This window comes from Flavobacterium sp. F52 (assembly GCF_000278705.1).
GTDB lineage: Bacteria > Bacteroidota > Bacteroidia > Flavobacteriales > Flavobacteriaceae > Flavobacterium > Flavobacterium anhuiense.
In genome coordinates, this window is sequence record NZ_AKZQ01000037.1 from 57,672 (window position 1) to 173,014 (window position 115,343).

Annotated in this window: 98 protein-coding genes and 2 tRNA genes (2 of these 100 cut by a window edge); 47 read left to right on the plus strand and 53 right to left on the minus strand. The window is 34.0% G+C overall.

The window, feature by feature from the left end; all coding sequences use genetic code 11:
- A protein-coding gene (locus FF52_RS18795; RefSeq protein WP_008468038.1) for an RrF2 family transcriptional regulator crosses the window boundary here: on the minus strand, window positions 1-119 show its beginning. The gene continues 289 nt to the left of window position 1, outside the view; 119 of the gene's 408 nt are visible here — the first part of the coding sequence; its start codon is at window positions 117-119; its stop codon lies off the left edge, out of view.
- Window positions 120-235: 116 nt separating this feature from the next.
- Between FF52_RS18795 and FF52_RS18800 the strand changes: the two genes are divergently transcribed.
- Both FF52_RS18800 and FF52_RS18805 read left to right on the plus strand, forming a co-directional pair.
- On the plus strand, window positions 236-1,147 hold the full coding sequence (locus tag FF52_RS18800; RefSeq protein ID WP_035691973.1) for an AEC family transporter: 912 nt from the start codon (window positions 236-238) through the stop codon (window positions 1,145-1,147).
- A 112-nt stretch (window positions 1,148-1,259) separates the two neighbouring features.
- Entirely contained in the window at window positions 1,260-1,898 is a 639-nt protein-coding gene (locus FF52_RS18805) for a peroxiredoxin (RefSeq protein ID WP_008468040.1), read from the plus strand.
- A gap of 148 nt (window positions 1,899-2,046) precedes the next feature.
- Here FF52_RS18805 and FF52_RS18810 read toward each other — a convergent pair whose 3' ends face one another.
- From FF52_RS18810 to FF52_RS18825, 4 genes are all read right to left on the minus strand, one after another.
- Window positions 2,047-4,284, minus strand: coding sequence for a cation:proton antiporter (locus tag FF52_RS18810; protein WP_008468041.1), 2,238 nt, complete (start codon window positions 4,282-4,284; stop codon window positions 2,047-2,049).
- A gap of 169 nt (window positions 4,285-4,453) precedes the next feature.
- Window positions 4,454-5,800 (minus strand): adenylosuccinate lyase, encoded by a 1,347-nt coding sequence (gene purB / locus FF52_RS18815; RefSeq protein ID WP_008468043.1) that lies wholly within the window; start codon window positions 5,798-5,800, stop codon window positions 4,454-4,456.
- 69 nt (window positions 5,801-5,869) lie between these two features.
- Window positions 5,870-6,562, minus strand: coding sequence for a sterol desaturase family protein (locus tag FF52_RS18820; RefSeq protein WP_008468044.1), 693 nt, complete (start codon window positions 6,560-6,562; stop codon window positions 5,870-5,872).
- On the minus strand, window positions 6,559-7,260 hold the full coding sequence (locus FF52_RS18825) for an SIR2 family NAD-dependent protein deacylase (protein WP_008468046.1): 702 nt from the start codon (window positions 7,258-7,260) through the stop codon (window positions 6,559-6,561). The genes FF52_RS18820 and FF52_RS18825 overlap by 4 nt, the downstream gene beginning before the upstream one ends.
- A gap of 166 nt (window positions 7,261-7,426) precedes the next feature.
- Between FF52_RS18825 and cysC the strand changes: the two genes are divergently transcribed.
- Genes cysC through FF52_RS18845 form a run of 4 tightly spaced genes read left to right on the plus strand, consistent with a single transcriptional unit; the run spans window position 7,427 to window position 10,342 of the window.
- Window positions 7,427-7,954 (plus strand): adenylyl-sulfate kinase, encoded by a 528-nt coding sequence (cysC, locus tag FF52_RS18830; RefSeq protein ID WP_008468047.1) that lies wholly within the window; start codon window positions 7,427-7,429, stop codon window positions 7,952-7,954.
- A gap of 4 nt (window positions 7,955-7,958) precedes the next feature.
- Complete coding sequence (locus FF52_RS18835; protein WP_008468048.1) at window positions 7,959-8,648, plus strand: aspartyl/asparaginyl beta-hydroxylase domain-containing protein; 690 nt, start codon at window positions 7,959-7,961, stop codon at window positions 8,646-8,648.
- A 2-nt stretch (window positions 8,649-8,650) separates the two neighbouring features.
- On the plus strand, window positions 8,651-9,619 hold the full coding sequence (locus FF52_RS18840; protein ID WP_008468049.1) for a sulfotransferase family protein: 969 nt from the start codon (window positions 8,651-8,653) through the stop codon (window positions 9,617-9,619).
- A gap of 60 nt (window positions 9,620-9,679) precedes the next feature.
- Window positions 9,680-10,342, plus strand: a complete 663-nt coding sequence (locus FF52_RS18845; RefSeq protein WP_008468050.1) for a TrmH family RNA methyltransferase — start codon at window positions 9,680-9,682, stop codon at window positions 10,340-10,342.
- A gap of 158 nt (window positions 10,343-10,500) precedes the next feature.
- On the opposite strand, the gene secA is transcribed toward FF52_RS18845, so the two are convergent.
- The 4 genes from secA to FF52_RS18865 form a co-directional block, all read right to left on the minus strand.
- Window positions 10,501-13,845: a preprotein translocase subunit SecA gene (gene secA, locus FF52_RS18850; RefSeq protein WP_008468051.1), complete on the minus strand. Its 3,345-nt coding sequence runs from the start codon at window positions 13,843-13,845 to the stop codon at window positions 10,501-10,503.
- Between the two features lie 87 nt (window positions 13,846-13,932).
- Window positions 13,933-14,154: a DUF2795 domain-containing protein gene (locus FF52_RS18855; RefSeq protein ID WP_007138072.1), complete on the minus strand. Its 222-nt coding sequence runs from the start codon at window positions 14,152-14,154 to the stop codon at window positions 13,933-13,935.
- A 205-nt stretch (window positions 14,155-14,359) separates the two neighbouring features.
- A complete protein-coding gene (locus FF52_RS18860) occupies window positions 14,360-14,929 on the minus strand; it encodes a cob(I)yrinic acid a,c-diamide adenosyltransferase (RefSeq protein WP_008468059.1) in 570 nt (189 codons plus the stop codon).
- 115 nt (window positions 14,930-15,044) lie between these two features.
- On the minus strand, window positions 15,045-15,731 hold the full coding sequence (locus FF52_RS18865) for an ABC transporter ATP-binding protein (protein ID WP_008468061.1): 687 nt from the start codon (window positions 15,729-15,731) through the stop codon (window positions 15,045-15,047).
- A gap of 291 nt (window positions 15,732-16,022) precedes the next feature.
- Here FF52_RS18865 and FF52_RS18870 point away from each other — a divergent pair, with 291 nt between their 5' ends.
- Window positions 16,023-16,682, plus strand: coding sequence for a DUF6565 domain-containing protein (locus FF52_RS18870; RefSeq protein ID WP_008468062.1), 660 nt, complete (start codon window positions 16,023-16,025; stop codon window positions 16,680-16,682).
- Between the two features lie 55 nt (window positions 16,683-16,737).
- On the opposite strand, the gene FF52_RS18875 is transcribed toward FF52_RS18870, so the two are convergent.
- From FF52_RS18875 to FF52_RS18895, 5 genes are all read right to left on the minus strand, one after another.
- Window positions 16,738-17,517, minus strand: a complete 780-nt coding sequence (locus FF52_RS18875) for an O-methyltransferase (protein ID WP_008468063.1) — start codon at window positions 17,515-17,517, stop codon at window positions 16,738-16,740.
- A 21-nt stretch (window positions 17,518-17,538) separates the two neighbouring features.
- A complete protein-coding gene (locus FF52_RS18880) occupies window positions 17,539-18,012 on the minus strand; it encodes an FKBP-type peptidyl-prolyl cis-trans isomerase (protein WP_008468064.1) in 474 nt (157 codons plus the stop codon).
- A gap of 88 nt (window positions 18,013-18,100) precedes the next feature.
- On the minus strand, window positions 18,101-18,472 hold the full coding sequence (locus FF52_RS18885) for a four helix bundle protein (RefSeq protein ID WP_008468065.1): 372 nt from the start codon (window positions 18,470-18,472) through the stop codon (window positions 18,101-18,103).
- 81 nt (window positions 18,473-18,553) lie between these two features.
- The gene (locus FF52_RS18890) at window positions 18,554-20,419 is read right to left on the minus strand and encodes an ABC-F family ATP-binding cassette domain-containing protein (protein ID WP_008468066.1); all 1,866 of its coding nucleotides are present in this window, start codon (window positions 20,417-20,419) and stop codon (window positions 18,554-18,556) included.
- 90 nt (window positions 20,420-20,509) lie between these two features.
- On the minus strand, window positions 20,510-21,475 hold the full coding sequence (locus tag FF52_RS18895; protein ID WP_008468067.1) for a hypothetical protein: 966 nt from the start codon (window positions 21,473-21,475) through the stop codon (window positions 20,510-20,512).
- Between the two features lie 150 nt (window positions 21,476-21,625).
- Here FF52_RS18895 and FF52_RS18900 point away from each other — a divergent pair, with 150 nt between their 5' ends.
- On the plus strand, window positions 21,626-23,044 hold the full coding sequence (locus tag FF52_RS18900; protein ID WP_008468068.1) for an undecaprenyl-phosphate glucose phosphotransferase: 1,419 nt from the start codon (window positions 21,626-21,628) through the stop codon (window positions 23,042-23,044).
- A gap of 4 nt (window positions 23,045-23,048) precedes the next feature.
- Here FF52_RS18900 and FF52_RS18905 read toward each other — a convergent pair whose 3' ends face one another.
- Window positions 23,049-23,786: a tyrosine-protein phosphatase gene (locus FF52_RS18905; protein WP_008468069.1), complete on the minus strand. Its 738-nt coding sequence runs from the start codon at window positions 23,784-23,786 to the stop codon at window positions 23,049-23,051.
- A 111-nt stretch (window positions 23,787-23,897) separates the two neighbouring features.
- On the opposite strand from FF52_RS18905, the gene FF52_RS18910 reads away from it, so the two are divergent.
- A complete protein-coding gene (locus FF52_RS18910) occupies window positions 23,898-25,088 on the plus strand; it encodes a DUF5009 domain-containing protein (RefSeq protein ID WP_008468070.1) in 1,191 nt (396 codons plus the stop codon).
- A gap of 188 nt (window positions 25,089-25,276) precedes the next feature.
- Here FF52_RS18910 and FF52_RS18915 read toward each other — a convergent pair whose 3' ends face one another.
- Entirely contained in the window at window positions 25,277-25,855 is a 579-nt protein-coding gene (locus FF52_RS18915; protein WP_008468071.1) for a hypothetical protein, read from the minus strand.
- A 127-nt stretch (window positions 25,856-25,982) separates the two neighbouring features.
- On the opposite strand from FF52_RS18915, the gene FF52_RS18920 reads away from it, so the two are divergent.
- From FF52_RS18920 to ftsY, 11 genes are all read left to right on the plus strand, one after another.
- Window positions 25,983-27,164, plus strand: coding sequence for a hypothetical protein (locus tag FF52_RS18920; protein ID WP_237718565.1), 1,182 nt, complete (start codon window positions 25,983-25,985; stop codon window positions 27,162-27,164).
- A 31-nt stretch (window positions 27,165-27,195) separates the two neighbouring features.
- Entirely contained in the window at window positions 27,196-28,359 is a 1,164-nt protein-coding gene (locus tag FF52_RS18925) for a glycosyltransferase family 2 protein (RefSeq protein WP_008468074.1), read from the plus strand.
- Window positions 28,360-28,443: 84 nt separating this feature from the next.
- A complete protein-coding gene (locus FF52_RS18930) occupies window positions 28,444-29,802 on the plus strand; it encodes a dihydrolipoamide acetyltransferase family protein (RefSeq protein ID WP_008468075.1) in 1,359 nt (452 codons plus the stop codon).
- Between the two features lie 219 nt (window positions 29,803-30,021).
- On the plus strand, window positions 30,022-30,792 hold the full coding sequence (locus FF52_RS18935) for a 3'-5' exonuclease (RefSeq protein ID WP_008468076.1): 771 nt from the start codon (window positions 30,022-30,024) through the stop codon (window positions 30,790-30,792).
- A 93-nt stretch (window positions 30,793-30,885) separates the two neighbouring features.
- The gene (locus FF52_RS18940) at window positions 30,886-31,497 is read left to right on the plus strand and encodes a fumarylacetoacetate hydrolase family protein (RefSeq protein ID WP_008468077.1); all 612 of its coding nucleotides are present in this window, start codon (window positions 30,886-30,888) and stop codon (window positions 31,495-31,497) included.
- A complete protein-coding gene (locus FF52_RS18945) occupies window positions 31,497-31,841 on the plus strand; it encodes an Hpt domain-containing protein (RefSeq protein WP_008468078.1) in 345 nt (114 codons plus the stop codon). The genes FF52_RS18940 and FF52_RS18945 overlap by 1 nt, the downstream gene beginning before the upstream one ends.
- A 183-nt stretch (window positions 31,842-32,024) precedes the next feature.
- The gene (locus tag FF52_RS18950; protein ID WP_008468079.1) at window positions 32,025-33,278 is read left to right on the plus strand and encodes a CinA family nicotinamide mononucleotide deamidase-related protein; all 1,254 of its coding nucleotides are present in this window, start codon (window positions 32,025-32,027) and stop codon (window positions 33,276-33,278) included.
- A gap of 71 nt (window positions 33,279-33,349) precedes the next feature.
- Window positions 33,350-33,586, plus strand: a complete 237-nt coding sequence (gene rpmB / locus FF52_RS18955) for a 50S ribosomal protein L28 (protein WP_008468080.1) — start codon at window positions 33,350-33,352, stop codon at window positions 33,584-33,586.
- Window positions 33,587-33,613: 27 nt separating this feature from the next.
- Window positions 33,614-33,796, plus strand: coding sequence for a 50S ribosomal protein L33 (rpmG, locus tag FF52_RS18960; RefSeq protein ID WP_008253902.1), 183 nt, complete (start codon window positions 33,614-33,616; stop codon window positions 33,794-33,796).
- Between the two features lie 73 nt (window positions 33,797-33,869).
- Complete coding sequence (locus FF52_RS23455) at window positions 33,870-34,022, plus strand: DUF4295 domain-containing protein (RefSeq protein WP_008468081.1); 153 nt, start codon at window positions 33,870-33,872, stop codon at window positions 34,020-34,022.
- A 186-nt stretch (window positions 34,023-34,208) separates the two neighbouring features.
- Window positions 34,209-35,162, plus strand: coding sequence for a signal recognition particle-docking protein FtsY (ftsY, locus tag FF52_RS18965; protein WP_008468083.1), 954 nt, complete (start codon window positions 34,209-34,211; stop codon window positions 35,160-35,162).
- Between the two features lie 241 nt (window positions 35,163-35,403).
- Here ftsY and FF52_RS18970 read toward each other — a convergent pair whose 3' ends face one another.
- Complete coding sequence (locus FF52_RS18970; RefSeq protein WP_008468084.1) at window positions 35,404-36,474, minus strand: serine hydrolase domain-containing protein; 1,071 nt, start codon at window positions 36,472-36,474, stop codon at window positions 35,404-35,406.
- 267 nt (window positions 36,475-36,741) lie between these two features.
- Here FF52_RS18970 and FF52_RS18975 point away from each other — a divergent pair, with 267 nt between their 5' ends.
- Together FF52_RS18975 and FF52_RS18980 are read left to right on the plus strand one after the other, a co-directional pair.
- Window positions 36,742-37,182, plus strand: a complete 441-nt coding sequence (locus FF52_RS18975; protein ID WP_008468094.1) for a lipocalin family protein — start codon at window positions 36,742-36,744, stop codon at window positions 37,180-37,182.
- Window positions 37,163-37,459 (plus strand): DUF721 domain-containing protein, encoded by a 297-nt coding sequence (locus FF52_RS18980; protein ID WP_008468101.1) that lies wholly within the window; start codon window positions 37,163-37,165, stop codon window positions 37,457-37,459. The genes FF52_RS18975 and FF52_RS18980 overlap by 20 nt, the downstream gene beginning before the upstream one ends.
- A gap of 165 nt (window positions 37,460-37,624) precedes the next feature.
- Here the strand turns inward: FF52_RS18980 and FF52_RS18985 are convergent, their stop codons facing one another.
- The 3 genes from FF52_RS18985 to bshC form a co-directional block, all read right to left on the minus strand.
- Window positions 37,625-38,044, minus strand: coding sequence for a nucleoside-diphosphate kinase (locus FF52_RS18985; RefSeq protein WP_008468102.1), 420 nt, complete (start codon window positions 38,042-38,044; stop codon window positions 37,625-37,627).
- Between the two features lie 220 nt (window positions 38,045-38,264).
- Complete coding sequence (locus tag FF52_RS18990) at window positions 38,265-39,536, minus strand: acyltransferase family protein (protein ID WP_008468103.1); 1,272 nt, start codon at window positions 39,534-39,536, stop codon at window positions 38,265-38,267.
- A 126-nt stretch (window positions 39,537-39,662) separates the two neighbouring features.
- Window positions 39,663-41,252, minus strand: coding sequence for a bacillithiol biosynthesis cysteine-adding enzyme BshC (gene bshC / locus FF52_RS18995; protein WP_008468104.1), 1,590 nt, complete (start codon window positions 41,250-41,252; stop codon window positions 39,663-39,665).
- A gap of 267 nt (window positions 41,253-41,519) precedes the next feature.
- On the opposite strand from bshC, the gene FF52_RS19000 reads away from it, so the two are divergent.
- Window positions 41,520-42,797: an MFS transporter gene (locus FF52_RS19000; RefSeq protein WP_008468105.1), complete on the plus strand. Its 1,278-nt coding sequence runs from the start codon at window positions 41,520-41,522 to the stop codon at window positions 42,795-42,797.
- Window positions 42,798-42,893: 96 nt separating this feature from the next.
- Here FF52_RS19000 and FF52_RS19005 read toward each other — a convergent pair whose 3' ends face one another.
- Window positions 42,894-46,493, minus strand: a complete 3,600-nt coding sequence (locus FF52_RS19005) for a T9SS type B sorting domain-containing protein (RefSeq protein WP_008468106.1) — start codon at window positions 46,491-46,493, stop codon at window positions 42,894-42,896.
- 114 nt (window positions 46,494-46,607) lie between these two features.
- Here FF52_RS19005 and FF52_RS19010 point away from each other — a divergent pair, with 114 nt between their 5' ends.
- Complete coding sequence (locus FF52_RS19010) at window positions 46,608-48,827, plus strand: B12-binding domain-containing radical SAM protein (RefSeq protein ID WP_008468107.1); 2,220 nt, start codon at window positions 46,608-46,610, stop codon at window positions 48,825-48,827.
- On the opposite strand, the gene FF52_RS19015 is transcribed toward FF52_RS19010, so the two are convergent.
- The 3 genes from FF52_RS19015 to FF52_RS19025 all read right to left on the minus strand — a co-directional run bounded on the left by FF52_RS19015 (window position 48,824) and on the right by FF52_RS19025 (window position 51,621).
- A complete protein-coding gene (locus FF52_RS19015; protein ID WP_008468108.1) occupies window positions 48,824-49,588 on the minus strand; it encodes an MBL fold metallo-hydrolase in 765 nt (254 codons plus the stop codon). The two genes, FF52_RS19010 and FF52_RS19015, sit on opposite strands and share 4 nt — an antisense overlap.
- Window positions 49,589-49,672: 84 nt before the next feature.
- Window positions 49,673-50,359, minus strand: a complete 687-nt coding sequence (locus tag FF52_RS19020; RefSeq protein ID WP_008468109.1) for a response regulator transcription factor — start codon at window positions 50,357-50,359, stop codon at window positions 49,673-49,675.
- Window positions 50,356-51,621: a sensor histidine kinase gene (locus FF52_RS19025; protein WP_008468110.1), complete on the minus strand. Its 1,266-nt coding sequence runs from the start codon at window positions 51,619-51,621 to the stop codon at window positions 50,356-50,358. The genes FF52_RS19020 and FF52_RS19025 overlap by 4 nt, the downstream gene beginning before the upstream one ends.
- Before the next feature lie 164 nt (window positions 51,622-51,785).
- Here FF52_RS19025 and FF52_RS19030 point away from each other — a divergent pair, with 164 nt between their 5' ends.
- Window positions 51,786-52,202, plus strand: a complete 417-nt coding sequence (locus FF52_RS19030) for a DUF1573 domain-containing protein (protein ID WP_035691979.1) — start codon at window positions 51,786-51,788, stop codon at window positions 52,200-52,202.
- Between the two features lie 169 nt (window positions 52,203-52,371).
- Window positions 52,372-53,949 (plus strand): L,D-transpeptidase family protein, encoded by a 1,578-nt coding sequence (locus FF52_RS19035; protein ID WP_008468114.1) that lies wholly within the window; start codon window positions 52,372-52,374, stop codon window positions 53,947-53,949.
- 189 nt (window positions 53,950-54,138) lie between these two features.
- On the opposite strand, the gene FF52_RS19040 is transcribed toward FF52_RS19035, so the two are convergent.
- Entirely contained in the window at window positions 54,139-54,648 is a 510-nt protein-coding gene (locus FF52_RS19040; protein WP_008468117.1) for a C40 family peptidase, read from the minus strand.
- Window positions 54,649-54,864: 216 nt separating this feature from the next.
- Between FF52_RS19040 and FF52_RS19045 the strand changes: the two genes are divergently transcribed.
- The 4 genes from FF52_RS19045 to FF52_RS19060 all read left to right on the plus strand — a co-directional run bounded on the left by FF52_RS19045 (window position 54,865) and on the right by FF52_RS19060 (window position 60,967).
- A complete protein-coding gene (locus FF52_RS19045) occupies window positions 54,865-55,965 on the plus strand; it encodes an SGNH/GDSL hydrolase family protein (RefSeq protein ID WP_008468118.1) in 1,101 nt (366 codons plus the stop codon).
- Entirely contained in the window at window positions 55,955-57,334 is a 1,380-nt protein-coding gene (locus tag FF52_RS19050; protein WP_008468119.1) for a sialate O-acetylesterase, read from the plus strand. The genes FF52_RS19045 and FF52_RS19050 overlap by 11 nt, the downstream gene beginning before the upstream one ends.
- A 400-nt stretch (window positions 57,335-57,734) precedes the next feature.
- The gene (gene bglX, locus FF52_RS19055) at window positions 57,735-60,032 is read left to right on the plus strand and encodes a beta-glucosidase BglX (protein ID WP_008468120.1); all 2,298 of its coding nucleotides are present in this window, start codon (window positions 57,735-57,737) and stop codon (window positions 60,030-60,032) included.
- A gap of 368 nt (window positions 60,033-60,400) precedes the next feature.
- Window positions 60,401-60,967, plus strand: coding sequence for an HdeD family acid-resistance protein (locus tag FF52_RS19060; RefSeq protein ID WP_008468121.1), 567 nt, complete (start codon window positions 60,401-60,403; stop codon window positions 60,965-60,967).
- 86 nt (window positions 60,968-61,053) lie between these two features.
- Here FF52_RS19060 and FF52_RS19065 read toward each other — a convergent pair whose 3' ends face one another.
- Together FF52_RS19065 and FF52_RS19070 are read right to left on the minus strand one after the other, a co-directional pair.
- Complete coding sequence (locus FF52_RS19065; protein ID WP_008468122.1) at window positions 61,054-61,389, minus strand: DUF5615 family PIN-like protein; 336 nt, start codon at window positions 61,387-61,389, stop codon at window positions 61,054-61,056.
- Window positions 61,389-61,619 (minus strand): DUF433 domain-containing protein, encoded by a 231-nt coding sequence (locus FF52_RS19070; RefSeq protein WP_008468123.1) that lies wholly within the window; start codon window positions 61,617-61,619, stop codon window positions 61,389-61,391. Before FF52_RS19070 ends, FF52_RS19065 begins: the two co-directional genes overlap by 1 nt.
- Before the next feature lie 160 nt (window positions 61,620-61,779).
- Between FF52_RS19070 and mgrA the strand changes: the two genes are divergently transcribed.
- Window positions 61,780-62,733, plus strand: a complete 954-nt coding sequence (mgrA, locus tag FF52_RS19075) for an L-glyceraldehyde 3-phosphate reductase (RefSeq protein WP_008468124.1) — start codon at window positions 61,780-61,782, stop codon at window positions 62,731-62,733.
- Window positions 62,734-62,784: 51 nt separating this feature from the next.
- Here the strand turns inward: mgrA and FF52_RS19080 are convergent, their stop codons facing one another.
- The 5 genes from FF52_RS19080 to FF52_RS19100 form a co-directional block, all read right to left on the minus strand.
- A complete protein-coding gene (locus FF52_RS19080; RefSeq protein ID WP_008468125.1) occupies window positions 62,785-64,074 on the minus strand; it encodes a glycoside hydrolase 5 family protein in 1,290 nt (429 codons plus the stop codon).
- A gap of 132 nt (window positions 64,075-64,206) precedes the next feature.
- Entirely contained in the window at window positions 64,207-65,397 is a 1,191-nt protein-coding gene (locus FF52_RS19085; protein WP_008468126.1) for an AGE family epimerase/isomerase, read from the minus strand.
- 6 nt (window positions 65,398-65,403) lie between these two features.
- Window positions 65,404-66,594 carry a glycosidase gene (locus FF52_RS19090; RefSeq protein ID WP_008468127.1) on the minus strand — a complete coding sequence of 397 codons (1,191 nt, stop codon included), beginning with the start codon at window positions 66,592-66,594 and terminating at the stop codon, window positions 65,404-65,406.
- A 26-nt stretch (window positions 66,595-66,620) separates the two neighbouring features.
- Window positions 66,621-68,012, minus strand: a complete 1,392-nt coding sequence (locus FF52_RS19095) for an MFS transporter (protein ID WP_008468128.1) — start codon at window positions 68,010-68,012, stop codon at window positions 66,621-66,623.
- A gap of 37 nt (window positions 68,013-68,049) precedes the next feature.
- On the minus strand, window positions 68,050-69,186 hold the full coding sequence (locus FF52_RS19100) for a glycoside hydrolase family 26 protein (protein WP_035691983.1): 1,137 nt from the start codon (window positions 69,184-69,186) through the stop codon (window positions 68,050-68,052).
- Window positions 69,187-69,489: 303 nt separating this feature from the next.
- Here FF52_RS19100 and FF52_RS19105 point away from each other — a divergent pair, with 303 nt between their 5' ends.
- The 7 genes from FF52_RS19105 (at window position 69,490) to FF52_RS19135 (ending at window position 80,530) form a co-directional block, all read left to right on the plus strand.
- Entirely contained in the window at window positions 69,490-70,368 is an 879-nt protein-coding gene (locus tag FF52_RS19105) for an AraC family transcriptional regulator (protein WP_008468130.1), read from the plus strand.
- Between the two features lie 315 nt (window positions 70,369-70,683).
- A complete protein-coding gene (locus FF52_RS19110) occupies window positions 70,684-73,875 on the plus strand; it encodes a SusC/RagA family TonB-linked outer membrane protein (RefSeq protein ID WP_052017607.1) in 3,192 nt (1,063 codons plus the stop codon).
- Between the two features lie 11 nt (window positions 73,876-73,886).
- Window positions 73,887-75,485 (plus strand): RagB/SusD family nutrient uptake outer membrane protein, encoded by a 1,599-nt coding sequence (locus FF52_RS19115; RefSeq protein ID WP_008468134.1) that lies wholly within the window; start codon window positions 73,887-73,889, stop codon window positions 75,483-75,485.
- A 20-nt stretch (window positions 75,486-75,505) separates the two neighbouring features.
- The gene (locus FF52_RS19120; protein WP_008468137.1) at window positions 75,506-76,543 is read left to right on the plus strand and encodes an IPT/TIG domain-containing protein; all 1,038 of its coding nucleotides are present in this window, start codon (window positions 75,506-75,508) and stop codon (window positions 76,541-76,543) included.
- A gap of 89 nt (window positions 76,544-76,632) precedes the next feature.
- Window positions 76,633-77,865 carry a glycoside hydrolase family 27 protein gene (locus FF52_RS19125; RefSeq protein ID WP_008468139.1) on the plus strand — a complete coding sequence of 411 codons (1,233 nt, stop codon included), beginning with the start codon at window positions 76,633-76,635 and terminating at the stop codon, window positions 77,863-77,865.
- 11 nt (window positions 77,866-77,876) lie between these two features.
- Complete coding sequence (locus tag FF52_RS19130; protein ID WP_008468143.1) at window positions 77,877-78,842, plus strand: glycoside hydrolase family 5 protein; 966 nt, start codon at window positions 77,877-77,879, stop codon at window positions 78,840-78,842.
- 596 nt (window positions 78,843-79,438) lie between these two features.
- On the plus strand, window positions 79,439-80,530 hold the full coding sequence (locus tag FF52_RS19135; protein ID WP_008468144.1) for an outer membrane beta-barrel protein: 1,092 nt from the start codon (window positions 79,439-79,441) through the stop codon (window positions 80,528-80,530).
- Window positions 80,531-80,881: 351 nt separating this feature from the next.
- On the opposite strand, the gene FF52_RS19140 is transcribed toward FF52_RS19135, so the two are convergent.
- From FF52_RS19140 to FF52_RS23790, 6 genes are all read right to left on the minus strand, one after another.
- Window positions 80,882-81,787: an N-acetylmuramoyl-L-alanine amidase gene (locus FF52_RS19140; protein WP_008468146.1), complete on the minus strand. Its 906-nt coding sequence runs from the start codon at window positions 81,785-81,787 to the stop codon at window positions 80,882-80,884.
- Window positions 81,788-81,815: 28 nt separating this feature from the next.
- Window positions 81,816-82,382 carry a hypothetical protein gene (locus FF52_RS19145; protein ID WP_008468149.1) on the minus strand — a complete coding sequence of 189 codons (567 nt, stop codon included), beginning with the start codon at window positions 82,380-82,382 and terminating at the stop codon, window positions 81,816-81,818.
- A gap of 41 nt (window positions 82,383-82,423) precedes the next feature.
- Window positions 82,424-83,737, minus strand: coding sequence for a 30S ribosomal protein S12 methylthiotransferase RimO (gene rimO / locus FF52_RS19150; RefSeq protein ID WP_008468151.1), 1,314 nt, complete (start codon window positions 83,735-83,737; stop codon window positions 82,424-82,426).
- Window positions 83,738-83,873: 136 nt separating this feature from the next.
- Window positions 83,874-85,649 carry a T9SS type A sorting domain-containing protein gene (locus FF52_RS19155; RefSeq protein ID WP_035691986.1) on the minus strand — a complete coding sequence of 592 codons (1,776 nt, stop codon included), beginning with the start codon at window positions 85,647-85,649 and terminating at the stop codon, window positions 83,874-83,876.
- A gap of 135 nt (window positions 85,650-85,784) precedes the next feature.
- Complete coding sequence (locus FF52_RS19160; protein ID WP_008468162.1) at window positions 85,785-87,368, minus strand: OmpP1/FadL family transporter; 1,584 nt, start codon at window positions 87,366-87,368, stop codon at window positions 85,785-85,787.
- Between the two features lie 43 nt (window positions 87,369-87,411).
- Window positions 87,412-88,428 carry a hypothetical protein gene (locus tag FF52_RS23790; protein WP_008468164.1) on the minus strand — a complete coding sequence of 339 codons (1,017 nt, stop codon included), beginning with the start codon at window positions 88,426-88,428 and terminating at the stop codon, window positions 87,412-87,414.
- A gap of 102 nt (window positions 88,429-88,530) precedes the next feature.
- Here FF52_RS23790 and proS point away from each other — a divergent pair, with 102 nt between their 5' ends.
- The 4 genes from proS (at window position 88,531) to rpsT (ending at window position 90,682) form a co-directional block, all read left to right on the plus strand.
- The gene (gene proS, locus FF52_RS19170; RefSeq protein WP_008468165.1) at window positions 88,531-90,009 is read left to right on the plus strand and encodes a proline--tRNA ligase; all 1,479 of its coding nucleotides are present in this window, start codon (window positions 88,531-88,533) and stop codon (window positions 90,007-90,009) included.
- Window positions 90,010-90,087: 78 nt separating this feature from the next.
- Window positions 90,088-90,159, plus strand: a tRNA-Glu gene (locus FF52_RS19175).
- Between the two features lie 45 nt (window positions 90,160-90,204).
- A tRNA-Glu gene (locus FF52_RS19180) sits at window positions 90,205-90,276 on the plus strand.
- Between the two features lie 154 nt (window positions 90,277-90,430).
- On the plus strand, window positions 90,431-90,682 hold the full coding sequence (gene rpsT, locus FF52_RS19185; protein ID WP_008468166.1) for a 30S ribosomal protein S20: 252 nt from the start codon (window positions 90,431-90,433) through the stop codon (window positions 90,680-90,682).
- Window positions 90,683-90,888: 206 nt separating this feature from the next.
- On the opposite strand, the gene FF52_RS19190 is transcribed toward rpsT, so the two are convergent.
- Together FF52_RS19190 and FF52_RS19195 are read right to left on the minus strand one after the other, a co-directional pair.
- Window positions 90,889-91,296, minus strand: coding sequence for a response regulator (locus tag FF52_RS19190; protein ID WP_008468167.1), 408 nt, complete (start codon window positions 91,294-91,296; stop codon window positions 90,889-90,891).
- Between the two features lie 5 nt (window positions 91,297-91,301).
- Entirely contained in the window at window positions 91,302-93,011 is a 1,710-nt protein-coding gene (locus tag FF52_RS19195; RefSeq protein WP_008468168.1) for a PAS domain-containing protein, read from the minus strand.
- Window positions 93,012-93,180: 169 nt separating this feature from the next.
- Here FF52_RS19195 and typA point away from each other — a divergent pair, with 169 nt between their 5' ends.
- Window positions 93,181-94,977: a translational GTPase TypA gene (gene typA / locus FF52_RS19200; RefSeq protein ID WP_008468169.1), complete on the plus strand. Its 1,797-nt coding sequence runs from the start codon at window positions 93,181-93,183 to the stop codon at window positions 94,975-94,977.
- A 126-nt stretch (window positions 94,978-95,103) separates the two neighbouring features.
- On the opposite strand, the gene FF52_RS19205 is transcribed toward typA, so the two are convergent.
- From FF52_RS19205 to FF52_RS19215, 3 genes are read right to left on the minus strand one after another with little or no spacing between them, the layout of a single operon-like run.
- Window positions 95,104-97,455 carry a T9SS type B sorting domain-containing protein gene (locus FF52_RS19205; RefSeq protein ID WP_052017608.1) on the minus strand — a complete coding sequence of 784 codons (2,352 nt, stop codon included), beginning with the start codon at window positions 97,453-97,455 and terminating at the stop codon, window positions 95,104-95,106.
- A gap of 13 nt (window positions 97,456-97,468) precedes the next feature.
- On the minus strand, window positions 97,469-98,305 hold the full coding sequence (locus tag FF52_RS19210; RefSeq protein WP_008468172.1) for an ABC transporter permease: 837 nt from the start codon (window positions 98,303-98,305) through the stop codon (window positions 97,469-97,471).
- Between the two features lie 3 nt (window positions 98,306-98,308).
- A complete protein-coding gene (locus FF52_RS19215; protein WP_008468174.1) occupies window positions 98,309-99,220 on the minus strand; it encodes an ABC transporter ATP-binding protein in 912 nt (303 codons plus the stop codon).
- A 106-nt stretch (window positions 99,221-99,326) separates the two neighbouring features.
- On the opposite strand from FF52_RS19215, the gene FF52_RS19220 reads away from it, so the two are divergent.
- Window positions 99,327-100,379 carry a hypothetical protein gene (locus tag FF52_RS19220; RefSeq protein ID WP_008468177.1) on the plus strand — a complete coding sequence of 351 codons (1,053 nt, stop codon included), beginning with the start codon at window positions 99,327-99,329 and terminating at the stop codon, window positions 100,377-100,379.
- A 76-nt stretch (window positions 100,380-100,455) separates the two neighbouring features.
- A complete protein-coding gene (locus FF52_RS19225; RefSeq protein ID WP_008468180.1) occupies window positions 100,456-101,313 on the plus strand; it encodes an SdiA-regulated domain-containing protein in 858 nt (285 codons plus the stop codon).
- A gap of 155 nt (window positions 101,314-101,468) precedes the next feature.
- On the opposite strand, the gene FF52_RS19230 is transcribed toward FF52_RS19225, so the two are convergent.
- A complete protein-coding gene (locus FF52_RS19230; RefSeq protein ID WP_008468188.1) occupies window positions 101,469-105,200 on the minus strand; it encodes a metallophosphoesterase in 3,732 nt (1,243 codons plus the stop codon).
- Between the two features lie 26 nt (window positions 105,201-105,226).
- Between FF52_RS19230 and FF52_RS19235 the strand changes: the two genes are divergently transcribed.
- Entirely contained in the window at window positions 105,227-106,414 is a 1,188-nt protein-coding gene (locus FF52_RS19235) for a Pycsar system effector family protein (protein WP_008468189.1), read from the plus strand.
- 226 nt (window positions 106,415-106,640) lie between these two features.
- On the opposite strand, the gene FF52_RS19240 is transcribed toward FF52_RS19235, so the two are convergent.
- Window positions 106,641-109,010, minus strand: a complete 2,370-nt coding sequence (locus tag FF52_RS19240) for a GAF domain-containing protein (protein ID WP_008468190.1) — start codon at window positions 109,008-109,010, stop codon at window positions 106,641-106,643.
- Between the two features lie 187 nt (window positions 109,011-109,197).
- Here FF52_RS19240 and FF52_RS23460 point away from each other — a divergent pair, with 187 nt between their 5' ends.
- On the plus strand, window positions 109,198-109,467 hold the full coding sequence (locus tag FF52_RS23460) for a TetR family transcriptional regulator C-terminal domain-containing protein (protein WP_192811817.1): 270 nt from the start codon (window positions 109,198-109,200) through the stop codon (window positions 109,465-109,467).
- A 151-nt stretch (window positions 109,468-109,618) separates the two neighbouring features.
- Here the strand turns inward: FF52_RS23460 and FF52_RS19250 are convergent, their stop codons facing one another.
- The 8 genes from FF52_RS19250 to FF52_RS19290 form a co-directional block, all read right to left on the minus strand.
- A complete protein-coding gene (locus FF52_RS19250; RefSeq protein ID WP_008468195.1) occupies window positions 109,619-110,677 on the minus strand; it encodes a nucleoid-associated protein in 1,059 nt (352 codons plus the stop codon).
- A 37-nt stretch (window positions 110,678-110,714) separates the two neighbouring features.
- Window positions 110,715-111,080: a four helix bundle protein gene (locus FF52_RS19255; RefSeq protein WP_008468197.1), complete on the minus strand. Its 366-nt coding sequence runs from the start codon at window positions 111,078-111,080 to the stop codon at window positions 110,715-110,717.
- A 96-nt stretch (window positions 111,081-111,176) separates the two neighbouring features.
- The gene (locus tag FF52_RS19260) at window positions 111,177-111,719 is read right to left on the minus strand and encodes an IS1096 element passenger TnpR family protein (protein WP_008468204.1); all 543 of its coding nucleotides are present in this window, start codon (window positions 111,717-111,719) and stop codon (window positions 111,177-111,179) included.
- A gap of 192 nt (window positions 111,720-111,911) precedes the next feature.
- A complete protein-coding gene (locus FF52_RS19265) occupies window positions 111,912-112,511 on the minus strand; it encodes an HPP family protein (protein ID WP_008468206.1) in 600 nt (199 codons plus the stop codon).
- Window positions 112,512-112,610: 99 nt separating this feature from the next.
- Window positions 112,611-113,891 carry a chloride channel protein gene (locus FF52_RS19270; protein WP_052017610.1) on the minus strand — a complete coding sequence of 427 codons (1,281 nt, stop codon included), beginning with the start codon at window positions 113,889-113,891 and terminating at the stop codon, window positions 112,611-112,613.
- A 342-nt stretch (window positions 113,892-114,233) separates the two neighbouring features.
- Window positions 114,234-114,623: a VOC family protein gene (locus tag FF52_RS19280; protein ID WP_008468209.1), complete on the minus strand. Its 390-nt coding sequence runs from the start codon at window positions 114,621-114,623 to the stop codon at window positions 114,234-114,236.
- Complete coding sequence (locus FF52_RS19285) at window positions 114,623-115,198, minus strand: sugar O-acetyltransferase (protein WP_008468211.1); 576 nt, start codon at window positions 115,196-115,198, stop codon at window positions 114,623-114,625. Before FF52_RS19285 ends, FF52_RS19280 begins: the two co-directional genes overlap by 1 nt.
- A gap of 3 nt (window positions 115,199-115,201) precedes the next feature.
- Window positions 115,202-115,343: the final stretch of a YciI family protein gene (locus FF52_RS19290; RefSeq protein WP_008468213.1), read on the minus strand. The gene runs 317 nt beyond the window's last position; only the last 142 of its 459 coding nucleotides appear in the window; its start codon lies off the right edge, out of view; its stop codon occupies window positions 115,202-115,204.

A 115,343-nucleotide genomic window follows, 5' to 3' on the forward strand; every position in this document is an offset into this window, starting at 1 on the left:
ACCAAAACAGGATTTAGATTAATACTTCCCGCAATAAACTCCGATGACAAATAATCATTGGGGAATTTATGGAGCAAAGTAAGAATGTGAATCGTTATGGCAAATTTACCTGAAATCATACTGTAATAAAATATGTTACAAATTTACATCTTTTTGTAACACAAAATACTAATTTAACTAAAAATTAATTCTTTACCTCAAATTTTAAATACTTATTTTTGTGATGATCTTACATATGAACAACTTTATACTAATATTTCTCTTTCTTTCGCTGGGTTTGGTTTTACAACACGTAAAACAGTTTCCCACTCATATCTATAAGACGCTCAATAAAATTGTTATTTATTTCTGCCTTCCTGCCATTACTTTATATCATATTCCTAAAATAAAATGGAGCAGCGAATTGCTATTTCCGATAGGAGCGGGGTGGATTACTTATATTCTGGCTTTTATATTTTTTCATTTTTTAGGAAGAAGAAATGGCTGGTCCAATAAACTGATTGGCTGTTTGATTTTGACAGCAGGATTAAGCAACAGTTCTTTTTTAGGATACCCGATTATTGAGGCTTTGTTTGGAAAGAAAGGTTTGGAAACGGCTGTATTAGTTGATCAGCCGGGAACTTTTGTGGTGGTTTCAACACTTGGGGTTTTTACTGCTGCTTTTTATTCTAAAGGAAGCCCGAATGCCTTAGGAATTTTCAAAAAAATTATCACGTTTCCGCCATTTCTGATGTTTGTTTTGGCATGTCTAATGAATATTTTCGATTATAATTTAAATGAGAACTTTCAGTCAGTATTGCTAAAAATAGGAAGTTTAGTAACACCTTTAGCTTTGCTTTCTGTTGGTTTGCAATTGACTTTTGATAGAAAAAGCCAGCATTGGAAATTTTTGCGTCTTGGACTTTTCTTTAAATTGCTTTTGATTCCTTTTATAATTTTTGTGCTATATGTTTTTATTTTTAACCAACATTCTGAAGTCATAAAAATTACAATAATGGAAACCGCCATGGCGCCCATGATAACGGGTGCGATCTTAGCTTCAACTTATGGATTAAAACCAAAATTAAGCAGTATGATGATCGGTTTTGGAATTCCAATTTCCTTTGTTACGCTTGCTTTTTGGTATTTTGTTTTGAGTTTTATTTAGGAGTAAAATACTAATTATATCGACAAAGTAGAATTTTAACTTTTTTTAAGAAAATCAATGTTTTCTATATGCTTTTTTTGGTTAATTTTAGATGAACTAAAAAAATGAAATTATGTCAACATTAAGATTAGGCGATATAGCTCCGGATTTTCAAGCGGAAACCACGCAAGGACCAATTAATTTTCACGAATGGTTAGGAGATTCGTGGGGTGTTTTATTTTCGCATCCAGCAGATTTTACGCCAGTTTGTACAACTGAATTGGGAACAGTGGCGAACTATGTGCCAGAATTCAAAAAAAGAAATACTAAAGTTATTGCTCTGAGTGTAGACGGTTTAGATTCGCATAAAGAGTGGATTAAAGATATCAACGAAACTCAAAATACAGAAGTAAATTTCCCAATCATTGCAGATGAGGATAAGAAAGTAGCAAATCTATACGATATGCTTCATCCAAATGCAAGCGATAAATTTACAGTTCGTTCGGTTTTTGTTATCGGACCAGATAAAAAAATCAAATTAACGCTGACTTATCCAGCTTCAACAGGAAGAAATTTTGACGAATTGCTTCGTGTTATTGACAGTTTACAATTGACAGCAAATTACAGCGTTGCAACTCCAGCAAACTGGAAAGATGGAGAAGATGTGGTAATCGCGCCAGCAATTCCAGATAGCGATATTCCAGCTAAATTCCCAAAAGGACATACGCCAATCAAACCTTATTTGAGATTGACACCGCAGCCAAATAAATAATTTTTATAGGGGCAAAGGTTCAAAGTAACAAAGAGACAAAGTTAAAAAGGCTGAGATTTTTCAAACAGAAAAATCTCAGCCTTTTTATTTTTACCAGGATCTTTATTACTCTGTCCCTTTGTTACTTTGTCCCTTTTAAAAAAAGAACTTACTTAGCCGCCAACAAAGCATTCATTCTTTTTTTATCTCCTACAACCCAGAGAATATCATTTTTCTCTAATATCAAACTAGATTCTGGATTTAGAATACGGTTTCCGTTTCGTTCAATTCCTACGACCATTCCGTCTGTTTTGGCTCTGAACTGTCCGATGCTTTTTTTGATGAATTCGTCTTGAGAAACTTCAAGCTGTCGTAAAACAATATCGGTTTCTTCTACTTTTGTAGGCGGTTCTGTTTCGTTTTGAGTTAAGAATTTGGTGAATTCTGCTATTTGTGCATCAGTTCCAATTACACATATTTCATCGCCTGGAAATAGACGTTCCGTTTTCGTCGGAATCGGAATGGTGACTTCTCCTCGTTTAATGTAGGCGATATTAATTCCTAATTGTTCACGAATTTTGAGTTCCTGTAAAGTCTGACCCACTAAATTAGATTCTTTTTTAATTTCGAAGAAAGACATGTGTCCGTCCCAAGGCATTAAATTGGCATATCGTCTATCGATCTTTTTGTTTTCGCGATCGTTTAGGTTTTTCAAAAAGTGATTTTCGATTTTATGGTATTGCTCATTTAGTTTTTTAGGGAAAATTTGATAAGCTCCTATTGCAATAATCAGCGCTACGAAAGCTACTAAAGGAGAGAAGAAAATATTCAATAAAAACCCGACAAAGAATAGGCCGAGACTCATTCTTATCAGAATCAGCATTAAAAGTGCGCCACGATATTTGCGTTCTTCCCAAAGGGTTTCAACTTCATCTACTTTTACTCGACGGAGCGAAAGTGCCCACAAAAATGGAGCAATTACAACTAGCGTAAGTAAAGCTGCCAGCGTATTTCCGAATCGTGTATCGGCAACCAATGGCGCTACAAATTTGGAAGACAATAATATAATGGCTGTAATAATAATGGTATGAAGAATAATTTGCGTAATCGAAGAACGAAGTACAATTTGCCAAGTACTGACAGATTTAATGGCTTGTGCATTTACACTATAACGGTTAATGTTTTTAACCCATCTTTTAGGCATTTTTGCCTCTAAAAAGAAAGCAAAACGTTCAGAATATTTAATTAAGAAAGGTGTGGTAAATGTCGTTATTGCAGATACAGCCACAATAATTGGGTACAAGAAATCACTAGTAACTTTTAAGGACATTCCAAGAGTGGCAATAATAAATGAGAACTCCCCAATTTGTGCCAAACTCATTCCGGTTTGAACAGATTGTTTTAACGGCTGGCCAGAAATCAAAGCACCAATAGAAGAACTAAAAGCTTTTCCAAATATGGTCAATAAAGTAATTATGGCAACAGGAAGCGCATAATTTATCAATGTTACTGGGTTAATCAACATTCCGACAGATACAAAGAAAACAGCACCAAAAAAATCTTTTACAGGCTGAATTAAATGTTCAATTTTCTCTGCCATTGTAGTTTCAGCAATAATAGATCCCATGATAAAAGCGCCTAATGCTGGAGAAAAACCAACATTTGAAGCAAAAATTACCATCATTAGACATAATGCTAATGAGATGATGAGTAGCATTTCATCTGTCATCAGATGTTTAGCTTTTTTGAAAATAGTTGGAATAATAAAGATTCCCCCTAAAAACCAGATAATTAAAAAGAAAATAAGTTTTAAAACAGATTGTAATAATGCTGTTCCCGAAACCTGATCGCTTACAGCAATAGTTGATAGCAAAACCAGCATCAGAATTGCCACAATATCTTCGACGATTAAAGCTCCGAAAACAATTCCAACGAATTTTTTCCCTTTTACGCCCAACTCATCAAAAGCTCTGATAATAATAGTTGTGGACGAAATAGAAAGTGTGGCTCCCAAGAAAATACTGTCCATTTTTCCCCAGCCCATCCATTGCCCGACTGCGTAACCAATTACGGTCATAAACAAGATCTGGGTTATGGCGGTGACAGAAGAAGTCCCTCCAACCTTCATTAGTTTCTTAAAGCTGAATTCGAGTCCTAAACTAAAAAGTAAAAATATAACCCCAATTTCTGCCCAGACTTCGACACTTTTCATATCGGTGATAGATGGGAAAAAATCAAAATGGTTTCCAGCTAAAAATCCTGCAATAAGGTAACCTAGAACCAAAGGCTGTTTCATTTTTCTAAATAATAGAACAGCAATTCCGGCGGTCATCAGGATTAATCCTAAATCACTAATTAAAGGTTGTAAGTGGTGTGAAGTTTCCGCAGCGGCATTTAATGCAATCATATAAAAACGTGGTATTTTTTTAGCGGCTGATCCAGCTTTTTATTTCAAATGAAATTCATTGGCTCCTATTAAAATAAAAGGAGTCTAACCTGGATTTGCCTCTGGATTTAATAAAAAAAAGCTATCTCGATAAAGATAGCTTTTTTTGGTAAAATATTTGGTATTTTTCTTAAATTCCTGTGTAATTACTAGGCGTTATAGCCAATAATTCTGCTCTAACGGCATCTGAAACTTCTAGAGTCGCAATAAAGTTATGAATCGCATTTTTGTCAATCGCTTCATTAGTTCTTGTTAATCCTTTTAAAGCTTCGTAAGGATTTGGATACGCTTCGCGACGTAAAATAGTTTGAATAGCTTCAGCAACTACTGCCCAGTTTTTCTCTAAATCTTCAGCAAATTTACTTTCGTTTAAAAGCAATTTATTTAATCCTTTCAAAGTAGCTTCAAAAGCAATAACTGTATGTCCAAAAGGAACACCAACATTACGTAAAACAGTACTGTCAGTTAAGTCACGCTGTAATCTTGAGATTGGTAATTTTGCAGAAAGGTGTTCAAAAATAGCATTTGCTATTCCTAAGTTTCCTTCTGAGTTTTCAAAATCAATTGGATTTACTTTGTGCGGCATTGCAGACGAACCGATTTCTCCAGCTTTGATTTTTTGCTTGAAATAATCCATTGAAACGTACGTCCAGATATCGCGATCTAAATCAATGATAATCGTGTTGATTCTTTTTAAAGCATCAAAGAAAGCTGCAAAATGATCGTAATGCTCAATTTGTGTGGTTGGGAAAGAATGTTTTAAACCAAGATCTGTTTCAACAAATTTATTACCGAATTGTTTCCAGTTAATTTGTGGATATGCTACGTGGTGCGCATTGAAATTTCCTGTTGCTCCTCCAAATTTAGCAGCAAACGGAATGTTGAATAACAAACGCATTTGCTCTTCTAAACGTTCTACGAAAACCAAAATCTCTTTTCCTAAACGAGTAGGAGATGCAGGCTGTCCGTGTGTACGCGCCAGCATTGGAATGTCTTTCCACTCAACGCTTAATTCTTTTAATTTTGCAATTACAGCAATTAAAGTTGGCATATAAACTTGCTCAAACGCTTCTTTTGTAGAAAGCGGAATGGCAGTGTTATTAATATCTTGAGACGTTAATCCGAAGTGAATGAACTCTTTGTATTGAGATAAACCTAATTTCTCAAAAGCATCTTTAATAAAGTATTCAACCGCTTTTACGTCATGATTGGTTACTTTCTCTGTTTCTTTAATCCAAAGCGCATCTTCAGTTGAGAAGTTTTTGTAGATGTTTCTCAAGCTTTCAAATAGACTAGAATCAATACCTTGCAACTGAGGCAACGGAATTTGGCATAAAGCAATGAAGTATTCCACTTCAACCAAAACGCGGTATTTTATTAAAGCTTCTTCAGAGAAGAAAGGTGCTAAATTTTGAGTTTTATTTCTATATCTTCCGTCAATTGGTGATATAGCATTCAATTCGTTTAGAGTAGTCATTGTGATGTTGTTTTTTCGAAAGGTGCAAATATAAGGTATTGTTAAAACTTCTGAAAGCTATATTTGAGCTTAAATCATGGTTTTGAAAATTTTATCCCAAATGGTAAAGTAAAAACCGTAATTGTGAGACTCATTTTTATGATGATCGTTATGGAATTTAGTAGTCGAAATCCATTTTGTAAAGGAATTGCTGTACCAAAAAGATGGAAATATGTCTTTTTTTAAATGCCCGAATATTCCATAAGACAGATTTAAAATGAGATAAATAATGATGCTCAAATAATTAAACTTCAAAATCGTAATTAAAAACAGCCATATAAAGCCAAAACCCAAAGTTTCTATCGGATGAAGAACATATAAACTATAAACATTGGTTTCTACATGCGTGTGATGCAATTTATGAATCGGGTAAAGCCATTTTAAATGATGAACCAGAAAATGAAAAATGAACATAAAAAGATCCATCAGAAGAATCAATAAAAGAGTATCAAAAATGATAAGTTTAATAGAGGCTGAAAAATCTACTTTCATAATTCCGTAGCGATACAATTCAAAACCGATTAAAGTAATGAATGTGTTGCAAAGCAGCGTAGAAAGTACCCATTTTTGATCTTTATTCTTTAAAAAAGTGTTTTCTGGTTCCATAGTTTTTCCAATTAAAACCGATAAAACAACCAGCGCTGAATTTTCTATTAAAAAGAAAACAAAGAGCCAGAATAGATTAAACGGAAATAATTGCTGTAACCAACTTTCAAAAATCATGTTGTTTTTTCTAAATTCAATAATTTCTCCCTTAAATCGGCAACTCCTTCAGAAGCAAATTTGGCAATGGTTTCAACTTTATTTCTAAGATTCGGAATCGAAATAGGTTTCGGATCAATATAAAATACGGGAGTTGTGCTTGGCGTATAAGAAATTAATCCAGCGGCAGGATAAACTTGCAGAGAAGTCCCGATTACAGCAAAATAATCTGCGGTTTCTGTAATGTCAATAGCTTCTTCGAGTGCAGGAACTTCTTCGCCAAACCAAACAATGTGCGGGCGTAACTGATATCCGTTTGCATCCAAATCTCCGGTAAGCAAATCTTCAGTCCAATCTAAAATCAGGTTTTTATTTTGAGTGCTTCGCACTTTTAGCAACTCTCCGTGCAAGTGCAAAACATTTGTGCTTCCTGCGCGTTCATGAAGATCGTCAACATTTTGAGTGATAATTTGCACATCGAAATCTTTTTCTAATTCAGCCAAAATAATATGACCCAAATTTGGATTTACTTCTTTTAACTGTTGGCGTCTTTTATTGTAGAAATCTAGAACCAACTCTTGATTTTTATACCAACCTTCTGGAGTGGCAACTTCCATCACATCATGTCCTTCCCATAAACCATCACTGTCGCGAAAAGTTTTAATGCCGCTTTCAGCGCTAATTCCTGCTCCTGTTAAAACAACCAGTTTCTTTTTCATTCGTAGTTATATTAAAAGATAAAAATAGTGATTTCTTTATTCAAATGTTTAGTAAATAGCGAGGAGAAACTATACTTTTTGGGATAAAAGAATGGGGGTTTATACGCTTTGTCTCTCTTTCTGAATTATTTAATTTTAATGTTCTATTTGAAAAAAGCGTTTCTAAATGATTTTAATTCAATTTACAGGGCTTTCTGGTTCAGGAAAAACGACTTTGGCGGAAAATGTCAGGCATCTGCTGCTTCAAAATAATTACGAAGTTGAAATCGTAGATGGCGATGTTTACCGGCAGACTATCTGTAAAGATTTGGGATTTTCTAAAGAAGATCGTTGCGAAAATGTAAGACGACTTTTTAATGTTGGCCGAAGCTTGATTGAAGAAAATAAAATTGTTCTGATGTCGGTTATAAATCCATATGAAAATGTTAGAAGTGAATTAAGAGCTTTTGAATTTGTAAAAACAGTATTCCTTGATTGCTCTATTGCTAATTTGATTGAAAGAGATCCGAAGGGATTATACAAAAGAGCATTACTGCCAGATCATGATCAAAATAAAATTAGAAGTTTTACGGGTATAAGCGATGTTTTTGAAATTCCAGAAAAAGCAGATTTAATATTAAAGACAGATTCTGAAACAGTTTCGATTTCTGCCGATAAACTCTACAATTTTATAATTAGCAATTTAAAATCTTAAGGTTATGAATCCTTCTTCCTGCCAGCTTCCCATTTCTTTTTCAATAGAAAAACTGCAAAACGATTTACAGACTTGCGAGACCAATTTATGGACACCGCATTTTAATACGAATCGTTACGAAGGAAAATGGACAAGTGTTTCTTTGCGGTCGCAATCTGGTTTGGAAACCGACATACTTTCTTTTGCAGATAAAGAATATAAAAATACGCCTTTATTGGATAGCTGTCCGTATTTTAAAGAAATAATGGATTGGTTTGAATGCGAAAAAGAAGCGGTGAGATTACTAAGGCTCGGTCCTAATAGTGAGATAAAAGAGCATGTTGACAATGATACGTCGTACGAAGACGGTTTTTTTAGAATTCATGTTCCTATTGTAACCAATTCTGAAGTTTATTTTTATGTAGACAAAAAACTAGTTCCAATGAAAATGGGGGAGTGCTGGTATGCCAATTTTCAATTGCCGCACAGTGTTCAGAATAAGAGTTCAGAACCTAGAATTCATTTGACTTTGGATTGCATAAGAAATGATTGGTCTGATGAATTGTTTTCTAAAATGGGTTTTGATGTGAATTTCGTACATAAGAAACAATATTCAGATGAGGTAAAGCAGCAGATTATTGCAGAGCTTTCTAGAAATCCATCTGAAACCAATGCTAAGATTATTGCCGAACTTCAATCACAAATGAACTCATAAAAATGGAAAGTATACAGCATCTTATCTCAAATTGGATTCCGATTAAATTGATTGAAAGAGAAAATGAAGTCTATTTTGAATGGCTTTATTTTTCTGATATTCCTTTTGCAGATCCTTTTTTTGAAGAAACAATTGCGAAATGTAGAAGCCACAACTATAATTCAAAACTGTTTAAATTAGTAAGTACAGCAGAAAATCTAATTGAATGGTCTAACGAACTCGAATTTGTACCATTAAAAGGATTTGTTTTTCATATATCAAGATGTGGCTCTACTATGTTAAGTCAGTGCTTAGCGACTTCGTCTGAAAACATTGTGGTGTCTGAAGCTCCAATTGTCGATCAGATTTTAAGAAGCGACGCTTTTGACGCAGATACCAAATCGGTTTTGCTTAAATCGGTTATCAGATTGCTTGGACAGAAACGATCTCCTGAACAAAAAAATCTTATTATAAAACTAGACGCATGGAGCATTTTTGAGGCTTCTTATTTGCGATCGGTTTTCCCTAAAATTCCTTTTGCATTACTGTATCGAAATCCAGGAGAAGTTTTAAGGTCGCACCAAAAGATGGCGGGTATGCATGTGATTCCAAATTTAATTCCGTCGAGTGTTTTTGGAATTACTTCTAAAGAAGTTCAAGAGGTGAGTTTTCAGCAGTATCAAGCTTTGGTTTTAGAAAAATATTTTCAAGGTTTTCTCCATTTTTATGAAAAAGACAGCAATGTGATACTGCTGAATTATAATGATGGAATGAAAAATGTCGTAGAAAGATTTATAGCTTTCATAAATGTCAAATTTTCCGAAATTGAATTAAATGGCATGTTGGAACGACTTAAAAAACATTCTAAAAATGAAAATACTGTTTTTATTGGAGATTCTTATAAAGACGATATTTTGTCTATTAATTTGAATGAAGTTAATCTGCTTCACGAAAAGCTGAATGCCAATTTCATTGAAGATTTGGCACGTTGAAAATTTGGACGAAGCTTCTTTTTCTTTTATTTATGTATTTTTGCGCCAAACTTAAATAAAATGATTGATTTAGATTATCTCGCATTCTTAGAAAACATATTAACTGAAAATAGAAAAGCTAATTTTTTAAAAGTACTAGAGAATAGAACAAAACATTTTACAGTTGCAGTAGAAGATGTTTATCAGATGCATAATACAAGCGCAGTAATGCGAAGCTGTGAAGTTTTTGGAATTCAGGAATTAAATGTAATTGAACAGCGCTTTGGAAAAAGAATCGATAAAGAAATTGCTTTAGGTGCGCAAAAATGGGTTGACATTAACCGATTTGATTCGGTTTCAGGATGCCTTTCAGATTTAAGAAGCAAAGGATACCAGATTATTGCCACAACTCCACATGAAAAAGACTGTATGCTTGAAGATTTTGATATCTCAAAACCAAGCGCTTTATTCTTTGGAACAGAAAAAGAAGGATTGTCCAAAGAAATTATGGATAACGCCGATGGTTTCTTAAAAATACCAATGGTAGGTTTTACAGAAAGTTTGAATATTTCTGTATCGGCTGCGATTATTATTCAAAGCTTGACCAATAGACTTAGAAGGTCTGATATTAATTGGAAATTAACTGATGAAGAAATTTTAGCAAAACGTTTGGATTGGGCCAAAAATTCGATACGCGATATAAAACGAATTGAAGAGCGTTATTATCAGGATAATCCTAGATAAGTCGCAGTTTTCAGTCTCAGTCACAGTTCGAAGTATAAACTAGAAATTTAGATAAATAAATAAAAGAAAAGACCGATAGTTTAAACTATCGGTCTTTTTTATGGTATTTAAAGTATCAGTCTGTAAAGTAAGACTGCGACTGAATACTAAAAAAATATTTAGTTAATCAAAACCCAAGTTCCAGCAGCGATTAATGCCTCAGCTTTTTTGTACTTCATTGTTTCTGTTTTACCAGTTGCAACTTCCTGAACTGTTACAGTATCATTTCGGTTGATTTTTGGCATATCTCTAACGATAGTTTCAGTAACCTGACGCTGTTGTGTTTCTCCAGCTTCACGGTTTAAGCTTTCGCTATTTGGAATTTCGTCTTTGCTTAGCTGTAAGTTTTCTTTTGGACGAGCTACCTCTCTTGCTTCGTGAATTTCAGGAGCGTTTTGAGCAGGTAAGTCACCTTTAAATAAGAATGAAATTACTTCTTTATTAACGTTATCCAACATTCCTCTAAACAAGTTGAAAGCTTCTAATTTGTAGATAAGCAATGGATCTTTTTGCTCGTGAACCGCCAATTGAACAGATTGTTTCAATTCGTCCATTTTACGTAAGTGTTTTTTCCAAGCTTCATCAACAATAGAAAGCGTGATGTTTTTCTCAAAATCAGCAATTAATTGAGCACCTTCGCTATCATAAGCTTTTTTCAAGTCAGTTACCACATTCAAAGTTTTGATTCCGTCTGTAAATGGAACAACAATTCTTTCAAAATGATTGTTTGGCTCTTCGTAAACTCCTTTAATGATTGGGAAAGCTTCTCTTGCGCTTCTTTCTGTTTTTTCAGTGTAGAAAGCTAAGGCTTCTTTGTAAACTTTTCCAGTAACTTCAATATCATTTAATTTTGCAAATTCAGCTTCTGAAATCGGAGATGTAATTCCGAAATAACGAATCAAATCAAATTCAAATCCTTTGAAGTCATTCGCCACTTTATTGTTGCTTACGATTAATTCGCAAGTGTCATAAAGCATATTTGCGATATCCAGTTTCAAACGCTCACCAAACAATGCGTGACGACGACGTTTGTAAACTACTTCACGTTGAGAGTTCATTACGTCATCATATTCTAATAAACGTTTACGAACCCCAAAGTTGTTTTCTTCTACTTTTTTCTGAGCGCGTTCGATAGATTTAGTCATCATAGAATGCTGAATAACTTCACCTTCTTTTAATCCCATTCTGTCCATTACTTTCGCAACTCTTTCAGAACCGAATAAACGCATTAAGTTATCTTCAAGGGAAACGTAGAATTGAGAACTTCCTGGATCTCCTTGACGGCCAGAACGACCGCGCAACTGTCTGTCTACACGACGAGAATCGTGACGCTCTGTACCAACGATTGCTAAACCTCCCGCAGCTTTTACTTCTGGAGATAATTTAATATCGGTACCACGACCAGCCATGTTTGTTGCAATTGTTACAACTCCAGCTTTACCAGCTTCTTCAACGATTTGTGCCTCTTGTTTGTGCATTTTAGCGTTCAATACGTTGTGTTGGATTCCTCTCATTTTAAGCATACGGCTTAATAACTCTGAAATCTCTACAGAAGTTGTTCCAATTAATACCGGTCTTCCTGCTTTTGATAATTCAGTAACATCCTCAATTACAGCGTTGAATTTTTCGCGTGTAGTTTTGTAAATGTAATCTTCTTTATCTTGTCTTGCAATCGGACGGTTTGTAGGAATTTCAACAACATCCAATTTATAGATTTGCCATAACTCGCCAGCTTCTGTAACAGCAGTACCAGTCATACCTGCTAATTTGCTGTACATTCTGAAATAGTTCTGTAATGTAACTGTTGCAAAAGTTTGAGTTGCAGCCTCGATTTTTACGTTTTCTTTTGCTTCGATCGCTTGGTGAAGACCGTCTGAATAACGACGTCCGTCCATGATACGACCTGTCTGCTCATCGACAATCATAATTTTGTTGTCCATGATAACGTACTCTACATCTTTTTCGAATAAAGCATATGCTTTTAAAAGCTGAGTAAGAGTATGGATACGTTCGCTTTTTACACCAAAATCTTGGAATAATCTTTCTTTGGCTTCAGCTTCCGCGTCTTTATCTAATTTTTGTTTTTCAATAGCAGCTATTTCTGTTCCGATATCTGGTAAAACGAAGAAATCTGCATCAGTATCTCCAGAAAGGTATTTGATACCGTTGTCTGTCAATTCAACTTGATTGTTTTTTTCTTCAATCACAAAATACAAAGCTTCGTCAACTTTGTGCATTTCACGATTGTTATCTTGCATATATTGATTTTCAGTTTTTTGAAGCAATTGTTTAATTCCTTCTTCACTTAAAAATTTAATTAATGCTTTATTTTTAGGTAAACTTCTGTAAGCTCTCAATAATTGGAAACCTCCATCTTTTGTATTACCTTCTTTGATTAATTTTTTAGCTTCAGCTAAGAAACCATTTGCTAACTGACGCTGTTGTGCAACTAAGTTTTCGATTTTTGGTTTCAATTCGTTGAATTCATGGCGATCTCCTTGAGGAACTGGTCCTGAAATGATAAGAGGTGTTCTAGCGTCATCAATCAATACAGAGTCAACCTCGTCGACAATGGCAAAATTGTGTTTTCTCTGCACTAAATCGCTAGGCGAGTGCGCCATGTTATCTCTTAGGTAGTCAAAACCAAATTCGTTGTTGGTTCCGTAAGTGATATCCGCATCGTAAGCTTTTTTTCTAGCTTCTGTACTTGGTTGGTGATTGTCGATACAGTCAACAGATAAACCGTGGAACTCGAATAAAGGAGCTTTCCATGTGCTATCACGTTTCGCTAAGTAGTCGTTCACCGTTACTAAATGAACCCCGTTTCCAGTCAAAGCATTTAAATAAAGTGGAAGAGTAGCTACCAAAGTTTTACCTTCTCCCGTTTGCATTTCGGCAACTTTACCTTCGTGCAATACCATACCACCAATTAACTGAACATCGTAGTGAATCATGTCCCAAGTGATGTCTTTTCCGGCAGCATTCCATTTGTTAGCCCAAATAGCTTTATCACCATCAATAGTGATATATGATTTTGTTGCTGAAAACTCGCGATCTTTTGGAGTTGCTGTAACTTCAATGTGTGAGTTTTCTTTAAAACGGCGAGCCGTTTCTTTTACAACAGAAAAAGCTTCTGGAAGAATTTCCATTAAAGTTTTTTCTGAGATTTCATAAGCTTCTTTTTCAAGAGCATCTATTGCATCATAAATGTCTTCTCTTTTATCGATGTCTTCGATGTTTTCTACTTCGGCTTTCAGCGAAGCAATTTTAGCATCTTTTTCAGCTCTAGCTTCTTTGATTCTATCTTTAAAATAAACGGTTCTTCCTCTTAATTCGTCGTTTGTAAGACTCATTAAAGGAGCTTCGAATGTTTTAATTTTATTTAAGTAAGGTTGTAAAGCTTTGACATCTTTCTGCGACTTATCGCCGACAAAGACTTTAATAATACTGTTTATGAAACTCATGATTTATTGTATTTCTTTTATTATATAATATGTATTTGAACCAAAAAAAAAGTCTCTATGATGAGACTTTTTCCTTTGGTTTATTTTTTAATATTCATCCTCATTCCAAAGATAATCTTCGTCTGTTGGATAATCAGGCCAAATTTCTTCCATTGATTCATATATCTCACCTTCATCTTCGATTGACTGAAGGTTTTCTACTACCTCTAATGGAGCACCAGCTCTAATGGCGTAGTCAATAAGTTCATCTTTGTTAGCAGGCCATGGCGCATCACTTAAATAAGATGCTAATTCTAATGTCCAATACATCTGTTATCTGTTTAGTTTGTGCAAAAATAAATTTTTTACTGAAAAAGACAAGTAAATTTTGATTTATTTTAATAAAATTTAAGAACGTCTTTGCTAGTACTCAGTTTTCAGTGCCAGTTCTCAGTTTTAAAACTGAAATTTGCTACTAACTACTGTGTTTTTCTGTATTCAGTTTTGCAGTCTGAAAATTGAAAACTGCGACTGTTTACTTTCTTGGAATCCATTTCACTTCCTCCGCTTTTAAGTCTGAGGACAACTTTCGTGCCAAGACAAAAAGGTAGTCAGAAAGTCGGTTTAGGTACTGTATTGCTATTTCCGGAACGTGTTCATTATGACTTAAATGCACTGCTAAACGTTCTGCACGACGGCAAATACAGCGTGCTATATGACAATGTGACACGGTAGGGTGCCCTCCAGGCAAAACAAAATGAGTCATTGGCGCAAGACTCTCGTCCATTTTATCTATTTCGTTTTCGAGTAATTCAATATCTGATTCAATTATTCCGAGATTTTCCAGGCGAAGTTTTCCGTTTTTTAAAACTTCTTTCTCTTGTGGAGTTGCCAAAATGGCACCAACCGTAAAAAGGCGATCTTGGATTTCGATTAAAATGGTTTTGTAATGCGAATCCATTTCCTGATCGCGAATTAATCCAATATAAGAATTCAGCTCATCAACAGTTCCATAACTGTCAATTCTGATGTGATCTTTTGGTACGCGAGTTCCTCCAAAAAGAGCCGTTGTGCCTTTATCGCCTGTTTTGGTATATACTTTCATGGTGATTGTAGATTGTTGATTTTTGATTTTAGATTTTTGATTGAAATGTTGTTGTTTAAAATTTAAGATTTAGCAAGTAATCTAAAATCTAAAATCTAAAATCAGAAATCTAAAATTATTTTTTCGTGTCGCTTTCAATTAAACCATCTCGTAAACGGATAATTCTGTGAGCATACGCAGCAATATCTTCTTCGTGAGTTACTAGGATTACAGTATTTCCTTGTGCATGAATATCTCCAAAAAGCTTCATAATTTCAACAGAAGTTTTACTGTCTAAGTTTCCGGTTGGTTCATCGGCCAGAATTATAGAAGGCTTATTGACCAAAGCGCGGGCAACAGCAACACGCTGGCGCTGTCCTCCAGAAAGCTGATTGGGCTGGTGATCCATTCTGTCGGCAAGATTAACCTGTTTTAAAACCTCGGTTGCGCGGGCCATTCTTTCAGATTTTCCGTAACCGGCATAAATCATTGGCAAGGCAACATTATCTAAGGCAGTTGTTCTTGGTAAAAGATTGAAGGTCTGAAAAACGAAACCAATTTCTTTGTTTCTAATTTCCGCCAATTCATCATCTTTCATTTTGCTGACATCTTTTCCATTTAAAATATAACGACCCGAAGTTGGCGTATCTAAACAGCCCAATAAATTCATTAATGTAGATTTTCCTGATCCAGAAGGTCCCATTAAAGCAACATATTCGCCTTTTTGTATTTCTAGATCTATTCCCTTTAAAACATAAACTATCTCATTTCCTAAAGTAAAATTTCGTTTGATGTCGGTTATTTTAATTAATGGTTCAGCCATTTTAGTTTACAATTTTGGATTTAAAAGTACAAAACACTTTTGAATAAGTAGTTGATAATTGGTTTTTGTTACAAATCGTTTTGGCGTACAATAAAACCGGGATAATTAATAAATAGATTTTTTTAAACAAAAACGGTTATATAATTCAGAATTAATTTTGCGTAATTCTCATTATTTGTGATATTTTATAGTTTTAAAATGTTTTTTATTTTAAAAATGTGATAATAATGTAATTTATTGGAATTGGTATTAAGTAAATTTGAATATATCAATTAATTAATAACTAAGATTATGAAAAACATAAAAATAACTACAGGAATTGCAGTATTAGTATTAGCATTAATATCATGTAAAGATGAAAAACAAGAAAGAGCTCAGAAAACAGTAGAAAGTTATGTAGTGTATGTTGACTCTGTTAAAAATGTTGCTGCCGCTGATTTGAAAGACAATTGGAAAAGCGTAGAAGCTGAATACGATAGAAGATCTCAAGAGGCTCAAGCCGCTTTAGCAGATATTAAAGACAATGCTGCTGCGACTGAAAAAGTAAATGCAAGTAAAATTAAATACGAAGAGTTTAAAAAAGAATTGACCGCCCAATTTGCCCCTCCAGCTCCTAGTCCGAAACAGCAGTTAAGAGATGCTTTGTTTGGCGCAGGAAAAATTGGTGACGATATGAATTTTAGTTGGGTTAATGCCCAAAATATTCATAGTGTTTATCAGCAGTTTGTTCATACTGTAGAAAATAATAAAGATAAATATTCTAGAGAAGACTGGGATGAAATCAAATTAATGTATGAAGCGCTTGATAGCCGTAAAAATACAGTTGAGAAAGAAGGTTTATCAGCCGAGGATAACAGAAAAATTGCTGGTTTGAAAATTAAGTTTGCACCAATGTATACTGTAAACAGAATGGGAGCTAAATCTGAAGAAAACAAAGAAACAAAAAAATAGATTTGTAAATTTTGAATTAGAAAATGAAAAAGACGATCAGAAATGATCGTCTTTTTTATGCTCGTATTATAAAATGCTCTTTGGGCTGCTCTCGTCTAAAGAATACAAATCCCCATTGAAAAGTGTCAATTGTGACTTTTACCTGAGGATGGGTTTTAATCATTTTCCAAGCTTCTTCCATGTCTTCTGACCAATGGATATCATCGAAAATCCAAACAGAATCATTGTTGATTGTTGGCAATAAAAGTTCAAAATATTCTAAAGTTGCTTTTTTAGAATGATTTCCGTCGAAATATATCAGATCGTAATTTGTTGCTTGAATGTTCTCAGAAATCAAAAAAGATTCAAACTCAGAAATTACATTTTCAACATTATGGTAATCAAATTCAGTTAATTGATTCTGAGCAACATTTGCGGTGTTTGGACAGCCTTCAATCGTAACCACTTTCGCTTTTGGATTTCCTAAAGCCAAAGCCGCAGTTGCTAAGCCTAAAGATGTTCCTATTTCTAGGATTTTTTCTGGTTTAAAGTAATTGGTAACTCGAAACAATAATTCGGCACGTTTTGGTGAAATTCCAGCTGTTTGCACAATTTTAGAAATCTGTCTTCTATTGGATTTGAAAACTCTCGAACCCGCTCCAAAATCGGTCACTTCAATAAAGTTTTTATTCTCTAAAAGTGTTTTTCTATACTTTTTAAGAGTGGCATATTCTGGCTTAGATTTCTTGTCATAAAAACATTTTGTCAGCAGACTAAAAACAAATGGCGAATGAACCGCGTGTTCGTTTTTAGAATACCAAAGAAATTTTAAATAAGATTGTATTTGAAACAACATTTAGAGGTCTAAAATGAAATATTAATTTACTTTAATCAATTTCACATCAAAAATAAGAACTGATCCGGCTGGTATTCCAGGACGTGGATAACTCCCATATGCTAAATGAGAAGGGATAAGCAGAACTCCGCTTCCGCCTTCTTTAAAATACGGAATTCCTTCTGTCCAGCCTTTAATTACTTCAGAAAGTGGAAATGTAATGCCGCTCGAATTACTTTGGTCAAAAATATTTCCATTGGTGAAATAGCCTTTGTATGCCACAGTTACTTTTGAAGAAGCAGTTGGCTGCGCGCCCGTGCCAGGTTCGTTAATGATATAATATAAACCAGACTCACTTTTGGTTGCAGTTAAATTATTTTTGGTTAAATAATCTTTGATTTCTTTGTCGTTTTCTTGAGTATAATCTTTTGGAGGAGTTGCAGGTGTATCTTTCTCAGAGTTTGCACAAGAAATGAATAATGTTAAAGTAAATAGGGCGACTAATAATTTTTTCATTTTGATATTTTATTTTTTAATGTGTCGAATATAGTAAAATAGTTTTTAGTCTCAGTCGCGGTCGCAGTTTTCAGTTTTGTAGCAATCATTAGTTCTGACTGCATCCAAATTTACTAGGGTTGTTGATCATATAATTTATCAATCTTCCAACTTCGAGATTTTTAATATTTAGTCTATCAAATGTTTCTTTTGAAATATATTGGCATTCTAACGAAAACTGTAGCAATGTGTTTGTTTCTGAGTTTTCAGCATCGCTATCAGTTAATTTGCTTATAAAATGATTTGTATATCTCCTTTTTCTATATGATTCAGCAATATTAGCAGCAACACTTCTTGAAGATCGGCGTACTTGATCGGTTAGTGAAAATCTTTCTTCTTTAGGAAACGTTTTTGATAATTCAAAAATTTCCATAGCAAGTTCAAACGACTTTTTATAGGCTAATAATTCTTTAAAATCCATAATCTATTTTTAGCTAAATTAAGAATTTTCTTTCTAAAAAGAATAAAAACTGAAAACTGCGACTGCGACTGGAAACTAAACCTACCCTTCAAGTTTAGCAGAAAGTTCAAACCAGCGTTCTTCTTTCGCATCTATTTTATTGATTATATTTTGAAGTTCATTGGCTTTTTTCTCGATATCAGCATCAGCAACTTTTCCGTCAGAGAATAACTGTTCTATTTTGGCTTTTTCGATTTCTAAGTCTTTAATCTCTCGTTCGATTTTCTGATATTCTTTTTGTTCGTTAAAAGTCAGATTTCCAGATGTATTGTTTTGTTTCCAGTCTTTTTTCTCTGTTTTTGTCTCTTCTTTTGCAACAGATACATCGGCGCTGTCTTCATAAGCACGGAAATCAGAATAATTTCCTGGGAAATTTTCGATAATTCCATTTCCTCTAAAAACAAATAAATGATCTACAATTTTGTCCATAAAGTAACGGTCGTGAGAAACCACTAATAAACATCCAGGATAATCTAAAAGGAAGCTTTCCAAAACATTAAGCGTTACAATATCCAAATCGTTTGTTGGCTCATCTAGAATCAAAAAGTTTGGATTCTGAATCAAAACGGTACACAAATACAAACGTTTTAATTCGCCACCGCTCAATTTTTCGACATAATCGTATTGTTTTTTCGCATCAAAAAGAAAACGCTCTAAAAGCTGGGAAGCCGAAATAATCTTTCCTTTTGCCAGCGGAATATATTCTCCGTATTCTTTAATAACGTCGATAACGCGCTGACCTGGTTTTGGATTAATTCCAGATTGCGTATAATAACCCACTTTTATCGTGTCACCTTTTACAACGCGCCCGCTGTCTGGCGGAATTGTTCCTGTGAGCAGATTTAAGAAAGTAGATTTCCCAGTTCCGTTTTTACCGATAATTCCGATTCTTTCGCCACGCTGAAAATCAAAACTAAAATTGTCCAGAATAACTCTGTCTTTGAATTTTTTAGAAAGTTTATGAAGCTCGATAATTTTGCTTCCCATTCTTTCCATATTAATTTCAAGCTCAACTTTGTTTTCTTTTCGTCGACTTTGTGCTTTTTCTTTAATAATGTAAAAGTCATCCTGACGCGATTTAGATTTGGTAGTTCTCGCTTTCGGCTGGCGGCGCATCCATTCTAATTCTTTTACAAAAAGGTTTTTCGCTTTGTCAATACTGGCATTTTCAGAAGTGATTCTCTCTTCTTTTTTCTGAAGATAGTAAGAGTAATTTCCTCTGTATTGATATAACTTTCCGTTGTCTAATTCGATAATTTCATTACAAACACGTTCCAAAAAGAAACGGTCGTGCGTTACCATAAATAGCGTAATATTTTCTTTGGCAAAATAACTTTCAAGCCATTCGATCATTTCAAGATCTAAGTGGTTGGTTGGCTCATCTAGAATCAATAAATCTGGGCGATTGATTAGAATTATAGCCAATGAAAGACGTTTTTTTTGTCCTCCAGAAAGATTTTTTACTTTAAGTTTAAAATCTTCCAGTTTTAATTTAAATAAAATCTGTTTGTATTGTGTTTCAAAATCCCATGCATTGTGCTGATCCATCGCGTCAAAAGCTTTTTGGTAAGCTTCTTCGTCTGAAGGATTTTCTAAAGCTTTTTCATAAGCCTCGATAACTTTCAAAGTTTCATTGTCTGAGGCGAAAATACTTTCTTCAATCGTAAGTTCATCCTGAAGATTATTGTCTTGCGAAAGAAAGGCCATTCTGATTCCTTTTCTTAAAACAACTTGTCCTGTATCTGGTTCTTCAACTCCGTTAATGATGTTCATCATAGTGGTTTTTCCAGAACCATTTTTTGCAATAAAAGCGATTTTTTGGTCTTTGTTGATTCCAAAAGAAATGTTGTCAAAAAGGACTCTTTCTCCAAATGACTTTGAAATATTTTCTACAGATAAGTAATTCACTTTTGTAATTATAAGTTATAAATTATGAGTTATGAATGTTTCTAAATCACAACTTTCTGCAAAAGTAAACTATTATCTTGCATTTGCGAATTATTTATGGAGATACGAACCCAATGCAGAACTTAAATCTAAATAATGAATTTGCTGCGGATTGTTTAAGACAGGTTTGCGAACCAGAGATTCATTCGTAATAAAATAATGCAATCCGTCTTTTGTTGCAATTCCTTCTACTTGATGAAAAGGAAGTTTTAAATCGATGCGTCTTTTGTTTCCAGACAAAAAATCCTGATTTTTAAAATCGTAAAGCAGATATAAAAACGGTTTTCCAACTTTGGTATAGCCGCACAAAGTAATAAGTTTTTTATCTTCCAAATAAGTGGCGCCAGTAACCAATCCTTTGGTGTCGAATGTTGCCTTAAATCTTGCAGTTTGTGTTCCTTCTTGTTTCGACAAAACATAAATATTGGTTTTAGACGATTTCCATTGTTTGGTAAACAGATAAATACTGTCTTTAGAAACAATAAAAGCTTCGCAGTCAAAATCGGTTTTGTTAGGTTTTGAAGGAGAAAAATCGGTTTGATCAGAATAGGCAAAAGAAATAGTTTCAATATTAGGATTGCCTTCCATAAAAGATTTTTTTTCGATTTTAAGAATTTTCAAATCCGATCGATTTCCGGCATAATTATTTCCAAAATCTCCTATATAAATGTGCGTACTGTCCTGCGAGATTTCTTCCCAATCGTGATTTTCTGCCTGTTCCAAAACGATTTTCTTTTTAATATTTCCTAAAGAATCTAATCCGTAAATTGTTTTGTCGTGATCATCATTATGTGTCCAAAGCAGATTTTCGAAGGCAATTAACCCAGAAGTTTCTTTTAACGAATCGCTTAACTGAAAAGAATATTCGGGCTTTATTTTCAGATTTTTATAGCTGCAGCTTCCGTTGTTTAGTCCAGATGCAGCATTGTAATTTTCTGCCTGTGGATCTGTACAGCCAGGAATTTGAGAATAAACCGAAGCGGTGATGGTCAGGAAGAAAAATAGAATTTTTAGCATGAGTGCAATGTTAAGTCTGCATAAGATAAAAGTAAAGTTTTAAATAATAGAATGAAATAAGTATTCAAAAAATATAATTTAAGTGTTATTTTGCATTCACTTTAAGTGCAAAAGTCTTTTTTATTCTTTTGGATAAAACGAAGCCCCGCAATGAAAATTTTACAAAAATTATCACATTACCGAATTTCACGTTATTATAAACTTTTGTTTGTAGTAGTTGATATTGTATTATTAAATCTTGCGACTATTCTTTCTGCATTGGCTAGATTTGGCAATTTAGACAAACTTTTATCTAAAGACGAAAGAACCATTTCGCTTTTGGCTGTTTTAATATGGGTTGCTTTACTGCTCCAAAAAGATTCCAATCGAAGCGTGAGGGTAGAACCAATCGAATCGATCTTATGGAGAACAATCAAAAAGATCTCTATTCATGCGGCTTTAGTGTCGATATTTGTCGTTTATTTAAAATACGTTGATATTTCAAGACTTCGATTGGTTTATTTTTATCTGATATTTTTTGGACTGCTCATGATTTCGCGATATTGTTCAATGAAGCTTTTAAAGTACGTTCGAGCACAAGGATATAATTTTAAAACTTTTATAATTGTTGGAGCAAATGAATCTGGAGAAAAAATTCGTAAAGTGCTTGCAAAGGATTTAACTTTCGGATATCGTTTTTTGGGTTTTTTTGATGAAACAAATAATAATCAGGTAGTTGATTCCAATTTGATTTTTGGGAGATTCGATGACGTTGAAAAGTTTGTTATCGATAAAAAAATTGACGAAATGTATGTGGCGCTGCATATTGACAATATCGAAATCATTAATGAATTGACCAGAATTTGCGAGCAAAATATGATTCGTATCAAATTCATTCCCGATTTTCAGCTTTATACAAAAGCAAGCAAAGTAGAAGTTGCTTTTTATGAAAATACGCCAGTTTTAATGTTTCGTCCTGAGCCTTTAGAATTTGCTTCAAACAGACTTTTAAAAAAAGCTTTTGATGTTTGTTTTTCGAGTCTAGTCATTTTACTCGTATTTCCGTGGCTGTTCCCGATTATTATGCTCATTATAAAACTGGAGTCGCCTGGCCCTGTCTTTTTTAAGCAGGAAAGATCAGGAAGAGACAACAGGTCGTTTATGTGCATAAAATTTAGAAGTATGTATGTAAATGGTATGGCTCATAAAAAACAAGCTGAAAAAGGAGACAGCCGAATTACCAAATTTGGTGCTTTTATCCGAAAAACGAGTATAGACGAACTGCCACAATTTTTTAATGTCTTTCTTGGCGATATGTCTGTCGTAGGTCCAAGACCACATATGGTTAATCTCGCTAAAGAGTACAGTGATCTTATTAATAATTATTTGGTGCGTCAATATGCCAAACCTGGAATTACGGGCTGGGCGCAGGTAAATGGCTTTAGAGGAGAAACAAAAGTCTTAAGCGATATGGAGAACAGAGTGGAATATGATATTTGGTATATCGAAAACTGGAGTTTTCTGCTTGACATTAAAATTATTGTAAAGACTATTATCAATATTTTTAAAGGAGAAGAAAACGCCTATTAGGTTTTTAGAACTTAAAAAATTGATTATTCTTAATAACTTCTTTTAAAGGCTCAATATTTTTAATTTTTATTTTATCGTCAAAAGCTGCAATATGCTTTTTATGATGAACATCGGTTCCGCAAAAATTATACATTCCTTTTGCTAAAAGATCGTCGGCAGTTTTAGCAATCTGCGATCCATAATATTCTACTGTAGAAAGAAGATTCAGCTGAAAAACACAGCCCGCATTTTTCAATTTTTCATATTCCGAAAACCTGTTGTGGTAAAAAACATATCGTTCAGGATGTGCCAAAACGGGAATGTAACCCGCAACTTGTATCTCAAAAATGGTTTTGTAAATATTTAGCGGAGCATTTAAATATGACATTTCCACCAAAACATAATTGTCTTTTAAAGTCAGAAGTTTTTCTTCTTTAAAATGATTTTCAAACCAGCTGTCAATAAAATATTCGGCTGCAGCCTGAACGGGCATTTTAATTTTGTTTTCTTCTAATGTTTTTTGGGTTTCTTTGAGTTTAGACTGAATAATTTCAGGAGAATTATTCCAAACATAATGATTGATATGCGGCGTTGTTACCATTTGAGAAACTCCAAGTTTTTGTAAAGCCGAAACCAATTCAATTGATTTTGTCATGTTTTTTGCTCCGTCATCAATTCCAGGCAAGATATGAGAATGGATATCTACAAAACTGCCATCAAGCAGTTCTTTTAATGCGGGTTTCGATTTGAGGAATGAAAGCATGTAACAAAAATGTATAAATCAGTTTTATAACGCGCAAAATTAGTCGAGAATTTGTAACAAGACATTTTAGAATTATGTTATATTTGATTTTTAGTAAAAAAGTAAAAAATTATGAAAATAAAAGAGAATTTGTTTAATCAGCGTATTGTTTCTATTGATTCTTTGCGTGGAATTACCATTTTTGTAATGATTTTTGTAAACGAATTGGCGAGTATTCAAAATGTGCCTCAATGGATGAAGCACATGCCCGCAGATGCTGATGCAATGACTTTTGTTGATTTAGTTTTTCCTGCTTTTTTATTTATCGTCGGAATGTCTATTCCGTTTGCTTTTAATGCCCGACTTATAAAAGGAGACAGTCCAAAAACAATCTGGACACATACTTTAAAAAGAGCCATTGCACTTATTATAATTGGTGTTTTTATGGTCAATGCGGAATATGGATATGTTGCCGCTAAAATGATAATTACGCCTGCATTATGGGGACTTTTGGCTTATAGTATGCCGATCCCGATTTGGAATAAATATCCAAAAGATTTTCCTCTTTGGCTAAAAAACGTATTGCAATACGGAGGAATTTTGGTTCTCATAGCACTCTACTTTATATATGTGCAAGATACAGGAGATCGCGGAATGACGCCAAAATGGTGGGGAATTCTCGGTTTGATAGGTTGGGCGTATCTTTTTACTGTCATTTATTATTGGCTGGTTTCAGGAAATCTGTGGGCAATGATTGCTTTTTTAGTTTTTGCTGTTGTAATGAATTCTCTCAATTTAATCGAAAACTCTTTTGTTCAAAACACTTCTTGGTTGGGTTTTATAGCGGGACATCTAACGCATGTTTCGCTGACTTCGGCAGGAATTATAATTTCTTTATTGTTTTTTGATCGAAAAATCAGTTCCAAAATCAACTGGCCGGTAATTGGCTTTATTGTTTTGTTTACGGTAACAGCAGTTCTGCTTCGCCCATATTTCGGAATTTCAAAAATAAAAGGAACGCCATCTTGGACAATGTTCTCTGCAGCAATTTGCGCCGCTTTGTTCTATTTTCTGTATTGGCTGATGGAAGTTAAAAAACAAACCAAATGGAGCGAATTCTTTATGCCTGCAGCGGCAAACCCATTGTTGATTTATATTTTACCAGGCGTTATTTATTATTTCTGTAAAGCTTTCAACCTTCATATTATACCAGGATATTTTAGAGAAGGAATTCCAGGAATTTTATGGTCTTTGGTGTTTTCAATAATTATGCTTTTTGTAATGAAAATTTTAAACAGATATAAAATTCAGTTGCATCTTTAAGGTTTCAAGTTGATGAACTTAACCGCAAAGAGCGCAAAGCTATACGCAAGGTTCGCAAAGTTTTTTACAAAAAGCTTTGCGAACCTTGCGTTTATAATGAGTAGGATATTTAGCAAAACCTTGCGTGCTTTGCGGTGAAAACTTGAAAACTTGAAAACTTGAAAACCTGAAACCTGAAACAAAAAGAACTAAAATATAACCGATTTAATCTTTAAAACCGAACCAGAAACAGGATTATAATTGACAAAATTGAATTTGCGTATATTATGGATATTCAAAAGTTTTCCGTTAGGAAGTTCGTCTTGTCTAAAATCTGACCAAGGAATTTTTATGGTGGAAAAATGTTTTGGCGAAGCGGAAATAGTTACTCTTGGGTGTGAACCTCCATGTACACAACCCGTTCCTTCGTCATTTCCCTCTCTTGCCTGTAGTTTTATAATTTGGGTTGATTGATAAATAATTTCTACTGTTTTAGAATCATCAGAAAGATCGGTTGGAACTCCGTCATTGGTTTCAGAAGGTGTAATCATGACATTCAATTCTATTTCTCCTTTCGGATTGTCTTTTGCCGTAACAGCAACAATTCCTTTTTCTAGTCTAATTTTGTTTATTTCCTCTTCGCTTTCTATTGCAGGCCCAGCAATAAACCATTTATTCGATTTTACAAGGTTTGGTCCATTCTTCTGATATTTTGCAGAAAAACCAAAAAGCAGCATTAATGGTAAAAAAATAAAAATTCGTAGCGTTTGCAAGTTTTTCAAAATCATAAGTTTATCATTTCAAATATAACTTTTTTGCTTCATTCAAAAATCTTTTTAATTCAGATAAAATTTTTGATTTTATTCTTAATAAAATTTTAAATTTGTAAGAAATGGTTTTTTTAAGGTATTGTGTGTGAATAGTTTACAAGTTAAATATGTCTTGGTTTTACTATTAATAGGATTGTTTTGTCACGCTCAAAATGATAGTACAGACGTGGGAACTCGAGATATTCTTGACGTTATTCATAAAATTTTTGATAAGCAGGATACGATTCGGCCAGATAGAAAGCGAAAACTAACTTTTTCTTTGTTGCCCGTCCCTGTCGGCGCTAATTCCAGTAATGGCTTGGTTGTTTCTTTTCTGACGACTTTTTATTTGGGAGATGCAGAAAAAACTAAAATGTCTCAGATCACTTTTTCGCCTTATTTCAGTTTCAGCAATCAATTTGTATTTCCAATCCAATCTTATATTTACACAAGTGATAATAAATGGAATCTAATTGGAGATTATCGGTATATGATTTATCCGCAGGATACTTACGGATTGGGCGCGGACAATTCTGATAAAGAAATGTCAACTCTCGATTACAAACAGTGGCGTTTTTATCAATTTATAACAAGGCAGATTGTCGGAAATTATCGTTTGGGAGTGGGTTTTCTTTTTGACAATTATAAAAATATTTCTGAAGAATCTTATATCGATGGAGAAACCGATTATTATAAATATATGAATGGCGATTATTCTGATGAGACTTCTTTCGGATTTGCGATTCAAGGTTTGTACGACTCAAGAGAAAATATTATTAATCCAGAACAGGGTTTATATGTTGAAGCCGATTTACGGCTCAATACCAGTGGAGTAGAAGGCGACAAGTGGCAGTCTATCTATTTTGATGCCCGAAAATACCATTCTTTTAGCAAAACCAAACATCGGATTTGGGCTTCTAGAGCATTTTTTTGGTCCACTTTTGGAGGAAAACCCCATTATCTGGATTTGCCCAGCATTGGTTGGGACCGTGAAGGAAAAACAGGCCGCGGATTTACCAAAAACAGATATCGAAGCAATGCTTTAATATATTTTGAAACGGAATACAGAACCGATATAAGCCGAAACGGATTTTTTGGCGCTGTTTTTTTTACGAATATTTCTTCGGTTTCTAAACTTGATACGTATGAATTTAAAAAATGGAATCCCGCGGTTGGAACTGGAATTCGCATTAAATGGAATAAACGCAACGGCAGTAATTTGGCTTTGGATTACGGAATCAGTAAAAACGATTGGTCGCTGCGCTTAGGATTATCAGAAAATTTCTAACTTCGGCCAAAATCTACAGATTCAATTATTCATGCAATTATCGGTTGTTATTTTAAATTACAATGTGCGTTACTTTCTCGAACTATGCCTTTTAAGTGTTCAGGAAGCAATTGCAACAATCGATGCAGAAATTATCGTGGTAGATAATAATTCATCAGACGGAAGTGTTTTGATGATGAAACAAAAATTCCCAGACGTAAAGCTTATTGAAAACAAAGAAAATTTTGGTTTCCCAAAAGGCAATAATATTGGTGTTCGTCAAGCGAAAGGAAAGTACGTTTGTATTTTAAATCCCGACACCGTTGTTGCAGAAGATACTTTTACAAAGATTCTGGCTTTCGCCGAAAGGCAAAATAATCTCGGAATTATCGGCTGTAAACTGATTGATGGAACTGGAGCATTTCTGCCAGAAAGCAAAAGAGGAATTCCAACGCCTTGGGTTGCCTTCACAAAAATCTTAGGATTGTATAAAGTCTTTCCCCAAAACAGATTTTTTAATCAATATTACGCGCAACATCTCAATGAAAATGAAACAGGAAAAGTCGATATTCTCGTTGGCGCTTTTATGTTATTAGAAAGAAAATTGTATGGAGACTTGAATGGTTTTGATGAAGATTGTTTTATGTATGCCGATGATATTGACTTGTCGTATCGCGCTTTGCAAAAGCAAAAAACAAATTATTATTTCAATGAAACCACCGTTTTGCATTTTAAAGGAGAAAGCACCGTAAAAGACGAAAAATACATGAAGCGCTTTCAGGAAGCCATGAATTTCTTTTATCAGAAGCATTTTAAGAAGTCTTGGCTTTTTAGTGTTTTTATTCAAGTTGGTGCTTTTTTGTTTTCAATTGCTAAAATGTTTCAAGGAAAACCAAAAGAAAACCCATTGCCAGAAAGTTATTTTTTATACTCCGAAAATGAGAATTTCGCTAAAAAACTAGCTTCGATTTTGGAAAATAAAGTTGCTTTTTTAGATTTCAAAGGAGAAAAAATGGTAAATTCGTGCCTAATTTTAAAGGGTAAAAAGGCAGAGATCATTTTGGATAATCACTATATTTCATTCAAAAAATGTATCGAAATCATAGAAACTCTTAAAGATAAGCAGGTTACTTTTAAAATTTTTCCCAAAAAGACGGGTTTTATTATTGGAAGTAATTCTAAGAATGACAGAGGGCAAATCGTGAAAATTGAGTAAAAAATTATATTAAGTGTAATTTATGTTTAAAATTTTCATTAATTTCGCAATCTGAAAATCAAAAACATCTTTTAGATTAACAATATGGCAAGATTTGAATTAAAGCTTCCTAAAATGGGAGAAAGTATCGCTGAAGCAACCATTACAAACTGGTTGAAAGAAGTTGGAGACAAAATTGAGGCTGATGAAGCCGTACTCGAAATTGCAACAGATAAAGTTGACAGCGAAGTGCCTAGCGAAGTATCAGGAATTTTAGTTGAGCAATTGTTTGGTAAAGATGATTTAGTGCAAGTAGGGCAGACTATTGCTATTATTGAAACTGAGGGCGGAGAAACAGCGACTCCAGAAGCTGTAAACGCAGTTCAAGAGACTGCTGCTCCTGCAGAAGCTGTGGAAATCGAAAAAACAATCGAATCGGTTAAAGAAACAGTAACTTCTCATGATTTTTCAGGATCAGATAAATTCTTTTCTCCTTTGGTAAAAAATATTGCGAAAGAAGAAGGTCTTTCTTTAAGTGAACTTGAAAATATTGCTGGTTCTGGAAAAGACGGACGAGTAACGAAAGAAGATATTCTAAAATATGTAGAGGCTCGTAAATCGGGTTCTGTTCAAGCGCCTCAAACAGTTGAAGCAGCTCCAAAAGTAGTTGCTGAAATTCCAAAAACTGAAGCTCCGAAAGCGGTTGAGCCTGTTGTTCAAAAAAGCCAGCAAGCAGTTCCGGTTTCTGTAAATGGTGCAGACGAAATTGTGGAAATGGACAGAATGCGTAAACTTATTTCAGGTTATATGGTGGCTTCGGTTCAGACTTCGGCTCACGTACAATCTTTTATTGAAGTTGACGTAACGAACATTGTGAAATGGAGAGATAAAGTAAAAGCTGCTTTTGAGAAAAGAGAAGGCGAGAAATTGACTTTTACTCCAATTATGATGGAAGCTGTTGCGAAAGCTTTAAAAGATTTCCCTGGAATGAATATTTCGGTTGACGGAGATTATATCATTAAAAAGAAAAATATCAATTTAGGAATGGCGGCAGCATTGCCAAACGGAAATTTAATTGTTCCTGTAATTAAAAATGCAGATCAGTTGAATTTGGTTGGAATGGCAAAAGCGGTTAACGATTTAGGAAACCGTGCAAAAGCTGGAAAACTAAAACCAGACGATACGCAAGGCGGAACTTATACAGTGACAAATGTGGGTACTTTTGGAAGTGTTTTCGGAACGCCAATTATCAATCAGCCACAAGTAGGTATTCTAGCGCTTGGAGCAATTCGTAAAGTTCCTGCGGTTATCGAAACTCCAGAAGGAGATTTTATCGGAATCCGTCAGAAAATGTTCTTGTCACACTCTTACGATCATAGAGTTGTTGATGGAGCTTTGGGGGGAAGTTTTGTGAAAAGAGTAGCAGAATACTTAGAAGCTTTTGATGTAGATAGAGATTTCTAAAATCATTTAAAAGATAAAATCAAATCCGATAGGCTTAAAAACTTGTCGGATTTTTTCTTTTGTAAGAAAAAAATTAAATCGAGATGCCTAGCCTCGCTCCAGGCTTATTTTGAAAAAGTTAAAATCGCGAATTGAAAGCTTTTTTAGACAAAAAAACTCCAGAATAAAGGAAGATATTCCGCTTTAAAAATTACATTTGTAAACTTATAAAAATTAGAAATGGAATTAAAACTAAACAAACCAATTTGCTTTTTTGATCTCGAAACAACGGGAATTGATATCGGTAAAGATAGAATCGTAGAAATTTCAATATTCAAAGTTTTTCCTAACGGAAACAAAGAAAGTAAAACCTGGCTGGTTAATCCAACAATTCCAATTCCTCCACAAACCACTGCAGTTCACGGCATCACTGATGAGAAAGTAGCTAACGAACCAACTTTTGCGGAACTTGCTCCGCACATTCACAATATGATTAAAGATAGTGATTTGGGCGGATTCAACTCAGATCGTTTTGATATTCCGCTTTTAGCTGAAGAATTGCTTAGAGCAGGAGTCGATTTTGATATGAAAAACAAAGTTTCTGTAGATGTTCAGACTATTTTTCACAAAATGGAAGAGCGTACATTAAGTGCTGCATTTAAGTTTTATTGCGGAAAAAGTTTGGATAATGCTCACTCTGCAGAGGCTGATACAATGGCAACTTATGAAATTTTAAAAGCACAGTTAGATCGTTATCCAGAATTGGAAAATGATATCAAATCGCTATCTGAATTTACAACGCGCAAGAAAATTGCCGATTTTGCAGGAATGATTGCTTTTGATAAAGATGACGAAGAAATTTTTACTTTTGGAAAACATAAAGGAGCAAAGGTGGAGAAAGTTTTAGAAGCAGAGCCGGGATATTTCAGCTGGATTCAAAATGCTGATTTTCCGCTGTACACCAAAAAAGTTTTGACAGCAATTAAATTAAGAAAATTAAATACAAAATAAGTTATCAGTCGCAGTCTCAGTTTTCAGTTTTGACTGAGACTATTTCTGTATTTAGGTAACTGCGACTGAAAACTGTGACTGAAAACTAAAAAGATGAAAATAGTTTGTGTCGGCAGGAATTATGCCAATCATATTGAAGAGTTAAAAAACGAACGTCCGAGCGAGCCTGTTGTTTTTATGAAACCAGATTCTGCAGTTTTGTTGAAACAGCATCCATTTGTTATTCCCGAATTTTCTGAAGATGTTCATCATGAAGTGGAAATAATCGTGAAGATTAATAAAGTCGGAAAATATATTGAGCCAAAATTTGCTCATAAATATTATGATGAAATAAGTGTCGGGATCGATTTTACGGCTCGAGATTTACAAAGTAAATTAAAAGAAAAGGGACTTCCGTGGGAAAAAGCCAAGGCATTTGACGGCTCTGCAGTTATTGGAGATTTTTTGCCAAAAACTGACTTTGTTTCTATGGAAAATCTTAATTTTGAATTAAGAAGCAATTCAGAAACAGTTCAAAAAGGAAACTCAAGTATGATGCTTTGGAAGATTGATGAATTAATCTCTCATGTATCTCAGTTTTTTACTTTAAAAATTGGAGATATTATTTTTACGGGAACTCCAGCAGGCGTTGCGGCTGTAAAACCAAATGATGTTTTAGAAGGCTTTTTAGAAGATAAAAAATTATTCAGAATACAAGTAAAATAATGGCTTTAAAGTATAACCTTTCGAAAGTATATGCGCTTTCAGATAACGATCCTGAATTTGTAAATCAAATTTTAACTTTATTTGTTACAGAAGTTCCGGAAGATTTAAAACAAATAAAAGAGGGAATTAAAAAGAAGGATCATAAATATGCTTATTCGTATGCGCACAAAATAAAGCCAACATTAGATTTAATGGGATTAAATGTAGCTTTTGAAGAAATCTTGCAGGTAGAGGCATGGACAAAAGCCGAAGGCAAGAAAAAAGATATTATCGAAACTTTTAAAAGTATTAAAGTACAGGTAAAAGAAGCGATTAAAGAAATTAAAAAAGATTTTGATCTTTAATATAAAATTTGGCTTATTCCTGATTTCTTTAAATTTAGGAATAAGTCAAAATCATTTTTTAAATTTTGTAAGCGGCTTATAATTTGTAAAAGCTGTTAATACTTTCCTCCAAGACAAAATTTAAATTTTCTACTTATAAATTATAGTCTTGCTTAATGTAAGAATCAAAAATATTTCACTGATATGAAAGCAGCAATTATTACTATTGGAGATGAAATCTTAATTGGCCAAATCGTAGATACAAATTCGGCTTTTATTGCTAAATCACTCGATAGAATTGGAGTTGAGGTGGCAGAAATGCTGTCGATAAGCGATGATAAAAAACATATTTTAGACACTTTTGCGCAATTGCAGAACAAAGTAGATGTTGTTATTGTGACAGGCGGATTGGGACCAACGAAAGACGACGTTACCAAGAAAACATTCTGCGAGTATTTTAATGATGAGTTGGTTGTAGATCAAAAAGTTTTGGCTCACGTTACAGAATTGATAGAAGGTTTCTACAAAAGGCCAATTTCTCAATTGAATAAAGATCAGGCTCTAGTTCCGTCAACTTGTACAGTATTGCATAATAAAGTAGGGACGGCGCCAGGAATGTGGATGAAAAAAGAAAATACGGTTTTTATTTCGCTTCCAGGAGTTCCTTACGAAATGAAATATTTGGTTGAAGAGGAAATAATCCCAAAAATCGTTCGTGAATACAAACGTCCTTATATTATTCACAAAACCATTTTGACGTATGGTCAAGGCGAAAGTTTAGTGGCAGAACGTATTGAGCAATGGGAAAATAATCTTCCAGAATTTATAAAATTGGCTTATCTGCCAAATCCAGGACGAGTTCGTCTCCGTTTGACGGCCCGCGGAACCAATAAGGAAGAATTAGAAGAGGCTATAGAACGTAATGTGCAATCATTGGATGCTATAATTCATGATATAATTGTAGGTTATGAAGAAAATGAAACAATTGAAACTGTAATTGGCAAATTGCTTTCTAAGCAAAATAAAACCATCTCAACGGCAGAAAGTTGCACTGGAGGAAGAATTGCTTCTCTGCTATCATCTGTTCCGGGTTCCTCAAGCTATTTTAAAGGAAGCGTTGTGTCTTATGCAACAGAAGCTAAAGTAAATGTTTTAGGAATTTCGCAAGATTTAATAAACCAATTTTCAGTGGTTAGTGCTGAGGTTGCATCTGCTATGGTTTTGAATGTTAAAGCATTGATGAAAACCGACTATGCGCTGGCAACGACGGGCAATGCAGGGCCTTCAAAAGGTGATTCTGATGCCGAAATTGGCACTGTTTTTATCGCTTTAGCAACGCCAGACGGGGTAATTGTAGAGGAATTTAACTTCGGACAACCTCGTGAAAAAGTGATAGATAGGGCATCTGTTAAGAGTTTGGAAATACTGCAGAAAGAAATTTTAAAAATTGTGCAATAATTTTTTGCTACAATGGTTTATTTTTCTTTTCTTTGCACCCTGATTTTGAATAACGATAAAAGATAAGTATAATGTCAAGAGTTTGTGACCTTACAGGTAAAAGAGCGATGGTAGGAAATAACGTTTCTCACGCTATGAACAAAACTAAGAGAAAGTTTTCTGTAAACTTAGTTAAAAAGCGTTTTTATCTTCCAGAAGAAGATAGATGGATTACTCTTAGAGTAGCAGCATCTACGATAAAAACAATTAATAAAAATGGAATCACTGCAGTTTTGAAAAAAGCGCAGTCAGAAGGATTTATCAAATAATCTTTTCCTAAATAAATATATAGCAAGATGGCAAAGAAAGGTAATAGAATCCAAGTAATTTTAGAATGTACTGAGCACAAAACTTCTGGTGTTCCAGGAACTTCTAGATATATTACAACTAAGAACAAAAAAAATACTCCAGATAGATTAGAGATTAAAAAATTTAATCCAATCTTAAAAAGAGTAACTGTTCACAAAGAAATTAAGTAATAATTAGAGATTTTGATAAAATCTCAAATGGTTTTTCATTTGAAGATTTATTGAATTCCAAAACATTTGAATCATGGCAAAGAAAACCGTAGCATCGTTACAAACATCTTCTAAGAGATTATCAAAAGCCATCAAAATGGTAAAATCTCCTAAAACTGGTGCATATACATTCGTAGAATCTATTATGGCTCCTGAAGAAGTTGATGAATTCTTGAAAAAGAAATAATTACAATTACATTATATAGAAAAGCTACTTTCATTCGGAAGTAGCTTTTTTATTACCTATATTTGTCTAAAAATTTAAAGAATCGTAACAATTGGCCTTTTTTTGAGAAACAATTGCGCTTTCTTTAAAGATTTGGATTTCTTGTCTAGAAATCGAGAAATCTAATAATCTAATAAACTACAAAAAATGAGTTTTTTTAAAAAATTATTCTCTAGCGAAAAAAAAGAAACTTTAGACAAAGGTCTTGAAAAAACAAAAACTACTTTTTTCTCAAAGTTAAGCAAAGCCGTTGCAGGAAAATCTAAAGTTGACGATGATGTTTTAGATGATCTTGAAGAAGTTCTTGTAGGTTCTGATGTTGGAGTAAACACGACATTGAAAATCATTCAAAGAATTGAAAAACGTGTTGCAGAAGATAAATATCTAGGAACAGACGAATTAAATCAGATTCTTCGTGATGAAATTGGCGCTTTGTTATCTGAGACTAATACAGGTGAAGCAACAGAATTTGAAGTTCCGAAAGATAAAAAGCCCTACGTTTTAATGGTTGTGGGAGTAAATGGAGTCGGAAAAACAACTACGATTGGTAAATTGGCTTACCAATTTAAAAAAGCGGGCCATAAAGTGGTTTTAGGTGCGGCAGATACTTTCCGTGCAGCGGCGATCGATCAGTTGCAGGTTTGGGCTGATCGTGTAAATGTGCCTATTGTAAGACAGCAGATGGGGAGCGATCCTGCTTCTGTAGCTTTTGATACTTTGCAATCTGCAGTTGCTCAAAATGCAGATGTTGTTATTATTGATACTGCTGGCCGTCTTCATAATAAAATCAACTTGATGAATGAGCTTACAAAAGTAAAACGTGTAATGCAGAAAGTTGTTGCTGACGCTCCTCACGATGTGCTTTTAGTTTTAGATGGTTCAACTGGTCAAAACGCTTTTGAACAAGCGAAACAATTTACAGCTGCTACTGAGGTTACTTCATTAGCTGTTACTAAATTGGACGGAACTGCAAAAGGTGGAGTTGTGATTGGAATTTCAGATCAATTTCAAATTCCTGTTAAATATATTGGTGTTGGCGAAGGAATTGAAGATTTACAAGTCTTCAATAAATATGAATTCGTTGACAGTTTTTTTAAATAATTTATAATGAAAAATATATCGGCTTTAACGTTCTATTTTGCTAGTGTAATATCTTTCGTTCTGGCAAACGTTTTAAAGGATAAAAATCTTTCAGTATACTATATTCTACTGGTTTTAGGAATTGTTTTATTCTTTTTGGGAGTGCTTAAAAGAATAAAAACTAATCGATAGTTTTTTATCTAAAAATATTTGAGCTTTTAAATAAAAGTGTTCTAATGACTTTTATTTAAAAGCTATTTTTTTATTGATATAGTGCATTAATTTTCTCCCACAACGTTTTGTCAAAATCAGAAAGCGCGAGATTTACATTATCGGCGGCATCTCCCATTCTGATTACAACCATTTTCTTGCTTGGAATTACATAAATCTTTTGGTCATTTTTGCCTAAAGCCATAAACATATCGCTTGGTCCAGTTGGGATTACACTTCCTTGAAAAGTTAACTGCGATTGAGGCAAATGATAACTTGATTTTCCGTTTAGCCACCATAAATACCCATAACCTAAATTGATGTTTTGAGAAGTTGTGGTTGCTTCATTAAAGAAAGCTTCATTTAGAATTACATTGTTTTCCCATTTTCCTTTATTCAGCATTAACAATCCAAAACGTGCCATGCTTCTTGTTGTGCTTGTATAAACGCTATTTACGCCAAGTTGAACCCAAGTGCCGTTCATGCCAATTTTATCTCTTAATTTGGTGTTGAAATAATTCTCCCAAGTTTGCCCACTTGCTTTTGCTACAACGTCCTGAAGTTTTACATATACATTATGATATGCCCATCTGGTTCCAGCGTCGGCTTTATAAATTAAATCTTCTGGATCGACTTCGTCTGAGGTATCGTCAAGACCAGAAGTCATGGTTAAAAGATGTTTACAAGTTATCAAGTTTTCTTTTGCCAGAGTTTCGCTTGTCCAGCCAGTTCCAATATAATCAGATACTTTATTGTTAATGTTTAAAAGCCCTTCTTGCTGAGCAATTCCTGTCATGGTTGAGGTTAATGTCTTTCCTGCACTTGCCCAATACCAATTTGATGTGGCTGTATGGTTATTGAAATAGTTTTCTAAAACAATTCGGCCATTTACTAAAATCATAAATGATTTAGAATTTTTAAGTTCTAAGTAATCCAAAAGAGGTTGTACAGCATTTTGATTCCATTTTAGATCAGCAATAGATTTTGTTTCCCAAGTTGTTCCTGTTAAGGGAGGAAAATACATTTTTTCTTCAGGAGTTGGAACGGGATCTGGTTCGGCTGAATCTTTACTGCATGCAGTTAACGACAAGAATGCCAGGATGGTGTAAATTATTCTGTTCATGTTTTTTTGTTTTTGGTTTGGGGTTTGACCAAAAATATGCAAAATAGTTTAATGTGTTTTTTGATTTTTTATTTCTTTTGATGATTATAAGACTATCTTTGTAGTCCAAGAAAAATTTCTTTTGAAAACGGGGGGCCTAGCCCTGATGGGAGCGGCATCCTTTTGTTTTTTTCTTTAAAAAACAAAAGATACAGCGGACAGCAGGATTAGCTCCTAAATCTTCGACTTCATTTAAAGAAAAAAGAATAAATTTTAATATTTTTATTTATGAAAAATGCTTTCATAGTTTTGTTTTGTTCGCTTTTGTTTGTGAGCTGTAAACAGGAAATACAACCTGCTGATATTGCTAAACTAAATGGCTATTGGGAAATTGAAAAAGTGGTTTTCGAGAAAGGTGAAGAGAAGGAGTATAAAATGAATGAAACTTTTGATTTTTTTCAAATCAAGAATAATAAAGGTCTTCGAACGAAAGTGATGCCGCAATTTGACGGCACTTTTTTGACAACAGATACTTTTGAAAATGTTGCAGTACGTTTTGCAGGAGATCAGGTTTTCTTGGATTATAAAACGAAATACACCAAATGGAGCGAAGAAATTATTTCGCTTTCGGATGATAAATTCGTGGTGAAAAACCCTCAAAAAATAGAATATCATTATAAAAAAGCTGGACCAGTAAATCTTTTGAACGATGGCGAAAAGACTAAATAACGAAACAACTATTGGCGCTGTTTTACAGCAAATTATTCAGGTAAATAAATTGCAACCTGGAATGGATCAAATTGATGTTCGTGAGGCTTGGCGACAGCTTATGGGAAATGGTGTGAATACGTATACCCGAAATGTTGTTCTTAAAGGCAGTACACTGTATGTTGAGTTAGGTTCTTCTGTTTTGCGTGAAGAGTTAACTCACGGAAAATATAAAATCGTAAAAATGATCAATGAAGAATTGGGGCGTGAAGTGGTGAAAGATGTGGTTTTACGATAGACTAAATTAGACTTCTTAGATTTTAGACTGGCTTAGATTTTCAGATTATTTTAAAAAAAATATAGATGATAAAAAGAAACCCACTTCAATGAAGTGGGTTTCTTTTTTTATTTAATTCTAAGAAATCTAAGTTAGTCTAAAATTCTAACCATCTAAGAAGTCAAATTAAAACTGCTCTCTAACTGCGAAGTGGAATGCACTTTCGATAGCAGCGTTTTCGTCGCTGTCAGATCCGTGAACTGCATTTTCTCCGATTGAAGTAGCGTATGCTTTACGAATAGTTCCTTCAGCAGCTTCAGCTGGGTTTGTAGCACCAATTAAAGTTCTGAAATCTTCTACTGCGTTTTCTTTTTCTAAAATAGCAGCAACAATTGGTCCACGAGACATAAATTCAACTAATTCTCCGTAGAAAGGTCTTTCTGCGTGTACTGCGTAAAATGCTTTAGCATCAGCTACAGTTAATTGAGTTAATTTTAATGAAACGATTTTGAAACCACCATTAGTAATCATTGCTAAGATATTCCCGATGTGTCCGTTTGCAACAGCATCTGGTTTAATCATTGTAAAAGTTCTATTTGTTGCCATTTTGTATTTTATTAAATTTTGTGCAAAAGTATACTTTTTTTATGAATTGATTTTAATAAATTCATAATTTAAACATACTAGAATGGTGTTTTGCTTAGAAAAAGTTTTTTTGAAATCATATAAGTGATGTAAGTTCATTTAAAAGCTTATTGAAAAATATTTGTTTGCAAATTGTGCAGCACTACTAAAACGATCTTATATCCATTTATATGGTTAAAAATTAGACTTTAAAAATCAATTTGTTTCTATAGAAAATCCATAAAATAAAGGTCCAAATGGCTACATAAGTTAACGCTCCAGCCAAAGAAGCTGCCATCGGATTGCTGAAAAATTGTGCAATGCCAAAACGGTACAAATAATCTAAAAGGTTAGTCTGCTCACTTGGAATTGATGGATTTTGAAAACGAATCATTACTAAAGCTTGCGGAATAATCTGCGAAGCAAAGAAAACTATCATTGGGTTTACTCCCCAAATGACAAATAGTTTGAAACCTTTTTTATATTCGGCAATGTCAATTATGTAATACAATACAGTTAAACATACTGTTGCCAATCCTGTTGTGTATAAAACATAACTGCTTGTCCAGATGGATTTGTTTATTGGAAAAACTAAATCCCAGATTAAACCGAAAAAGATTAGCGATGTGCCAATCATTCCCATTCTTTGCGCTTTTTGGATTTTAGTTATATTAAGAAGCAGAATCTGACCAATAAATAATCCAATGATTCCGTTTACAATAGATGGAATTGTGCTTAAGATTCCTTCCGGATCCCAAGTATTGGTTTCATGATACATATGTCCTTTTAATAAGACGCTATCAACCCACGCGGCCAAATTCGTTCCTCTTTCTAAATTAGCTTCTCCGATTCCAGGGACAGGAACTAAAGTCATAATTGCCCAATAGCCGAAAAGTAAAACAATTCCAGTAAAAAGTTGTGTTTTGCGAGATGTTTTTAAATATAATAAGGAAACTACAAAGTAAACTATTGCAATACGCTGTAAAACTCCAGGAAGTCTGACGTCTGCATAATTTTCAAAACCTCCATAAGCTAAAATGATATATATAGCTAGAATGCTAAAAGCAAAAATGTTTTTTAGCTTGTTGCTAAAATTTCCCATTAGCGCATAACCAACAGCAAAAGTAATGATCAGCCTTACTAGCAGAAGCGGAATTCCATCAAGACCAAACAATTGAATTTTTCCAAAGAAGTTAAAGAAAATCCCTAAACAGAACATTCTTAGAGAACGAATCAGGATTTTGTTGAATGTTGTTTCATCGTATTTTTTCTCCGGCATTGCAAGCGGTACAGCAACTCCCATTATGAAAATGAAAAACGGAAATACTAAATCGGTTGGCGTACAGCCATTCCAGTGTGCGTGTAAAAGCGGAGGATAAACATTTCCCCAGTCACCGGGATTGTTTACAATAGTCATCAATAGAATAGTCAGTCCGCGAAAGACATCAAGCGAAATTAGGCGTTCTCTTACCATTTGGTTAGGTCGTTTAATAGGTTATAAAAATATAATTCTATTTGGTTTGAGAGAGCAATAAGATCGGAAATGAGCTGGTTATTTGATTCCTAAATTATCGCTTTTGAATTTCTAAAGATAATTATTTTAGATTATTATGATATCAAAATTATGTTCTAAAGGTTTTAATTTCTGAATTAAAAGTGGAATCAGCTGATCTCCTTTTTCTAAATAAAATTCAGAAAAATTAGATTGGCGTTCTTGAAGACTGTAATTTGGAAACAATTCGCATTGTAAATCAGTAACGCGTTGCAATTGATCTTGAAGTTTTCTTTTTTGCGCTTTTAATAAGCGTTTTTCTAAATTTTCCAGCCCTTTCTTTTGCTTCACTTCTTGTGCTTTTACGGCTCCAGAGAAAGATTTGTCTGTCTTTTCGGCCAATTCAAAAAGATAGCCAAACTGTTTTTCAATCGCTTCTTTTTGTTCTGTTAAATCAATAGGAAATGGAGAAAGTTTGTGTGTTATCGAATTAATTAAATTCTCTGATTTGCTGAATAAATCTTTCCAAGTCAAACCTAAATTATCCGCTTTTTTAACTTGTTTTTCTGTTGCCAAAAGAACAGAATTTCGAACCAATAATATAGGGAAAGTGATATTTACGGCTTCAAAGAATGCTTTTAATTCTAACCAATAAGCAATTTCTCCGCCTCCGCCAATATAGCAGAGATTTGGTAAAATAATTTCCTGATATAGTGGACGCATAATTACATTTGGACTGAACTTTTCAGGATTGCTTTCTAACAATTTGAAAATTTCATCTTTTGAAAATGAGATTTTGGTATTGTTCACGAAATATTTATCATTCTCAAAAATGATTCTTTCACGCAGTTTATCTTCAATATAAAACAAATTAATCTCACGCGGATTTACCTGAACGGTATAATCAGCAAGTTCTTCAATTGATTTTTGAACTGCTTTATATGAAGTCTGATTCTGTAATTCTTCTTTTGCAAACGGAATAAAAGCACGTTTTAAATCGGCACTGTCTGCATCTATAATAACCAAACCATAATTGGCAAAAAGAGAATTGGCCAAATAACGCGTTGCATCTGCTAGATTTTCATGTTTTAAATAAGCGTCTTCAAAAAGTTTTTTAAGCGCATTTGCATTTGTGCTTGAGCCTAATTCTTTAGAATAAACTTCAAATAAATCTTCTAAGCCATCAGTTGCAAGCCTTCCGACTGGCCCAGTGCTTTCGGCATTCCAGCGGATTTTTTTTCCTTTAAAATTAAAATAATTAATCTCTTCAAAATCATGATCTTCTGTCGCCATCCAATAAACTGGAACGAAATTATAAGAAGGATATTTTGATTTTAATTCTTTAGTTAGATTAATGGTAGAAATAATTTTATATAAAAAATACAATGGCCCGCTAAAAAGATTTAGCTGATGTCCAGTTGTAATGGTAAAAGTATTTTCGAGTGCTAATAGCGAAATATTTTGTCTCGTTAAATCAGAAACCTCAATGTTTTGATATTGCTTCTGCAAAGTGTCAACCAATACTGCTCGGTTATTATGGTCAAAATTGGCTGATTTTTCAGCAATTTGTTTTTCGAAATTTTCTAATGTTGGAAAATTATTGTACAGCGGTTTTAATTCTGGCTTTTGATCTAAATAATCCTGCATTAGTTTAGAGAAATATCCAGAAGATTGAAAGCTGATACAGTCGGTAGGCATAATTTTAAATTTATTTTTGACAGCTGTAAATTTAATGAAAATATACAGTTAAAAACGCTATTAACAATTGCTTAAGATTTGATTTTTTTCTGATGCTTTTAAAAACGTTGTAATCAGGATTTTAAATTTTGATTATATTACATTGTGGAAAATTGAAAATTTAGATAATTTGTTAAAATTGTAAAGTAGTGGTAAAAGTAATTTGTGTAAACATGAATTTTTAATAATGAAACTCTATTTTTGCAAATAAAAAAGATATCAATTTTCATGAAAAATAGCCCGAGTAAAAAGAACTCCCTAAAACATGTACTTTTTGGAAGCCTTATAGGCACTACAATCGAATTTTTTGATTTTTATATTTATGCCAATGCCGCCGTATTGGTTTTTCCTCAATTATTTTTTCCAAGTTCAGATTCGACGATGGCCACTCTGGAATCCTTAGCCACTTTTTCCATTGCCTTTTTATCCCGTCCGTTAGGTTCTGCTTTTTTTGGGCATTATGGCGACAAAATTGGACGTAAATTTACCCTTGTTGCTGCTTTACTGACCATGGGAATTTCGACCGTTACCATTGGGTTTTTGCCAAGTTATGCCAGTATAGGTGTTGCGGCACCATTATTATTGATGTTATGCCGATTCGGACAAGGAGTTGGTTTAGGAGGAGAATGGGGAGGAGCCGTTTTGCTTGCCATTGAGAATGCTCCACCACACAAACGCGCTTGGTATGGAATGTTTCCGCAATTAGGAGCTCCAATCGGATTGTTGCTTTCAGGCGGAACTTTTCTATTGCTTACCGATTCGATGAGTAACGAAGATTTTATGAATTATGGTTGGAGAATTCCTTTTATTGCCAGCGCACTTTTGGTAATTGTTGGTTTTTATATTAGAACAAAAATTACAGAAACACCTTCTTTTGAAGAAGCTAAAAAACACGAAGAAGAAGTTAAAGTTCCTTTTTTAGAATTGGTGAAATCATATAAAAACCAGTTAATATTTGGAACTTTTGCAGCCATTACAACATTTTTGGTTTTCTATTTGATGACGGTTTTCACTCTAAGTTGGGCAACCTCAGATTTAGGAATTGCAAAAAGAGATGGGTTATTAATTCAATTATTCTCAGTATTGTTTTTCGCGCTATTTATTCCAGTTTCGGCTGTCGTAGCAGATAAAATTGGCCGTCGTAAAATGCTTATTGCGGCAACAGCAGCAATTGCTGTTTTTGGATTTTTCTTTTCGTTTTTCTTAAGTTCAGGAAATATTGCTTTGGTAGCTGTTTTTGCCTGTATCGGAATGTCTCTGATGGGATTCACTTATGGACCGCTTGGGACTTTTCTTTCTGAATTGTTCCCAACAAATGTTCGTTATTCGGGAGCATCTTTGACATTTAATATGGCAGGAATTCTAGGAGCTGCTTTTGCGCCAATGATTGCAATTTGGCTAGCTAAGACTTATGATGTGAGTTATGTAGGGTTCTATTTAATTGCTGCTGCTCTTATATCTTTAATTTCGTTTTTAGTGATTAGTAAAGACGAACATAAGTTTTGAAAATATTTAAACTAAGAAACCGTAATTGCCAAACCTAAGAATAAAGCAAAACCCACAAGATTAATTTCATTCTTGTGGTTTTTCTTTTCTATTAATCTATCTTTTCAGAGTAAAATGTCCCCTATATTCTGTTCCGTTTATTCTAGTAGCAGTAAACCAATAGTCAGATGCTGGTTCCTGATTACCAAGATAAGTTCCGTTCCAAGAGGTGTTTAATGCTAATTCTTTAATTAATTTTCCGTAACGATCAAATATTCTAATAGACGAATTAGGAGCTAAATAATCTGGATCTATTGTCCAAGTGTCATTAAAACCATCACCATTTGGTGTAAAGAATTTTGGATACGGAAGTTCATTTATCAAATTAATGCAATTCTTAGAAGTTGCTTCTAAAATATTTATGGTGACTGGAATTCTATCACTTTCGCAAGTGTTTTCGGTCTGAGAAGCATAATAAGTGATTCTATTCTCGAGCAAAGTAGATTCTGATAAAATATTGGTAGAAGAAGAACTTTCATACCATTTGATATTTCGTCCATCAATTTCAATATCACTAATTTTTGCATTTTTTTGAATGCAGAATTGTTGTGGAGAATCAGCAGATGGAATTGGAGTGTCTTGTATTTTTACAGTAATTGGTAGTCTTCCGCTTTCGCAGTTGTTTAAGGTTTGAGTTACATAATACGTTCCAGTATGTAATAAATCGGTTTCTTGTAATGTATTTCCATTTGTTGCAGCATCGTACCACTTTAGAGAAGATCCTACAATTTTAAGCTCTTCAATTGTTGAAAGTTCATCAATACAAAACTGTTGATTATTATTTCCTGTTGGTAAAGGCGTGTTATATACGCGAACAAGAATTGGTGTTCTGTCACTATCACAGCCAATTGTTTGCGAAGCATAATACGTTCGATTATCTTCTAAAAGAGTTGTATTTGGTAAAACAGAAGCAGAAAAACTAGTGTCAAACCATTTTATATTTTGCCCTGTTATTTGAATGTCATTAAGCGTTTTGTTTTCCTTTTTACAAAAAGATTGCTCCGGATTTCCCAATGGAGCTGAAGGAGTATTTACGATTGAAACTGTAACTCCAAATCTTGGGCTTTCACAACTGTTTTCTGTTTGTGATGCGTAATATGTTTTTCCATTTTGGAGATTTGTTGTTTCAGATAATAAATTACCATTTGTTAATGCATCATACCATTTTATAGAAGTTCCGTTAATTTCAAGATTGGCGATTGTTGGATTTTGTGCTGAACAAAACGGCTGGTTTGTATTTCCTGTTGGAGAAGTTGTTTCTATAACTGAAACAAATATTTTTTTTATGTTATCGCAATTGTCTATTCCGTTGATCTGACAACTGTATTCGCCACTATTAATAGTACTAGTATTTGCAATCACAGGACTTTGTTCAGTTGAAGCAAAATTGTTTGGGCCAGTCCATAAATAACTAGTTCCTCCAGATGCTTTAAGTTCTAATGCTGTCCCTTTGCATATAGGAGAGTTGCTTATAGCATTGGGAATCCCAAGTGGATTTGGTTCTTGAAATTTCATAAGAAAACCAGAAGGCCAATCTAAAGGCGCTTCCATAAAAGCTCCAGAACTTGCAATATCAGTATCTGCAAAACTTCCATTGATAATTCCACTTATAAAAATATTATTTGATCCTTCGCTCATTACTAGCGGATTATCAATCGATCCTGTTTTGCCAAAATAAGTACCCCATTGTTTTTTACAATTTCCATCTAATTTTATCATAAATCCAGAGAAAGTATAATTGACAGGATTATAGGCATTTGGACATGCTATGTCAAAACCATATACAGACTCCCCTGCAATGAAAATTTCATTGTCATTTTTTGGAAAAATTGATGTAACCTTTCCCTGTGAATAACTTAACCAAGTAAGTTTTTGAAGAGCTAAATTAAATTTTGCAAAATAAGTACTTCTATAAGATGCTTTCATTACAGGTTCAAAAGCATCAGGAGTTGAAATGTTATCGTTTTCAGTTTCCCCTGTCATATATAAATTATCTCCAAATATTTTACAAGTATAAATCCAATCACTATTTGCCTTACCAAAATATGTACTCCAGATTCGTTGTCCATTTGGATTAAATTTTACAATTATTCCATCTCCTGTTGAGGATAGATTTCCAACACTATAGTCAGGTTTATATGAACCTGATGTTGCTACATTAGTGTCACTTTGAGAGTAACCTACTAAAATTATGTTTCCATCTTTATCAATTGCAGAATCTTCAAAGGAATCATCTTTATCACCTCCAAAATAGGTTCCCCAAATTCTATTTCCGTTCGAGTCAAATTTTGCTAAAAAACCATCAAAACGATTGTTGTCTATTCTATTTTCTTTAAAAGAATTTGGAGTAGAAATATATTCGTCACTAGTAGTTGTACCCGAAAGATAAATATAGTTTTGCTCATCAGCGACAACGCTGTTGGCAAATGTCAATCCATTGTCATTTCCATAATATGAAGCCCATTGTCTAATTCCATTTGAATCTAACTTCCCTAAAAACATCTCAGAATAATATCCTGATTTTCTCTCTTTAAAAGAACCTGCCGTCGATATATTATTTGTACTGGAAGTGTTCCCGCAAAAGATAAGGTTTTTATCCGCAGATACTTTTATGGATTTAATGTTGTCATCTAGGTCTCCGCCGTAATAGGTTGCCCATAATCTATTTCCATTGCCGTCAAATTTAGCAATGTAGCCATCATATGTAATTCGACCTGGATAATTTATAAATCCAGCATTAGGTTGGTGAGAACCTGAAGTCGCTATATTTGAAGTGCTTGCTGTCTTTCCTGCAAAATAGACATTTCCAAAACTATCTTTATCCAAAGCGTTTAACTCTGTCCACTGTAAACCACCATAATAGGTCCCCCAAAGTCTCGTAGGCACAGGATCAATAACAACTGTTTTACCCGCTAAGAAGTTTGCAGAACGAAATCCATAAACATTTTTCTTTAATTTTTGATATCCAACAACAATTGCCTTTTTATGCCCTTTTTCTTCAATCCAGCTTGCAGGAAGTGTTTCTTCCATTTTTCCAAAACGAGTATTCATTTGGATTTTATTATCAGTCAAATTGGTTTCTGCTCCATTAAACTTTAATTGAATATCAGAGATTTTTCCTTTTGGATGAATGACAAAATTATATTCTACTGTTTTTTGTGGATCTTCGGGAATTGTAAAAACAACATCAATATTTGGATAAATATTTTTATATGTAATTTGTTTGTATTTGTAAACTTCAGTAACTCCTTCAGGCTTATTTGGTATATTATAGTAGTTGCCAAAATCTCTTGACTTTTGTTCTGTAATCACTTCAACTTTATAATTGGAGTTTACAAAGTCAATATCTATTCGATGAAAAGCGTATTCTAAATTAAATTCTTCCTTTTCAGGACTTAAATAGGGAAGTGTTTTTACTGTTACAGAACGAACAATTGGAGTCTTTTTTATTTCATAAACATCATAAGAAAATCCATTTTTCTTCAGTTGAACATTCAAGCCATTAGAATTCAATAAGTACTTTACAGCAATATTTAGTTTTCCATTTTGATCTATAATTTGTCCTTTATTTTCTATAAAACCAATAGATTGATTTTTGTTTTGAGAAAATGAATGTTGTGTTAGTAAGAAAAAAAGGAATAGTAATGTATGTTTCATTTGAATAATTTGGCTAGTGGCAAATGTAATTAATTGTTTACAAACTCAAATCAAAAAATGAAACGCTGAAAAGTCTCAAAATATCCCGTATTTTTGCAAAAAAATAATTCCCTTTTGAAAACGAGACTTTTTGTAATTACGCCGCCATTTACCCAACTGAATACACCGTATCCGGCAACGGCGTATATAAAAGGTTTTCTGAATACCAAAAACATCGAATCGGTTCAAGCTGATTTGGGTATTGATGTGATTTTGGAATTGTTTTCGAAAAAAGGATTGCAACATTTGTTTCAAGTTTCAGAGTTTCAAGTTTCAGGTTCTGAAATCTCAGACAATTCGAAACGTATTTTTGCCCTTCAAGATGAATATATCAAAACGATCGATTCTGTAATTCAGTTTCTTCAAGGAAAAAATCCAACTTTGGCTTTGCAGATTTGTCAGGAAGATTTTCTCCCAGAAGCTTCTCGTTTTGCGCAATTGGAAGAATTGGATTGGGCTTTCGGAACAATGGGAACTCAAGATAAAGCCAAGCATTTGGCGACTTTATATCTTGAAGATATTTCAGATTTTATTGTCGAATGTGTTGATGAAAATTTTGGTTTTAGCCGATATGCAGAACGCTTAGGTAGAAGTGCCAATTCTTTTGATGAATTGTATGAAGCCCTTCAGCAAGAACCAACTTACATCGATTCGATTTTAATTTCGCTTTTAAAAGCTAAAATTGAGGATGTAAAACCGACTTTGTTTTTAATTTCTGTTCCTTTTCCCGGAAATTTATATAGCGCGTTTCGTTCCGCACAATGGGTAAAACAAAATCATCCTGAAATTAAGATTTCGATGGGAGGCGGTTTCCCAAATACTGAATTGCGTTCGCTTTCTGATAAACGTGTTTTTGAGTTTTTCGATTTCATCACTTTAGATGATGGCGAAGTTCCAATTGAGGAATTAATTTTCAATTTGGAAAATCCAAATTCTGTCACTTCGACCGAAGTAGAGAAGCGTTATAAACGAACATTTTTATTAGAAAACGGAGAAGTTGTATATAAAAATAACTCTCTAAAACACGATTATAAACAATCTCAGGTCGGAACTCCGGATTATTCAGATCTTCCTTTGGATAAATACATTTCGGTTATCGAAATTGTAAATCCAATGCACAGAATGTGGAGCGATGGAAGATGGAATAAACTGACAATGGCGCACGGCTGTTATTGGGGGAAATGTACTTTTTGTGATATTTCTTTAGATTATATAAAAGTTTACGAACCTGTAGCGGCAAGTCTGCTTTGTGATCGAATGGAAGAATTGATCGAACAGACAGGTCAAAACGGATTCCATTTTGTAGATGAAGCTGCACCGCCAGCTTTAATGCGTGCTTTAGCGCTTGAAATCTTAAAAAGAAAACTAGCTGTAACTTGGTGGACCAATATTCGTTTTGAAAAAAGCTTCTCAAAAGATTTATGTCTCTTGTTAAAAGCTTCTGGATGTATTGCAGTTTCAGGCGGTTTAGAAGTAGCTTCGGACCGTTTATTGAAATTAATTGACAAAGGCGTAACGGTTGAACAAGTTGCCAAAGTAACACGAAATTTTACCGAAGCCGGAATTATGGTTCATGCGTATTTGATGTACGGATATCCAACTCAGACGATTCAGGAAACAGTTGATAGCCTTGAAATGGTTCGCCAATTGTTTGAAGCGGGAGTTTTACAGTCAGGGTTTTGGCATCAGTTTGCTTTGACGGCTCATAGTCCAGTAGGATTATATCCAGAGCAATTTGGCGTGACCAAAAAAACGGAAGCAATTGGAACTTTTGCCAATAACGATATTGAATATACTGATTCAACAGGAATCAATCACGATAAATTTAGTTTCGGATTAAAGAAATCACTTTTTAATTTCATGCACGGAATCTGTTTTGATTATGAACTTCAAGAATGGTTCGATTTTAAAATCCCGAAAACCAAAATTCATCCTGATTTTATTTTTAATGCGTTAGAAGAACAAAACGATTTCAATACAAAACCAAATGCAAAAGTGGTTTGGCTAGGTGGAAAACCTGCAACGGAAATCTTTACAAAATCAAAAAAAGGAAGAAGCTGGGAAATGATGTCATTAACTTTTCATGACAAAAAAGAAAGTTTCAATATTCAAACCAGTAAAGAAGAAGGCGAGTGGCTGACTTCAATTTTATCAAAAATTGCTGTTTCGGGTTCTAAAAACTATACTTTTCAGGAGGTTAAAAATGATTTTGAAACCGAATTAGAAGATTTCGAATTGTTCTGGTATTCTAAACCTATAAACACTTTACGAGAATTTGGGTTATTGGTACTTTAATACTCAATGCATTCTCCGTCATTTGGAATAGAAGTTTTCGTTAAAAGACCATGATCTGAAAGTGCAGTTCTTAATTGCAGTCTGGTAGTTGGGCAATGATTTAATGCTTCTAAATGATTGGCGAGAACTTTTCCTGGGGCAAGTGTTACGAATTTCAGAATATCATCCATTCGCATTAACAAAGGCTGTCCGAAATCTAATCTCGCTGTACCGCAAGCCACAATAGAAATGTCAGGGTTCAATTGTGTTAGGACTTTTTCGACATGTTCTGTAAATATAGTGTCTGAACTGATATAAATAGATTTTTGATCTGCCAACTCAATAAGAAAACCCATTACATTCCCCATTAATTTGGCAACAAATCCATAGCCATGAATGGCTGGAATTCCTGTTATTTTTCCATCAAGAAATTTTTGCGGTTCCCAATATTCCAAAGTTTGAATTACGCTTAATCCTCTTTGAACAAGCGCTTTTTCATCCTTTGAACTGCAAATTACCGGAATACTTTTTCTTCTCAAAAAAACTTCGCCAGCTTTATCAATATGATCTGGGTGTAAATGTGTAATCAAACAATGCGTTACACGACTTAAAATATCACGGCTATTTTTTGGCAATGCCACGAGCGGATTTCGTTTTGGTTTATATCTGAAAATAGTAAAAGGCGGAATTGTTTTTCTTTTACCTAACATTGGGTCAACTAAAATGACATGCTTTTCTGTTTCAATTACCAAAGAGGCATTTCGCAAATGATGTAATTTCATATCCAAGAAAATTAGATATTAAAAATACAAAGTTTTTCGAAAAAGTGATTACAGATTTTTCTTTATTTTTAACAGAATTGTGATTTACCCAATAGAAAATCTAAATCCAATTCCGTGTAGGTTTTCAATAGAAATTCCTTGTTCGTTTGCTAAGATTTTACGCAAGCGCGAAATAAAAACATCCAAACTTCTTCCCATAAAGTAGTCATCAGTTCCCCATAAAGAAGTTAGAATTTGTTCTCTTTTCAAAACAGAATTTTTATGGTCCAAGAAAAGTTTCAATAATTCGGCTTCACGCTGTGTTAAACCCACTTTTTCGTCATCATTAAAAAGAATGAAGTTTTTGGTATCGAACTGATATTTGCCAACTTCGTAAATAGTTTTTGCAGTTGGAATATTTTTCTGTGAACGCTTTAGGAAAATTTCAATTTTGAGAAGTAATTCTTCAATACTAAAAGGTTTTACCAAATAATCGTCGGCACCTAAACGAAGACCTTTAATGCGATCTTCTTTTAAAGTTTTGGCAGAAAGAAAAATAATCGGAACGTCAAGATCAATTTTTCGAACCGCTTCAGCAAGTTCAAAACCATCCATTTTTGGCATCATAATATCAAAAATGCAAATATCAAATTCTTCTTCCTCAAAAATTTTCAGCGCCGATTTTCCATCAGAACAATGAATTACCTCATAATGGTTTTGCTCCAAATTGTCTTTGGTTAAAAACGCTAAAGTTTCATCATCTTCGGCATATAGTATTTTGAAATTTCTCATTTTTTATAAGGAATTGATAAAGTTATGGTAATACCTTTTTCTTGATTATTTTCGGCTTTTATTTTCCAGTTTTGAAGACTGCAGATTTCTTTTACATAATACAAACCAAGTCCAAATCCGTTCACTTCATTGCTTTTTTCGTTCTGAACGCGGTAAAACTTATCAAAGATAAAAGATATTTTTTTAGGATTAATCCCAATTCCATTATCAATAAACTCCAATTTTAAACAGTTATTATTTTCTATAAATTTTATCGTGACTTCTGGTTTATCATTGCAGTATTTCATTGCATTATCCAGCAGATTGTACACTAAATTGGCAAAATGAAAAGTATCTGTTTCGATTAAATATTCTCTTGAAACTGTTTCAATCGCAATAGAAGCTTCAGGATATTTTAATTTGATGTTTTCTATCGCTTCTTCAATAATAGGAACAATCAATATATTTTCTTTTTTAAGTTCTAAAGGCGCATAATCTGCTTTTGCGACATTTAGAATCTTTTCGATATGTCCGTTTAGCTTATTTCCTTGATTTATGATAATGTCAGTATACGTATAGAGTTTCTTATCTTCTTTAATTGGTTTTTGTTCAATCAAATATTTGGAAGCGATTAGAATAGAAGCAAGTGGCGTTTTAAATTCGTGCGTCATATTATTGATAAAATCACGCTGCAATTCTGAATATTTTTTATGCTGCAAAAGGGTAAAAATCGAATACACATAAATCAGCAGAATCAGAATTAATGCAGTTGAAAGAACAAACCAAAAACGCATCGAACTAAAAAGATAAGTAGTTTCGTTTGGAAAACGCACGGCAAAATAATAAACCAGATTTTTGTGCTTAGGGAAATAAACGGTCTTTTTACATTCCGCTTTTTTCTTATAAAGCGAAATATAATCGCCGTAAATCATTTCGTCGCTTTGGCAGTTATACATTGCATATTCAAAATCAGTCGTAATATTCATTTTTTTGAATTCCGTTTTCAGATAAAATTCTAAAATATCAGGCTCAAATTCGTTATCGACATTTACAATGTAATAGTCATTTGCAATTTTCTGAACAGGATTCTGAACAGGCAATTCGTGATTGGTTCCTTCATATAATTTTTTAGCCACTTCAAGTAAGGCAATATGTGCTTTTTGGCTCAGTTTTTTTTGTTCGATTGTAAAAGCCTCTTTTGTCCATAGCAATTGTGCTACCAAAATACTAATGATAGCGACTAATCCTAAGAGAATGATGCTGTTGAGTTTATTAATTTTCAAGAATAAAGAATTTTGAGAGTGTAATATTAATCAATTTTGGCCTAAAAACAGGCGGTTAACAAGTCATTAACAAACGTTTGAAACCAGTTAACAGCGACTTGAATTTGTCTGAATTACCTTTGTAATATCAAAATGAACTATAAACCATTTTAAATATATCAGTTATGAAAATGATCAAAATTTCGATGTTAGCTTTGGCTTTAGGCCTAATGTCTTTTTCAGCAATTGCTCCAGTACAATCTTTAGTTTCAGAAACTGAAATTTCAGCAACTGCAGCTTCTACAATTGTTTGGAAAGCAGAAACAATTGATGTTGGACAAATTCCGCAGGGAACTCCAAAAGCAATTGTTTACGAATTTAAAAATACAGGAAAAACGGCTGTAGTTATTACAAACGTGCAAGGATCTTGCGGATGTACAGCAACAGATTACACAAAAGAGCCAATTCAGGCTGGTAAATCTGGAAAAGTTACTGCCACTTACAATGCTGCAAACAAAGGTGCTTTTACAAAAACAGTAACAGTTACAACTAGTGCAGAAACAACACCAAAAGTACTTACTCTAAAAGGTACAGTTATTTAATTAGAATTTTAATAGGTTGGTTATATGGCGAAAGCTCCAGACATGTAAATTGTTTGGAGCTTTTATTTTTATTAACCGCTTAAACTTCAAAAAAATAAGGTTTAAGATTTATTGCTGTGTTCTTTGTTTTAATATAATTTTTTCTACTTTTATTCCAAAATTTTGAGTTATGAAAATCTGGTATACGCCTATTATTGCTATTGTTTTTTTTGCTGTTTTTTCGTGTAATTCGAAAGCTGATAAAAAAGAGGAAAACTCGATAAAAACAGTTGAAAAAATCCCTGAATTAAAACTTACAATTGACAGTGTTCGTATTGCGAAGTTTTATGAAAATTATCCAAAACTGGATAAATTTAAAAATGATGTAACTGCTTTATATCAAAAAAATAAGTCGACTCAATTGTGGCAAGATAATAAAGGAATTGTAGAATTTGCCAATACGTTATTTAACCAATACAAAAATTTAGATCAAGAAGGATTAAAAGCGAATTATCCTTATAATGAGCAATTAAGTTCTGTTTTTGATAATAATGCCAATACTAAGCTTTCAAAAGAAGATACCGATTTACTGCTTTCTAATTTATATTACTATTATGGTGAAAAAGTAGGCGGTTTTGACGAAAAAACAGTGGTTTCTTTAGAATGGCTTTTACCTCGTAAAAAACTGAATTACCAAGTGCTTTCAGATTCTATTTTTAAAAAATCAACCATTTTGGATGATAAGAAAAAAAAGATGTTCAGCCAGTATTACAAACTGCGCGATGCTCTGAAAGAGTATAGAGAAATTGAGAAAAATGGCGGTTGGAAAACTATTGAAACAGGTGAAGATTATAAAAGCCTTAAAGTAGGAGATTCGTCTGCTGTTGTGGCGCAAATTAGAGAAAGACTTTTTGTTACCAAAGACATTCAAGAGAACAATAAAAGTGCTATTTGTGATACGACTTTGATTAAAGCCATGAAAAACTACGAATTGCGTCATGGTTATACCCCAAAAAACACGATTCTTCTCGAGCATATAAATGATTTGAACATTTCTGTTTCAGATCGTATCAAGACCATTATTGTTAATATGGAGCGCTGCCGTTGGATCGATCCAGAATTAGAAAAGGGGCAGAAGTATATAGAAGTGAATATTCCTGAATTTAGATTGTATATAGTCGAAGATGGTAAAATTGCTTTTGTATCGCCAGTTGTTGTGGGTAGAGCTATGACAAAAACGGTTATTTTCAGCGGAATGATGAGCAATATTGTTTTCAGTCCGTATTGGAATGTGCCGCCAAGTATTATAAAATCGGAAATTAAGCCAGGCATGGCTAAGGATAAAAACTATCTGCAAAAGAAAAATCTAGAATGGAACAATGGTGCAGTGCGTCAGCTTCCAGGAAAAAATAATTCTTTAGGATTGGTGAAATTTTTATTCCCGAATTCAAGCAATATTTACCTGCATGATACGCCATCAAAAAGTTTGTTTGAAAGAGAAAGTCGAGCTTTTAGCCACGGATGTGTGCGTGTAGCAAAACCAAGAGAGTTGGCCATAGAGTTGTTAAAAGTAGACCCTGCATGGACTCCCGAAAGAATTGATAAAGCGATGCATGCCGGAAAAGAAAGTTGGTATACGCTTAAGAAAAAAGTTCCAGTTTATATTGGATATTTTACCGCTTGGGTAGATCGACAAGGTAATTTAAATTTCTATAAAGATATTTATGGAAGAGATGAAAGCATGATCAAATTATTGACGGAAGAATAAAAGTTTAAATTCCAATTTCAAAATCCAAATTCCAAAACTGAATCTATTCAATAATTGGGTGAAAAAATTAAAGCCACAGATTAAAGGATTGAAATGATTATAAAAAATCTGTGTTAATCTTTTTATCCCGATAGCTATCGGGAGTGGCAAAAATAAATTTGTGGAAATTTGTGTAATTTGTGGCAAAACTTATTTCGATAAAACATCAACACATTTATAAAAGCGTTTGGTATAATGTTCTGTATCAAGCGCTGTTATAGTTACCTGTTGTGCTTTTCCTGAGGAAGCATGAATAAATTTTGACTGCATTCCGTTGGCCTCACAAATTATTCCGAGGTGACCGACAACATTTCTGTTTTTGTAACCATAAAAAACTAATACATCTCCCACTTTAAATTCTTCTGGTTTTAGAGCTTTGCCTATGTTTTTGTAACCGCTTGAACTTCTTGGTAATGTCAATCCGAAATTGTTAAAAACATAGCTGACAAAACCTGAACAATCAAAACCTTTTTTGGGATTACTACTGGCGTATACATAAGGAGTTCCTAAATATTGTTTCGCGTAAGCAATAATGGAATCGCGATTTATTTCGGTCTGAATTTTAGTGTTTGGAATTAAATGTTGAGGCTCTTTCTTTTTTATTGTGAAAGAAGAAAGTAAAACAAATGGCAATAAAAAAAATAGTAGGCGCGATCTCATTTCTCTGGTCTTATATCAATTGAAACGCTAAATATAAACTGTTATTTTATTTTAAAAAGAACATGAGCACCCTAAAAAATACAAATAAGTACTATTTAGCTCCCAAATGATGTGTTTATGTGGTGTTTTTTTATTACTTTTTGACATTTTAGTATCTTTTTAGATAAACTCTTTCCAATATATTTGTGAATCGTATTTAGATTTAACAAATAAATTATGTTTCCCAAAAAAATAGCTATTTTAATTTCGTTTTTGCTGATTTCGGCTTTTTCTAATGCCCAAACTCAAAATACGAATAAAACTTTTTTATACGAAGGCCGAGTTGATCAACTTCAAAATGATCAGGTAATTTTAATCGGAACGGCTTCTTCGGTTTCTTTTAATTTTACAGGAAATGAATGCTCAATCTCACTTCAAAGCGTTGATTCTTATGAACATCATAATTATGTGCAATTAGTTTTGGATGGAAAATATATAGGAAAGGTTAGAATTGAAAAAGGAGCGATTCAGTCATTTCCAATCAAAGTGACTTCAAATCAAAAAGAGCATCGACTAGAAATCTACAAAAATACAGAAGCCCAAAGCGGTAATATTTTGTTTGCTGGAACAACGGCAAAACGGGTTCCAATTTCATTTAAAAAGAAAAAGAAAATCGAGTTCATAGGCGATTCCATTACTTGTGGCGCGGCTAGCGATCCGACAGAAGTTCCTTGTGATAAAGGAGAATATATGGATCATCACAATGGTTACTACGCTTATGGGCCAACACTTTCAAGAGCAATTGGAGCAGATTATTTAATGAGCTGTGTTTCAGGAATCGGAATGTACAGAAATTGGAATGACGAGCATAAAGATGAAGCCACAATGCCAGATGTGTATCCAAATTTATATCTCACAAAAGATGTGTCAAAGCCAAAGTACGACTTTGCTTTTCAGCCAGATATTATCAGTATTGCTTTAGGAACAAATGATTTTTCTGGTGGAGACGGTAAGAAAGAGCGTCTACCATTCAATCCTGAAAAATATGTTTCGAATTACATCAGTTTTATAAAGATGTTGTACCTACATAATCCGAAAGCACAGATTGTCATTACAAACAGTCCAATGGTTGGCGGAGATAGAGCAGTAGTTTTTGAAGATTGCTTGAATAAAGTTAAAAATGCTTTCGCGAATGATAAAGCGCACAAACCGATTCAAATTTTCAAATTTAAACCGATGACTCCAAATGGCTGTAGCGGACATCCTGATGTTGCAGATCATAAGGTTTTGGCAAATGAATATGCACCATTTTTAAAGAAATTGCTAAATGAAAAATAATATAATTAAGTTTGTTTTCTTTCTATTGATTTCCAGTACTATGATGGCAAACGTTTCGCTTCCGAATATTTTTGGTGATAATATGGTCTTACAGCGCAATTCTGAAGTGAAAATTTGGGGTTGGGGTAATCCAAAAGAAGAAATAAAACTGGTTTCTAGCTGGAATAATCGGGAATATAAAACCGTTGCTAATAATCAGGCAAAATGGGAATTGACCATTAAAACTCCAGAAGCTGGCGGACCTTTTATCATTTTGATAAAAGGTTATAATGAAGTGGTTTTAAAGAATATTTTAATTGGCGAAGTCTGGCTTTGTTCGGGACAATCTAATATGGAAATGTCAGCGAGCTGGGGAATTGACGACGGTGAAGAAGAAATGAAAAATGCTACAAATCCAAACATTCGATTTTTTACGGTTCCGAAATTGACAGCCGAAAATCCACAGCATAATTTATTGGGAAATTGGACTGAATCGACTCCTGAAACCATGAAATATTTTAGTGCGGTTGGTTACTTTTTTGCCAAACGTCTTCGCGAAGATTTAAAAAATGTTCCAATCGGATTGATTTCTTCCAATTGGGGAGGAACTCCTGCTGAAATCTGGATGTCACAAGAAGTGGTAAACAACGATCCTGTTTTATTGGAAAATGCTAAAAAACTAAATGAACAAGAATACGGGCCAAGACAACCCGGACGTGCTTACAATGCCATGATTTATCCAATTATCGGATTTAAAATTGCTGGAGCGCTTTGGTATCAGGGAGAATCAAATGTTGGCTCTTTGGTTTATGATAAAACGTTAGGCGCTTTAATTACGTCTTGGAGAAAAGAATGGAAAGACGAATTTCCGTTTTATTATGTTCAGATAGCGCCATTTAAAACTGGGAAGAATAATTTTTCAAATGTAACAATTAGAGATTCTCAAAGAAAACTATTGAAAGAAGTTCCGAAAACAGGAATGGTTGTCATTAGTGATATTTCGGATACGATTGATATTCATCCAAAAAATAAAAAATCGGTTGGAATTCGTTTGGCGAATTTAGCTTTGGCTGAAACTTATAAAACCAATTCTAATTTGGTTAATGGACCGCTCTTTAAATCCATTAAAATCGATAAAAACAAAGTAACCGTTTCTTTTGATTACGGAGACGGGTTGTATTTCAAAGATAAAAAATCAAATCAGTTTGAAGTTGCGGGAACAGATGGAGTTTTCTATACAGCCGAAGCTTCAATTAAAAATAATGAAGTGATATTGACAAGTAAAAAAGTGGCTTCTCCAGCAAAAGTAAGGTTTGCATGGGGAAATACGATTGAGTCAGATTTGTTTAATAAAGCGAATTTGCCGGCGTCTTGTTTTGTTTCTGAGTGAGTGTATAAAGAAGAAAGAATTAAGAAGCAAGACTTTAGATTTTAGATTTTTTGTCAGGCTATCCGAAGTCGAAGTCCCGCAAGAAGCTCCACAAAGCAAAGACACAAAGTTTGTCATCCTGAGAAACGAAGGATTATACTCGGGAGCCGACAAAGATTGACGAAGTTCTGTGCGGAGTTTCTAGTGTGATCCTTCTCAGGATGACAAGATAACCGAAAATACTCTTTTGAAAACGATTTGCGTGAGGGATAGAGGCGGTATCCTTTTGTGAAGAGAAACGGAACAAAAGATATAGCCGAAAGCCCGACCCGCCTTTTTCGGCGGGACACGCCCAAAAAAACTTAGAAACTTAGCATCTCAGAACCTCAGAATCTTAAAGAAAAAACTAACTAAACCACATATGAAAAATAAACAAATACTAATTATTGGGGTATTTTCCCTTTTTACGATTGGAAATATGAATGCACAGAAAAAGCCATATCTGGATAAAAATAAAACTGTTGAACAACGTATCGATTTGCTTTTACCGTTAATGACGCTTGAGGAAAAAGTAGGGCAAATGAATCAATACAATGGTTTTTGGGATGTAACGGGACCAGCGCCAAAAGGTGGAACGGCGGAATTAAAATACGAACATTTAAGAAAAGGATTAGTCGGGTCGATGCTGACTGTTCGTGGAGTGAAAGAAGTTCGTGCGGTTCAGAAAATCGCGGTTGAAGAAACGCGATTAGGGATTCCGCTAATTATTGGTTTTGATGTAATACATGGTTATAAAACGTTAAGTCCGATTCCGTTGGCAGAAGCAGCGAGTTGGGATTTAGAAGCGATTAAAAAATCGGCGGCTATTGCGGCAGATGAAGCTTCGGCATCTGGAATTAATTGGACTTTTGGACCCAATGTCGATGTTGCAAATGATGCCCGTTGGGGACGCGTGATGGAAGGCGCGGGTGAAGATCCGTATTTGGGAAGTAAAGTCGCTTATGCGCGTGTAAAAGGTTTTCAGGGCGAAACGGCTACTGATTTGGCAAAAGTAAATACGATTGCAGCTTGTGCAAAACACTTTGCCGCCTATGGTTATGTTGAAGCGGGATTGGAATATAATATTGTAGACATAAGTAATTCGAAATTATACAATTCGGTTTTGCCTCCTTTTAAAGCGACTGTCGATGCCGGAGTTCGTACGTTTATGAATTCATTTAATACTCTGAATGGTGTTCCGGCAACTGGAAATGCTTTTTTACAGAGAGATATTTTGAAAGGAAAATGGAAGTTTGACGGATTTGTAATTTCAGATTATGCTTCGATTCGCGAAATGATTGCGCACGGTTATGCCAAAGACGAAGCCGATGCAACGGCAAAAGCAGTTATTGCAGGTTCTGATATGGATATGGAATCGTATTTGTATGTGGCCAAATTGGTTGATTTGGTAAAATCTGGAAAAGTAAAAGAATCTTTGGTTGATGATGCCGTACGCAGAATTCTTCGCGTGAAATTTGAATTAGGGTTATTTGATGATCCGTACAGATATTGTGATGAAAAACGCGAAAAAGAAGTGGTTGGGAGTAAAGCCAACAATGAGGGCGTTTTGGACATGGCGAAGAAATCTATTGTTCTTTTGAAAAATGAAAAGAATTTGCTTCCGCTAAAGAAATCAGGACAAAAAATTGCTTTGATTGGCGCTTTGGCAAATGATAAAAATAGTCCGTTGGGAAGCTGGAGAATTGCAGCTTCTGATGATACTGCGGTTTCAGTTTTAGAAGGAATGCAGCAGTATAAAGACAATCAGCTGACTTTTGAAAAAGGTGTTGATTTGTTAAAACAAAAAGCGACTTTCTTAACTGAAACAGTTTTCAACACAACAGATAAAAGCGGATTTGAAGCGGCGAAAAAAGCAGCAAAAAATGCAGATGTTGTCGTAATGGTTTTAGGTGAATATGGTTTTCAAAGCGGTGAGGGAAGAAGTAGAACTGATTTGAATTTGCCAGGTTTACAACAAGAGTTATTAGAAGAAATTTATAAAGTAAATCCAAATGTAGTTTTGGTTTTAAATAACGGCCGTCCGTTGAGTATTCCGTGGGCGGCAGAAAATGTTCCAGCAATTGTTGAAGCTTGGCATTTGGGAACTCAGGCTGGAAATGCGATTGCTCAGGTTTTATACGGAGATTATAATCCGAGTGGAAAACTGCCGATGTCGTTTCCAAGAAATGTAGGGCAGGTGCCAATTTATTATAACAAATACAGTACAGGAAGACCAATTGATAGTGATAAAAATGTTTTCTGGTCGCACTATATGGATGTCGAGAAAACACCTCAATTTCCGTTTGGTTTTGGTTTGAGCTACACCACTTTCGATTATAAGAACCTGAAATTGAATAAAACTTCTTTTGCAAAAGATGAAAAAGTGCAAGTGAGCGTTGAGGTTACGAACTTTGGAAATTATGATGGAAAAGAAGTGGTGCAATTGTACATTCATGATGAATATGCCAGTATCGTTCGCCCAATTAAAGAACTAAAAGGTTTTGAATTGGTGAATCTGAAAAAAGGTGAAACTAAAACGGTAACTTTTACTTTAACGGACAAAGAACTTGGTTTTTACAATAATGAAGGAGTTTATTTAGTAGAACCTGGAACTTTTAAAATCATGGTTGGAGGAAGCTCTGATAAAGGTTTGCAAAGTGGTTTTGAAATTAAAGACTAAAAGTTTTTTGCCACCAAGGCGCTAAGACACTAAGTTTTTTTTAATCTCGCAAAGACGCGAAGTCGCAAAGATTTTTGAATAGCCCCTAGCTTTAGCTAGGGGAATAAGATTTGAAGTTAGAAAGGGCTTTAGCCAAACTTTATAGGTTTGGTTAAAGCCCTTTTCATTGAGATTATGTTTTCATCTAGCTAAAGCTGGATGCTATCGAGTTGTAATGCTTAAGTATTTATATGTCAGTATTTTATTATAGAAAACTGTTTTGGTTTACGCTTTTGTCTTATCTTTGATAGACAGCCAATTAGATTTTTTTTGGCAATTAAAGGTAAGCTGAAAACTTTATAGAGTAGGCAAGATTTTAAAATAGTATTATGGAACATTCTTTATTTAAAAAAGTGAAAGCAGCAATTGATTATTGGTACATTCCGTTATTAGTGGGAATACTTTTTGTAATCATCGGATTTTGGTCTTTTGCCACACCTGTAAAGGCATATTTAACATTGGCATTTTTATTTAGTGTGTCATTTCTGGTCAGCGGAATTTTTGAAATTATTTTTGCACTTTCAAACAGAAAAAAAATAGACAATTGGGGCTGGACACTGGTATCTGGAATTATAGGTTTAGGTGTTGGAATCGTATTAATTGCTAATCCGTTAGTTTCGGTAACACTTTTGCCACTTTATGTTGGATTGGCTATTTTATTTCGTTCTGTAATGGCTATTTTTATGGCTTTTAATTTAAAAAGCTATTCTGTGCCAGACTGGAAAAACCTTTTAGGATTAGGAATCTTAGGAGTGTTGTTTTCATTTTTGTTATTATGGAATCCTGTTTTTGCAGGACTTTCAATAGTATATTGGACAGCTTTTGCTTTCATCGCAAGCGGAATTTTCTATATTTATTTTTCTTTCAAGCTGAAAAGAATACATGATTTAGGTTAAAAAAATAAGATTGTTTTTAACTTCTATAAAACACTAAACCCGACCGATTTCTGAAATCGGTCGGGTTTAGTGTTTATGTCTGTTACTTAGTAAATTTCTAGAATCATTAGTTCAGTATTAGTTATAAACGATTCGATAATGTGTTTTTTTGAAAACAAAATTTCAGCTATTTGCTTGGTATTTTTATTGAAGGTTTTTAGAATTATAACTTTTGGTGGAGCTCCTTTTAAAAGTAATAATTTTTCAAAATCATCATCATGAGTCAAAATAGTGAAATTGTTTGCTTTCGCAAATTCCCAAATCTCAATATCCTTTGCTGGCTGATTGACCGGAATATCATTAGCATGTAAACAATTCAAAAAATCATTTTCAACTAGTTTAATTATTCGCCATGAAATATTTGCATCCAGAAGTAACTTCATTACGCAGCGATTATTTTCGTAATATTTTCTCTGTTAGCTGCAAAACTTAAAGCAGCAAGAATATGTTCTTTCTTTAATTCAGGAAAATCCTCAATGATTTCTTCAAAAGACATTCCTGTAGATAACCATGACAGAATATCAGAAACACAGATTCTAGTTCCTGTAATTATAGGTTTGCCAAACCGAATATCTTGGTTTATCGAAATTAAATTTTGCCAGTTATTTTCCATAATTTTATTATTTAAACAAATTTACAAAAATTAAAATGAATCATATTTTTAATTTTTCTCGCACATTATGCAGATTTTTAATCTCCTAAATCTGCTAAATCTGCGAGAGTTTTTTTTACCTTTAAAATCTATTAAAACTTCCAACTTTTAAATTAAAACAATGAAATATAACAGATGTGGAAAAAGCGGCTTGCTGCTTCCTGAAATTTCTTTAGGATTATGGCACAATTTCGGTTCGGTTGATAATTTTGAAAATGCCGAAAGCATTGCTATTGAAGCTTTTGATAAAGGAATTACACACTTCGATTTGGCGAATAATTATGGGCCAGTTCCGGGTTCGGCTGAAGAGAATTTCGGAAAAATATTATGGCATAATTTTCAAGGGAATCTTCGTGACGAAATCGTAATTTCTACTAAAGCAGGTTATACCATGTGGAAAGGTCCTTATGGAGATTGGGGTTCTCGTAAATATCTGCTTTCAAGTTTAGACCAAAGTTTGAAACGAATGAGTATTGATTATGTTGATATTTTTTACTCACATCGTCCAGATCCTGAAACGCCAATTGAAGAAACCATGATGGCTTTAGACCACGCAGTTAGAAGCGGAAAAGCGTTGTATGTTGGAATCAGCAATTATTCTGCTGAGCAAACCAGAGTTGCGGTTGATGTTTTAAAACAATTGGGAACTCCATGTTTGATTCACCAAGCTAAATATTCGATGTTGGAGCGTTGGGTTGAAAATGGTTTGTTGGATGTTCTCGAAGAAAAGGGAGTCGGCTGTATTGCATTTTCGCCTTTAGCACAAGGACTTTTGACTGATAAATATTTAAACGGAATTCCAGAAAATTCAAGAGCGCATAATCCAAACGGGCATTTAAGAGAAGATGAGGTGACGCAGGAAAGAATTCAGAAATTAATTCAGCTGAATGAAATTGCTCAGAACAGAAATCAGTCTTTGGCGCAAATGGCTTTGGCTTGGCTTCAGAAAGATAAACGAATTACATCAGTTTTAATTGGCGCTAGTTCTGTAAAACAATTGTGTAACAATATTGATTGTTTACAGAATACTGAATTTTCGCATGATGAATTGAATGCGATTGAGAGTATTTTATAATAATAATTAAACCTAACAGGTTTTTAAAACCTGTTAGGTTGCCCCTAATCATCATTTATTTTTTAACTTCAAATTATAATCTTTTACAATTTCTAATGTTGATTTATCCCCATTAAAAACCGAATTTAAACCTTGCGGTTCTTGTGGTGGATCTGTTGTGAACGGTTCTCCCGGATTCCATTTTCCATCTGGATGAATTGCTTTTCCTTCGCCGCCGTAACCCCAGAAATTGGCAGCTCTTAACGGACCGTTATTTTTAACGCTTTCGGCAACTCTTCCGAAAATATAACTGTAGAATTTATCTCTGTAAACAGAAGGAGCTCCAGCATTCAGATTTTCATTTTCTCTCGGAAGACCAAATTCTTCAATTATTATTGGACGGTTTAAGTTGTTGGCCACTTTGATGTGATCGTCAATATATTTTCCAGCGTTTTCAATGGTTTTCGGAAATGTTGCTTCGGCATTATCAGCTTTAAACCAATTCCAGTTTTTAGGCCAAATATGCATGGTCAAATAATCAATATTCGGATTTTGATGCGTTCTTTCGAAGATTTCCATGCTGTCGTTTGAACTGTTTTTTCCTTCAGAACCTGTAGAAACCAAATGGTTTTTGTCTAAACTGTCAATCAAATCCACAATAGAATTTAGCCATTTCGTGAATTTTACTTCATTTTCTACCGTAAAAAGTCTTGGTTCGTTTCCAACCTGCCACGACATAATCGTGTTGTCTTCATTGTATTTCTTTTTAGAATACGCATTTGTTCTGCCAATAATAAACTTCACATGACTGTTTAAAGCTTCCATACAAGGTTCACAACTGTGAAATTGTTCTGTATACGACATGAACTGCGGCCAAGTATTCGGCGGAATATTAGGAACTGGAACCGGACCTTTGCCATTCCATTCCAAATATTGCGACATTCCGCCCGACCATTCCCAGTTGTTGGTCAAATATAAAACGGCATACATATTTCGTTTGCTCATTTCGCTAATCAGGAAATCCAGTCCGTCCAATAAATCTTCGTCGTATTTTCCCTGTTTGTATTGCAACGCAGGACGAACCGTGAAATCGTATTTCCCACCATCTGCTCCAACCAAAATGCGCAAATTATCGATTCCGTTTTTCTTCATTAAATCCAATTCGCGCAACAGTCTTTTACGATCGCCTATTTTTTTAGAAGCCAGCATACTTCCGTACCAATAATTGGTTCCAATGTAAGCGTAAGGTTTGTCGCCTTTATAGAACTGATTTCCTTTCATAGTAATTTTTTCCTGTGCCTGACAAGCAATTGCAGTAAAAATTAAGACTAATGAAAGTGTTTTAAAAAATCTATTTTTCATAATTTATATTTTAAGGAGCTAATCCCGCTATCCGCTTTATCTTTTATGGTGAACCCCACCATAAAAGGATGCCGCTTCTATCGGGGCTAGGGCTTTACGTTCTATAAGACGTTTTGATTTTTATTTGAAATTTTAATTTTCAATTCGACGAATAAGCTCCAGACATGCACGACTGTTATGATATGGACATTTCCAGAATCCAGCTTTGTCTTTTTGCATTACACTATAATCTTCGTAGACTCCCCAAAACCATTCTCCATTTTGTGGGTCTATGATGTGTTTTTTTATGAATTTCCAGTTTTTGTAAACAATATCAAGATATTCTACTTTTCCTGTCAATTGATACGCATTGTAAAAACCTATTAAAGCTTCAGCTTGTGGCCACCAATGCTTTTCTGCTATTAATTCATCTTTTTCAGCATCAAATTCATACCATAAACCGCCATCAGCATCTAAACCTTCTTTGGTTACTTCTGCAATTTGAATGGCATGTTTTTTATAGTTTTCAATAAAGGTTTCATTTCCTGAAATTTCGGCGCATTGCTGCAAAAGCCAAGCCGCTTCAATATCATGTCCATACGAAATGACATCTGGCTTCTCTTTCCAGTTTTCATCAAAAAACAAACGTAAATGTCCTGTTTCGGTATTGATAAAATATTTTTCGATAGTTTCTAATAATTCGATAATCGTTGCCAGCAAATTTTCGTCTTTCCAAACTTTGTATAAATTCGCATAAGCCTCAATAATATGAAGATGCGTATTCATGGTTTTCTTTTCGTTGGCATCCTTTGCGCTCAAACGCAAATCTTCTATGGGTTGCCAATCTCTGGTAAAAGCTTCAAAATAGCCTTTGTTTACATGATCATAGCTGTGTTCCTGAATTTTTAAATACAAATTTTTAGCTATTTCTAAAGCTTTTTCTTCTTTTGTAATGCTGTAAAATTCAGATAATCCGTAAATCGCAAAAGCTAAAGCATAAATCTGGTTTTTGGTGTCTTTTGGAGTTTTATCCTCATTTATACTCCAAAAAAGACCTCCAAATTGTGTGTCATAAAAGTAAGTTGCGAGAAACTCAAATGCTCTTTCTGCCAGCTTTTTGTGGTTTTCGTTTTTAGTGGTTTTGTAACTGGCAGAAAACGTCCAAAGAATTCGGGCGTTTAATACCGAACCTTTTTCAGCATTGAGAATGAGTTGATCATTAAAATCAATTTGCCCGACAAAACCGCCATTTTGGTCATCAATAGTATGTTCTGACCAATAGTTAAGAATAGAATTCAGTTCTGCCGTTAATTCCGATTTTAAAAGCTTGAGTTGTAATGACACGGTATTTTAGATTGCGTTATTTTTTTCGATTTGATTGATGATAGTTTGTACTGAACCAGCAGAAACAAAAGTGTCTGCAGGTGTATTTACAACATAATCTACTAATTTGTCTACAGTTGAAACCGCCACATGCATTCTCGTATCCGATGAAGCGTAATAAACGTAAACAGTTCCATCTTCATCTTCAATCCATCCGTTAGAAAATAAAACATTCGAAACGTCGCCCACTCTTTCAATTCCTTCAGGTCCCATAAAATGTCCAGCCGGAACGTATGTTACTTTCGAAATATCATTCAAATCAGTCATAAACATATACAAAGTATAACGCAATCCAGCAGCAGTATTACGAACTCCGTGCGCTAAATGCAGCCATCCTTTTGAAGTTTTGATTGGCGCTGGTCCTAAGCCGTTTTTCAGCTCGTAAATGGTGTGATACTGTTTTCCGAAAATGATTTTCTCGTCTTTAACAACTGGGTTTTTCATGTCTTCAACATACCCTAAACCGATTCCGCCTCCAGATCCAACATCAATAAAACCATCTTGTGGACGCGTGTACAAAGCGTATTTTCCGTTTACAAATTCCGGATGCAACACTACATTTCGCTGCTGGCCAGTATTTGAAATCAAATCTGGCAATCTTTCCCAGTTTACTAAATCTTTAGATCGAACAATTCCTGCATTAGCAACGGCCGAACTTGTATCGCCTTTTGGAGCATTTGGATCTTTTCTTTCGGTACAAAAAATGCCATATACATAACCATCTTCGTGATTAATCAGACGCATGTCATACACATTTGTATCTGGATCTTCTGTTTGCGGAATCACACAAGGTTTGTCCCAAAATTTGAAATTGTCTATCCCGTTTGGACTTTCAGCAATGGCAAAAAATGATTTTCTGTCTATTCCTTCAACACGAACAGCCAAAAGATATTTTCCATTCCATTTCATTGCTCCAGCGTTAAAAGCAGCATTAATACCAATTCTTTCTTGTAAAAACGGATTTGTTTTTTCATTAAAATCAAAACGCCAGTTTAACGGAATATGGGCAGCCGTAACAACAGGATTTTTGTAGCGGTCATAAATGCCATTTCCAACAATTTCCTGTGGTTCGTTTTTTTGTTCAATAAGTACTTTATGTTCTTTTTCTAATGCCGATTTTCTTTCTTGAAAATGGACTGAAGATGTTATTGTTGTCATAAATTGATTGCTTTGTCTTTGGTTTTTTATTGATTTTGATCTCTCTTTTCGTTTAAATCCTGTTCTATAATCTGTAATTTTTCTTCTGATAAAGGGTAAAATGCTATAAAAGCTACCGAGATTGTGGCCGCAATTGCTGGCAGTATGCTTAACATTAATTGAATTCCGTTTTGAGCTGTCGCAGTCTGCTCGACATTGGCCTGAAAACCAAAGTAGCCTAAAAGCCAGCCCGCTCCAGCGCCGCCAATGGTCCAACCAAATTTTTGTGACATGGATGAAGCCGAGAATACTAGTCCTGTAGCCCTGCGTCCTTGTTTCCATTCTGAATAATCGGCGCTATCAGCGTACATTGACCAGATTAACGGAAAAATACAGCCTGCACAAATACTGATTAAAACTTGGAAACTCATGACTAAGAAAATATCTTTTTTTCCGAATAAATAGAAAATAAGGCTTAAGATTGCAGCTAAAGCCATTGCTCCAAAAAAGGTTTTCTTTTTCCCAATTTTATTCGCAATTGGCGTAGCTATAATAACTCCGATAATGTTTGCAGCTTGTCCTAAAACCAAGTAGATTGAGGTTGGCGTCATATGAAAATCGGTTCCGAAAAGTGAAAAATCAAAATTGATAGAACTGCTGACATAATATTTGAAATAATAAACCGCAGCTCCGTCGCGAATGGAATTAAACACCAAAGCTCCAATCCCTGCTCCGAGTAAAATCCACCATGGTTTATTTTTTAGGAGATCTTTTAAATCTTCTTTTAGGTTATTTTGTTCGTCTGCAATAGGTTTTATTCTTTCTTTAGTGAATGCAAAACAAGCCCAGAAAAATATGGTTGTGATTAATCCGAAAACTGCGATTGTTGCCAGCCAGCCACTTTTAGAATTTAGATTTCCACCAAAGTAGTTTACCAAAGGTTCAATCAGCCAAAGTGCCAAAAGACTTCCTCCAAAAGCAAAAACCATTCGATAAGATGAAAGCGTATTTCTTTCTTTTCTATCAGAAGACATTACGCCCAAAAGTGATGCGTACGGAACATTGATTAAAGAATAAATCATCATCATTAAAGAATACGTCACATAGGCATAGATGATTTTTCCTTTTTCGTCAAAATCTGGAGTATAGAAAGTTAAAACTCCAATTACGGCAAAAGGTATGGCAACCCAAAGAAGATAAGGTCTGAATTTTCCCCATTTGCTTTTGGTTCTGTCGGCTAGAATTCCAACAATCGGGTCAAAGCAAGAGTCCCAGATTCTAGTGATTAAAAACATGGTTCCCACTACGGCAGGCGCTAATCCGAAAACGTCGGTGTAGAAAAAGAGAAGATACATGCTGAAAATTTTCCAGAACATAGATGAAGCAGCGTCTCCAAGTCCGTAACCGATTTTTTCTTTTAAACTAATTTTGTCGTGCATTGGTTATTTTTTAAGGTTGTAATTTGTTTTGGGGCAGTTATTTTAATTTTTTCGGAATGTCTTTCTCAAATATAGTCTGATCTAGATTATAAAAATCAACAAAATCTTTCTCGCTTACTTGACCAGAAAATGGAGCATAATAATGCATTTTTTGTTCTTTTTCCTGCCAGCCATGGTTTCTCCACATTAAAACATAAGAAATTTTATAGTTTCCGATTGCTTTCAATAAAGTGCCTGTCCACCATTTTGAATCTGGAATGGCTTCGTAACCAGCTTCAGCCAATGCCATTGGTTTGCTTTTTTGAAGACATATTTCGTTTAAAATTTTAAATTGCTTTTGAACTTCGCTGATAAACTTCTCACCAGTCGAATCATCATTATTTTGATAAGTGTCAAAACTTAAAATATCAGCATAATCATCTCCAGGATAATTGGCCAAGAAATCGTCTTCACTGCTGAAACTGCTTGTATTATATACATAAATAAGGTTGTGAACCCCTTTTTTCTGGAGATAATCGAAAGTGAATTTCCAAGCGGTTTTAAATTCTTCTGGAGTGCAGTTTCCTTTTCCCCACCAAAACCATCCGCCCGTAAGTTCGTGAAAAGGTCTAAAAAGTATCGGGATGTTTTTTCCGTTTTTATCTTTTAATGACAAAAAGAAAGTTGCCGCTTTATCTAGCCAAGAAGTGAATTTTTTATGATTTTGAGCTCCAGGTAAAATGGTTTTTAAAGAATTAGGAATATTATTCCAAGCATCTTTTCCTGTTGCGGGATTGTCAAAATGCCAGCTGATGGTTGAAATTCCGCCACGTGCATTTGCCCCTATGATATATTGTTTCATTTTATTGAAAGGAACACCGTCAATATTATTAGGTTTATCATTTTCTAAACCTGCAATGTCCCATCCATAAACTGCTGGATAATCGCCTGCAACATCTTTTACATCGCTTCGTCCGTCTTCATATTTCCATTTTACACCATAAGCCAAATCGTCTTGATGCCCAAATAAGAATCCTTTTTGAGATAATGTATTTAAGTTTTTATAAAGTGATTGAGTTTCAGCTGTTGCTTTTTTATCTGAAAGTGACAAAATTGTATTACTGTTGCTTTTTTGCGATTCGCATGAAGTGCTTACAAAAACAGCCGTTAGAAGCATGATAAAATGTTTTTTCATTGTCGATTTATTGATAGTTAATGGCACTAACTGCTAAAGATATGATATTTATGATTTTAAAATCTGTTAGTTTTTTATTCTAAAATTCTTTAGCAATTTGTCTTTAACATTATTAAAACTATAAAAAGTTATTTGATTAAAAATGATTAATGTTTATTATTAATATTCTTTTTAAAGATATGATAATTAATTTTTTCAAAGATAAACGGATGATTAAACTGTGATTAATATTATTTTATCAATTATATATCATATTATTGCAATCAAAAAATAGAATCACCTTTCTGAAAAATACTTTTTAATATGAGTACTACGAAAAATTTTTATAGAGAAATAGCGCCGCTTGCTGCTAGTGACAGCTTTTTGGTTTTTGATCGCGTAAAAGATAGTTTTGATTTCCCGGTGCATTATCATCCAGAATTTGAGATCAATTTTATTCTAAATGGGAAAGGAGTAAAGAGGGTTGTAGGAGATAATATTGAAGAAATTGATAATGTAGAATTGGTTCTGATTGGTCCGAATTTATACCACGGTTGGGAATTGAATAAATGCACCAATAAAAAAATACACGAGATAACGATACAATTTCATAATGATTTATTTCATGAATCTTTGCTTGCAAGACGTATTATGAATCCGATCAGGGATATGTTTAACCGATCTATTCACGGCATTTTGTTTTCGAAAAAAACAGCCGAAGAATTAACGCCAAGGCTTGTGAAGCTTTCTAAATTGGATGGTATGGATTATTTCTTAGAGATTACTTCTTTGTTATATGATCTGGCTAATTCCAGAAATCAGCGTTTACTTTCTACATATACTGTAGACTATGATACGTTTGATGATTATGATAAAATGAAATTGGTTTACGAATACGTGCAGAAAAATTTCGCTGAGAAAATTACTTTAGAAGATGCAGCAAATGTAGCCAGCATGTCCATCATTTCTTTTAATAGATTTATTAAAAAACGTACAGGAAAAACTTTCGTCAATTATATAAATGATATCCGAATTGGTTACGCAGCACGTTGGCTGGTAGAAAAAGACATGAGTGTTTCTGAGGTTGCTTTTAAATCTGGCTTTAATAACATTGCAAACTTCAATCGCAGTTTTAAAGCGACAAAAAATTGTACGCCAAGTCAATATCGTGAAGAATTTTCGGGGCTGAAACGTATTTTATAGTGATACTTTTTTATCACAAATAAATATTATTTTTAACGAAAACGTTTGATTTTTGATATTTCATTAGTTTTTATTCATTGTTTAGGTTCTTTTTGAGGATTGTCATTGCGAATAATTTAATTTTTAACCGATTTTATTTTTATATATGTTTTTTTAATCGCCTATAGTAAAAATATTATCATTAAATGATATAATATTATCGATTTGATAATTCTCGCTGTTATAGATTTGTTGAAATAATTTAAAAGTAAAAATTACCCTGGCATTTGCTTTTAAGATTATGCAATAAACAAATTTAACTAACCAAACATTATTATGAAAAAACTAATGACTCACTTTCTTCATTGGAATGCTAACCACAGAGCGGTTCCTTTGATTGTATTCTTGCTGCTGACTAGTAATTTTATTACTGCTCAGGTTAAAATAACAGGAGTAGTGTCTGATGATAAGGGAATGACAATTCCTGGAGCCAACATTTCTGTTGTTGGATCTAAAAATACCGCATCTTCAGACTTTGACGGTAAATATAGTATTGATGCCCCTTCAAATGGGACTTTGGTAGTGTCATTCATCGGTTTTGATTCCCAAAAAATTGCCATTGCAGGCAAAACTAAAATCAATATTTCTTTAAAACCGTCTTCAGAAGACTTAAAAGAAGTTGTTGTAATTGGATATGGAACTCAGAAAAAGAAAGATGTAAATGGAGCTATTTCTTCTGTTCGATCTAAAGATATTGAAAACTTAAAACAAGTTTCTATTGATCAGATGCTTCAAGGTAAGGCCGCGGGAGTTTCGGTAACAAATAACTCTGGCCAGCCAGGTGGTGCAGCTTCAGTGAGAGTTCGAGGAACGACTTCTATTACGGGAACAAATGAGCCTTTGTATGTCATTGATGGTGTGCCAATTTCTGGAGATGCAACAGGTAAATCTACGAGCGGGCAGACCTTGGCAGGTAAGGACGGGTTTTCTGCCTCTGGAGGAAGTGGTAATACAGCTATGAGTCCGTTGTCAATGATCAATCCAAATGATATTGAATCTATGGATATTTTGAAAGATGCTTCGGCTACTGCAATTTATGGGTCTCGCGGTGCAAATGGTGTTATTATTATTACAACTAAATCGGGTAAGAAAGGCGGCGGAAAAGTATCGTATGAGAACTACACTTCTTTTGCAACTATAAGCAATAAATTGGATGTTTTGACATTGTCAGAATACGCAACTTTAAAAACCAATTTGGCTAAATTATGGGGGTTTCAGACTCGTCAGGAGTTTTCTCATCCTGAATTGTTAGGAGCTGGCACAAATTGGCAGGATGAAGTATATAGAACGGCTATTTCTAACAGTCATCAGCTTTCATTTTCTGGTGCGAAAGATGGAACAAGCTATTATTTGTCTGGAAGTTACTTGGATAATGAAGGAACGATTATCAATTCGGGGTTAAAGAGATATACGGTTAGATTGAATTTGGATTCAAAAATTAAATCTTGGTTAAGAATTGGTGGAAATCTAACAGGAGGTATTACAAATGAAAGAATTACGGTAAACCAAAGTTATTCAGGATTAATTTCGAATACATTATTGCAATCTCCTGATATTCCGGTTAGAAATGTTGATGGCTCATTTGCAGGTCCGCCATCTTCTGAACAAAGCGTTACCTATTATAATCCAGTTGCTGAGGCGTTAACTAGGGAAAATAAATTGGTTAGAAAAAATTTCTTAGGAAATGTTTATGCTGAGGCAGATATCATCAAAGGATTGAAATATCGCATTGAAATTGCCGCAAATACGGAGTTTTCTGAGAATGATGACTTCAGACCATCGTATGCATGGGGAAGCCAGGTAAATTTATTGGCAGATTTGGACGTAAGAAGACAAAACTGGTATTCTACAAATATTAAAAATTTACTGACTTACGACAGAACTTTTGGCAAGCACAAAATAACGCTTTTAGCAGGTCAGGAAGCAAATGATTCTCATTGGGAAGGTTTGATTGCATCTGCGCAAGGCTTTAAAACAAATTCAATTCACACCATTAATTTAGCAGATGTTGACAATAATACGATAACACAATATAAAGGAAGTGCTTCACTTTCGTCTTTGTTTGCTCGTGTTATTTATGACTTTAATGATAAATATAGTATTACGGCTTCTATCAGACAGGACGTTTCTTCGAAATTTGACCCGACTACAGATAACCAAAAAGGGGTTTTTAACGCTATTTCTGGTTCATGGAAATTGTCTAACGAGTCTTTTATGGAAGGAACTCGTAAATATATAGACAATATTAAATTTAGAGTGGGTTATGGAGAAACAGGAAATCAGCAGATTCCAAATAACAGTTACTCTGCAATGTTAGGAACGCAGAATTCAGGATTAGGAAGCGGATTCTTGCCATCAAATTATCCGAATCCAGATTTAGTTTGGGAATCTTTGAATCAGACCAACTTAGGTATTGATTTTACGTTGCTGAATAATAAACTTTCTGCAAGTTTTGATGTTTATGACAAAAAATCTAAAGGTTTCTTATTCCAAGTGCCGTTACCTTTATATCTAACAGGTGGTGGAGGTCAATACGGAGGAGTTTCTGCTCCATACTCGAATTTGGGAACTATGAGTAATAAAGGTTATGATATTACGGTTGGATACGATTTAAGATCTTCAGGAAACTTTAATTGGGATGCATCTTTGGTGGTTTCTCATTACAAAAATAATCTAGACGAAATTGCTAACGGAATTGTGTTAACTCAAGAGGTTAATACTAACGGATATCAGCCAGTAGTAGTTACCAATACTACAATTGGAAATCCAATTGGATTGTTCTACGGGTATAAAACAGACGGAATTTTCAAGGATCAAACAGTTTTGGATAATGCACCGCTTCAATTTGGTCAGGCGGTAGGAACGGGAGCAGGAGAAACAGCTTTAGGAGATGTTAAATATGTGGATGTAAATGGAGACGGAAAAATTGATGCAAATGATAAAACATTTATTGGGAATCCGCATCCAAAATTCACTTACGGATTTACAAACAATTTCAAATATAAAAACGTAGATCTTTCTATTTTTCTTCAAGGTTCATACGGAAATGATGTTATGAATTTGACAAGAAGAGCTGGTACAACAAATGCTTCTTTATATGATAACCAATTAGTGGAGGCAATGGATTATTATTCTCCAACAAATACAGCAAGTAATAACCCAAGGCCAATTGCAGATTCTTCAAATAATAACCTTCTTATTTCAGATCGTTATGTTGAAGATGGATCGTACTTAAGAATTCAGAATATAACACTAGGGTATTCTTTGCCGCAAGATGTAATTTCAAAATATAAAATTTCAAGATTAAGATTGTACGGGTCTGCACAGAACTTGTATACGTTTACAAATTATTCAGGTTATGATCCGGAGATTGGTTCATTTAATCAGAATGTGCTTTTATCAGGAATTGACAACGGAAGATATCCCGTAGCGAGAACATTTTTAGTTGGACTTAACCTAGAATTTTAAAATTAAAGAAAATGAAAAAGAAATCTTTTTTAAATAGATATAGCCTGCTTTTTATGGCAGTGGCATTTTTGACTTTTGGATCTTGTCAGGACGATTTTACTGATAGGCCTTCTGAAGATGGAATAAGTTTGGATTCGTATTACAGCACAGACGAGCAAGTGTCATCGGCAACAAATGGGATGTATAGCAGAACTTGGTTTCAAATGTATAATAAATTCTGGTGGGCGCTGGAAGTAGGATCTGGAAACATGTATTCTGGTTCTCCTGACGTGAGCGGATTAAGAACTTTCTCTTTAAACGGAAGCGATCCAGAATTAGTAAATGGTTGGTCATCTTTATGGGCAAACGTACAGCAGTCCAATATGATTATTAACTTTCTTGCGGCAAGAGTAGGACCAGGTGTTTCTCAAGATGTTTTGAATAATACTATTGGAGAAGCGTATTTTATGAGAGCTACTGCTTATTTTGATTTAGTGAGACTTTGGGGGCCAGTGCCCATTATTGAAAATCCATTAGACTATACCAGTAATCCTTATGTAAATACAAATCCCGTTGAAGATATCTATAAATTAATTACATCTGATTATTTAAAGGCAATTGATTTATTGGTGGCAAAAAACAGAGGGGCTAATTATGCAAATAACGGACACGTTTCTAAAGGTTCGGCAAAAGCAATGCTGGCAAAAGTGTATTTGTATCAAAAAGACTATGCAAAAGCAAGAGCAATGGCAGAAGATGTTATCAATAGCGGTGAATTTAAACTTTTAGGAGGAGATCAGCTTCCTGGAAAAAGTTTTGGTGATTTGTTTACATATGCAAACAATAATAACGAAGAATCGATTTTTGCTCTTCAATGGAAAGGAGACGGAGCTTATGGATCTGCAAATAACTGTAATACACAATTCGGATTCCAAGATGGCACACTGTCAACTTCAAATGCATCTTATGCGGGAGTTTTTGGCCCGAGCCAAGAAGTTATGTTTTCTTTATATGATGCTGGAGATTTAAGAAAACATGAAACTGTAATGGTTGGCGGTGACACTTATCCAAATATTAAAACTACGCAAGGGATAGGATTTACAGTTCCATCAGGTAAAGATCTTGCTCAGGCGTCTGGAGGAGCAATTAAAAAATATTGTATTGGTGTAGTTAACGGAAATGTTACAGGTCAGGCAGATGCATGGGCAATGATGGATAATAATACGTATGTAATGCGTTATGCAGAATTGTTGTTAATTCATGCTGAAGCAGTTTTAGCTGGAGGAGCAAGCACTTCAGATGCATCAGCTTTAAGTTCAATAAATGCAGTAAGAAAGAGAGCAGGTTTAGCCGCTTTAACTTCAATTACTTTTGATGATATATTTTTAGAAAGAAGAAAAGAATTATGTTTTGAAGGAGATTATTGGTTTGATCTGGGGCGTATAGACAAAGCGAAAGCAATCGCTATTATGTCGGCACAAAATAGAGGAGACAGATATGGAGAGCGTTACTATACACCAGTTTATAGTGAAGATCACGCAACAAATGACTTCTATATGGACTATCCAGATAACGAAGTGGCTAAAAATCCTAAATTGTTACAGGCTCCAGTTCCGTATACTTTTAAATAATCCCTAAAAATTAGACTGATATGAAAAATATAAAAATAAAATACGTTTTGCCTTTCATTATAATGGCATTTATAGTGCTGGGCGTGTTTTCATCTTGCGACAATGATGACTCTTCTGGAAGTTCCGGAGCGCCAGTCATTACAAGTGTTGCAAAATCTGTTGAAGGTGATTTGGTTTCTGTTACAGTTGGAGATCCTAAAAATTATTATATTATTCAAGGAAAAGGACTTTCAGGTGTAACAAAAATCTACTTTAATGATTTTGATACCTATTTTAACCCTACACTAGTTACCGATACTGCAATTTTTGTTTTAATTGATGAAAAAACACCTTATGCAGATGCAAGCAATAAATTGAAATTGGTTACAAAACAAGGAACAGTTTTATACGATTTTGTTATAGCACCTCCAACGCCTAAGTTTGGAAGTTATAACCCGATAAATGCAGCAGATGGTGATGTGGTTACCATTTTTGGAGATTATTTCCTTGATCCTATAGTTAAGGTTGGAGCGACAGAGGCAGAGATAGTTTCTTCATCATTAACAGAGATTAAATTTAAAATGCCAGCAAATTCTGCAGATAAATATGTAAGTGTTACCAATATCTCAGGAACTACTACATCTGAAGAAGCAGTTGGATCAGCATTGTATGATGATGTTATTCAAGGTGATGCCGGACATTGGATGTGGAGCGGAAGTGATACTTTTGATACAAATTTTAAAGATGATGTAGTGCAGGGGCAAGCAGCGATTAAATTTGTTTTTGGCGGATGGAATGGAGCTGATATGAAATTTAATTCAAGAGATGTTTCTAAATACAAAGCCTTTAGAGTAAAAGTAAAAAGTGTTTCTACAAATGCAAATGCCAGTGTGATATTTGTTTTTGGCGGATGGGCTTATCAAATTAAAAAGCCATTAACGAACAAATGGACTACAATTGAGATTCCGTTTTCTGATATTGGAAATCCTACAACATTTGATCAGCTGACGCTTCAGGAATCTGGAAGTTTTGGAGGAAATACCATTCTTATGGATGACATGGGATTTGTTTTAAAATAAAATCTTAGTATTGGTTTGAGTTTTGTTTCAAGTATTCCCTAATCTACTCAATTAGGGAATGCTTTTTTTAACACATTTAAATTTAATTTATGAAAAGAATAATTTTATTGTTTTCTCTGTGCTTTTCAGTTTTAAGTTTCAGTCAAGGCAACACGTATAAACAGCAAGCTGGAAAATTTGAAGGATTGGCTATGACGCCTCCAATGGGATGGAATTCGTGGAATACCTTTGCGACCAATATTGATGAAAAATTAGTAAAAGAAACGGCCGATATTATGGTTTCTTCTGGTTTGGCTGCAGCAGGTTATAATTATATTGTCTTAGATGATGGCTGGATGACGCACGAGCGTGATGCAAACGGTGATTTAGTGCCGGATCCAGAAAAATTTCCAAGCGGAATGAAAGCGCTTATAGATTATGTTCATAATAAAGGTCTGAAATTCGGTTTATATAATTGTGCAGGAACAAAAACATGTGCGGGTTATCCAGGAACAAGAGGCTATGAATATCAAGATGCTAGATTTTATGCAAAACTCGGAATCGATTTTTTAAAATACGATTGGTGCAATACAGAAGGTATTACAGCAAAAGAAGCTTATACAACAATGAGCAATGCATTAAAAACTGCTGGCAGGCCAATTGTTTTTAGCCTTTGCGAATGGGGAGACAATCAGCCATGGGAATGGGGAAAACCAGTTGGAAACCTTTGGAGAATATCAGGAGATATTTATCCATGCTTTGACTGCGAATTCAAGCATCCAGAAAATTGGTCGTCTTGGGGATTCATGAAAATTGCCGATATGAGAAAAGATATCCGTAAATATTCTGGTCCCGATCATTGGAATGATTTTGATATGATGGAAGTTGGAAACGAAATGAATGATACCGAAGATAAAACGCATTTTGCAATGTGGTGCATGCTTTCGTCTCCTTTATTTACGGGTAATGATTACAGAAAAATGTCAAAAGAGACTTTGTCAATTTTGACCAATAAAGAGCTTTTGGCAGTAAATCAAGATAAACTTGGAATTCAAGGATTTAAATATGCTATTTTAGATGGGGTAGAAGTATGGGTTAAGCCGCTTTCAGATAACACTTGGGCAATGAGTTTTGTAAACAGAACTGAAACTTCAAAAAAAATTAATTTTGATTGGAAGAAAAACAATATCAAAGATGCTGATTTTGGTTATGAAGCAGATTTTAATAAAACAATCTTTAAAATAAAAGACCTTTGGAAAAACAAAGAAATCGGAAACACAAAAAAAGCTTTCAATGCTGAAATCGCTCCACATGATGTTGTTACCTTAAAACTAATTCCTTAAATCAATACATTATGAAATCAAAGTTTTGGTATGCCACCTTTTTGCTTTTGCTGTTTGTAAATGTTTCAAAAGCGCAATTTGTAAAAAAGCACGGCCAGTTAAGCGTCTTCGGAACTCAGCTAGTAGATAAAGATAACAATCCGATTGTCCTTCGTGGATTAAGTTTTGGGTGGCATAGCATGTGGCCAAGATTTTATAATGAAAAAGCAGTAAGCTGGTTAAAAAAAGATTTTAATTGTAATGTAGTTCGTGCCGCCATGGGAATCGAACTGGGTGATTACTCATATATAAAGGATCCACAGTTTTCTAAAGAGAAAATAGAAACGGTTGTAAATGGAGCTATAAAATCTGACATCTATGTCATTATAGATTGGCACAGCCATAATGTAAATCTGAGAGAAGCTAAACAGTTTTTTGAAGAAATGTCAAAAAAGTATGCCAAGTATCCTAATATTATATATGAGATATTTAACGAACCAGATTATGAAACTTGGTGGGAAGTAAAAAATTATGCAGAAGAAATAATTCAAGTAATTCGTGAAAACGATCCTAATAATATTATTCTTGTCGGCTGTCCACATTGGGATCAGGATATCGATCTTCCAGCCGAAGATCCAATAAGAGGTTATACTAATATAATGTATACTATGCATTTTTATGCGGCAACGCATGGCAAAGAATTGAGAGATAGAACAGATTTGGCTATTAAGAGAGGTTTACCAGTGTTTATTTCTGAATCTGCTGGGATGGAAGCGTCTGGAGATGGGCCTCTCAATTATAAAGCTTGGCAAGAATATATAGATTGGATGGAGTCTAAAAAACTAAGCTGGATTACTTGGTCAGTATCAGATAAGGATGAAACTTGTTCTATTCTAAAAAAATCCGCTAAATCTGATGGAAAATGGAGAGATGAAGATTTGAAAGATTCAGGAATTAAAGTCCGTGAATATTTAAGAAAATATAATAAAGAAGAATAGATCATTTAAGCCATTTATATAAAAGCCTGTTCATTTAAACGAACGGGCTTTTTTTTGGTTTTTCTATAGAGTAAAATCGCCCCCTAATCTTATGTAGAGAAGCATTTTGGAAGGATTAAATTTGTAGGAATTTATTCTTGATAAAAAATATCTTTGTTTTGATTTTTCTATAGGTTCTGTATTTCTTTGTTTTTTATAATTTTAAATTTACCCCATGTTTTTTATGGGGTGTTTTTATTTTTAAATGTTTTAAATGATGTTTTTAGTCTAATTTTTGTAGTAATTTTTACTTTTACCCATATGAAAATAGTGAAATTGGTCTAAAATGTGTTATTGAATTTTCAAAAACAATTATCTATAAATATCAAATCACGATTATTGGCGACTTAATTTTTGTAATCCATAATTCTTCGTCTAAAACGTCAAAAAAGCACTTTTGAATTATTCTACTCATGCAAAAGTTAATAAATTCGCTAATGAAAATGATGATGATTTGAAGGCGCATGAAAGGTTTTAGAAATGACTTATACTATTAAATAGATATATAAAAGATTAACTAACCAGAATCAATTAATAACTAAAAACCAATTTAAAACATGAAAAAAGCATTTCACATTTTAGCCGCGATGTTAACTAGTTCTTTTGCCTTTGCCCAAGAAGAGGAAGCAGCAGCTCCGCCAGCAACCACATGGGGAGGTTCTGCAGATGCGTACTATAAATATGATTTTTCAAAACAAATGAATGGATTAACGAGCTTTACCAACTCACAGAATTCATTTGAATTAGGAATGGCATCGATCGAAGCGGGCCATACTTTTGGAAAAGCTTCTGTGTTTGTAGACTTAGGTTTCGGAAAAAGAGCAGCAGAATTTTCATATAACGAAACACCAGATAAAGATGCAAGTGCAAAATTTTTAATTAAACAACTATACTTTACGTACAATTTGACCGATGAATTTAAAGTAGTAGCGGGTAGTTTCGGAACCCATATCGGTTATGAAGTATTAGATGCGGTAGATAATAAAAACTACAGTATGTCTTATGCGTTTTCTTATGGACCGTTTTTCAATACGGGGGTAAAAGCACAATATACTTCTGGCAAATTTACAGCCATGTTAGGATTAACCAACCCAACAGACTTTAAATCAGCTATGGATGTAGGCTCTTATCAAAAAACGTTCATAGGACAAGTAGGATATATAGGAGATACAGGAAGTGCGTATTTGAATTTTACAACAGGAAGCACTAACCCAATACCAGGAAGTACAATTCCGGTTTCTGACGAAAATAAAACGCAGTTTGATTTAACAGCTTCTAAAGCAATTTCAGATAGTTTTTCACTTGGATTAAATGCAACTTATGCTAAAACGACAAATGATTTTGATAGTAATTTAGATGGAGATTGGTTTTCATTAGTAGGATATGCTACTTATTCTTTCAATCCGGCCTTGCTTTTAGCGTACAGAATGGAATATTTTGATGCTAAAGATGCAGCTCCAAGTTTAGGGACTTTGGCAGGATCAAGTGTATTTGCTAACACAGTTTCTTTAAACTACAAAGTTGGAAAACTAACTATAATTCCTGAGCTAAGATACGATGCAGCGTCTGAAGACATATTTTTAGATAAAGATACATTGCCAACTGGTGGAAGCTTCTTTGCTCTAATTGCAACAACATACTCTTTCTAGAGATAAAGATTGATATTTTTTTTTTTTTTTTGGAGCTGTCGAAACATTCTAATGTTTTGGCAGCTTTTTTATTTGTTTCAAGTTTCAAGTTTCAGGTTTCAGGTTTCAGGTTTCAGGTTTCAGGTTTCAAGTTCGAAGTTCGAAGTTCGAAGTTTCCAGTTGAAGTTGAACAGGCAATAATCATTCCGTAGGAATGCTTGTCGGTAGAATTGAATTGATTGCTGCAGGGTTACACGTTCCGTAGGAACGGTTGATTGGTAGTCGAAAACAAGAAATCTTCTATAATAAACAATAAAAAAAGCGTTTCTGTATTTTTTACAGAAACGCTTTTTTTATTTAATTGTTGAGGTTTTATTGAACCTGTTTTTTATAAATCGAATAAATCGTATCGATTGTTTTTCTGTCTAAAACTGAAGTTGCATCAGTTTGAATATAATGCAGTTTAAATGCCTGAATCGCTGCGGTTAGATTTTTAGTGTTGTAACCGATAATTCTTAATGCTGGTTCAATTTTAAAATCAAAAGGAGCTGGTTCTAAGACTTCGTCTGGCCAGATTCCGAATCCTTTTTCAGCTAAGGTCTTCCAAGGAAATAAAGCACTTGGATCTTGTTTTCTTCCAGGCGCAATATCGGCATGGCCTAAAAAGTTTTGTGTCGGAATATTGTAGTCCTTTTTTAGCTTGGTTAATAAAGCCACCAAACTACTGATTTGAGCTTCGGTAAACGGTTTGAAACCGTTATTGTCTAACTCAATACCGATAGAGCAAGAGTTTAAATCTGTCGTTTTTCCCCAAGTAGAATTTCCAGCATGCCAAGCTCTTAAATAATCATTCAGCATTTGCACTACTTTTCCGTTTTCAGAAATGATATAGTGTGCGCTTACTTGAGTCTTGGTTTTTGTAAACGTATTAATTGTTTGCTGAAGAGAATCTTGGGCAGTATGGTGGATAATAACAAAACTTGGCTTTCTTAAATTGAAATTTACTGTACCAATCCACTCGGTGTTAATTCCGTTTTGTAAATAAGTTGAGTTTGTTTTTGATAATGTATCTTTTATAATTCTAAGCTGCTGTGCATACGAAGTGTCAATCACAACAGGCGAGACTGCTGGAATTGGTTTGGCTTCTTTGCTTGTAATCTGGTTTTCTAAATTTTTCAGCTGCTGATCGTAAGCTTTTTCAGTATTCTTGTACGGATTTGTAGAACAAGCACTAACAATAACAGCTAAAATCAGATAACAAAAATGTTTTTTTGTCATAATACGTTGTTTTATAGGTTAAAAACGATTATTCTGATATTTTCGTATCTGTGTCTTTTGCTTCTTTTGCTTCTTTTGAGTCTTCTTTAGAACCTTTATCTTTTTTCTTTTTAGATTTTGACTTTTTCATGTCTTTAAAAGTATCCATGAAAGTCTTATATTTTTCAATTTGATCAGGATTTAAAAAAGCGCTGATTTTTTTATCAGTACTTTCTTTTAAAGCCTTAATTTGCTCAATTTTCTGATCTTGGCTGCTGCTTTCGTTTTTCAGCAAAATACCTTGCTCTCTAATGCTTTCAGCTAAAACATTTGAAATTGCAATTGCCTGAAGCTCATCTAGATTTACTTGCGGTTTCATTTGTTCGATAATAATCGCAGCAATTTCTTCAGGTGGTGTTTCTTTTGGTTTGCTTTGCGTGCCTTGAGACGGACCAGCCATCATGCTTCTGTCCATACCCATTCCGCCACCTCTTCCGTAACCGCCATAGCCGTTGCCATAACCGTAACCATTATTATACCCGCCATATTGAGCAGATATAGTGTTGAAACAGAATAAAGTAAAAACGAAAACGATTAGATTAAGAGTAGGTTTCATAAAAGTATTTTGTCTAAAATTTGCAATAGCGCAGTGTAAATTTAAGCAGGTTCTCCGTATAAATCAAATTCTGTTGCTTCAATTATCTTGATATTAACAAATTCGCCAGTTTTTACGTAATGCTTAGAAGCATCAATAAGAACTTCATTGTCAACATCTGGACTGTCAAATTCAGTACGACCCACAAAATGAGCACCTTCTTTTCTGTCAATGATGCATCTAAATACTTTGCCAACTTTCTCTTGATTCAAATCCCAAGAAATTTGAGATTGCAGTTCCATAATTTCGTTTGCTCTAGCTTGTTTTACATCATCTGGAACATCATCTTCTAATAAGTAAGCATGAGTATTTTCTTCATGAGAATAAGCAAAACATCCCATTCTGTCAAATTTCATCTCTTGAACAAAATCTTTCAAAATTTCAAAATCTTCCTGAGTTTCGCCAGGGTAACCAACAATAAGAGTAGTTCTAATTGCCATTCCTGGAACCGCAGCGCGGAAATCTTTTAATAACTGAGTTGTTTTGGCTTGAGTTGTACCACGGCGCATTGATTTCAAAATTGAATCTGAAATGTGCTGCAACGGAATATCAATATAATTACAGATTTTTGGTTCGCGTTTCATTACTTCTAAAACATCCATAGGGAAACCAGTAGGGAAAGCATAGTGTAAACGAATCCATTCAATTCCTTCTACTTTTACCAATGCCTCAAGTAATTCAGCAAGATTTCTTTTTTTATAAAGATCAAGTCCGTAATAAGTCAAGTCTTGAGCAATTAAGATTAATTCTTTAACTCCATTTTTGGCTAAACCTTCAGCTTCTTTAACCAATTTTTCAATTGGCTGAGAAATATGAGAACCTCTCATCAATGGTATTGCGCAAAAACTGCATGGTCTATCACAACCTTCTGCGATTTTCAAATAAGCGTAATTTTTCGGAGTTGTAGTTAAACGCTCTCCAAGTAATTCGTGTTTATAGTCGGCTCCAAGCGCTTTTAATAGTTGAGGTAATTCTGTAGTTCCAAAATATTGGTCAACGTTCGGAATTTCTTTTTCTAAATCTGGTCTGTAACGTTCAGACAAACATCCTGTTACAAAAACTTTGTCAACAAGTCCTTTATCTTTTTTATCTGCATATTCCAAAATCATATTTACCGATTCTGCTTTAGCATTATCAATAAATCCGCAAGTATTGATTACAATAATGTTTCCTTCTTTTTCTGCAGGAGCTTCATGTTCAACTTCTTTTCCATTCGCGCGAAGCTGTCCCATTAGGACTTCACTATCATAAACATTTTTTGAACACCCAAGAGTGATTACGTTAATTTTGTTCTTTTTTAAAGACTTGGTTCTCATACTTTTATAAATTGGAGTGCAAAATTACACTTTTTTTATTCAAACTACGCTAGTTTGCAGTTTGTTTTAGCTGTTTTTTATGAAGTTGCTCAATTAAAAAATAAACGCCAGATTTATATCTGGCGTTTATTTTTATTTAATTTTTGAGAAGTGTCTTTGAAAAATTTGTATCATCAACCTTTAAAATATATGCGCCAGCTTTTAAGTTTGTAGTATTAACTTCAATTTTGTTTTTAGAAGATTGGATTTTTTTAATATTTATTGGCTGTCCATAAGAATCATATAGTTTAACTTGATCAATGTTTATTGAACCGTCAATAGAAAAATTATCAATAAAAGGATTAGGATATGTGACAATATCGTTGTCAAGTTGTGATGTGTTTGAAGTGTTCAAGACTCCTTGTACTCGAGGTGCTCTCGTGATGTCAATTTCATTACTAATACTAATTGCTAATAAATCTTTTTTTATCAGTCTTCTAAAAAGGGTGCTTTGGGAATCTCTTCCAGGAAGAGTGGTAAATATGTGTTTGTAATTTTGGGCGGTAGCATTTGGTAAATCTTCCCATTGACGAGATGTCGCTAAAGGATATGCACAGATTTGCCATTGATATGTAAAATTGCTTAGATTTGGTGCGTTTCCACTTATTTCTTCTGGTTGACTAGTTGATAAGGGTAATTGTTGGTTGCAACAAATAGTATTTTGAAAAGTCTCATTGTTTATTATTATTGAAAGTGTATTACTAATATTGTATTGACCATCTATATAAAATGCAATTCTTCGGTAATATGTGTTTTCTGCAAATGTTTTATTTGGAGAGTAGTCTTTTTGAATTGCCTGAGGAATATCTGTCCAATTAGTGTTTTGTGTACGAGTTTGCCATTGGAAATTATCAATATATCTAATATCATAAATAGGAGTACAGCCTCTTCGATCACAGTTAATTGTGTAATCCACTTTCGGAGGTAGAGAAGTAAAAGGAGATGATACTTGACCAGAGGCTAAGGTTTGGTTTTCTTTAATTATGTTGTTTTCAATTGGTTTAGATAATAAAACGCTTATTCTGTTATTATCTTTGTAGACATAGTCATATTTGGATGAAATTATCTGCGCGTTTGATGTTATTCTATAATGTTGTGTCTTTACTTTTAAAATATAAGTGTATTGATTGAAATTTAATGCAGACGGGTTAATTTGTATATCTTTAAGGAGATGAAAATTATTATCAGGAGCTATCCAAATACTTTTTAAAGGAATCGTTTTGTTAATGCTGTTTCCAATCATTTCATCTAATGATATACCAATACTTGTGTAATCACCTTCATTTTTTGACTGAACTTCTATGTCAATAAATGTAGGTGTGTCTGGGGTTAAAAATATCTTGGAATTTACAATTGGGAAGTTGTCGCTATATCTTAGGTTTTGCGTTGAGATAGTCTCGTTTATTGGTGTAACTATTGGTGCAGGAGAAGGGAGTGAACCTCCTGTTATAGATATTTTATTAGATTCATACGTCTTGTTCTCGTTGCTTTTGTATTCGGCATATAATATACCGCCATTTTCAAAGAAACTACTTTTAAAAAGAGTTACATCAAAAGGTGTGTCGTTTATGTAGTATGTGTTAAGATAGAAGGTTATCGATTGATATCCAATTTGAGTAGGAGAATCACTTTCGTTTTTTTTGTAGTATAAAAATAAATTTCCAAAAATATTATTTATGGAAGCATTTGAAGTCTGTAAATGGATATTTAATGAAATATGAACGCTTTCATTAGAATTGAATGAAATAGTATTATTACTCATAGGTATGTTATCTACTTTTAGATTGTTTGTTGTGATTGTAACTTGTGAGTACAGGTTGAAATTGACTAATAATAGTAAGATAATTAACAGATTTTGAAGTACTTGTTTCATAATAGTGTAATTAGATTAGCTGCTAATATATGTGTTTAATATTACAAAACAAAAAAATATTTGTAGGTTATAACTTAAAAAAAAATCCGTTTGGATTGCCAAACGGAAATTTTAATCATCTATTTTGATTTCTAATTACAATTCAAATAATAAAGTCATCGTAACATTGTTTAATTTCGAAGTAATGTTTGCTCCGTCAGTGAATCCTCTTGTAAAGAAACCTTGATTTGAATCTCTTTCTAAATAAGAGTAAGCTAAATCTACTTTTGTAGATCCGAAATTATAACCCAAACCAGCAGAATAGCTGTTTAGTTCGCCAACTGTAATTCCATTTTTATAAAGACTTCCTTCATAGCGATATCCTCCTCTTAAACTTAATTGTTTGATTTTGTATTCAGCACCAATACGAAGTTCGCCAGTACTAGTTAGAGTGTTATCTATTTCATTGTTAATGCCGCCAAAGCCCGCGTTGCTTGGTTTGAATTTAGCGTTTCCGTAATTTCTGATGCCATAATCAATGCTTAATAATCCTGATTTCCCAAAAACATAAGCAGCACTAAAAGTCCATTTGTCAGGTGTTTGTAAAGTGTAAGATTCGTATATGTTTACAACATTAGGAGCTACATTAGCATTAACAATTGGTCCGCCTGCAGCTTGTCGTGTTGTATATAAACTTTGTGAAAGCTCATCGTACAATTCGTACCAAGTGTTAGATTCGTATGCTACACCAAGTCTAAAATTGTCAGTTACTTTTCCTATTGCTCCAAGTTGGAAAGAAAAGCCATTTCCATAAGTATATAAGTCATTATTGAATCTTATACTTGATATTGTTTCGTTTGATGTGAGCGTACCATTGTTGGTTTCGTAAAAACTTGTTGATCTCCTATAGTCTGTGATATGAACATTTAAATTTGCTCCTAAATATAGTCGATCTTTGTATGATGTAGCAATATTGAAACTTACTTTGCTGTTATATCCTCTTGAGTAAATGTCGTTAGTCTGGTAATAGTTGGTGTTATTGCCTTTAGGGACGTTCGTTGAATAAGGGCTATTAGGATTGTTTACGTCATCAATGTTCACAATATATCCTTGATATCCTAATAGGGCTTGTTGTGCAGAAAAACCACTTAAGTTCGGGTATTGCCCATTTGGGAAATTAGACCCTAGATAATGGTATAAATCAGAAACCGTTTCGTTGCCTTGGGTATTAACAAGTTCGTGAGGAACAGGAGTGCCCCCATTGCTGTAATTTGCATAATCTAAGAAATATGCATCAACAGAATTCGTAGGATTCGTTCCTGCAGAAAAAACTTCATTGTTGAAATTATTTGTATTTTCGTAAGTTGCCCCAATTGCAATTTTACTCCATCCAACTCTTGGATCGTGGTTTTTAAAAACAAAAACACCGCCAGCTTGATTCAGTATAAAAGAGTTTTCCTTGTCTGAAGTCTGAGTGCCAAAGTAGTTAGAGTTGTTTTTAATATTCTGATTGCTAAATGATACTCCAACTTGATTGCTATTAAAGATCGCTGATCCGGCAGGGTTGACACTTAAGGCAGAAATGTCTCCTCCAACAGCTCCAAAAGCACCGCTCATGGCTCTGTAGCGTGCAGTTCCGGTAAGATTTTCTTGTGAATAACGTAGAGCATCTGAAACTTCTTGAGAATATGACGCGCAGGCAGTTAGTCCCGTTATAAATAGGAAAAATATTTTTTTCATTTTGATAAGTTTTAGTTCGAATTTAAGTGAAGTGAGAGAAAAATTATCTTCTTCCTCCACCGCCGCCGCCAGATCTCATTCCGCCACCGCCGCCACCGCCGCTGTATGATCTAGAAGCACCACCGCCTCCCATGCTAGGAGAGTAGCTTCTTGACGAGCTACTATTGCTTGGTGTATAACTTCTAGAAGAGCCGTTATTGTAGTTAGGCGTATAGCTTCTGTTTGTTGTGGTATTTCCGCTATTGTTGTAAGATCTTCTGTTAGTGTAGTTATAATTAGAACCGTTGTTATATGTTCCTCTATTAGTAAATGTAGGACTTGTAGTTCCTCTGTTTAAAGTAGAGGTTCTTCTGAAGTCAGTATAGCTGTTTGATCTATTTGTGGTGTAATTTCTGTTTGTTGTGTAATCTCCTCTATTAGTAGAGTATCCTCTATTAGTGGTGTAGTTCCTATTGGTTATGTAGCCTCTGTTAGTGCTATAATTTCTATTGTAAGCATAGCTTCTGTCTCTATAATAAGCTGCAGAACCTCTTCTTCCATAGTTATAAGAGTAGTTATACCCATAGCCATAATATGGGTATCCCCATCCTGGATAACCCCAGCCAGGGTAGTAGCCCCATCCTGGATATCCCCATCCATAATAAGGGTAACCCCATCCCCAATAACCACCATATCCCCATCCGTAATAAGGATATCCCCATCCAAATCCAAATGACCATGTAGGGGTAGTGTAGAAGTTTACAGAAACGTCAGAACTGCTGCTTCCCCATGCAGGATAAGCTACAGAAGCAGTTTGAGTGCTGTCAGAATAATTAGTATAATTGTCAACGTCAGTGAATATTTCAGTTGGCTGATTGTCGTCTTGTAATGATCTGAAATATTCCTTGTATTGGTTATTTGTTCCATTTGCTACATATTTAACAGATGAACCACCATAAACGCCATCGTTATCGTAATAAGAGGAGTTTTGGTAAGAACCACATGATGCTAGCAGTAAACTCAGTAATACAATTAAGTAAAAATGATTAGAGTTTTGGCGGAGTGAAAGGTAAGTTTTCATATCTGTGGTGTTTTTTATTGTTGCACATTACAAAATTAGTTAGTTTTGTCAAACTATTTAGTTAAAATTATTTAAAACAAAATTTGTGCCAAAAAATATAATATGAGTAAGAACCTTACTACAAGATCAGAAGATTATTCGAAATGGTATAACGAACTGGTTGTAAAGGCAGATCTAGCTGAAAATTCAGGAGTTAGAGGATGTATGGTAATCAAGCCATACGGATATGCTATTTGGGAAAAAATGCAAGCCGAGTTAGATCGCATGTTCAAAGAAACTGGACATCAAAATGCGTATTTCCCTTTGTTTGTGCCGAAAAGCATGTTTGAAGCGGAGGAGAAAAATGCTGAGGGATTTGCTAAAGAATGTGCGGTTGTAACGCATTACAGATTAAAAAATGACGAGGAAAGACCTGGTAAATTAATGGTTGATCCCAATGCAAGATTAGAGGAGGAGCTTATCGTTCGTCCAACAAGTGAAGCTATTATTTGGTCTACATATAAAGGATGGGTACAGTCGTATAGAGATTTGCCTTTGTTAATTAATCAATGGGCAAATGTGGTTCGTTGGGAAATGCGTACGCGTTTGTTCTTGAGAACTGCTGAGTTTTTGTGGCAAGAAGGGCATACCGCTCATGCTACAAAAGAAGAAGCATTGGAAGAGTCTGAAAAAATGATGAATGTTTATGCTGAATTTGCTGAAAACTTTATGGCAATTCCAGTTGTAAAAGGTTTTAAAACTGAAACAGAACGTTTTGCTGGAGCGGATGAAACATATTGTATCGAAGCATTAATGCAAGACGGAAAAGCATTGCAGGCTGGTACGTCTCATTTCTTAGGGCAAAATTTTGCAAAAGCATTTGATGTTAAATTTGCTAATGCTGAAGGAAAACAAGAGCATGTTTGGGGAACTTCTTGGGGAGTATCTACTCGTTTGATGGGGGCGCTAATTATGACGCATTCTGATGACCAAGGATTGGTATTGCCTCCGAATTTGGCTCCGATTCAAGTGGTTATTGTACCTATATATAAGACAGATGAACAACTGGTTCAAATTACGGAAGCAGTTAAGGACTTGACGGCTAAATTGAGAAAATTAAGAATCACGGTTAAATTCGATGATAGAACAACTCAAAAACCAGGATTTAAATTTGCAGAGTGGGAATTGAAAGGAGTTCCTGTTCGAATTGCAGTTGGTCCAAAAGATTTAGAAAACGGAACTTTTGAAGTGGCAAGACGCGATAACTTGACAAAAGAAGTTGTTGCTAGCGAAAAAATCGTTGAACATGTTAATGATCTTCTAGAACAGATTCAGAGGGACTTATTTACAAAAGCATTAGATTATCGTAACACTCATATTACGGAAGTGAATAGTTTTGAGGAATTTAAAGAAGTTTTAGAAGGAAAAGGAGGCTTTTTATCTGCTCATTGGGATGGAACCGCTGAGACAGAAGAAAAGATAAAAGAATTGACAAAAGCGACGATTCGTTGCATTCCTTTGGACGCTGTTGAAGAGGCGGGAACCTGTGTGTTTACTGGGAAACCTTCTTCTAAAAGAGTGCTTTTTGCTAAGGCATATTAAAAAAAGATATATTTTTTTGCATTAGGTGTTGCGCAAATAAAAAATAGATGTATCTTTGCATCCGCAATACAGAAGCACGGTCCGTTCGTCTATCGGTTAGGACGCCAGGTTTTCATCCTGGTAAGGGGGGTTCGATTCCCCCACGGACTACAAGTTATATTACATATTGAAAAGTTTCCAACTTAGGAGAATTGAGGTCCGTTCGTCTAGGGGTTAGGACGCCAGGTTTTCATCCTGGTAACAGGGGTTCGATTCCCCTACGGACTACAAAATTAGTTGTAAATAAGTTTTGTAAAACAAAAATTGGTGTCTCGGTTTTTGTTTTATTAGTTAAAACCAAAGTGATTGCATAGCAATTGTGGGAGGTTTTTCTTTTTTAACTAGTATTTATAATAATTATTACATCTAAAATTAAAAGAAAATGGCAAATCATAAGTCAGCATTAAAAAGAATCAGAAGTAACGAAAAGAGAAGAGTTCTTAACAGATATCAACATAAAACTACTCGTAATGCTCTTAAAGCATTAAGATTAGCTACTGATAAATCTGATGCTGCTGCTAAATTATCTACTGTAATCTCTATGATTGATAAATTAGCTAAAAAGAACATCATTCATGATAATAAAGCTTCTAACTTGAAGTCTAAATTAACTAAACATGTTGCTAAATTGTAATTAAAACAATTTACTAAAGATATAAAAAGTCCTCTTTTAGAGGACTTTTTTGTTTTAACTCGAAAAGGAAATTTCAATTGAAAATCCAAATTCTAATATTTGTAATGTTGGGAATTTGGATTTTGTTGTTTTAAAAAATTGAATTATTGAATTTTAATTTTCTATGTTAAGGAATTTTGGGGTTTGGTATTTAGAACATTGGAATTTTATAAATCAATTTTCCTCTTAAGATATTCCAACATTGGCTGTGTAATAGGTTTTGAAAGAAAATCTACAATAATAGGGTACTTTTTTGCCTTTGCAAGATCTTCAGGGTCTATAGTAGAAGATAATACAATTACGGGAACCATGTTGAATTCTCTATAATCTGGGGAAGTGAAATGATCTAAAAACTCCCATCCGCCCATAATTGGCATATTCAAATCTAAAAAAATTAATTCAGGCCTTTTTCTTGCTTTGTCATTTGTGTATTTTAAAACATTGAAATGATGAAGGGCTTCTTCGCCGTTTTGAGCTGTAACAACTTCATGCGAAAATGAAGATTTTGAAACGACTTTTTTGCATAGCATTAATGTGATAGGGTCATCATCAATGCATAAAATCTGCTCAAGCATAATAATTAATTTTTAAATGTTATCGTAAATGTAGTTCCTTTATTAACTTCACTATCAATGGAGATTGTACCGCCCATTGTTTCTACCTGCGATTTTACAAGATATAGCCCTAAGCCTTTGCTGTCAGGATAATTATGGAATCTTTGATAAAGGCCAAATACTTTGTCGCGATTTCGTTCAAGGTCAATTCCGATTCCGTTATCTTTAAAGGTTAAGATGGTTCTTTGTTCTATTTGTTCGGCTATTATGGATATTTTCAGTTTTCTGTTCTCCGATTTGTACTTTATAGAATTGGTGAGCAGATTTAATAAAATACTTTCAATATAAGCCTTGTTTGTAATAAGTTCTGGAACTTTATCAAATTTAAGCTTAATTATGGGTTTGTGTAACTCAATTTGAAACGAAAGTTGACTGAAAACATTTTCAAAAACTTCTTTTAAAGATACTTCTTCTTTTTGCATCGAAGGATTGTCTTTAATAATGATGACTTTTACCAAATCATTGATGGTTTCATTTAGTAAATGCGTTGATTTTGTAAATCCAGCTAATATTTCTTCTAGCTCCTCATTTTCTATAGGAATGTCTTCTATTAAATTTAAAAGACCAATTAAATTAGAAAGTGGTGCTCTAAGGTTGTGGGATGTTATGTATGAGAATTGCTTTAAATCCTTATTGTTTTGGGTTAATTCTCGGATAAGATGTTCTTTTTCTGTCTCCAATTTTTTCTCGTCAGTAATATCTCTTTGTATTGAAATCCAATGCGAAATCACTCCTTCATTATTAAAAATAGGAATCATGGAAAAGCGTACCCAGTATTCTTTTTTACTTTTCGTATAAGTAATGGTTTCAATTAGGCATTCTTCTTCATTTTTTATAGCCGTTAAGAGTTTTTTCAGTTCTTCAGAATCTGATTTTGGTCCTTTAAAAATGTTTGGCGATTTTCCAATAATTTCATTCGACTGATAGCCTGACATTTGAGAAAAAGCGGGATTCACATAGACTATTTTAGGTATTTTTCTTTCAGAAGTATTAGCTTCAGTAATTAAAATAGAGTCTTTAGATTGTGTAATTACGGTTTCTAAAAGTTTTAGTCGCTGTTCTTCTTCTTTTTGTTTTGTAATATCCTGAATAGCTCCAATCATTCTGATGGCTCTTCCATTTTCATCTTTCAATAAAAAACCTCGGTCTAAAACATATTTATACGATCCGTCTGCACATCTAAAGCGGTATTGATCCTGCCATTTTTCAGTTTTCTGTTCTATGAAGGAATATAATTTTATTGACATTCGGATGCTGTCTTCCGGGTGAATTTTGTCAAACCACCATTTAGAAGTTTTACCCACTTCTTTTGGGTCGTAACCAAAGACACTTTCGATTCCTTTGTTCCAATTAATACTGTCCTCTTGAATTTTCCAATCCCAGATTGTATCGCTAGTCGCCTTTGCTACAATGTCATATTTCTCATTAGATTCTTCTATTTCTTCATTGGTTTTGTTTAACTTTTCAAAGATGGTTATGTTTCTTTTTTCGTTTTTTGAAAGTATAAATCTGAAAACCAGTCCTGTAATTAGAATAAAAACAACATCTTTTATTAAAGATAAGTATAGATATTCTGAAGAAGAAAAGTAGGTTATGAGTAATTTATGACATAAGACCGCCATAATTATCGAGATGATGGTATAAATAAGAGTAATTTGGAGAGTTTTACTTTTCATCACCTCAAATATAGTTAATTTAACTATAACAGAACGTATCTTAATGTCATTTTGAAAACGATATTTTCGTGTTTTTGTATTAACTAATTGATTGTATATACGCAAACTATGTCAGAAACATTTTTTTTTAGAAAATAAAGTGTACCTTTGCGCCCATTAAAAATCACAGATGGAATCTATTAGAAACATTGCAATTATTGCCCACGTCGATCACGGTAAAACAACTTTGGTTGATAAAATTATGTATCACTGTCAGTTATTTCGTGAGAACGAAAACACAGGTGATTTAATCTTAGATAATAACGATTTAGAGCGTGAGAGAGGTATTACAATTACTTCTAAAAACGTATCGGTTCAATATAAAGGAACAAAAATCAATATTATTGACACTCCTGGCCACGCCGATTTTGGAGGTGAAGTAGAACGTGTATTGAACATGGCCGATGGTGTATGTTTGCTAGTTGATGCTTTTGAAGGACCAATGCCTCAAACTCGTTTCGTTTTACAAAAAGCGATCGATTTAGGGTTGAAACCTTGCGTGGTTATCAATAAAGTAGATAAAGAAAACTGTACTCCTGAGGAAGTTCATGAAAAAGTTTTTGACCTAATGTTCGAATTAGGAGCTACTGAAGAGCAGTTAGATTTCCCAGCAGTTTACGGTTCTGCAAAAAACAACTGGATGTCTGATGATTGGAAAGTTCAAACGCAAAACATTGAGCCATTGTTGGATATGGTTATTAAAAATGTGCCTGCTCCAAAAGTAACTGAAGGTACTCCTCAAATGTTGATTACTTCTTTAGATTTCTCTTCTTTTACAGGTCGTATCGCTATTGGTCGTCTTGAAAGAGGTACTTTAAAAGAAGGAATGCCAATTTCTTTGGTAAAGAGAGATGGTAAAATCATCAAGTCTAGAATTAAAGAATTACACACTTTTGAAGGTTTAGGCCGTAGAAAAGTTGAAGAAGTTGTTGCTGGTGATATTTGTGCTGTTGTAGGTGTTGAAGGTTTTGAAATTGGTGATACTATCGCTGATTTTGAAAATCCAGAGGCTTTACAAACTATCGCTATCGATGAGCCAACAATGAGTATGTTGTTTACAATTAACGATTCTCCTTTCTTTGGTAAAGAAGGTAAATTTGTTACTTCTAGACATATTCGTGAAAGATTGACAAAAGAGCTTGAGAAAAACTTAGCGATGAAAGTTGGAGAAACTGATTCAGCTGATAAATTCATGGTTTTTGGTCGTGGTGTACTTCACTTGTCTGTTCTTATCGAAACAATGAGAAGAGAAGGGTACGAGCTTCAAATTGGTCAGCCACAAGTTATCATCAAAGAAATTGATGGTGTTAAATGTGAGCCAATTGAAGAATTAACTATCGATTTGCCAGAAAACCTTTCAGGTAGAGCAGTTGAGTTCGTAACTATCCGTAAAGGAGAAATGCTTTCTATGGAAGGTAAAGGAGAGCGTATGATCATCAAATTCAACATTCCATCTCGTGGAATTATCGGTTTGAGAAACCAATTGCTTACTGCTACTGCAGGTGAGGCAATTATGGCACACCGTTTCATTGGATACGAACCATACAAAGGAGAAATTCCTGGACGTAATAACGGTTCATTAATCTCTATGGAAAACGGAAAAGCAATTCCTTACTCTATCGATAAATTACAAGATCGTGGTAAATTCTTCGTTGATCCAAACGAGGATATCTATGAAGGTCAGGTAATTGGAGAAAATACTCGTAGCGACGATATGACGGTTAACGTTACTAAAACGAAAAAACTTTCTAACGTTCGTTCTTCTGGAGCTGATGATAAAGCTAGAATTATTCCAGCTATCAAATTCTCATTGGAAGAAGCTTTAGAGTACATTCAAAAAGATGAGTATGTTGAAGTTACTCCAAAATCTTTACGTTTAAGAAAGATTTACTTGAACGAAAATGATAGAAAAAGATTTAAAATCTAATTAGATTTAAAATTCAATATAAAAAATCCCAAATTCCAATTATGGAGTTTGGGATTCTTTTTTTATCTATAAAACTAATCATTTATTGGGATTTGGAATTTAAAAAAGTTGAAATTTGAAGTAGTTTTATCTTTTTAAACTAAAATGTCCTTTTACATTTTTTCCATTAACAAAAAGAAGTGTGAACCAATAATCATCTGAAGGCATTTCTCTTCCGTTAAAAATTCCGTTCCAGCCTGATCCATTCTGATTCATTTGTTTTAATAATTTTCCGTAGCGATCAAAAATAGAGATGGTATAGTCGGGCATTTGGTCAATGTTTTTAATTGCCCACAAATCATTGTATCCGTCTCCGTTTGGAGTAAAGAAGCGCGGATAATCCAAAACATATATTTGAAATACATTAGACAGGCCGCAACCATTTTTGTCTCTGGCAATTGCATTGTAGATTCCAGGACTTATTTGTGTGAAATTAGGATCGTCTTGAAAAATAGTTCCATCCAGAGAAAATTCATAATTTCCCACTCCAGTATACAAGATTTTCACAGAATTGTCTGTTCCAGAGAAATCTTTTACGTCTGCTCCTGTAATTGTAGCTGGCTCAGATAAAATTACTTTGAAGGTTTTGGTTTTTTTACATCCATTTACATCTGTTACCGTCACAGAGTAATCACCAGCGGTATTAACTTGGGTTGAATTTGTTGTACTTCCGTTAGACCAAGTATAGCTGCTAAAGCCAGTAGCAACGTCTAATGTTATCTCATCACCTTTACAAAGATATTGTGTTACATCTTCAAAATTAGGCGGGTCAAAAGTATGTACAATCAATTCGATAGGAGTTATGTCATAACAGTTTGAACCATTAGCAGCACGAGCGTAGATAGTTTGGCTATTTGGCGTAGTATTTTTAAAAATATTGGGTAGCTGATTAGTCTCTGTAACTGCATCTGAAGCTGTCAAAAAATAATTGACTATCAATCCAGAGGGCAGACCCGTTAAAACTTGAGGAGTTACTTCTGTCGCTAAATCAAATTGATATAAACCGTCTTGCGTTTCATCTTCATCACATTTGGCAATTGGAGCCTGATTTGGAATTACAGCGCTTGAAACATTTAATGTAATTTGAGCTATTGCACTGCAACTAAAAGTATTTTCAATCCTAGCAAAAACAATTTGATTCGCAGCTTTATTGGTGTAACGCTGCGGATTTGAAATTGGATTTGTTTTTGCCTGTGCATGGGCAAAAGTTTCGTAATATCCTTGATTGGTGATCTGCGGATTATTGTTTTTTACAATATTAGCAACTTTCGTTAAATCAAAAATGGTGAAACCATCGGCATCATCATCACATTGTAATAAAGAAGTGTTGGTTGATTGAATTTCAGGAGCAAACTCAATGGTAATTTCTCCTATAGAAATACATGTTGAGCCAGTCAAGTTTGCTTCGACTTTATACATTCCTGTTGTTTGTACAGGATAAGATGAAGACGTTGCTCCAGAAATCTCAACATAATTGTTGGAAGCATCTTTTTTGAACCACTTAAAAGTGTAAGCTGGTGAGCTTATATTGGTGTCTAAAACGTAATTTTCGCCAAAACAGATAGGATTGTTATTTGCTACAGTTCTATCTTCACCAAAATTTATTTTCGTTACAAAACTGCCTGCCTCAATAAAAACTGCCGAATTATACTGTCTTGTTGCATCATCGGCAATAACCAATTTTAAATGGTATTTTTTGTTTGGAATGACATCTGTATAAGCGTTCATGACTACTGTCTGGCCAGCATAATTAATAGGGCTAGAAGTTGTATTATATCCATTAAAGTAGTTTTCATTTACAGCGGCACAGCCAATAAGTGGTTCTCCGCCAGCTCCGTTCATGTTGTCAATTTTTGGATGGACTGTTGTTGCTGAAACTGCTGTCGTAGTATTGGGTAAAACAGCGAGATTTTTATAGTTTTCACTGCTTCCCGCTTCTTTAATCAAAAAAGCAAATCCGTCTGAATAAATACAAGGGAAATTGAGTTGATATTCATTTGAGGCAAAAATATAATTAAAGCTGATAGAGTTGGTCAACGCTATAAAATCAAATTCTAAGACTGTTGCTTGAGTGCTGCTATTAATTCCCAGCGCCTGATTAAGATCAGTATCGCCATTCCAACCTGGCACTTGCGTGCCTTTTGACTCTTGCTGTATGTAAGGACCTTCAGCTTTTTTGCTTGGGGAAGTGCTTAAAACTATTCCGCTAGAGAATGGAAAATTTGCACCTCCCGTAAAAGAACCATAACTCTGTTGGTTTGGAGTCGGATTCCCTGAAGCACTTACACTTTCAGTATCAATACAAGAACTATTTATTAAAACATTCTGAATTAAATCGGCTGGTGTGGCAGTAGAATTTACAGATATAGCCTGTGCACTGATTTTGTTATAAAAACAGCACAAAAAGAATGTTAGAAATAAAATTCTTGAAGGACTCATAGTAACAAATATACTACAAATCTCTATTTTTTAATAATTTGTAAGAAAAATGTATAAATACAAAAGTCCAAATTAAAACAATAAAAACAGCAAAATAATCAACGCTAAAATCAGCATCGGTTTCAATTCCCATTTGTGTGCCAATATTTTTGACGACAGATAATCTCGGGCCTGGATTGACAATTAAATTAGACATGGCTTCCAACGGGAAAAATTGCATTATTTTTTGATTAGTGTTGCTTTCGGGAAAAACTTTGAATGCCAAAATAGCTTTAATAATACCTTCAAGAATGTTCCAAACCAAAAGGAAACCCAATGCAAAAGCAGAACGTTTTACTAAGATTCCTAAAAATAAACAGAAAGAAAAGAAACCTGTCAGTTTTACAAAAAAGGCCAAAAGGTAATCTAAGTCGCTAAAGATAATCCCGAACTCTGTGTAAGAAGAAAAGCATAATCCTAGAATTAAGCTCATTATAAAAACAAAAACAGTAGATGCAAAGGCAAATAAAACGACAGTTAAGAATTTCGATAGAATAAATTCTTTTTTGCTGAGACCATCAATTAAGTTTTGTTTTAAAGTTCCATAGCTATATTCATTTGCCATCATTGAAACAATAACGATTGCTAAAAAGAATTTCATCCAAGCGGCAACATAAGTGTTAAAATGCCAGATAAAAGGAAAATTAAAAATCCCCATTTCTGCCAAATGAAATTTGAAAGGTCCTATGTCGAATTTTATAGCTGCAATTAAGGCTATAAAAGAAAGTAAAATGAAATAAGTTAGAGTTAATATTTTACTGGCTTTGTTCATCCAGATTTTTTGCAATTCTATAGAAAGAAGTCTTTTCATGGTTTAGTTTTTTTGAGCGATAGCGTTTTTGGTTAATTCTAAAAATTGTGCTTCCAAACTGTTTTTACGTTTTACTAAATGACTTAATACAATATTTTTAGAAAATAAAAACTGATTTAACTCTGAAGCTGATAAATCTGATTTTAAGTAAACCAGAACTTTTCCGTCTTCTTCAGAAACTCTATCTACAGCAGGATGCTCAATTAAAGAAGATTTTAAAAGTAAATTATCATTTGACTGAACTTCAAAGAAACCTTCGTTTGAAGACATTCCGTCAACAGAACCAGAATATAAAACTTCACCTTTTCTTAAAACAATTACTTGAGAACACACTTTTTCTACTTCGTCCAATAAATGTGAAGCCAATAAAATAGTAGTTCCTTGTGAGGCAATTTTTTTAATGATATCTCGAATCTGATGAATTCCCTGCGGATCTAATCCGTTGGTGGGTTCATCTAAAATTAAAATTTCCGGATCATTTAAAAGTGCCGACGCAATAGCCAGACGCTGTTTCATTCCTAAAGAAAAAGTGCTGAATTTGCTGTCTTTTCTCTCACTCAAACCAACTAATTCCAGTTTTTCATTGACTTTAGAATAGTTGATGTTTTTGATTTTGCAGACCAATTTTAAGTTTTGCTCTGCAGTCATGTACGGATAGAAATTGGGTCTTTCTATAATGGCACCGACTTTTTTCAAGGCGTCATGAGTTTCAACATTGCCATCAAACCAGCGATAATTGCCAGAAGATTTATTGACAACATTCAGTACAATTCCTAAAGTAGTCGATTTTCCGCTGCCGTTTGGCCCTAGAATGCCATAAACACGACCTTTTTGTATTTGAAAAGATACATTTTTTAGAGCCTGAATACGGCCGTATCTTTTACTTAAATTCTCAATGGTTAATATGGTTTCCAAATTTTTCTGGTTTTAGTTTTTAGTATGACGAGCCAAGTTGATTTTTGTTACTTTAAATTCTAACTTTAAATCGTATTGACGTAAATTTGTAATAAAGATATTCAAAATGAGCGAGCCTTTAATGGTTTTAAAAAAACCGTCTTTTCCTTTAACACAACCACTTTTAAGTTATTTAGAGCGATATGAACGTATTTCTAAAGTTTCTGTGTTTTATGATGACTTGCTACGTTTTTCGGGTTCGATAAATGTTTATGATAAAAATGATACCGACACGCTTTGGATTCGGGTATATTATAGCGAATTTGAACGTAATGAAATTGATTTAAATCTGAAGAAAATATACTCGCTTCTGCATTCTGATGGTAATAGTGAAATTATTCAATATCTAAACGTCGATGCAATTGATTATTGTACGTTCGGAAATTCAAAACCTTTTAGAATTAAGGTCCGAAATATTCTCAACGATAACTATGTCCATTTTTACATCAAAAAAGCAGATGCGTCTCGTATTTACGGACTGGAATTGGAGGATATTCTTTCGCCAGATAAAATTAACTTTTTGGTTTATAAAGATACTTTGATCGAAGAGCATATTATCGGAATTCCTGGTGATGTTTTTATGGATACGCTGCTAGACAAATGTAGTGAAATGGAAAAAGCACAGATTGCCAAAGAGTTTGTCAAATTTAACGAACGCTGTATGATTCGTCTTTTGGGTGATATGAGAGCCTATAATTATGTAATTGTCCCGATTCACGATTTTGATCAGGTAGTCTATAAAATTCGTCCAATCGATTTTGACCAGCAATGTTACGAAGGGAATTTTAAAGTGTACCGCCCGCAGTTTTTCAAGGAAAATTTTCCGATGATTCAATTAATCAAAGAGAAATTAGAGGAACGTTCAATCATTCAATATAAGGATGAAGAAAGAGCAATTTTGGCAAAACGTATTCATTCAGCCGAAACAAGAATAAAAAAATTGCTGAATATTATGTGCCACGACACCATCTCAACGCAGGAGCATTTATTGCAATTAAAAATGGAATTGTACCGTTATACAAACGATATGAAATTTAAAAATGCAAAATCAATGGGGCATATTATGCACGCTGCATTTGAATTTATTACCCGTAATTTTAAAAACACTAACTTAGTTTAAATCATTTCATCATATAAATTATATAAGATCAATTAAGCCAATCTTTTTAAATTATATGGTTTTAAAAAATAGTTTTATGAAAAAATCTTTTTTGGTTATCTGTTCAATAGTTTTATTAGCTTGCCAGAAACAATCTGGTTCTGATTTAAAAGAACTTTATTCGCTTCCGAAAAAATTAAAAGAAGTTTCTGGAATCGCTTATTTTCCTGAAACCAAAACCCTTTATACATTGGAAGACAGCGGAAATAAAAATGCTATTTATGCTATCGATTCTAAAGGGGAATTAGCCAAAACCATTACGATTTCAAACGCTATAAATGTAGATTGGGAAGATATTACAAGAGATAAAACGGGAAATATCTACATTGGCGATTTTGGAAATAATGATAATGAAAGAAGAGATTTGTGCATTTATAAGCTTCCAAAAAATGAATTGAATCATGATGTAGCTAAAGCTGAATATAAAATTTCATTTTCATACCCAGAGCAAAAGGAATTTCCGCCAAAGAAAAAAGAAATGTTTTACGATGTTGAAGGTTTCTTTGAGCAAGGTGGCTATTTCTATCTTTTTACCAAAAATAGAAGCAAAGGTTTTGACGGAACAGCTTTTATATACAAAATCAGAAATGCTGCAGGAACTCAAAAAGCAGTTAAAATAGGGGAATTTAAAACTTGCAACAATTACAATCATTGTGTGCTGACCAGCGCGACAATAAGTCCTGACGGAAAAAAAGTTGCTTTATTAAGCCACGATAAAGTGCTTTTGTTTAAAAACTTTAAAGGAGATTTATTCCATAAAGGAACGCAGACCGAAATAAGCCTAAATCACTTCTCACAAAAAGAAGCCATCGTTTTTAAAGACAACAACACTTTGCTTATCGCTGACGAAAAAACAAACAAAATAGGAGGTAAGGTTTATGAATTTAGACTCTAAGATTCTAAGTTGCTAAGATACTAAGTTTTAAAGCAAAAAAGTTAGCCACGAATTCACGAATTAAACTAAATCATTCGTGAATTCGTGGCTATTTTTTTAAACTCAGGGCTAAAAAAAACTTAGAACCTTAGCATCTCAGAATCTCAGCTTCTTTTTTAAAAACTATATGCTGCCCCAAAAATCAATCTTCCTATTTCGTCTGGAGATTTGAAATAAGAGATTCTTGCCGTAATAACATTTATCGCATTCAGCCAAAGTCCGCCGCCGTAATCTTGGTGCCATTTTTTAGAATTTTCGCCATCAAGCCAAACTCTTCCATAGTCGAAACCTCCTAAAATTCCGTACGTAAAAGGCACAATCGTTTTGCGGATTTTTCCTATGCTCAAACGTAAATCAGAGCTTTGGGAGAAGTAAGAATTTCCTAAGAAACGCTCATTTCTAAAACCTCGTAAATCAGTATCGCCTCCCAGAGAAGCACCTTGATAGAATTCGTAATTATTGTTGAAAATGGCCTTTCCTTTAAGATAAGTAGCTAATATCAATTTTCCGTTGTGATCAATTTTATGCGTAAATCCTAAAACGCTTTCAAGAGTAGGGAAATTCTTTTTTGTGTCGTCAAGATTTGTCGTCCATGTTCCTGCGATCATAAAATACATTCCTAATGTAGGTTTCGCGGCAAAATCTGAATTTTTAAAGAGATATTTTACTTTTAAACTTCCGTAATTCTGACTGTCAAATACATTTGGATTTACAATACCCGGAATGTTGATGTATCTATTTTCTGTATCTTCAACCGTCATTCTTTGGAAAATGGGTTGAATGCTAAATTCGCTTCCATATCTTCCAACATGACGAATAGCGCCCGAAGCATTAAATTTTCTAATACGCACACGATTGTAATCCATTCCTAAATCATCGTCGTATTGCGATTCATTTCCATAACCGAAATAGTTCATGGCAAAATTTGGAGTTGTATACAATGATTCCACATCAATAACCCATTTGCCCAATAAACCAGGGAAATGCGCAGCATAATTAAACTCTAAACCGCCAGTTGCAAAATAGTAGAAGGCATTAAAAATATGTCTTTGTGTGTACGGATTTTGTTTAAAATTGTTAACCGTATAATTGACATTAACACCTACTTTTACACCATCATCTGGATTATAGCCAATGTTTGGAAGACCAGATACTACATTATATTTTGGCCTTTCGTAATTGTAAGCATTAACTTCGTAATCGTCTGTAAGCTGAGTTTGCGTTTTAGAATCAAGATTGTATGTGTTTTCTTTAGATTTGAAATCGTAAACAATAACCTTTCTTCCGTTTTCAATATTATAAGTATCGTTGTTCTGACCACCAATCAAACGAATTTTAATGCTTGATTTTTCGGTTCCTTTTACTTCAAAAACATCATTATCGTCCAGTCCGTAAATCCAAAGATTTTTGGTCTTAGCATCGCTTACGTTTTTGGTGTAAAGCAATTCATCTCCTTCTTTTTTAATTCTGAAAACCTGAATTTCAATACCTTTCTTTACATTATGATTTAAAACAAACTTGTCTTTTTTGTCTGTTCCCGCAATCATAACAGTTTTATCTAACACATCAGAATACTCGCGAGCATATTTCTGAAGATCTTTTTTTCTGCTTTTTAGTTTTGCTTTGATTTCATCAACCGTTTCGTCTTGAACTTCTTTTGGCATGTTTTTGAAAGCCACATCGATATCTGCATCTGTTAAGTTTTCCTGAATGTATTTGCCTTGTTCAACCCATTCTTTTTCTCCAGCAGTTTTTAGAAATGCCAAATCCATAGGATAGGGTTCTCTTCCAAGCCATTTCACATTGATTCTATCACCTTTGAAAGTTCGCATATGACGAAGAGGAGGCATATTCATTATAAGCGAAAGCAAGGCGCCATCGTATTTTACAAATGCTTGATCACGATCTCTTGGAATTGGTCTGTAAATCACTTTACCATCTTCTTTATATTCAGCCCAACGCCATTGATCGCTATGCCTGTCCCAGTCGCCTAAAAGAATATCAAACAAACGTGCTTTGATATATTCTTTTTCATCAACAGTATATTTTTCGTCTTTATGAAGATTCAGCATCATATCATCAGTTCCGATGATGTTACTTGGTTTTCCAAAATTTTTGCCATCAAGATGATTGTCAGCAGGTCTTTCTTCAACCATATATAATTGGTCTCCAAAACTCGCATTAAACTCGCCTAGACCATTTTGCTTCGGAATATAGTACAGGATTGGATTCGTATGCCTCAATCCAATTTGATCAGACATGCCTCCAATAGCGAAAGAAGAATAAGGGTGAGAAGTAGTGTAAAAATCAAACAAGAAATCTTCGGCGTATGTTTTTTCAAATTCATTAACCACATATTGATCTTTAAAAGCCACTGATTGCAAGAATACAGTCGCACTTTTTTTCATAGCACGCATGATATATTCACGCCCTTGAGGATCAGACATTCTTAATGAAACGGATTGATGTCCCCCGCCTTCGCGAATGGGTTTTAAGCCTCCTTTTAAAGTGTCAATTGTAGCAGTTCTCGCTTCAATCGGTAGACTGTAATATTTTCTATAATGCTGGCCGAATAAAAATCTGTGAAATGCACTTTTTTGAGTCATTTTTGGAGAATAAATCGAAGTGGTCACAGTTTCAGGAAACTTGTTGGGAATATCAGAAGCCCAGTTAATTTCTTTGGCTTTTATAATCTCTCGCTCAAAAAGCAACTTTTCTTTGCCATTTTCATTTCCATAAAAAGAAACTTTTGCATCTCCGCTTTTAAACATAGTTAATGTTGCATAACCATTTCCGCCATATGAAAAATCATAAGGATTGATCGCTCGTGCGGCTTCCGATTTTGAGCCTGCTCCGCTGATAATCTGCTGGATATTTTCTTTGCTGATATATTGCAGATTATGATCGTGACCAGAAACTACAATCACATTTTTCTGCTTTTGCAAAAGGGTTTTAATCCTTTTAGTATAAATCGTATATTGTTTGTTCTGGATATCTTGCGGATTTACACCAGAAGTTTTTCGCAACAAATTAATGAATGAACCAATTATCGGAAGCGGAATTTTTTGCTCTAAAGGAAATAATTGTTTTTCTAATGAAAATTGCCCGCCGTGTGTTCCGTTGCTTAGTAAGGGATGATGAATAGCCAAAACAACGGTTTTTTCTTGATTTTTGTTTAAAAGGCCTTCGAGTTCTTCAAAAAAAGCTTCTCTGGTTTTAATTTCGCAATTATCATTGATTGTTGGATGATCGTTCCAGTCTTCAAGAAACCATTCACTATCAACAGCTATCAAAGTAGTCGTGCTATCTATTTTTACGTTTTCAATAGGGCAGGATTTCCTTGGAAGAAAACCTTTTTTATCATTTAAATATTTCGTAACAAAATCAGCTTGACGTTCTAGCCCTTTGATACCGCTGTACCAATCATGATTTCCAGGAATTACGATTGTTTTTCCTTTAAAACCTTCAGTTAATTTTAATTGATTGGTTAATTTAGTTTCTGCTAAAGCCTTATCCTCAGGATGCTTATCACCCGGAAATCCCTTCGGATAAATGTTGTCGCCTAAGAAAAGAAGCGTTGACTTCTTACTTGCTTTCTTAAGTTTTTTATGCAGAAGTTCAAGCGTTTGCTGCGCTTGTTCTTCGTCGGCATTTCCAGCATCTCCAACAAGGAAAAAAGTATGTGCAATTTTTATGGTGTCTGTTGCGTTTTCTGTTTCGTTGGCACTAACATTTTTTCCGTATTGCGGTTTGCGAGTGGCGCAGGCGTAAACAATGAATAGGGCAATAATTGCTAATGAATAGTTTTTAATCTTAGCAATAAAATGATTATCCAAAAACAATTTCATAATTTAGTGGTATAAAAATATTCTTTATGAATCTAATAGAACAATCCGAAGATTTCGTGAGTAATTTACTCAAAGATAAACTTTCTAATTTATATTCTTACCATAATTTTAATCATACTTTTACAGTTGTTACTGCAGTCAAAGAACTTTGCAAAAAAGAAGATGTAAGCGGTGAGGATAAGGAAGCACTTTTGGTTGCTGCATGGTTTCATGATACGGGATATATTGAAGGGTATGAAAATCATGAAAAAACAAGTACAAAAATTGCTGCTGAGTTTTTACGAGAAAAAGGAAAATCGGAAGAATTTATCGCGCTTGTTTCGAGTTTGATTCTAGCTACGGTTAAAGAATATGAGCCTAGAACACACTTAGAAAAGATTATCAGAGATGCAGATTATGCCCATTTAATGGGAGCTGAATATGCGACAACTTGCGAATTATTGCGTTTGGAATTAAAAAATGCAGGTATAGTGAGTTTTTCTAATGAGGAATGGACTAGAGAAAACCTGAATTTTTTATTGAATAAACACAGATTCTACACAGATTACGCCTTGAGAAAATGGCAGCCTCTGAAAGAAAAAAATCTTTTATTAATTCAGAAAAAAATCAATAAACAGGAATTGAAAGCCGCCGCAGCACTCGAAGAAGAAAATAAAAAAAGAGAGAAGGCTGAAAAAGCTGATAAACCAGATCGTGGAGTTGATACTTTATTTCGTGTCACTCTTGGAAATCATACGCGTTTAAGCGGTATTGCAGATAGCAAAGCCAATATTTTATTGTCTGTAAATGCCATTATTATTTCGATAGCTTTGTCTTCTATTATTCCAAAATTGGATAGTCCGAGAAATGCGCATTTGGTCGTGCCAACGTTTATTATGCTGATGTCGAGTGTAATTACAATTATTTTTGCGATTCTTTCTACACGTCCAAAAGTAACATCTGGATTTTTTACTCGTGATGATGTAGAAGCTAAAAAAGTGAATTTGATGTTTTTTGGAAATTTCTACAAAATGCCGCTCGAAGATTATGATTGGGCAATGAACGAAATGATGAAAGACCGTGATTATTTATACTCAACCATGATTAAAGATTTGTATTATTTGGGATTGGTTTTACAGCGAAAATATAATTTACTCCGAATTGCCTACAATTTTTTCATGTTTGGAATTATCATAACGGTAATTGCGTTTGTGATTGCTTTTAAGTCTATTTAAATTAAAATTTTAAACACATAGAAACATAGATCTTTCTGTGTTAAAAAGAATAGAGAAAGAAACTTGTTTCTCACACATAGCTCAAAATTCAGAAAGCTTTGTCAAAGTTTAGACTTTGACAAAGCTTTTTTCATGTTAGGTGCGACTATGTTTTTTTCAAAAAAATGAAATGCCTTTTATCGGTTTTCAAAATCTATGTTTTTAAAAACAAAAAAAGCTCAACTATTTAGTTGAGCTCATCTAATAAATCCTGATAGGTTATTTTTTTAATTCCTGGATTCGAATTATTGTTGATTACTTTCACACGAATCGCTCTCAAACCAGAAACTCCCTGAAGATCTTCAACTTCAAATTGTTCAATAGAAGGTTCAAGAATTTTTTTATGTTGCAGGTATTTAATATATTTTAAATATTCTGCTTCTTCACTATTTTGAGAGTAAACAATTGTAATTTTCTCTTTTTCAGTAATTCTTTCGTTTGTGCCTTTGATATGAGATTTGTCAATTCGTTTTTTAACTACTTCATATCTTGCATTGTAAGTTCCATCTACATCAAAACGTTTTTCATCCATTCTGAAACGTATAGAAAGCGCAGAACTAAAAACCAGAATCAGTGACGTGACATCCAATTCATATGGTAAAGATTCTTTAAGATCATGGTGTTCTAGTTCCATTTCGCATAAAGTCTGCAATTGCCATAAACGAAGATTATGCAGATACATAATATCGAATGGTTTTGTTGGCGAAATAGAAGCTCCAATATATAAATTGTGCTCAACACCATCCGTTTTAAAACGTTCATAGTAATGCGGATAAATCTGCTGGGCTTCAACTTGTTTTCTGTCTAACACCGTTGCCAATCTTTTATTGATAATCGACATGGCATTGTCAAACTTCTTTCTTTCCTGATAAAACATGCCGGTTTTTTCATCCAGTTTTTCAAAATACAATTCTTCAAGCTTTTTACTTTTTGGATTGCTTTTAGTGTTTTTTAATATCGGATGAATTTCTTCTTCAATATAACGCTGTACATGCTGTTCTGTATCTGCCTTTAAAGGAAAATCCAATTCGCTTCTAAGCGATTCCAATTCAAATTTTCTTTGTTCCAACAGAACAAGATTTGAATTAGAGTCTTGATTATCAAAGATCTCTAACAGAGCTGTAAGTTGACTTTTTAAATCAATTTTAACCGTTTCGTTTCGGTGTTCAGACGAACCTTTTATATCTATTTGGCCATACAGCGGATATACATTTTTAAAAACAATTTCTTTAAAAATATAATCTTTAGTATGATTCATATTCTGAAAGTAATTTTGCGATTCTCTCTTAAACTTCCAGTATACGCTCGGGTGAATGGTAGTATATTCGCGCTGAATAATCGCTTCAATCTGATGTTGCATATCGGTATTATAGCGATCAATCGTATCAGTTAAATACGGCAGAACCAAATCGAGTTTTGTAGCATTTACACTGTTCAGATCTCTTGGATTTTCTGAAACCAGTTCCACAACGCCCAATAAATGTCCACTTTTAATGACAGGAGCAAAAATACAGCTTTGAATGCCTTGTGACAGTAAATGTTCGCCGAGTCTTTTGTTTGTAGATTCTTTGGTAAACTTGCTGACGTTAGAAATTACAAAAGGCTCTTGATTGTCTAATAGATTTTCGAAAGAACATCCAAAAAAAGCACTTTTGCACTCCACTTCCTGATCGTCAGAAAGAAGAAAGCTTTTCATCTGATTTTCGTATTTTGCCGGTCTGATAAATTTCTCTTCTTCGGAATTATAAATAATAAATCCGACTTTCAAATTTGGAAGATTAAAAATGGATTGAAATATATTAGAAACTTCCTCATCAGTCGTAACTGTTTTAGGGCCAGGTTTCAACAAATTACTTTTTAAAATAGAAATAGCACTTTCTGTGGTAGCATCAAATAATGAAACAATTCCAAAACCTCTTAAGATCCAGCTTCCTTTTGGAAATTTAGATTTCCATAAATTGATGTCGTTATAGTTATCAAGTAATTGATCGATATCTTCTTGAGTTAACGGAACAGCGTTTTCAGTCGGAGTAATTTCCATGAAATCAGCATTGTATAAAATACGATAATGTTTTTCAATTCCATTTTCGTTCGGAATGTCATAGAAAAAGGGCTGATTGAAATCAACGTGCTGTTTGTAATAATTGCTGAGAATTAAACAGCAGTTATTGATATAGAATTGATGTTCGCTAAAATCACGAATTTCCATATAAAATTCATCTCCGGCATTTTTCAAGATTTTCTTAAAACGCTCCGTATAATTAAATGAGATGTTCTGGAATGGAATCGTAACCGCTTTTATTTCATTGTGCGTCAATGCAGTTGGAAATAAATCGGCTAAGATATTCTTAATTAAAGCTTCATTGTTTTTGATAACCGAATAATCCTGGATTCCAGTCCTAAGTTCGGGAATTAATTCAATTTGTTCTAAAATCGCTTTGGCATAGTTTGATCTGTAATCAACATCTGACCGAGCAATTTCTTCAAAAGATTCAATAAGCTTATGAAATGAAATTATAGTGGTAAAAGGACTTTCTTTAAAAAATTGAATATCCATCTGAGTTATTTTTTAATGCAAAATTAAGCATAAATTAAGAATGTACGACATTTTGTAATTTCTTTCGCTTATAGTTAAATAGCTGATTGCCTTTAAAATAGAAAGGTCACGAAAGTTAATTTTGGCTTTAACAAAAAATTAACATTTTCAAAAAGGGAACGATCGTTCCATTATTGAAAATATAAAAGTGGCAATAACAGAAATTTTCAAGCAAGCGGTTATAGAAAGTCTTCAAGATCGAATTACAAAGGGCTGTTTTATGGTGAATTCTGCAATTGAATTGGCAATGCATGATCCTGAGATTGCAAAAATTGTTCGCGATAACCAGAAAGTAGTAGATGATATTTTTTGCAATGCTGTAAGAAAAAGACAAGAGTTAGGCCAGATTTCAGAGAAACAAGATGCAAGATCACTTGCAAGATTTATTTTCAATAATATTCTGGAATTCGAGTTTTAGCTCTAGCCGGAGAAAGAGATAAGCAAGTTTATGATGACATTTTAAAATCGATTTTCGCTTCGTTTTAGAAAATCAATTTCAATAAAAAAAGGCAATTACAAATGTAACTGCCTTTTTTTGTATTAAGTAAGTAATAGAAAATGAAAACTTCTTAGCTTTTTTCTTCTTTGTTAAAGTAAACTAAGTAGTAATACATTTGTTTTTCTTCATCCCAGCCTTTTTCAACAAATTTTTCTGCACTTTCAGGATTGATAAAATCCATTTTTATCTGAATATGAGTATCCAGATTAATTACATTTTTAATCGATTTTCTAGCGTCAGAAACTGCTGCGTTGGCAATAGGGAATGAGGTAACATCTTCGATGCTGTATTTTTCTCCTTTATCAACTTTATAGTTTTTAAATTCAGGAATCAAATCAGGATTGTCTAGTACTTCATTCAAGAAATTCTGCTCTTCAAACTGATCGTTTTTAGCGAAATAATTCACAGATCGGTTCATAAACATTACTTCCTCTTTCTTGTCTTCTGCTGGCAATACCACGTCTTTTGCGAAGTTTTGACAGAATTTTAAATATTTTTTAGTGATGAAATTTTCATCTTCAAAAGCATCTACAGATAAAAAGTGCTCTAACCAGTAACGCGCGTCATAACGGTTGCTGTCTACAGTCAGGATTTTGTATCCTTCTTCTTTTTTGTAATTGAAAATCAAACATCCTTTATCCAATTTACTCAAGTTAATTCCTTGCTGTAAAATCATTTCAAGGTTGCTTCCTTTTTCTTCAAACTGTAAAAAGTCTGCCTGTAATTCGCTTTTAAAGATTCCAATTGCATCAACTACATTATTATCAATGCTTAAGTTGGTCAAATATGTTACATAAACCTCTCCGTTCTTAATATGCGGGTGATTTGACTGCTCAAATAAATGTTTTGTGATGTTTTTAGAAACCTCATGAACATTTGACGGATTAGCAAAAATCTCAGTTGCATATTTAAACATGTCGTTGTAGTCCAAGTCCACTTCGTGTGCAAACTGATAATAGTTTTCTTCTTTTTCTCTAAAAGGCTTAAAAAAGAATTCTTTGATCAGCGGTACAATTTCGTCATTTAAATTAAATGGCTGCTCTGATAAAAAAATCGCTTCGTTACGGCTTTTGTTTCCTACGCGGTGTATTGACAGCGTGTCGATGTGGGTGTTGAATAAGTTTATCATATTTTTTTAGGTACTGAGGTTCTGAGATGCTAAGGTACTAAGGTCGGGTTCTGTCTTTTATTTTTTTAATAAAAGAAACTAACATTCTTTCCACCTCTCGGCTATCCTCGTATAAATTGTTAAAATCTTCTTCTTTTAAATAAGATATATTTTTTGCGATTTCTAATTGCGTTTGCATCTCAAATAAAGAGCCAACAGAAATGTTTAAGAAGCGTAAAAGATCTTTATCACTTTCTCTGCCAAATCCTTCAGCAATATTACTGGGAATAGAAATCGAGCTTCGTCTAATTTGTGAAGTTAATCCGAAAACTTCTTCTTTTGGAAATTTGTTTGTTAAGGAATAAATTTTGGTAATCAAGGTCATAGACTTCTGCCAAACCAGTAAAGTTCTAAAATTGCTCATGCTTAATATTTTTAATTTGAAGAATTAAAAATAAGAAAAAACTTTCAAAAATTAAAACCTTAGAACCTTAGCATCTCAGAACCTTAGAACCTTAAATTAGTTCCAATTCTCCTCAAATCCATAATCTTCGAAGCTGTCATCTCCTTCGAACATGTCAAGATCGTCTTCGTCTAGATCGTCTTCAAATTCTCCGTAGATATCATTGTGCATGTCATCGGCTTCGAAGTTTTTTTCAAGAGCTTCGTCTGGCATTTCACCGTGAGAGAATAAAGTTTCTGGGTAAGTTGCCCCAACAGCTTCATCTTCGATAGCAGCCAATTCTACTAAGAAAGTCCACATGCTGATAAAATCATAAACGTAGATAATCTTTGTGTTTTCTTTGTCTAAAATACTAGATAACGGATAATCGTTCATGGTTCTTATTTCGCCAGGAACATCTCCTGTATCAAAAAGCGGAATTTCATCTTCTTGATTCCATGTATCATCACAAGTATAAAATGAAGCCACTTCTGATCCGTCAAAGCCAAAAGCATTGAAGATTGCATTGTGTAAATCCTCAAGAGTATCATCTTCAAGAATTGCAATGTCTCTAAAAATATCTTCTTCGGCGTCTAGAATAACTCTAAATTTATAAACCATAATCTTTGTTTTTATTGAGAGGTCAAAGGTAAAATATAAAAAACGAAATTCGAATCTCGAATTGCGATTTGTTGAAAAGATTTTAGAAATTTGATTTTCAATTAGTTTGTCTGGCTGAGCGAAGTCGAAGCCTTTTACCAATAAGAATGCTCTTCAACTCTGCTCAGGGTAACAAACGAGACTTGAAAACTTCTACTTTCTCGCCAATCTTTTTCTAATTTTATGATAATGTTTGTGATAAGTACTATGACTTGGATAGCTTCTGCTTGAAGTCATATTATTAAAAACCATGGCTGTTAAAAGTAAAATCATAACGCCTGTAAAAACTGGAGAAAGAACATACATATAACCAAGGGCTTTTACTTTTTCTGTTCCGATAACTGCAATTAAAGCCGTTGCTCCTCCTGGCGGATGAAGCGTTTTGGTAATTTGCATTAAAATAATAGCAATCGAAACCGATAAAGGCGCTGCAATCCACATAATATCTGGAACCAGTTTATTGACTGTAACCCCAACAAGAGCCGAAATTACGTGACCGCCAACTAAATTTCGAGGTTGGGAAAACGGACTCTGAATAATTCCGTAAACCAAAACACTCGATGCTCCAAAAGAACCAATTAAATAAACCGCATCTGGACCAGAAAAATGTATCGATTGAACATAAGCTAAAAATCCAATTCCGGCGAAAGAACCTAAAAATGACCAAAAATGCTCTTTATAATCTATCAAGGTTTCTTTGTAAAGAATGTAACGTGTTTTGCGATAACTTCGTTTTATTTTTTCAGTGGGCATAGTATGTGGTATTATTTTGCTCGTTATGTTTTTAAATATACTTTGCGGTATGTTATTAGACTTTATTGCTATGTGAATCTGTAGCTTGTCAGTTTGAGGTTATTTAATTAGGCTTGGGGAATAACTATATACAGTATACGGATAAATTGTTTTTGCAGTATATTTTGAAATTAAACAAACTGCAAGAATTGGAAAAAACAAAGTGTAATCGTTTGTTAAACCGCAAACTAGAAAAATGGCTGTAAAAGGCGCATGAATACTGGCACTCAAAACCGCCGCCATTCCGATAATCATAAAGTTAACCGGAATTACATTTACATGGAAAAAGCTGTTTAAGATAGAAGCCAATAATAATCCTAAAAATGCTCCGATGAATAAACTTGGAGCAAAAACACCTCCGTCACCTCCAGAAGCCAATGTTATTGATGTAACAATTGGTTTTAGAATTAAAATCCCCATAAATGTTAAAGCTAAAGTTATAGTCAATTGATTTTGAGGTGCATTTCCAAAAATTCCTTTAATGGCGTGATAACCTTCTCCGTATAATTGAGGAAAAAAGAATAAGGAAATACTTAAAACTGCTGAACCTAAAATGATTTTGTAATAATGTGTGTCGATTTTACCAAATTGTGATTTGAAGAATAAGACACAACGTGTTAGGTAAACCGAATTCATTCCAGCTAAAATTCCTAAAAGAATGAAGTACGGAATCGCTTTTAAATTCCAAGTTGCAATTGAAACGGCAAATAAAGGTTCTTCTTTTAAAATCGTTAATAAACCAAATGCAATAGAAACTGCAATTAAATTTGAAATCATAAAAGCGCGAGTTACCTTTCTAGAAATTACTTCGAAAGCAAATAAAACTCCAGCAATTGGACTGCTAAAAAGTGCCGTAACTCCTGCAGCAACTCCCGCACAGATTAATTCTGTCTTGTATTGACGGAAAACATTTTCTTTTTCATGAGCAACAGATCCAATAGTTGCTGTAGCGACAACGGTAGAAACTTCAATTCCTGTTGAACCTCCAAAAATAACGGTTAGTAATCCGTTTATGAAATGTGATGGAATTTTATAAGAAGGGAGATTTTTAGATTTTGATGAGGTGCTTTCAAAAACTTCTTTGATTCCTTTATTTTCTTTTTTCTTAAAAAGATATTGCCTTAAAAAATAAATTACCGATAATCCGAAAACTGGAAATACGATATAAAAAATAGGGTGTACCGATACTTCGTGAAAGAAGATTTCTTCGTAATATTCTGTTATTTTTTTTAGTGAAATTCCGAGAAAGCCAGAAAGGAAGCCAATTAAAATAGAAACAATAACTAATTTTCGGAGTTTAATGAATTGATGATTTTTTTTGATTTGCGCCGTTTTGTTCATCATTATAAGTTTGAGAATTCCGCATTTTTTTCTGCGGATTACAAAATTAAGCATCAAATTCGGTTTTTTCTAGGAAATCTTTAATTTAGTGTGTTAAAATGGGATTAGTAAGAAAAGCTTTCTTGTTAAGGTTTTGCCACAAAGGCGCTAAGACGCAAAGTTTTTTATTTAAGGCAAAGACTAAACAGGTAGTTTGTCATTTCGACGAAGGAGAAATCTTCACAAGTAACTCCGCAATCAAAATCGCCAATCTTTGTAGAGCTTCTCGCGGAGATTTCTCCTTCGTCGAAATGACAAAAAATGCGAAATATCTTTGCGTCTTAGCGCCTTTGTGGCAAAAAACTATCTTTCATAAAACTCAATCGGTAATAAATCTGGATCTGCAATAAAAGTGAAACGTTTTTCAGTTGTTTCATCAATTCTTATTGGTTCTGATTCTATATTTTTTGAAGTTAAAAAAGCAATCGTTTCTTCTAGATTAATTACTTCAAAAGCCAAATGGCGCAAACCAACCGCTTCTGGTCTTGAAGGTCTTTGTGGCGGATTTGGAAAGGAGAATAATTCGACAACATAAGTGCCATTTAGGGCCAAATCTAATTTATAAGACTGGCGCTCTTCGCGATAGATTTCTCTAATGATAGTGAGGCCTAAAATCTGGGTATAAAAATATTTCGATTTTTCGTAATCGGAACATAAAATGGCAATATGGTGAACTTTATTAAGGGTAAGCATTATTTTTTGGATTCAGGTTCTTGATTTAATTTTCGAATAACTTTTGCAGGATTTCCAACAGCAAGCGAATTGTCTGGAATATCTTTTGTAACGACAGAGCCAGCGCCAATGACACAGCCTTTTCCAATAGTCACACCTGGACAAATAACAGAATTTCCGCCAATCCAACAATCGTCTCCAATTGTAACTGGATAAGCATTTTCTAATGTTTTTCTCAATTCAGCGTCAAGCGGATGAGAAGCAGTATAAATCTGAACGTTTGGTGCAATAAATACATTCGACCCAATTGTTACAGGCGCGCAGTCCAAAACCACACAATTCACATTAAAATAAACATTTTCGCCAGCAAAAATATTGTAACCGTAATCACAGTGAAAAGGAGGTTCAATATAAAAACCAGCTCTTGCGTTTGGAATTAATTCCTTTAAAATCTCTTTTGCTTTTTTGGTAACTCTGTATTCTTTTACATTTAAGCTATGCAAAAGGTTTTTTGCCGCACGACGACCTTTTACCAATTCTGGATCAAAGGCATTGTAATACTCGCCAGAGATCATTTTTTCTTTTTCGGTTTTCATTATTTACATTTTCGTCTTGGCAATTTTGTCGTGTATTTTTACAGTTTCTTGCAAAGCAGCGGTACAATACCAAGGCGTTAATTCGGCTTCGAGTAAATTGGCTTTTATGGCTGGATCAGTGGCAACAAGCGCTTTGGCTTCTTCA

Bases quoted from the DNA above. Each gene is read 5' to 3' on its own strand.
- FF52_RS23790 (WP_008468164.1), bottom strand. From the start codon at position 88,428: ATGAAAACTTACCTTTCACTCCGCCAAAACTCTAATCATTTTTACTTA.
- FF52_RS18860 (WP_008468059.1), bottom strand. From the start codon at position 14,929: ATGAAAGTATATACCAAAACAGGCGATAAAGGCACAACGGCTCTTTTT.
- FF52_RS18880 (WP_008468064.1), bottom strand. From the start codon at position 18,012: ATGAAAAAATTATTAGTCGCCCTATTTACTTTAACATTATTCATTTCT.
- FF52_RS18845 (WP_008468050.1), top strand. From the start codon at position 9,680: ATGATTGATTTAGATTATCTCGCATTCTTAGAAAACATATTAACTGAA.
- FF52_RS19255 (WP_008468197.1), bottom strand. From the start codon at position 111,080: ATGAGCAATTTTAGAACTTTACTGGTTTGGCAGAAGTCTATGACCTTG.
- FF52_RS19035 (WP_008468114.1), top strand. From the start codon at position 52,372: ATGAAAATCTGGTATACGCCTATTATTGCTATTGTTTTTTTTGCTGTT.
- FF52_RS19160 (WP_008468162.1), bottom strand. From the start codon at position 87,368: ATGAAAAAAATATTTTTCCTATTTATAACGGGACTAACTGCCTGCGCG.
- FF52_RS19005 (WP_008468106.1), bottom strand. From the start codon at position 46,493: ATGAAACATACATTACTATTCCTTTTTTTCTTACTAACACAACATTCA.
- FF52_RS19065 (WP_008468122.1), bottom strand. From the start codon at position 61,389: ATGAAGTTACTTCTGGATGCAAATATTTCATGGCGAATAATTAAACTA.
- FF52_RS19260 (WP_008468204.1), bottom strand. From the start codon at position 111,719: ATGGTTTATAAATTTAGAGTTATTCTAGACGCCGAAGAAGATATTTTT.
- FF52_RS19220 (WP_008468177.1), top strand. From the start codon at position 99,327: ATGAGCGAGCCTTTAATGGTTTTAAAAAAACCGTCTTTTCCTTTAACA.
- FF52_RS19130 (WP_008468143.1), top strand. From the start codon at position 77,877: ATGAAATCAAAGTTTTGGTATGCCACCTTTTTGCTTTTGCTGTTTGTA.
- typA (WP_008468169.1), top strand. From the start codon at position 93,181: ATGGAATCTATTAGAAACATTGCAATTATTGCCCACGTCGATCACGGT.
- FF52_RS19090 (WP_008468127.1), bottom strand. From the start codon at position 66,594: ATGACAACAATAACATCTTCAGTCCATTTTCAAGAAAGAAAATCGGCA.
- FF52_RS19235 (WP_008468189.1), top strand. From the start codon at position 105,227: ATGAATCTAATAGAACAATCCGAAGATTTCGTGAGTAATTTACTCAAA.
- purB (WP_008468043.1), bottom strand. From the start codon at position 5,800: ATGACTACTCTAAACGAATTGAATGCTATATCACCAATTGACGGAAGA.
- FF52_RS19105 (WP_008468130.1), top strand. From the start codon at position 69,490: ATGAGTACTACGAAAAATTTTTATAGAGAAATAGCGCCGCTTGCTGCT.
- FF52_RS18800 (WP_035691973.1), top strand. From the start codon at position 236: ATGAACAACTTTATACTAATATTTCTCTTTCTTTCGCTGGGTTTGGTT.
- FF52_RS18950 (WP_008468079.1), top strand. From the start codon at position 32,025: ATGAAAGCAGCAATTATTACTATTGGAGATGAAATCTTAATTGGCCAA.
- FF52_RS18945 (WP_008468078.1), top strand. From the start codon at position 31,497: ATGGCTTTAAAGTATAACCTTTCGAAAGTATATGCGCTTTCAGATAAC.
- FF52_RS19280 (WP_008468209.1), bottom strand. From the start codon at position 114,623: ATGCTTACCCTTAATAAAGTTCACCATATTGCCATTTTATGTTCCGAT.
- FF52_RS19270 (WP_052017610.1), bottom strand. From the start codon at position 113,891: ATGAACAAAACGGCGCAAATCAAAAAAAATCATCAATTCATTAAACTC.
- FF52_RS19125 (WP_008468139.1), top strand. From the start codon at position 76,633: ATGAAAAGAATAATTTTATTGTTTTCTCTGTGCTTTTCAGTTTTAAGT.
- FF52_RS19110 (WP_052017607.1), top strand. From the start codon at position 70,684: ATGAAAAAACTAATGACTCACTTTCTTCATTGGAATGCTAACCACAGA.
- rpmG (WP_008253902.1), top strand. From the start codon at position 33,614: ATGGCAAAGAAAGGTAATAGAATCCAAGTAATTTTAGAATGTACTGAG.
- FF52_RS19145 (WP_008468149.1), bottom strand. From the start codon at position 82,382: ATGAAACCTACTCTTAATCTAATCGTTTTCGTTTTTACTTTATTCTGT.
- FF52_RS18865 (WP_008468061.1), bottom strand. From the start codon at position 15,731: ATGGCTGAACCATTAATTAAAATAACCGACATCAAACGAAATTTTACT.
- FF52_RS19140 (WP_008468146.1), bottom strand. From the start codon at position 81,787: ATGACAAAAAAACATTTTTGTTATCTGATTTTAGCTGTTATTGTTAGT.
- rimO (WP_008468151.1), bottom strand. From the start codon at position 83,737: ATGAGAACCAAGTCTTTAAAAAAGAACAAAATTAACGTAATCACTCTT.
- FF52_RS18875 (WP_008468063.1), bottom strand. From the start codon at position 17,517: ATGTTGTTTCAAATACAATCTTATTTAAAATTTCTTTGGTATTCTAAA.
- FF52_RS18820 (WP_008468044.1), bottom strand. From the start codon at position 6,562: ATGATTTTTGAAAGTTGGTTACAGCAATTATTTCCGTTTAATCTATTC.
- FF52_RS19120 (WP_008468137.1), top strand. From the start codon at position 75,506: ATGAAAAATATAAAAATAAAATACGTTTTGCCTTTCATTATAATGGCA.
- FF52_RS18930 (WP_008468075.1), top strand. From the start codon at position 28,444: ATGGCAAGATTTGAATTAAAGCTTCCTAAAATGGGAGAAAGTATCGCT.
- rpmB (WP_008468080.1), top strand. From the start codon at position 33,350: ATGTCAAGAGTTTGTGACCTTACAGGTAAAAGAGCGATGGTAGGAAAT.
- FF52_RS18900 (WP_008468068.1), top strand. From the start codon at position 21,626: ATGAAAATTTTACAAAAATTATCACATTACCGAATTTCACGTTATTAT.
- mgrA (WP_008468124.1), top strand. From the start codon at position 61,780: ATGAAATATAACAGATGTGGAAAAAGCGGCTTGCTGCTTCCTGAAATT.
- FF52_RS18975 (WP_008468094.1), top strand. From the start codon at position 36,742: ATGAAAAATGCTTTCATAGTTTTGTTTTGTTCGCTTTTGTTTGTGAGC.
- FF52_RS19225 (WP_008468180.1), top strand. From the start codon at position 100,456: ATGAAAAAATCTTTTTTGGTTATCTGTTCAATAGTTTTATTAGCTTGC.
- FF52_RS18980 (WP_008468101.1), top strand. From the start codon at position 37,163: ATGGCGAAAAGACTAAATAACGAAACAACTATTGGCGCTGTTTTACAG.
- FF52_RS19045 (WP_008468118.1), top strand. From the start codon at position 54,865: ATGTTTCCCAAAAAAATAGCTATTTTAATTTCGTTTTTGCTGATTTCG.
- FF52_RS18805 (WP_008468040.1), top strand. From the start codon at position 1,260: ATGTCAACATTAAGATTAGGCGATATAGCTCCGGATTTTCAAGCGGAA.
- proS (WP_008468165.1), top strand. From the start codon at position 88,531: ATGAGTAAGAACCTTACTACAAGATCAGAAGATTATTCGAAATGGTAT.
- FF52_RS18855 (WP_007138072.1), bottom strand. From the start codon at position 14,154: ATGTATTGGACATTAGAATTAGCATCTTATTTAAGTGATGCGCCATGG.
- FF52_RS18840 (WP_008468049.1), top strand. From the start codon at position 8,651: ATGGAAAGTATACAGCATCTTATCTCAAATTGGATTCCGATTAAATTG.
- FF52_RS18810 (WP_008468041.1), bottom strand. From the start codon at position 4,284: ATGATTGCATTAAATGCCGCTGCGGAAACTTCACACCACTTACAACCT.
- FF52_RS19210 (WP_008468172.1), bottom strand. From the start codon at position 98,305: ATGAAAAGACTTCTTTCTATAGAATTGCAAAAAATCTGGATGAACAAA.
- FF52_RS19000 (WP_008468105.1), top strand. From the start codon at position 41,520: ATGAAAAATAGCCCGAGTAAAAAGAACTCCCTAAAACATGTACTTTTT.
- FF52_RS19080 (WP_008468125.1), bottom strand. From the start codon at position 64,074: ATGAAAAATAGATTTTTTAAAACACTTTCATTAGTCTTAATTTTTACT.
- FF52_RS19135 (WP_008468144.1), top strand. From the start codon at position 79,439: ATGAAAAAAGCATTTCACATTTTAGCCGCGATGTTAACTAGTTCTTTT.
- FF52_RS18835 (WP_008468048.1), top strand. From the start codon at position 7,959: ATGAATCCTTCTTCCTGCCAGCTTCCCATTTCTTTTTCAATAGAAAAA.
- FF52_RS19095 (WP_008468128.1), bottom strand. From the start codon at position 68,012: ATGCACGACAAAATTAGTTTAAAAGAAAAAATCGGTTACGGACTTGGA.
- FF52_RS19265 (WP_008468206.1), bottom strand. From the start codon at position 112,511: ATGCCCACTGAAAAAATAAAACGAAGTTATCGCAAAACACGTTACATT.
- FF52_RS19240 (WP_008468190.1), bottom strand. From the start codon at position 109,010: ATGGATATTCAATTTTTTAAAGAAAGTCCTTTTACCACTATAATTTCA.
- FF52_RS19195 (WP_008468168.1), bottom strand. From the start codon at position 93,011: ATGAAAAGTAAAACTCTCCAAATTACTCTTATTTATACCATCATCTCG.
- FF52_RS19190 (WP_008468167.1), bottom strand. From the start codon at position 91,296: ATGCTTGAGCAGATTTTATGCATTGATGATGACCCTATCACATTAATG.
- FF52_RS19040 (WP_008468117.1), bottom strand. From the start codon at position 54,648: ATGAGATCGCGCCTACTATTTTTTTTATTGCCATTTGTTTTACTTTCT.
- FF52_RS19050 (WP_008468119.1), top strand. From the start codon at position 55,955: ATGAAAAATAATATAATTAAGTTTGTTTTCTTTCTATTGATTTCCAGT.
- FF52_RS19015 (WP_008468108.1), bottom strand. From the start codon at position 49,588: ATGAAATTACATCATTTGCGAAATGCCTCTTTGGTAATTGAAACAGAA.
- FF52_RS19155 (WP_035691986.1), bottom strand. From the start codon at position 85,649: ATGAAACAAGTACTTCAAAATCTGTTAATTATCTTACTATTATTAGTC.
- FF52_RS18935 (WP_008468076.1), top strand. From the start codon at position 30,022: ATGGAATTAAAACTAAACAAACCAATTTGCTTTTTTGATCTCGAAACA.
- ftsY (WP_008468083.1), top strand. From the start codon at position 34,209: ATGAGTTTTTTTAAAAAATTATTCTCTAGCGAAAAAAAAGAAACTTTA.
- FF52_RS18915 (WP_008468071.1), bottom strand. From the start codon at position 25,855: ATGATTTTGAAAAACTTGCAAACGCTACGAATTTTTATTTTTTTACCA.
- FF52_RS18885 (WP_008468065.1), bottom strand. From the start codon at position 18,472: ATGGATTTTAAAGAATTATTAGCCTATAAAAAGTCGTTTGAACTTGCT.
- FF52_RS18985 (WP_008468102.1), bottom strand. From the start codon at position 38,044: ATGGCAACAAATAGAACTTTTACAATGATTAAACCAGATGCTGTTGCA.
- FF52_RS18895 (WP_008468067.1), bottom strand. From the start codon at position 21,475: ATGCTAAAAATTCTATTTTTCTTCCTGACCATCACCGCTTCGGTTTAT.
- FF52_RS19020 (WP_008468109.1), bottom strand. From the start codon at position 50,359: ATGAGAAATTTCAAAATACTATATGCCGAAGATGATGAAACTTTAGCG.
- cysC (WP_008468047.1), top strand. From the start codon at position 7,427: ATGATTTTAATTCAATTTACAGGGCTTTCTGGTTCAGGAAAAACGACT.
- FF52_RS18970 (WP_008468084.1), bottom strand. From the start codon at position 36,474: ATGAACAGAATAATTTACACCATCCTGGCATTCTTGTCGTTAACTGCA.
- FF52_RS23455 (WP_008468081.1), top strand. From the start codon at position 33,870: ATGGCAAAGAAAACCGTAGCATCGTTACAAACATCTTCTAAGAGATTA.
- FF52_RS18990 (WP_008468103.1), bottom strand. From the start codon at position 39,536: ATGGTAAGAGAACGCCTAATTTCGCTTGATGTCTTTCGCGGACTGACT.
- FF52_RS19285 (WP_008468211.1), bottom strand. From the start codon at position 115,198: ATGAAAACCGAAAAAGAAAAAATGATCTCTGGCGAGTATTACAATGCC.
- FF52_RS18905 (WP_008468069.1), bottom strand. From the start codon at position 23,786: ATGCTTTCATTCCTCAAATCGAAACCCGCATTAAAAGAACTGCTTGAT.
- bglX (WP_008468120.1), top strand. From the start codon at position 57,735: ATGAAAAATAAACAAATACTAATTATTGGGGTATTTTCCCTTTTTACG.
- FF52_RS18870 (WP_008468062.1), top strand. From the start codon at position 16,023: ATGAAAAACATAAAAATAACTACAGGAATTGCAGTATTAGTATTAGCA.
- FF52_RS19070 (WP_008468123.1), bottom strand. From the start codon at position 61,619: ATGGAAAATAACTGGCAAAATTTAATTTCGATAAACCAAGATATTCGG.
- secA (WP_008468051.1), bottom strand. From the start codon at position 13,845: ATGAGTTTCATAAACAGTATTATTAAAGTCTTTGTCGGCGATAAGTCG.
- FF52_RS18940 (WP_008468077.1), top strand. From the start codon at position 30,886: ATGAAAATAGTTTGTGTCGGCAGGAATTATGCCAATCATATTGAAGAG.
- FF52_RS19115 (WP_008468134.1), top strand. From the start codon at position 73,887: ATGAAAAAGAAATCTTTTTTAAATAGATATAGCCTGCTTTTTATGGCA.
- FF52_RS19100 (WP_035691983.1), bottom strand. From the start codon at position 69,186: ATGAAAAAACATTTTATCATGCTTCTAACGGCTGTTTTTGTAAGCACT.
- FF52_RS19230 (WP_008468188.1), bottom strand. From the start codon at position 105,200: ATGAAATTGTTTTTGGATAATCATTTTATTGCTAAGATTAAAAACTAT.
- rpsT (WP_008468166.1), top strand. From the start codon at position 90,431: ATGGCAAATCATAAGTCAGCATTAAAAAGAATCAGAAGTAACGAAAAG.
- FF52_RS18910 (WP_008468070.1), top strand. From the start codon at position 23,898: ATGAAAATAAAAGAGAATTTGTTTAATCAGCGTATTGTTTCTATTGAT.
- FF52_RS19030 (WP_035691979.1), top strand. From the start codon at position 51,786: ATGAAAATGATCAAAATTTCGATGTTAGCTTTGGCTTTAGGCCTAATG.
- FF52_RS19060 (WP_008468121.1), top strand. From the start codon at position 60,401: ATGGAACATTCTTTATTTAAAAAAGTGAAAGCAGCAATTGATTATTGG.
- FF52_RS18825 (WP_008468046.1), bottom strand. From the start codon at position 7,260: ATGAAAAAGAAACTGGTTGTTTTAACAGGAGCAGGAATTAGCGCTGAA.
- FF52_RS19205 (WP_052017608.1), bottom strand. From the start codon at position 97,455: ATGAGTCCTTCAAGAATTTTATTTCTAACATTCTTTTTGTGCTGTTTT.
- bshC (WP_008468104.1), bottom strand. From the start codon at position 41,252: ATGCCTACCGACTGTATCAGCTTTCAATCTTCTGGATATTTCTCTAAA.
- FF52_RS19250 (WP_008468195.1), bottom strand. From the start codon at position 110,677: ATGATAAACTTATTCAACACCCACATCGACACGCTGTCAATACACCGC.
- FF52_RS18925 (WP_008468074.1), top strand. From the start codon at position 27,196: ATGCAATTATCGGTTGTTATTTTAAATTACAATGTGCGTTACTTTCTC.